This is a genomic window from Chitinophaga hostae (genome assembly GCF_018224885.1).
GTDB classification, from domain to species: domain Bacteria; phylum Bacteroidota; class Bacteroidia; order Chitinophagales; family Chitinophagaceae; genus Chitinophaga; species Chitinophaga hostae.
This window is the reverse complement of the sequence record NZ_JAGTXB010000003.1, coordinates 518452-633794: the sequence shown is the minus strand read 5'-3', so window position 1 is coordinate 633794 and position 115343 is coordinate 518452. Positions and strand designations below refer to the sequence as shown.

Below are 115343 nucleotides of genomic sequence, written 5' to 3'. Positions count from 1 at the left end.
AAACACTCATTTGTACTACACCCGGAAATTTTGAATATGGTTTAGGCGCCATGCCCCAACTACGGCAGGGTTATGCCATTATTAAAATAAAGAAGATCGGCATCTGTGGCACCGATCTGCACGCCTTTGAGGGTACGCAGCCCTATTTCAGTTACCCGAGGATCCTGGGGCATGAGCTGGCAGGAGAAGTGGTGGCGCTCGACGATGTGCCCGGATTTCAGCGGGGGGATATGGTGACGGTCATCCCGTATGAAAATTGTGGCGCCTGTATTGCCTGTCGTTCGGCGAAGCCTAACTGCTGCGAGCAAATTGCAGTATTGGGGGTGCATAAAGACGGTGGCATGGCAGAATACCTGTTGGTGCCAGGGCGCTTGCTGGTGCATGGGGAAGGGTTAACAACGGAACAGCTGGCGTTGTCAGAGCCGTTTTCGATCGGAGCACATGGCATCCGGAGGGCTGCTGTGCAACCGGGAGAATTTGTGCTGGTAATGGGTGCTGGTCCTATAGGGCTGGCAGCGATGGAGTTTGCGCGTATTGCCGGGGGACAGGTGATTGCCACGGATCTTCATGAAAAACGGTTACAGTTTGCCAAAACGGTATTACATATCCCGCATGTATTAATGGCCGGCGCAGATATGCAGGCAACGGTGAAGGAGATTACCGGGGGCGACATGCCCACCGTGGTCATAGATGCTACAGGTAGTCAGAAAGCCATTAATCATGGTATTTACTACCTGGCGCATGGCGGCCGCTATGTTCTCATTGGGTTGCAGAAGGAGCTGTTGCAGTTTTCGCATCCTGAATTCCATAAAAGAGAAACTACATTGATGAGCAGCCGCAATGCCACCCGGGAAGATTTTGAACAGGTGATCCGTTCTATAAAAGCAGGACAGGTGCGACCGGAGGCTTATATCACGCACCGCATAAAATTCGGAGAAGTAAAAACGGTGTTTCCTTCCCTGCTGGATCCCGGCAGTGGAGTGATGAAGGCGATGGTAGACATGTAACACCATACTGTTATCAAAAATCAATACAGGATGATGAAATCCCGGTTATTATTGTTGTTGTTATTATTATTGTTTATCTCTTCCAATACAATTGCGCAGGGCACCCTACAACACCTGTTATGTGAAAATACCAGCCGGGGTGCGGGCATAGATGCGCGGCAACCTGTGTTTAGCTGGCAGTTGACGGGGCATACTGGTAATATCCGGCAAAGCGCTTATCGTATCCTGGTGGCTGATAATCGGGCAACGCTTGCAAAAAATAAAGGCAATATCTGGGATTCAAAAAAGGTGATGTCTGATGAATCGGTGCAGCAGGTGTATGCCGGTAAGCCGCTGGCATCTGCCACTACTTATTACTGGAAAGTGATGATATGGGATCAGCAGGGCAAAGCCTGGGGCTGGTCTTCCCCGGAGCAGTGGCAAACGGGGTTGTATAGGCCGGAAGACTGGCAATCTGCGCAATGGATTGGATATGAAAAAATGCCGGATGGGGAACGCATTGTACCGGCGATTACAGATGACAGTGATGAAAAATACCGTCACCGGACAGATGTGCTGCCGTTGTTAAGAAAAGAATTTACCCTGCATAAACCGGTTACCAAAGCCACCGTTTTTATTTGCGGTCTTGGTCAGTTTGATCTGCATCTGAACGGAAAAAAAGTGGGCGCTCATTTCCTGGATCCGGGTTGGACAAAATATGATGAGCATGCGTTGTATGTTACGTTTGATGTGACCAAAATCTTGCAAAGCGGGTCTAATGCTTTAGGTGTGATGCTTGGCAACGGTTTTTTTTATGTACCTGGTGAAAGGTATCGTAAGTTGACCGGCGCTTATGGTTATCCACAGCTGATTTGCCGGCTGTACCTGCAATATAGGGATGGTACGGCGGAGAATATTGTCAGCGATACTACCTGGAAGGCTGCTCCTGGCCCGGTTACTTTTTCGAGTATTTATGGGGGAGAAGATTATAATGCTACCCTTGCACCCGATGGCTGGGATACAGCGGGGTTTCCTGATCAGCCATGGCGACAGGCCGTGGTAGTGAATGGGCCACGTCGGCTCGATGCTCAAAGTGCGGATCCTTTGCTTACCTGGGATCATTTTGTGCCGGTAAAAGTTACGCAGCCTAAGCCGGGTGTGTGGCTATACGATATGGGACAAAATGCATCGGCTATTCCTTATCTCGCAGTGACGGGACCTGCCCATGCGGTAGTGAAAATTACACCGGCAGAGTTGCTGACTGGCGGGGGATTGGCGGATCAGTCGGCCGTAGGAAGCCCGGTGTATTTCAATTATACGCTGAAGGGCGACAGTATAGAAAGGTGGCAGCCCCGGTTTATGTATTATGGGTTCCGTTATTTACAGGTAGAGGGCGCGGTACCTGAAGGCACAGCCAACCCCGGGAAGTTGCCGGTGATCCGTGATCTGCAAAGTATACATACCCGCAATGGCGCTGCTACCATTGGTGCATTCGATTGTTCGAATGCATTATTCAACAAAACATTTACGCTGATAGACTGGGCTATCCGGAGCAATATGGCCAGTGTGTTTACGGATTGTCCGCACCGGGAGAAACTGGGGTGGTTGGAAGAAGCACACCTGGTGGGTAGTTCTATCCGGTATAATTATGACATTGCGCGGCTTTGCCGTAAAGTGGTTAAGGATATGATGTATGCGCAAACCGCTGAGGGATTGATTCCTGATATAGCCCCGGAGTATGTGCATTTTGATGCCGGCTTCCGTGATTCGCCGGAGTGGGGGAGTAATGGGGTGATATTACCTTACTATATGTATCAGTGGTATGGTGATAAAGGAGTATTGGCGGAGAGTTACCCGATGATGACCCGTTACGTGGATTACCTGGAGAAAAAAGCGGATCATCATATTCTTCGTCATGGTTTGGGCGATTGGTACGATATCGGTCCTAAGTTCCCGGGGGAGTCGCAGCTTACACCGAAGGGTATAACGGCTACGGCTATGTACTATTATGATCTTAGTATCCTTACCAGGGTGGCGGGTATACTTGGTAAAACCGCAGACGAGCAAAAATACCGGGTGCAGGCCGATGCAGTGAAAACGGCTTACAACAAGGCTTTCTTTCATGAGGATACCCGGCAATATGCCGGTGGAAGCCAGACAGCGAATGCTATGTCGGTATATATGGGGCTGGTAGACAGTATTTATAAAGCAGATGTGGTAGAAAATATAGTGGCTGATATCCGGCAACATGATAATGGTATTACTGCCGGCGACATTGGTTACCGGTATTTATTGCGGGTGTTGGATGATGAGGGACGCTCTGATGTGATCTATGATATGAACAGCCGCTCCGATGTACCGGGTTACGGGTTGCAGTTGGCGCAGGGCGCTACTGCGCTGACGGAATCCTGGCAGGGGTATCATAATGCGTCCAACAATCATTTTATGCTGGGACATTTGATGGAGTGGTTTTATACGGGTTTGGCGGGGATACGTCCGGCCGCAGGCAGTGTGGCTTTTCGCGATATAGTGATTCGTCCGGAGCCGGTGGGGGATGTTACGTTTGTGAATGCCCGTTATCAATCGCCCTATGGTGAAATTATGAGTAGCTGGAAAAAGGAAGACAATGATTTTTTCCTAAAGATTACGATACCGCCCAATAGCCGGGCTACTGTTTATTTACCGGCATCTTCCACTTCTGATGTGACGATGGATGGAAAGGCTTTAACCGATGGTTATAAGGATGGCCGCTTCGTGGTCAGCACCGGTTCCGGGAGTTATTCTTTCCGGGTTACCGATACGCCGCCTGTCAGCTCCTCTTCTGGCAGTTATGCTACGCTTATTACAAGATAGAAGGTAATGATGATGAAAAGAGCCACCCGGTCAACACTGTATTGGGGGCTGTTTCTATGCTTGCAATGACCGGCATTTTAAAAGCCGGTTGACGGTTGTTTGCTGTTGATATTGTTAGGCGTCCATAGTATGTTTTATTTCTCCTGGAGCAGGGGGATAGGAGGATGATATGGCTACTCCCGGGTTTCCTATGGCAGATGATTTATGCCGAGAGGATTTCTCCCTATGATCTATATACGAAATTTTTCTTTTAAAAACTCCGTCATTTTGCTTTGAATAAAATGAATAAGCCTGAACAAAAAAAAATCACACTGAACGAAACTGAACAATTATTTTATCTAGTAGGTGTCGTATATTTGACTGGGTTAACAAACAATGGATGAACGGCCCCCCTTTTTAGGGGGGCTTTTTTTTTGAGTAATATATGCTCGGGGAGTAGCGTAAAATATTGTCAGCTTTACTGACGAGTAGTTGACATCAACTCTCCGGATGCGTCGACAGCGCATCGTGTGATGACAACTATTATGCATGGCTGCCCTTTTCAGGGCGGCCATTTCTATTGATGGCTTGTGTGGATTGGTTACAGGAAAAGGTCTTTCTGTAACTTACCGCCGGGTACCACGGCGTATTTATCGAAGTTGGTGATACCGGCAGCCTGCAATACGGCTTCGTCAATGAATGTATTCCCTGAATAAGCGGCGGGTTGTTGCAAAATATATTCCACAGCATCTGCGAGGATATCGGGGGTACGGCTTCTGTTGATCAGCGCTTCGCCGCCCAGGAGGTTTTTTACTGCTGCCGTGGCGATGGTAGTAGCGGGCCATAGGGCATTGGATGCAATGTTATATTGGGCAAGTTCTGCGGCCCAGCCTAATGCCAGCATGCTCATATTATACTTGCTGATGGTATAGGCCACATGCGGACCAAACCATCGTGGATCCAGGTTAATAGGAGGAGATAAAGTAAGGATATGCGGATTGGTTCCTTTTTTCAGGTATGGAATACAATGTTGGGTGACCAGGAAGGTGCCTCTTACATTGATATCGTACATCAGGTCGAACCGTTTGGCGGGTGTTTGTTCTGTATTGGTGAGCTGGATGGCGGAGGCGTTATTAATAACTACGTCGATGCCGCCGAACTTCTCTACGGCTAGTTGCACTGCCTGTGCGATCTGGGTTTCTTCGCGGATATCTACCTGTACAGCGAGGGCTTTGCCACCCGCTTCTTCCACTTCTTTGGCAGCAGAGTAGATGGTACCTCCCAGTCGCGGGTCTTCTTCCACGCTTTTGGCGGCGATCACTATGTTAGCGCCTTTGCTGGCCAGGCGTAACGCGATGGCTTTGCCTATGCCACGGCTTGCGCCGGTAATAAAAATGGTACGTTGCTGAAAAGACATAACCCTTGCTTTTAACAATGAGAAAAGAAGAGGAATTTAAGGATTCTTTCTCTGACTGCAAAAAGCAAGGGTCATTTTGAGGGGCAAAAAGAAAAAATAGCGGGCCTAAGACTAGGCCCGCGAGTCACCAACCTAAAAAATCAAAAGGGGTGATTAAGACAACTTCATTGGGCATTGCGAATAGCTATGAATGAGCTGTTAAAATAGGATTCGAACAGGTGAATGAATGCTTCGCTGCTGTTCATGCAGATGGCGCGGGCAATTTCGTCTGGCTCCATACTGGTAGCCACCGTCATATGAAAAGCATGTATCATTTTACGCTGCAAATGAAAATCTTTCATCGTAATATGGTGCAGGTTTTCGAATGCGCGGCTCAGCTCTTCAGCATTGATATCGAGCATATAGGCGATTTTCGCCAGGTTAAATTCTTCTTCCGGATTATCCATGATATAGGCAACCGCTTCCTTCAGTGTATACCTCATTTCCGCTGTACAGTGAATTTTCGGAAGGTGGGCTACCCTGTCCTGGTTAGCGAAGTTGATAAACAGGTCCAGGCAGCATCTGTACAGGAGTTTATCTGCCAGTAGTCCGATATACCTGCAGTTACAGATATCGTTAATCAGGTTATAACATACCAGGTTAATTTTATATGGTTCGTCGTGCAGCGGTCCGCTGCCTTCCATGAGCTTCTTGTTCGCCAGTTGCTCCAGTTCAGGGTATCTTAGCGCCATTTTGGCCAATACACCCGGAACTATGTTGATATGAAAACTGAACATGGCATCTCCTCTTTTCATAGGAGCTTCATGAAATATGGTATTTAGTTTAAACAGGTTTACTTCTTTGCCATTCAGCTGATAAGGCCCTCTGCCGGCAATGTTTGCCTTGGTGCCGCCGCCACCGGCCATAAAGTGGAGGGCGATAATTTCTTTACAGGTTACAGGTAATAAGGTGATATCTTCCATGGCGAATATTTCGTGCATCCACAAGGAGAATTCCTCGAGTCTTACGCACTGGCAAACCATATCAAAATCATAATCGTGCTGATAGAAATACTTTGCTGCAGGTATCAGCAAGCCATGGTACTCTTCAGGGATATTTTCGAATGGCGTGTAATTGGTGTCCTCGGTTTCTATTTTCAGGATCTTTTCGGGGAGCTTGGATTTCTTTGGCGCTGCCATAAAACAATGAATTTTTTTGTTTTAAATGTATTTTGTTACCGGTTGCCTGCTGATGGATCTGATAGTTCTTCTTGTTTTTTTACTCTTTTTCTACTCTTTTTCTACTCTTTTTTAAAGTTTTAATAGGATAGCAACGCTTTTATTTCAATCAGGCTGTCTACGTTGTTGCTAGGGTAAATGTCTTTTAATGGTTATCTTAAGGTACATTACTAATACACGGGGGAAATGCGGATCGTACCATGCCCTTTATGTTTTTTTTCTCATATTGATTTAATTGCGATTGGTATGTGTTTTTCGGGTTTTAGAAAAATAGGTCACCAATAGGAATATTAGTGACGTTTGCATGAGTGCACAAGGGGTGTAAACCATCCACCCACTTGTACCGCGTAATCGTTTAGTTATTTGTAGGCCAGGTTGGCTGGCCGGATTTCATTTTTTGGAGGGTTTCGGCGAAGGTCTTTTCACCTGGTGTTCCCTTTTTTAGTTCTACGGCCTTCTCTTCCCATTTAATTGCTTCATGTGATTTATTTATCCGATGTAGCAAATTTGCGTATGTGTCATATGCTTCCGGAGATTGATCTGATTTTTCGACAGTGTATTTCATTACACTAGCTGCGAACTCAAGTATTTTTGGATTGCTAATGTGCTCGTACAGTACCCAAGTCAAGTTGTTAACTATATATTCAGAAGGGTGCCCCAATGCTTTTTCAAAATATAACATGTAATACTTTCCATAATTTTCCCAATCATTAGACTCAAATCCATAATATATCATACGCTTGCCCAGTACAAGTTCTTCTCCAAGGTCTCCGTATTTATCCGTTAGTTTTTTTTGAATGTAGTCCCAATCAGGATTGGAGTTTCTGTTTCTGAATGGTATTATTTCTTCTGAGTTGATTATTTTTTTTACTTTACTCAATGCTTCGTTTTCTCCTAATTCGGCATCTACCTTTTTTGATTGTTTCCAAAATAGCTCGAAACCCTTGTCTTTGCTAGTTCTAGTTATGTTTTTTATGAGTCGCAGATTGTCTAAAGAATATGGATGTGTCAGGTTGCTAATATAGTCGTTGCCGATCCTAGTCGCGTTTTCCTGATCTTTTTTGCGAATGGCCATCAGTAAAACTCTCCTTAAAAATGCTGAATCACGTATGCCTTTTTTATATTGAGTTAGAAGTTCTTCATATCTGTCATCATTGTCATTTAAATTAATATTAGCGGCAATATGAAAAGCTGTATCTAAAGAAAATCCAGTACTTGAAGGGACGAGGTTTTTGTTATAGTTCCTTATTTCACTAGCAGGAATTTTTATAATTTCTCGATCATACGTAAGTAGGCCATTCTCTTCTCCCTCTACATCAAATGGCTGAGTATAAATAGAGGCACTTAAACCATATTGTTCCAATTTTTTTAGTTCCTCTGTCATCTTTTTATATTGCGCGTTCAATAATTCAGGTTTTACTTGTATATAGCCCCAACCCTGCATGTCATCCCATTCGTGACCAGGCACGGATACTCCTACTCCGCCAAATTCACCTACCGCTCTAGCCTTGTTGTGCAGGGCTGGAGGGTTTCTCGGATCTGGATATGAATGCACATCAGCGATATCACTTTCAATCCATGGGCTATCAGATGGAGCTCGTAATTGATCATTGACATAAAGTAATTCGCCTGAATGTCCGTTCACAATTCGGCTTGGGTCGTAATTTTTTACCCATTTTGTTAATCTTCGTTGATCATATGATCCCCATCTTTCATTAAAAAGTACCCATGTTACTATACTAGGATGGCTGTATAGCTGATCGATAGTTTCTTTTATTTCTTTTTCAAATATATCTCTGGACCCAGATGGGAGTTCATGAGGTGGATTAACAAAATCCTGCCAAACTAAGACGCCAATTTTATCAGCATGATAGTACCATCTTTCAGGCTCAATTTTGATATGTTTTCTAATGGTATTGAATCCGAGAGATTTTATCGTCTTGATATCAAATGCTAGTGCCTCATCGGTTGGAGCGGTATACAATCCCTCCGGCCAAAAACCTTGGTCTAGAACACCTAAATTGTAAGTATATTTGTTATTAAGAAAAATGCGATCCGCTCCTTTATCATCTTTTTGAATATCAATTTTTCGCATCCCGAAGTAACTTGTTACTTCATCAACGATTTTTTTTCCCTGAGAAACTTTTATTGAAAGATCATAAAGGAATGGATCACTTGGCGACCATAGTCTTGGATTGGGTATGTTTAATAATACTTCTGTTGATACAATGGCGCCTTCTTTTTGGGCAGCGGGGATGTCTTTTTTGTTTGAGGTTACAATTTGACCATTAACTGAAGCCACAACTTCTATCGTAGTGTTTTTTGTTGCCGCAACTGTATTTATACCTAGATTCAGTTCTTCTTTATCTATATTGGGCGTTGCTTTTAAATGAAGTATGTGAACAGAAGATACTTTCTCTAACCAAACGGTCTGCCAAATACCACTTGAAGGAGTATAATAGATATTTGATGGATTAAGCACCTGTTTTCCATGTGGATTAGGTCCCTGATCTGTGGGGTCATATACTTTAACTAATATTTCGTTGTTTCCTTCCGCTAAGAAATCCGTTATGTCGAACGAAAAGCTTTGGTACCCCCCGGAATGTTGACCAACTTGTTTGTTATTAATAAAAACGGTTGCCTGCCAATCAACGGCTCCAAAGTTAACGATAATCCGCTCATTGCTTGAGAAATTGGGGCGTTGAATTTTTTTTCTATACCATAAACATTGATCCGGTCTTAATATTTTTTGTACACCAGATAGAGATGATTCAATTGGATAAGGAACGAGTATGCTTCCGTTAAAAGTGCTAGGGTTTCTTATGGATGAATCTGTTATAGCGTAATCCCACAATCCATTCAGATTTTCCCAGTTTCTGCGTTGCAGCAGTGGACGAGGATATTCTATCATCACGTTAGATGGATTAACATATTTTGCCCACCGAGATTGAATATGTATTGGCTTCATATGATAATTTTCTAGTACCGTACTCTTATCTGATAGTTTTGGATTTTGCTGCCCCAAGCATTTTCCTGCTATAAGAAAGGATAGCAGGATGCCAGTTATATCTATTTTCATTAGCTGTGGTTTATCTTATTCGTGGTTTGGTGACGTTGTTTTATATGATTTTTAATAGTATAATTTAATATCCCTTGTTTTGTATAATATTTGCATCAGCTAAGATGTCAGAAGGAGGGATAGGATATAGCTGCCAGTTAGGACTCCATGTTCCTCCCTTTTGGGGCGTAACAGTACTCATTACATTGTTTACGATTTCAGTTCTTTTTAAGTCAAGCCAACGATGGCCCCATTCGGTGAACAGTTCAACCTTTCGCTCATGCGAAATAGCATTCAATATGGAATTCATATTATTAAGTTGGACATTTGCCAACCATGCCCTTTTTCGAATTGCATTTAAATCATTCAATGAGCCTTGGATATTATTTTGGTGAGCCCTCGCCTCTGAGCGAATTAAAAACTGTTCACTTAAACGTAGTACAGTGTTATACTCAGTTACCGGAGCGTTGAGACTATCGGATTTGTATTTGCTGGCGAAATAATGTATTTTTCCATTCAAATCTATTGAGTCTGTCCATCTAGCTTTTCTTTGATCCGAATTTTCAAAACTATTAACAAGTTCTGTACTCAAATATACGGGCTTTGAGAAGGTGAATCCAGTTGAATGGAGAATATATGTTTTGGCATCTTCTGTATTTGAGCCGTAGTTAACTGGTTGTAATTGCCAGATCGATTCAGAGCTGTTTTTTTGAAAGGTATTTGTTAGTGAATCAAGATGAAACAACGCAGTATTGTTAAGAATTTCAGTAGACTGTTTTTCCGCATTATTCCAATCCCCGATGAATAGATAAGATCTCGCTAATAAGGCTATTGCCGCCCATTTATTAGGTCTCACTCTTTCTGTAGTACTGTTTAGTAGTGTTGCATCGACGTAGTTTTGAGTAAGCAGTTCTTTAGCATCTTTCAGGTCGGAGATGATTTGTTGCCATACATCGGATTTATCGGCCCGTGGAAGGGAGCTATTTATTTTGTAATCGGTAGAAGTTACTAATGGGACATTGCCATAGAGATTTACTAAATAGAACAGAAAAAATGCTCTCATGAATTTGGCCTCTCCCAACAACTGTGTTTTTACACCTGGGCTTAAAGATTGTGAACTTGGCACTTTTTCTATAATGGAATTTACGATAAATAGTTTTGGATAGATATTGTTCCAAATACTTGGCTGCTGAGTGGCAATTAGACTATTTGAATAGTAGTTCTTTAAGTCAGGGTTACTATACCCACTATATAATGACAATTCATCTCCGGATAATCCAGTTAGAAAAGCAATAGACGCCAGATCCCCACTTGCAAGAGAATTGCTGCTTATCTTTGTATAGATTCCTGTCAGTAATGCAGCAGCGGTACCGTCATTGGAAAAAACATTATCACCAGTGATGTTTGTGGTAGGTCCTTTGACATCAACGAATTTTTTACAACTAGTTGGAAGTTGAGTTATAAGAAACAGTACCGCTGGAAATATTACTCTGAATAGTTGTGTTGTCTGAGATTTATTATTGAATATGGGATGCATTTTTTTCGTTTTTGCGATGTTTAAGTTGTTATCACAAAGTTATTTGTGCGCCGAAGGTGACTACTTTCAATGGAGGTAAACCAAGTCCGGGACTCTCAGGATCAAAGCCATTGAATTTGGTAATTGTGAAAAGATTTTGAGCACTCATGAACACTCTCAAGCTTTGGAGATGGGCCTTTCTTTCCCATGCTTGGGGGATTTGCCAGGAGATGGAGATGTTTTTTAATTTCAGGTATGAAGCATCCGTCCATATTGCGTCGCTATTCTGGATATATCCTAAGGACCGGCTGTCATTGGAGCTAAAGGCTTGAACCTTCGCTTTGTCGCCGGGTTTCTGCCACCGGTCTAGTACTGCAGTAGATTGATTACTTTTGCCAAAATAAAAAGTTCCTGGATATAAATAACCTAGCATTCCATATGTTAAGTTGTCTTGTGCATTCTGTTTGCAAAAGATGAATAGTAGATCAACCGAGAAGCCTTTATAAGTAAAGCTATTTTGTAGACCACCGTAGAATTTTGGGTCAGGGCTTACTATAGATATCTTATCATCTGGGTCGGATGGTTCCTGTGTGATGTTGCCTTTTGCGTCTTTAAATTCATATGTTCCTGTTTGGGCATTAATTCCATTGTAGTGAAAGAGTTTTTGCATTGTGATGGATTTTCCAACCATTATGGAGCCATAACTATCAGCACCACTAAATGAAAGCAATTGATTCTTGGGGATAGTAAGATTGACGTTGCTTGTCCAGCTGAAATCCCTTGTTTTTATATTTACTGTGTTTAGGGTAAGCTCCCATCCTGTATTTTGGACAACAGCAGGAAAGTTTCTCGTAATGCTTTGAAACCCTGTGATAATTGGTAATGTAAATGGTAGTAACTGATTAGAAGAGCGATTGCGATTATAATTTGCTGTAAAGAGAATCTTATCTTTGATGAACCCAAGCTCTAAACCGACTTGGAATTTTTTTGTTTCTTCCCATTGCAAATATGGATTGGTTAGCCTGGTTGCTGATAAACCAATTGCATCTTGATAAAGTCTACCAATTATGGTGGTTGGTCTGTATAAGTCGAGATATAGATAGTCTTCGATTTGGTCATTTCCAGTTGTGCCGTAACTTCCCCGCAGTTTTCCGAAGCTTAAGAAGGGAATGGTGTTCTGAATGAAAGATTCTTGTGAGAATATCCAAGCAACTCCTAGAGAGCCGAAGTTATGAAATTGATTTTTTGAACCAAAGCGAGAGCTCCCGTCTCTTCTTGCATTAAGATTAATAATGTATTTATCATCCCAATTATAGGTTAGTCTGCTGTATAAGGCATTATATTTGTACACGGAGTTTATATTACTACCTCTTAAATTTGGGGCAGACGCAAAGTCTTCCATGACTAAATCGTTATTAAAACCTGTTGCAATAGTTAGCGACTGATCATTATTTCGTTGGGAAATTGTGGTGCCCAGTAGGTAGGTCAGTTTTGATTTGCCTATATTCTTCTTATATTCTATTTGCGGTTCTGCGAGCCATGAGATTATTCTATTGGAGAGGAAACTACTCGCTCGGTAGGTATACATCCTGTCTTCCGGACTCGAACTGGACAATGGCTGCATTGTAGTTTCGTTACCAGTTAGGTTGTTGTATCCCAGGCTGCTTTTGACTTCTAATCCTGGTAGTATTTCGTAGCTAACAACCAAATTGCTGGTTAAATTGTTGATTTTGTTAACGTTTTTGTTGTTTAGAACAGCTAATGGATTTAGATAAAATGTTGTCGAACCCGATGATGTGGGTTTCCAGTTTATGCTTCCTTCTGGAGTATATGGTTCAGGTGCAACTGGAGCCAGGGTGATCGCGCTCGTTGTCAAATCTGTAAGCGGGAGCTTATTGTTGTCAAACATGTAGGATGCGGATAGCCGGACTTTGAATTTTTTATTTGATGAAGTGTTGTTTATGTTGAAATGGAGTGAACCTTTAGTATCTGAGTAACTCCCGGGAAACACTGTTGTCTGTTTGTTATATCCTGCGCCAATCAGATATTGAGTTAGCGGGCTTCCTCCCGAAACAGTGACTTGGGCATTGGTGTACTGTGATGTATGACCTATTAGCTCTTTTTGCCAATTGATATTACGGGTGGTATCCCAAGCGCCGTTTAAGTCATAGTCATAATCAGAAGGTGTTGCAATCCCATCATTGCTTAGTGCTTCGTGTCTCATTTCGAGATATTGCCTTGTATTTAGAAGATCGAGCATATGCCCTACTTTTCCCCAGCCACTTTGTATTGTAAACTCAGTTTTGGTCTCACCAGACTTTCCTTTCTTCGTTGTAATAAGTACGGCACCGTTTGCTGCACGGGAACCATAAATTGCAGTCGCGTCAGCATCTTTTAAGATTTCTATACTTTCAATATCCGATGAATTTAAGTAATTTAGTGGATTGCCGGATACATTTGAGCTACCGCCGGACGTACCAGTAATGCCATTGATTACTGGCAATAATTGTGATATATATGGAACACCATCTATGACAAAAAAGGGGTCATTGCCACTAAGTAGGCTGTTTAGTCCCTGGATGCGAATGGTGACACCAGTACCAGGTAGTCCTGAGGCTTGTTGGATAACTACTCCCGGCACGCGACCTTGTAAACTGAGTAGAACATTGCTCACGGGTTGTTTTTCTATTTCGGTCGCTTTGATACTGGTTATGTTTCCAGTATTTAGGCGTTTAGTTGTGCTGCCATATGCGATTACTATTTTTTCATCCAAATTATTTGCCTGCGGTTTTAACCGAACAATGATATTTTTGCTCAAAGCAACAATTTCTTTTGTTTCGAAGCCAATGGAACTTATGATAATAACGCTGCCGTTTTCGATTTGAGATAAATGGAAACTTCCATCCAAATTACTTATAGTGCCCTGTTTAGAGTCTTTTATTTTCAATGTCGCACCGGGTATAGAATTGTTAGACATATCTACTATTTTACCCGATAGTTCGAATGTGTTGGTGAGTGTATCGGTTGAGATAGGTTTTAGAAAACTTTGTTTGAGCCAGTCCTGCCTCTTAAAAATTACAATGCTGTTTTTTTGTAGCAAAAAATCGAGATTTTTTGAGTCATTGAGTAAAAAGAGCATGACTTCCGAAATGTCTGTTTGTAAAAAGTTTACAGTTACAGTTTTCTTATTGTTAAGTTTCGTTTCTTGATAATTGTTCGTGATGATTAACCCAGTCTGTTGATTGATCTTTTTGAATACCTCTTCAAGTGGAATGTTTGTTGCAGCGATTGTTACCTTGTGATTTTGACGTTTGATATTGCTGAATGCTGATGGATGGAATATTAGGCTAACCAATATTGGTAATGCTGTATAAAGCAGGAATCTATATGGGCAAAGCTGAATATTTATCCGTATCATATTTTTTTAATTAGAGATTAATAAATTGTTTGGGCACTCGGTTAAGGTCCCTGTATTAGGTACACTGCTGTCTAATTAAAAGTACTATTCAAATGTGTCCCTTTTTTTACAAGAAATTTGTATGCTGAATAGTACTATTTGGGTTTATATGTGTATATTGATTAGATTGTTGTTAATCGGTTTTTAACACTATACAGCGTGAGTTAGTTCTTGGTTCCCTCGCCTTGATCGACAGTTTGCTAGGATGGAAAACAGGGACGCCGAAACGCGTTGCGGTATTGGATATTATGCTGGCTTTATAGAGAAGATTGACTGTCAACTAACTTCAGTTGTCTGTAGTATATTTAGGGCCTTTGACATTTCTTAGTAGTGATGCGTCTAACTTTTCGAAATATGAGATTTTTCTGTTGCTTATTGTCTGCTTTGTTTACTTTTTCTCTTGTTTTCTGTCAAGATGCTTATTATTTGACCAAGAGTAAGCCGACTATTGATTCCACCGCCTATAACCGATGGAAATTTGTGAGCGATATCAATATAACCAATGACGGAAATTTTGTTTCTTACCTGGTTAATAATCTTCCTTTAGGTAGTTGTACTTCGGTATTGAAAGCCGTCAATGGGGATTGGGAGACTGGAGTAATAGATATTCGAAATATTCAATTTACAGCAGATAGCCGAACCGCAGTTTTTATAGCAGCCAATGATACGTTGGAAATGCTTAGATTGGGTACTTCTCATGTCGATCGTATTCCAATGGTGGAGTCGTTCTATTTGCCTTCCGGAAAAAATGGGGAGTGGATAGTTTATAAAGATACAAAAGATGGAAGGATTACATTGTTTAACCTTTGGACAGGTGAAAGTAGTGTTTATTCAGCAGTGAATAGTTTTGCATTTAGTAAGCATGGTGAGTCGCTAATGCTTGATGTCAAAGAGAAAATTGAAGGGAAGCTGAGACATACACTGAGAAAAATAGATTTAGCCAACAGATCAACAACTGATATCTGGGTGGGGGAGGGTATACCGAAAGTTACCTTAACTGAAAGTGCAGAGAAACTTGCGTTTATTGTTTCAAATCATGACAGAAAATCAATCTGGATTTACGATTGCTTATCAAATAGGTCACATGAAATAGTTAATGATTCTGCTTTGTTGACTGAAAGGCATCAAAGCATCAACGATATTCAGTCATTTAGTAGTAATGGTAAGCACCTGTTTTTTACAGTCAGAGAAGTGAAGGTTGATATGATGGAAAGAGTGAAAGCTTCAAGCGTTAGTGTTTGGAGCTATCTTGATGCCAAACTGCCACCTCAAGAAAATAAGGAAGCAGGAAATGAACATGTTTATTCTTCGGTAGTTAATATTCAAAGCCGTAATGTTAGACAGATTATCAATAGCAATGAAGTGATATTAGGTACGAATGCTGACAGGGATGTGTTTCTCGTTGCCCACTTTGGTGGAGCCGATCGTGGGGAGCTTAACTGGAATGATTCAGCGCAAAGAACTTATTTGATTAGGCTGTTGGAATCAAATAGGGATATTAAGATGGCGATAGATGGAAAGAATACAGTGTGGCTATCCCCTGGTGGAAGATTTCTTATCTATTACGATATTGAGACTGGAAAATACTTTAGTTATGATATAGAACAAGGAATTAGCCACTCTCTTACAACAGATCTTCATGTTTCATTTATATCTACCTACTGGGAGGATCAAGCTCCTAGGCCAAGGGGGGTTGCTGCATGGTTGGCGAATGATAAGGCTGTTTTAATTTATGACAAATTTGATATTTGGCTTGTTGATCCATCTGGTCGAAAACTACCGAGGAATATTACAAATGGATATGGGAATAGACATAATATAATATTTTATCTAGGTCTGTCAGAATATGCCGAATCGATACAGCTTGGAGATGGAGAGTCAGTAGTATTGAACGCCCTTAGTTTAGAGAGCAAGCAGAATGGCTTCTTTAAGATGGATATCTACAGTAATGGAGACCCTGAGAAGTTGACAATGGGAAACTATTTATATCAGCTAGTTGATAATCCTTATGTGCCATACTCCTGTATTTCCTATCCGCTTAGAGCAAGATCGGGTAATGGTTACGTGGTAAGGCGGATGAGCGTTACGGAGTCTCCTAACTATTTTTTTACGCAGGATTTTAAGAATTTTTCACCACTTAGTAGTATAACTCCGGAGAAAGAGTATAATTGGATTACTGCAAATCTATATACTTGGAAAAACGAGAACGGTGAGTCCTTCCAGGGGCTACTTTACAAGCCGGAGAATTTTGATTCGCGGAAAAAGTATCCTGTTATTGTACACTATTACGAAAAAAAATCTTTCGGGCTGAATGTATATCTTTCGCCGGAGGATATTTCGGATGGTTGCAATATTAATATACCAACTTTTGTTAGTAATGGCTATTTGGTCTTTGCACCGGACATTAATTTTACTATTGGAAACCCCATGCAGGGCACATTTAATTCTGTGGTTTCAGCTGCAAAATTTTTATCTGCTTTGCCATTCGTCAATAAGAACAGAATGGGTATTGGTGGGTGCAGTTTTGGGGGCCTTCAAACTAATTATTTGGTAACTCACACGGGCTTATTTGCGGCAGCATATTCTGCGAGTTCAATGTCTGATCTTGTCAGTGCTTACGGAGGACTTTTTGCCGGCGCAGTTAGCTTGCAATCCTATTTTGAGATGGGAGGACAAGGTCGTATGGGAGGCACTATATGGCAGAATCCAGAGTCATATATACAAAATTCTCCCGTATTTAATGTGGACAAGGTAAGCACACCGTTACTACTTATGCACACTACTAACGATCCGATTTGTCCTTTTTCTCAAGCAATTGAATTTTTTACTGCATTGAGGCGCTTGGGGAAAAAATCGTGGTTGTTGGAGTATGCAGATGGAAGTCATGGGGTGTTTGGTAACTCTGCTAAGGATTTTGGTATTCGATTGACGCAATTTTTTGATCACTATTTGAAAGATGCTCCTGCCCCGATTTGGATGACGAGAGGAGGAGCTGCCGCATTGAGAAGTGTCGCGGATGGTTTAAGATTGGATAAAGATATTATTACACCAGGGAAGGGGCTATTGGAGCAGTAGTTGGTAGTTGTACGGTTGTTCTTTTGGTTTATTGCTGTGAAGATTTTCGACCAAGGAAGTATGAAAATCTAAGGATGAAGAATCGTTGCAAGATATTTGTTTGCATATTTTCTATGTAATTGACGCCAATATTTCTATTAATTCTAATGCTCTTATTTAATAGATCAAATACTTGTAATTTAATGAGTCCTTGTTTATGAGAAAAGAGGCTCTTTGAAACTGAGGCATTTATTATTAGACTTTTTGGATTATATCCGAGCATGTTTCCGTCCACCCAGTTGTAAGAAGCTGTAGCCGTGAAAGAGATGCCATGATGGAGATTTAAACTGTTTTCCAAACGGAAAGTATATTTAAGTATTGAATTGTCTTCTAAATCTTCGCTTGAATAACGTACATTACTATAATTAATATTTCCAGAAAAGTAGCAGTCAAGAGTTTTCTCATAAGTGTAGCTGTATCCAAAAGATTGGTTAATAATTAGATTCTTATAGGATCCTTTGGTTCCGTTTGAAGAATTCAATTCTTTGCTATAAGTTGCATTTGTGTTCAATCTTACTATTCCAAACGAGCTTTTTAACGGAATGCTGTTTTCAATATCGATGCCAAAGTTGTAGGCTCCGCTAATGTTTAGTGGTTTGCTAATCTGCCGTCCAAGAGAATCCAACCAAGTCCCGGTGACGATTTGATCGGTAGTAAATGAGCCGTTGGCTGACACCGATAAGAATCTCAAGTTTGTAGCATTCAAGGATTTATAGGAGAAATTGAAGGTTTCGGAACTGGAAGGTTTTAAGTCCGGGTTACCTATGCTCATGAACAATGGGTTGCTATTGTCTATTATTGGTTGTAATTCACTTATTTCAGGAAGCCTTATGTTCCTCATGTATAGGAAGCTAATATCTTTGCCGTTGCTGAAAGTATAGTTAAAGATCAAATTGGGCAAGATGCCTGATGCATCGATTCTAGTATTGTTATTAGATTTGTAATCTAGATTGTTATTTTTTGATGTGAAAGCGGCTAAAGAAAACGAAATTTCTATTTTCCCTTTCTGTTTGGTCCATCCCATTTTTGCTAGTCGTTGAAACCCATAGTACTTAAGATTATTACTTAGGCTGTCATTCAGAATATCGTACAATTTTGTTTCATTGTTATAGCTATGGCTAAATTTCGTGTTACGTTGATCGTTATGGTCTTCGGCAAAAGTAAATTGAAGAAAATCTGTTTTTGATATTGGTTCTAGGTAAGTGATAGTCATAAATAGTTGTCTGCTTTTTCCGGATTTGAGGTTATTTAGGTTGATTGTATCAATTGTGAATTCTCCATTGGTTTGCGGAAAATGATTGTAGGATATATTGAATTCCGTTTCGTAAACTGCAGATTTTCCATATCCTATCGCTGCACTTAATGTTCTGCCAAATTTTTTGAACTTTTTGTCATAAATTATATTGAAGGAAAGACTATTTCGTTCATATTTTTTTTTGTTTTCAATCATCCCTTGATTTAGTATTTGGGATTGATCGGTTTGAGATTTATAGCTGTTATTTAGTTGTGTGTGGCTTGAGTAGTATCCTAGTTGGCTGAGAAATGTTATTTTCTGTAGAGAATCAATTTTGTACTCCAATTGGCTATGAATTCTATTCCCCATTGAATTTATTGTGATTTCATTTTTTTGATTATAGAAATACGTAGAATCATTTAGAAAGGTTTGACGTACTGCATTTAGATTGTCATTTTTTAGACTGTTGTCCATAATGTAATTTGTATTAAATCCTATTTTGTTGTTTTTATTGTTGCTATAGTTGAATCCTGTATTCCATCTGCGAATAATACCAGTGTTTTGCGCAGTATTTCCATCTAGCAGGCCATTTGTATTATCTCCGGTTCCTAAAAATATAATTTGTTCTTTTGGAGTAAATTTATTCAAATTGACCTTCGCTCCAAATCTATCTTCTGAGCCATACGCTGCTGTTATTTGCCCGGTTAGTATATTTTTCTTGTTCTCTTTCAGTACCAGATTTATAGATTTTTCATTTTGTTCTTGTTTGATTCCAGTATTTTGGGACTCTTTCTTCTGATTAATTAATTGGACTTTTTCAATCATGTCGGCCAACAGGTTTTGGCTGATAATTTTTACCTCTTCTCCATCAAATACTGGTCTCCCATTGATCATAATCGATTTAACTACTGTCCCATTTACCCGAATGGTACCATCACTCTCTATTTCAATGCCGGGTATTTTCTTGAGAAGATCTTCAATTAAGTCATTTTCTTTAGGCTTAAAATAAGAAGCAGTGAATTCTAATGAATCTTTTTTGATCACTAGCGGAGATTTCTGCCTTACTATATTTATCTCAGTCAAGGTTAACGATTTTTTCTGCATTTCTATTTTTATAGTCTGGGTAAATTTCTCGTTTACAGAAATTACCATAGGATAAAGAAGTGGTTGGTATCCCAAATATGTTATGTATAAAATGTAGTTCGTTCTTATTAAACTGTCGAGTGTGAAGTAGCCGTTCGCATCTGTGAATGTCGTTGTTATTTTGGTAGAGTCATGAGCGTACATGCAGACAACTGTCGCTGAACTGAGATTTATATGAGTTTCGCTGTCGTAGACATGCCCCCTTATTTGGGTACGAGTAGACATTTGAGACCAGGTGTGGTGGGTCAGTAGTGTCAAAATGGCTATTGCAATAAATCTCTTCATAAAATGGGGTTGCCGGTGCTCGTAAATTCAGTCATTTGATTGCAACTATATAGCAGTTAGGCTATTTATCTGCCGCTCCTGAGATACTATATGTTGTTTTTTGGGAAAATAGCTCTTGCTGTGTGCAGGTTGCAGTGAATGAATTTAATTTTGGAATATTGATATGGAGACTCTTCTGATTTGGTAGATAGTTTACCTATGAAGTCTCTACTATCTTTTGCCTACTTTGTTATTGATTTGACCCTCAAAATTAAAAAAGCCATGTCAACATTAATTCCATATAACATAATTGGGTATTTTTTTTAGTTGTTGAGTTGAACTTATATCACATAGCTAAGCTTCGACGCTTCTGGCAGTTAAATTTGACCCCCATTTTTAGCCTATTTGTAAATATTGTACGATGTTAGGCCTCATAATGGATGCGATATTTTTCACTTGTGTGTTTTTTTTTCGTATCATAAGTAAATAACCAGCATAATGGATGAAGCAAAACATCCCATATCAAATATTGGAAATGATAATTCTGGAAGTGTATCAGAAGATTATACTTCAGGAGGAGCTATCAAAGAGGTAGCTATAATTATAGGAGCAGGAGAAGCTGGATTGGCTTTAGCCTATGAACTTTTGAAGCGAACAAATATTAAACCAGTAATTCTTGAGAAATCGGATTGTATTGGAGGGGCTTCAAGAACAATAAATTACAAAGGAAATATTATAGATATTGGTGGGCATTCTTTTCTTTCTGGGACAGAGAGAGTTGCGAAGTGGTTGACTGATATTATGCCGATTCAGCGCCAAGATGAATCTATATTGGTTTCGTCCGATGGTGTAATGGAAGGAGAGCCTGACGGTAATAAAATAGAATCCTGTGCTGATGATAGAATGATGCTCAGTCGGAAGCATTTGTCGCATATTTATTTCTTGCGGAGTCTTCTTAGTTATCCCACCCGATTTTCGTTAAAGTGGATCTGGAATTTCGGAGTAGTGAGGTTTTTGTCGGTACTTCTTTCTTATTTCAAAGCACTATTATTTCCTATTAAGTCAGAAAAAAGTGCGGAGGATTTTATTATCAATAGAGTGGGAACTAAGGCGTATACCCTTTTTTTTAAGGACTATATTGAGAAGATCTGGGATGTGAGATGTAGTGAGATTCCAGTTGAATGGTTAGCTAATGAAAACTGGGATCTGTTGTTTGCGGAAACCGGGAAATATACCGTAGGAAACCTTTTCAAAAATAGGATTCAGACGGCCGACGCAGCTGATTTACTACCGGGTAAAATGGAGGATTTTCTTTATCCCAAATTCGGATCAGGGCAGTTGTGGGAAGAGGTAGGACGGCAGATAATCAAGCTAGGTGGAGAGATATTATTACATCATGAAGTAAAGTCCGTTTCGGCGGTCGAGACTGGGATAGCGGTATCTGTTTCAACTATTGATAATATGAGTGGTGAAACGAGTTGTTGGAGCGCCAAGTATTTTTTTTCAACTATATCGTTGAAGAATCTCTTGCGGTTGATGGGGCAATATGTGCCGCAGGATGTTAGTCAGGTTGCTGATCGATTAAAGTATAGGAGTCTAGTTAGTGTTTATGTTTTATTAAAGCGAATGTCAATCAGGAATGATAAAACTGGAGAATGGAAGCTTTCGGATCTAAAAGATACCTGGTTACATATCCACGAAAAAGACGTTAAAGTTGCGAAGATACGAATATGTAATAACTGGAGTCCATTTATCGTAAAAGATCGAGATACTGTGTGGATTGGCATGGAATTTTTCTGCAACAAGGGAGACGATTTTTGGAAGACGAATGATGTGGCGATTTCGCAGCAGGCAATTTTTGAGTTGGAGAAGATCGGATTAGGCACAACTGCTAATGTACTTGACTCAACTGTAATTAGATCTGAAAATGCTTATCCATTTTGTTCAGTTGAATATAATGATTTTATGAAAATAAAGGATTTTACTGATAATTTTAGAAATCTCTTTCTCATAGGAAAAAAAGGGAAGCATACGCTGGCAGCTTCGAGCAATTCCATTTTGGATTCAATAGTAGCTGTTGATAATGTATCTAATGGTATAGAAACCAAAGATAATATATGGAGAGTGAATGGGGAATATGATTTTTCCAATGCGCAGGAAAAGACACAAAAGTTAGCTGACTTGAATGGAAAAAGATCACAGCATGATGGATTTTGGTATTTTGTTTGGCTTAATCCAGAAAATAGGATATTAGCAATAATTTCTCTTTTTGCAATTGGACTTCAGTTTGTTGTCTTTAAATTTTTATATCCTTTTGCGGGGTTTATAAATGGGGATTCTTATGTGTATCTAGAGACCGCATATCATAATTTCAGTATAAACACCTATCCTATCGGATATTCCAAAATTTTGCGGTTGATAAGCGTTTTCACTAGGTCAGATTATTTTATGGTGGCTTTTCAATATCTCGCATTGCAAGCCAGTGTTTTATCGCTTGTATTTACAATATTCTATTTTTACAGACCTGGTAGGTTGACCAGAATATTGCTTTGGGGATTTATGTTGTTTAATCCTGTTTTTTTGTACTTAGCTAATTACATTTCAAGCGATGCCGTTTTTCTTTCACTGAGTTTGACTTGGTTTACACTGCTGTTATGGATTATGAACAGACCTTCTAATAATTTAATTATAGTAAATGCATGGGTTCTTTTTATTGCTTTTACTGTCAGATACAATGCATTATTTTACCCAGTCATAAGTATAGTTGCTTTATTGTTAACCAGGAAAAAGATATTGGCGAACATTGTGGGATTTTCGATAAGCCTATTGTTAATTGGTATGTTTATACAGTTTACAAGTGTAAAGTATAAGGAGATTAGTGGATATCGACAATTTACTCCCTTCAGCGGCTGGCAGATGGCGAATAACGCGTTATATGCTTACAGATATGTTTCTAAGGAGCATCTTAAGAAAACCCCCTATCGTTTCCTTCAAATTGATAAACTGGTTAGAAATTATTTTGATTCAACTCGGGATATAAGAAAGTATCCGCAAGAAGGAATGTTGGCCAGTACTGTTTATATGTGGGCCCCAAATTCTCCGTTAACTATCTATATGGATAAGAAATTTAAAGGGGATTCAACAGCTTCTCCATTGAAGAAATGGGCTACTGTAGCCCCGATGATGGGAGATTATGGTTCATTTCTTATTCGTGCATATCCAAATGAATATTTTAGATATTATTTAGTTCCCAATGCTTTGAAATACTACGCCCCTCCCGTTGAATTTTTAGATCATTATAGTACTGGAGTCGATAGTGTTAATGAGATCGCGCAAGTATGGTTTGGATACAAAACGAAAAAGATTAGTACATACTTTAAGGATTTTAAGGTGAACATTCTTAATTTTTTTCCAATATTAACTGGAATGATGAATGTGGTGTTGTTGTTATTGATGGCTAGTTTTATTTTCTTGCGTGGATATAAACACTATCCACAGCTAAAAAGAGGATTGATACTTGTGGTGGTCTTATGGGCGGTGAATTTTGGGTTTAGTGTGTTTGCTTCACCTATTGCTCTCAGATTTCAATTGTTTCCCATACTTGTCTCATTATCCTTTACTTTTTTATTAATGGAATATTTGGTTCGAGCAGCCAAAGGCATTGAAGTCAGAGAAAGCGAATCCGATGCGGATGAGCCTGTGGGATATTCCGAAAAAAACGCTGTATAAGGGTATTGTTAGGCTTAATCATTTTATAAAATACGATTTGAAATGAAAAGAAGAGAACGATTACTGGTTATAGGCATAATTGTTTCCGGATTGGTGTTATTTGCCGGATTATGTAAACTTATCGGTGTACCACCATTTACTAAAAGTAGAATAGCAGTTTCAACTAATTCAATAAAAACGGGACATGAAGGGGAGCCTATACCATCAATTGATATCTTGCTTTCCGACAGCATTTCATATTTGAATGTCAGAGATATAAAGAGCTCAGAACCAGTAGTACTGTTTTATTTTGGGCCGGACTGTCCATATTGCAGAGCGGAAATGGACGAGATAATTAAAGGGATGAATCGTTTGAAAAATGTTCAGTTTCTTTTGATTACTCCATATGCTTATTCAGATATGAAGCGATTCTACAAGATCTTTCAATTAGAAAAATATTCGAACATCAGGGTTGGAATTGACTATAAGTATGCATTTGGATCATATTTTAAAACGGAAAGTATTCCTTACATCGTAGTTTATAATAGACAGAAGTTACTTATCACCGCTTTTCCTGGAATTGTTAAATCTGATGACATTTTCAAATATGGATATATGTAAGATGTTGCGCAATAACGGGTGATTGATATCTTGCAAGTTCAATCAACCCAAAATGGGGAAGCCGAAAGCCATTATAAATGAGTAGGCGATTTTTATAAAAATAAAGTTTAGCTTTTTGATTTAAAAAGCATCTATCATTATGAAACAAGCAAAATTCGCATTGACAGCTGTTGCAGTTCTCGCAGTTATTGGTGGTGCATTAGCATTTAAAGCTAATTCAGCTTCTAATAAGTTTTATTCTACTGATGCTCAGGGACAATGTAAAGTTTCCACAGTTCTTCCATATGTTGTGGATACAAATGCTGGAACTTACATTACTAATTTGTCTACTGCATCTACAACTGCTGCTTGCCCTCAGATCACCCTGAGATTCCAGGCATAATTGTAGTCTGATACGAAGTAAGGATTTTAAAAATAGTTTTCAATGTTAAGTGGAGACTACTTTTAAGTATCTTTTAACTATTGAATTGAAGAAGCTATCTCCTCTGTTTCCTGAAACTTGGAGATAGCTTTTTTGTGGTTGGCCGGAGAAATCTAGTGCTAAAACGGGACAATGATGATTGAAGTTTAGTCTTGTTGTGAACGAAACCTGGAAGACATGAATCGTGTTTGTTATTTGATTTTTGTTTGTTGTTTTTTTTCAGTCAGTTATGGGCAACAGAGTCTAGATGACTCCATCAGCATGCATGTGACGGAGCAGAATAAGCCGTTAATTGACACAAGTATATATGATAATTGGGCTTCTGCTACATTAGCAAAGATTAGTTCCTGCGGTAGATACTGTTGTTACACTATTGAAGTTGGAAATTCTAAGATTCATACATTGATCTTACAAGCTATTTCTGAAAGATGGAAGATTCAATCAACTCTCAAAGGATGGTACTCCTTTACAGATAATGGGACACAAGTGGTGTGGGTAAATTCAAATGATAGTCTATGTATATGCGCGCTTGGGCGCGATGAAATGTTTTATGTTCCAAATGTTTTATCATTCAGCTTAAGTGACAACTATATTACTTATCAATTGACGACAGACCCGGATAGGTATATTGTACGAAATCTCGCAACTAGAAAGATTGATGATAACCTTTCAATGAGCAGATGGTTCATGAGTATTGGGAATAGCAAGATGCTGATATTGAAGCAAACAGAAAGTGGTGAGCAAACCTTATGGCTGTTTTCTGGAAGAGGTAATAGAAGCATCTTGTGGAGAGGAAAAGGGGTCCGAATGCCGATTCAGGATAATGAACATCATCAAATTGTTTTTACAACAGATTCTACTGGGAGCGATTTATGGTATTTTAAGTACGGAATGAGTAAGGTGGACCATTTTAGGATTTCACTTGAGAATGGAGCACGTTTGTCAGGGAGCGGATACTTTAGTAAAGATGGAAAACAGGTATTTGTTGACGTCCTTGAATGCGATAGTGTTGGGTATCAACCCGGTCAACCAATAGTCAATATTTGGAACTATACAGACAATGAACTACTGTCACAGCAACAAAAAAGACCGATAGTCAATAACTATATTACAATTCTCAATATACCTATGCGACGATTATGGCGACTGACGGAGAAAAGAGACTGGGTGTACCTGCCACGGAGTAATGATACGGTAGTATTAATTAGACATCAGGAAATTGTTGTGCCGGGAGATGAGGTAGGATGGAATGTTAAGGGAAAGTATTCGTGGTTTTTAACTTCTGTCAATGATGGGAGCCGAGTTCGGTTGACAAATCTTGATAAGGAAAATGAGGTAATGCCCGAGATATCGCCTACAGGTAAATTTGTATTGTATTTGAGTAAATCAGACAGACAGTATTATGTTTATCAGACTAACACACATGAAGTACGGTGTATTAGCCGAGGTCCTGATGAGGATTGGATGAAGGATATTAATAAAGGAAGTTATGGTAGATCCATTGTGGGGTGGGAGACAGATGATAGGGCTGTACTTGTTTGTGGTCAACGTGATATTTGGCGAATAGATCCGCTAGCTAAGGTTGCTCCAGTGAATTTGACAAATGGTTATGGGCAAAAGCATAATATTGTTTTTTTTCCGGGATTGGAACAATATTCTCACCGACCCATTCGAAGAGATGAACTCCTCATTTTATCAGCATTCAACTTAGAAACGAAGTATAATGGATTTTACAAAGTGTTATCGGATGGGAAGGCGGATCCCGATTCACTAACAATGGGCCCATATATTTATAATGTAACTGATAATCCCACTATTCCTCAAGGTGCCAATTATTCTCCCATAAAGGCAAGAGACGCAGAAGTATATATTGTTAGAAGAATGAGTGCCGGAGACTCCCCTAATTTTTTTTCAACCACCGATTTCAAATCGTTTAGTGAGATAAGTTATGTGCATCCTGAAAGAGGCTTTAATTGGTATACCTCGGAGCTCCATTCTTGGATGTCCTTTGATAAGAGAAAAATACAGGGAATTCTATATAAACCAGAGAACTTTGACTCGACAAAAAGGTATCCTGTTATTTTTTATTATTATGAAAAGAAGTCTGATGCCTTAAATGCTTACATCGTACCTAGGGCGTTAGATGGCGGATGTGCCATTAATATTCCTTATTATGCTAGCAACGGATATCTTGTATTTTGCCCAGATATATACTATGAAGTTGGGAATCCGATGCAGGGTGCATACGATGCCGTAATTTCAGCAGCTGAGTATGTTGCAAACTTTCCTTATGTAGACCGTAGGAAGATTGGAGCACAAGGTTGCAGTTGGGGGGCTATACAAACCAACTTTTTGGTTACTCATAGCAATATATTTGCAGCTGCGTGTTCAGCTTCTGGTATTGGAAACTGGATTAGCAGTTACGGGAGTATTAATGGATCTGGAGGAAGCATGCAAGGGATGTATGAGAGAGGGCAGATGCGGATGGGGCGTACGCCATGGGAAATACAAACTGCATACATTCGGAGTTCCGCAATATTTTCCGCCGATAAATTGACTACGCCATTGTTGTTAATGCATACAGCATCGGATGATATTTGTAGTTTTTATAATATCATTGAGTTTTTCACTTCGCTTCGAAGATTAGGAAAACATTCTTGGATGTTAGTTTACGGCGGAAATCACAGTCTTTGGGGCAGAGATGAAGATGATTTTAGCGTCCGAATGAAAGAGTTTTTTGACTATTATTTGAAAGGCAAAAAGCTGCCGGGCTGGATGGTTGAAACGAAGACAAGATATTAGGGGAGATGGTGTTGCAATCGAAGTGGATTATGAAATTGCATGTCTGGGGGATACTTAGGTATTGGCAGCGGTAGTGAACTCCCTCAACCTAAGTTTGTGATGATTAAGATTGAGGGGTTCAGATATAATGATGCTCATTCAAAGGTAGGGTCTTACTGTTATAATTGGACAAGCAATATTTACGCTTTGAGTTGATGCGAGTGTGGTACTCGTACCTCCAATGGTGTCTGCGATATAATGTAGCATTGTTGCGGAGACGCACTGGTTGTTAATTGAATTTATGTAAAAGAGATTACCGACTCTGTTTGCTTTGAATGCTAAGGAGGCTGAGCTAATAGCGGCGGTTGCGATAATTGTGAGTATGATTTTAGCTTTTTTCATGATTAAAATGAGTTTAGAGGTAAGGAAAATTTGGTTTGATATTGAGTGGTCTATATGCGTGAAGTGATACTGTTATTCTTTTGTAAATTCTACAGAGATAGAAGGGCCATGATGTTCCCAGGTGCCGGGGTTAAAGCCGGATTCTTATTTGAATTTGATCTAATGCTATTTATTTTTAGCTGCTAGTAGAACCTGTGGCTCCTTTGCGTCTGGAAAATATATACGGGGAAATGAGTCGCGACTGGGCGTGGTTTTATCATATGTAGTGAATTGGGTGATAGTTTGAATAGTAGGACACGGAAGCTTCCCAACAGGCCAGCTAAGTAGAAAAGAGATTATCACTCCGACTAATATTACCCCCAACGCAATTCTTGCTTTCTTCATAAAAAAAATTTTACTCCCCAACAATAATATAAGTCTCACACCTCCCAGCCTCCTTCGCCATCAACACCTCTTTCCCCGGCATCCGCATATCCTTCGTCACACTATAATACGGCGTAAACGCCACGGTACACTCCCCGCCCACATACGCCGGTTTATAATACACCGTCGGCATAAAATACGCAAGCGCGCCGCCGGAAAAACCAGCCAGCGCTACTATTACCAATATAGTCCTCGCTCGTTTCATGATCCGAATTTACTACGCAATCCTGCAATTAAAACGCATTCAATGGGAGGGAGGATACTTTACCCCTGCCTCCCTGATCTTCTCCAATCCATATTTCATAATCACTTCTATCACCGGCACGGCCCGCAAGCCGGCGGGTGTAAGTTTATACTCCACCTTTGGTGGTGCTACGGGGTACACGATCCGCTCTACCATCCCCAGCTCTTCCAGTTCGCGTAGCTGCGAGGTGAGCATTTTATGGGTGATATGCGGGATGTCGGCTTTAAGCTCTCCGTAGCGCATTACGCGGAGGTGCAGGCGCCAGAGGATAGGCATCTTCCAGGTGCCGCCAATGTGTTTAAGGGCAAATTCAATGGGGGTATAGTATAATTTGCTATCGTGAAAAAATTCCGGCATAACTCGCGTTGGTTAAGATACTTTCAAAAAGGTAAGTATCACACTAAAAAGTAAACTACTTCTAAGCGTGAAGCTACTCCTGCAAATTTGCGTAAAAATAAGCAGGATGAAACGAACATTATATTTATTGGCTTTAGGGGTATTTGGGATTGCGACAACCGAATTCGGGGTAATAGGTATTTTGCCGCAGATAGCGACACATTTTGAAGTCACGATCCAAAAGGCGGGGTGGCTGCTAAGTGCGTTTGCGCTGGTGATAGCGGTATTCGGACCGGTGGTGACGTTACTGTTTGCGAACGTAAACAAGAAGAAGGCGATGTTGTTTGTGCTGGCGATTTTCACGCTCTCCAATATTATTTCTTATGAAGCGGGTAGTTTTAATGTGCTGCTGATAGCAAGGATGTTGCCGGCATTTTTGCATCCGGTATTTTGGTCTATTGCACTGTCGGCGGCGGCGGCGGGCGTAAAAAAGGAGGATGCGCCGGGGGCTGTGGGTATTGTGTTTGGTGGCTTTACGGTGGCGAGCGTGCTGGGGGTGCCGTTGTCGACATTGATGGCGGATCTGTTTTCCTGGAAGGCGGCTTTTGCGTTATGCGTGGTGGTGAATGTTATTTCGATGATAGGGATGGCATGGTGGCTGCCGGGGATGCCGGTAAAGGAGAGAATAAAATTAGGTGCGCAGGTAGATATTTTAAAGAAGAAGGCACTTTGGATGCAGTTGTTGCTGGCATGTTTGATGGTGTCGGCGATGTATGCGAGCTATGGTTACCTGGCGGCTTATTTAAGCAGTGTTACACGGATGGGTGGTAGTGAAATCAGTGCGATGCTGTTGATCTTTGGTGTTACCGGTGTGGGAGGTAATTGGTTGGCGGGGAAGCTGCTGAGCAGAAGTATAAAGCATACTACGATCGCATTTATTGCAACCCTGGCGGTAACACATATCATCCTGTACGCAGTGGGAGCATACAAGGAATGGATGGTCGGTGTAATCATCATCTGGGGATTTATCCACACCGGTGGTTTCCTGATCAGCAATGTTAATGTGACGGCGGCGGCGCCGGAGTCGCCGGAGTTTGTGAACAGCATTTTTACTTCTTGTGGTAACCTGGCGGTAACGATTGGTGCTATGGCAGGAGGGATGACTATTGCCAGGTACCAGGTGCATGATATCGCATGGACGAGCATCGTACTACTGGCGTTGGCGGCCGTGGTGTGGGTTATCTCACAAAAAAAGATAACACTAACTTAAAACCCCGGCAATCTCAAATCCACTATTTTGCCTCGCGTTGTTCAAACTACTGCCATGCAATCCAGTGAAGATATCGAGTTGCTGAATCTTATCCGTGCCGGTGATCAGAAGGCTTTTGAGAGGTGCTTTAACCGTCACTGGCCGGTGTTATATGCCTTTGCGCTGAAGATCCTGGGTAATGCCGATGATGCGAAAGATGTGGTGCAGCTGGTATATATTTCTCTTTGGTCGCGGAGGGAACGAATGCATATAAAAGGGCCGCTGGAGAATTACCTGCTCCAGGCGGTGCGCTTTCAGTCACTGAAAAAGTTGCAGGAAATCATGAACCGCCCGGAGGAGCTGGACCGGGTGCAGGAATATATTTTGCCGGTATTAAATAATATCTGGGAGAAGATGGAGGAAGCGGATGTATTCCGGGAGATAGATGAACAGTTAACCACTCTGCCGGCAAAAACCAGGGAGATATTTTTGCTGAGCCGCCGTCACCAGTTATCTGTTACAGAGATAGCCCTCAAATTAAATCTCTCTGAAAAAACAGTCAGAAACCAGCTGCATATAGCGCTGAAGGCGCTCCGCCATCATATTGCTATGGCGATGTTGCTGATAGATATGATCAGTTAATAATTCCTTAACGTACATCTTCGGGACAAACCCCTTCTTTCCGAGAACATATCTATAGAAGCATGTTCCGGATGAATATATCACAGTTTAAAAGAATGGTCGATAACTACCTGTCGGGGAATGCCTCCCGCAGGGAAGCGGCTTTTTTGCAGCAGTGGCTGGATAAGGCAATGGCAGAAAAAGAGGTGCCGGCCGATTCAGATATACAGCGGCAACAGGTACTCGACAACCTGCGGTTGGCGATATACGAACCCCGTAAAACCAGTATCTGGAAATACAGTATGGCGGCGGCAGCCAGCGTATCGCTGCTGGTGGCAGCTTTGGTGTATCGCTTCGAGCTGCAGGACTGGCTTAATCCTGTGCCTGTTCAAATGGTGACTGCGTTAAAATACCAGGTAAAAAAGGTGGTGCTGCCGGATAGCTCGGTGGTGGTATTAAATGGTGGTACTACCATGATGTATCCAAAGTATTTCAGGGGTCGCAAACGCAGCATTAAAGTTAACGGAGAAGCATTTTTTGATGTTATGCCGGCAACAGCGCCATTTATTATTACTGGCCCTAACCTGAAAGTGCAGGTGTTGGGGACTTCATTTGTGGTCACCGACAGCATCGGCATACAATCGCCAAAGGTGAGCGTGAAAACCGGCAGGGTGGCGGTTACTGCAGAAACGGTAACCCGGCAGCTGGGTGAGGCAGAAGAGCTGGTATTCAACAAAACACAACAGGAAATAAAAATATACACCCAACAAACAGTTAATACCGGCTGGATCAGCAATAAACTAATGTTTAATGAGTCGGTATTGTCGGCGGTATTTAGTGAGATAGAAACACTGTATAGGGTAAAGATTATCTGCGTAAACAAGGCTGCGGCAGGTTTGAAGTTCACCGGCGCCTTTGAGGAGGCAGATACCCTGGACGATATCTTAAAAGTAATATCCCTTTCTTATAGACTATCTATTCATAAAAATAAGGACGGAACCATTTTAATCAAATAGCATAACAATAGTAGCTGAAAGCAAAACGCTGGAAGCAAAAGCCAGGCTAACAGCTAATGGCTAACGGCTAACTGCTGTCTTAAATCACAAAACGAATGAAGGAAAAAATTTTACTCGGATGTATGTGGATCCTGCTGTTTGTTGCGCTGCCGGCGATGGCGCAGGTAAATGCGCTGCAGCAGAAGATCAGCATCAGTTTCAGGAATGAAAGCATCGCGAAATGTTTCAGCCAGCTGCAGGTGAAAGGAGGCGTCACCTTTTTTTATAATCCTGCTGATATCAAAGTGCTGGAGAAAAAATACAACGCCGACCTGAATAATAAAACCGTTGCGGAAGTGTTGGGCTGGCTCCTGCAGAATACCGGCCTGGAATATGAGGCGGTCGACGGTAAGAAGGTGGTGATCCGGAAGATAATTATTAAACAATCACCTGCCGCTCCCCGCAAAAGAACGATCAGCGGGATAGTAACCGACGCAACTAAGAATAACCCTGTTGCCCACGCTGAAATCATGGCGCAAAGCACTGGCAGCGTAGTCACAGCAGACGAATCCGGCCGGTTTTCCATAGAGGTAAAAGATACCAGTGATGTGCTGGTGGTATATTACGTAGGTTATGCCACCAAAATGATAAAGGCCGGCAACCTGCCGGTGTTATCCGTACTGTTAAAAGCCGACAGTAAAACCCTCGCCGGCGTAACAGTCGACGCCCGCCGTCGTACCAATACTGAAGTGTCGTTGCTGAATGATCGTAAAAATTCTGCTATGATCTCCGACGGGATCTCGGCACAAAACATCGAAAAAACAGCCAGCATTACTACTACCCAGGCGCTGCAACGGGTATCAGGGGTAACGGTAACAGACGATAAGTATGTGGCCATCCGCGGCCTGGGCGACCGCAGCGTTATCGGACAACTCAATGGTATCCGTCTCGCTTCCTCCGATCCCGACAGAAGCGCCATTCCGCTCGACCTGGTGCCCGCCGGCCTGCTGGATAATATCACCATCTATAAAACCACTACCTCCGATAAGCCTGCAGATGCTGCAGCAGGTATTGTGGAGCTGAAAACAAAATCGGTCCCCGAACACCAAACGCTCAGCATCACTATTCAATCCGGTATGAACACACAAACAGGCAACCGGGTAAATAGCTTCTACAACAGTGATATGGGCTTCCTGGGTCAAAAGGTAAAGGGCAGGGGATTGTCAAACGATTTTCAACAGCTCTCGAAACAATACCCCGGCGGCTTAGGTGATATTCAGCGTAAAATCGCGAACAGCCGCAACGACCCGGCTTTGCTTGCAGAAGCCAACCGCATCAACGGCATCATGCACAGCTTTGACCCGGTACTCACTACTAAATATAAAAAGGCGCCGCTAAACCAGATCTATTCCATTACTTACGGCAACAGCTATACGGTATTTAAGAAACACCAGGTAGGATTAATAGCCGGCGCCAACTATTACAACCGCACCAACGATATCTATGATGGATCACTGACCCAGTATAGTGTATACCAGGGCGTGTTAACGGGTAACAGCGCATTATACAGTCCCCGCGTGATTCCTAACTACATCACCCCCAATAATATCAACCTGGGGAAATACCTGAACTATAAGGAAAACACCGGCACACAAACACTCAACTATGGATTTTTGGGTGGACTTACCTATCGCTTCAGCCCGCAACACGAAATAAGTATGCAGTACCTGGGCAGTCGTGGTGCGGAAACCAGGGCCAGCAACCTGCATGGCGCATATGAATACACCGGCTTGCCCGGTAAAGTGTATAACCTGATCTATTCTTTACGTCAAAGCTATCGCACCCTTAATACCTTTAATCTCCAGGGAGAACACAAGTTTGGAAAAAACGAATACGCACCCAAGCTGAGCTATAATATGGCCACTTCTTCCTCTGCACAGGATGATCCCGATTACCGCTTTGTAAACCTGGCTGACTACCGTGTAAACGGTGGCAGTACCCGCCCTGGCGCAGTGGAAACACCTGGTACGCTACCTCCGGTTGTAGCTACACCGAGCCTGTACTCACTGGTATCCGGGTACGTAAACGGATATGGTCCCTATGGTATCATTCAGGCCGATCCCAACGGACGCCGCTTCCGTCATCTGAAAGAAAATAATTACAACTACAAAGCTGATATCACCCTGCCTTTTAAAGCACTCGATAAAAAACAGGAATTTAAAACAGGTGTGAACTACCTGCATCGCAGAAGAAGCTTTTCTGAGAACGTACTCTATCTCCCTGGCTCCAATTATTCCACCAACGGTGCACTGCCTCTGTATGAGGTAAATGGTCAGCTGGATCAGCTGGTAGGATACGACCGGATCGGTATCCGCCCGCCTTCTTCCTATAACGAAGAAGGAGCACCCCGCAATGGCGGCTTCCTGTATAACATCCAGAAATCGCCCAATAACTACAAAGGGTATTATGAAACCCGCGCCTTCTACGGCATGCTGGACCTGCACCTCACCGAACAGCTGCGCTTTACCGGTGGCGTACGTTTTGAAATGACCGATATACAGGCGGCAGTAGATACTTCCAATGTGTTCCTGGATCCGTCTATTACGGCGAAAGATGCCGGCGGTAACAAAATAAACCTGGTATATACCGAGCCCAATTCTATCTACAAAACAGATTATGAACCTTTCTACTCTGCTAACCTGACCTATACACTGCATAAGAACATGAATTTCCGGCTGGGCTATAACACTTCACTGGCCCGGCCCGAGTTGAGGGAACTTACCAACGTATTCGATTTCGACCCCTTCCAGTTTGCACTGGTGGTAGGCAATCCCAAACTGAAAAATCAACAAACCACTAACTATGACTTCCGCTGGGAATGGTTCCCCAATCCGGGAGAAGTAATTTCTGCCTCCGTGTTTTATAAAGAAATCAATAACCAGCTGACAAAAGTTTTTAAACAGAATTCATCAGGACTGGAAGCCCGTTTCCCGGAATTCCCGGCCATCGAATTTCAGAACGATCCTAATAAAGGCCGTGTATATGGAATAGAACTGGAAGTGGTAAAGAACCTGGGAATTTTGACGGCAGCAATGAAAAATTTTTCCCTGGGATCTAACCTGTTGCTGGCACAAAGTGAAATTAAGAAAACTAAAGAGAGACTGGAATCTTCGCGCGCCATCGATCGCCGCGCGCCGTCTAACAGCCCGCTGTTTGAACAGGCCCCTTATTCGGTGAATGTATTTATGAACTATAACAACCCGAAAACAGGCACCGATATCACCACTACTTTCAACATGGTAGGTGAGCGGCTGATCCAGGTAAACCTGGATGGCACACCGGATCTGTATTCCAGGCCCAACCCGGTACTGGATATCGTATTCTCCCAGCAGCTGCTGAAACGCCTGCAACTAAAGGGATTCGCCAAAAATATGCTCGACAGGCCGGTGGAAGAAGTATATGCCAACCCGGGCACCGGTGGAAATTTTTATGGAAAGAAATATGTACGCAGGAGTTTTTACCGCGGAACGGAATTTATGCTGGGATTGACTTTCAACCTGTAAAAATCTGAATGATTAAAATGAAAACTACTTATATACTCATAGCTGCAGCCATGCTGAGTGCCTGCAGCAAGAAGCTCGACTACAGCTACGATAACCGCGTGATACAATACCCGGTGACGCCTTCCGCCATCCGCCTGATCAATTTATACGGCGCTACAGATCTGTCGATAGGGAGTAAGCGGCTGACCAGCTATGCGGAACCGGACAGAGAGGGCGTTTATGGCCCTGACGAAACAAGAGGAACCATTTATTTCCCGGAAACAGGCCGACTTGGACTCACCTTTACCATTCCCCGCGATATGGTAAAAAACGGCGGCTGGGTAGACAGCATTATGTTTACCAGTCTTTCCAAAAGATTCCCGTTACCGTTGCCCAGGCCTTTACGCGCCAAAGACGATGACACTCATCCGAACGATTATTACTTTGCCCATTTCCGGCCCAATCCGGCCGGTTTCATGGACTCGCTGTTCGTTATTCCAAGAGGGATATCACCAGCGGCAGATCCGGCCGGATTTAAGATCCGTTTGCTGAATCTCAGCTCCACCATCACAGCAGGTATTCCTGCCGGTATTTTCCGCAACGGCCCCATGTCGCTCACGCTGGCGGATGGTACTACAGTGCCAGGTCTCAGCAACGTTGCCCCGGGTAAATATTCTGACTATGTGGAAATGCCTTATGGCACCTATCAGTTTAAGGTATTGGATAACGAAGGAAAAGAAGTGCCGGCCACCGGCAGTATGTATAACCTTCTCAACCCCATCACCGGCACCCTGATGGATATAAACGGTACCCCCGGCGTTGGTGGCAGCAAAGATACCTGGCTCACTTATGCACCGTTAAAAACATTTCAGCCGGGAGGCATCTATACCATCGTGGTAACAACTACCTACGATGCCAATATTCCCACGGGTAATCCTAACGGTGAAACATACAAATCAGAAAATAATACCTTTCGCATTATCGCAGATATCCCGGAGCCGGTGAATATCACCTACGCCCGCTTACAGGGCGTGAATGCCGCCGCCGGGAAAAAAATTTCCTGGCAGGTCGACGGACAGGCGCTGGGCGGCGTATTGGCTTTTGCCAAACAAACCACTTACAACCGTTATATAACTGGCATGCATACTGTAAAAGCACTGGGGGAAAACGGACAGGTACTGGCCGAAAGTAACCTGACCATGCAACCCGCCGACAACCTGACTGCGTGGTTATATACCCGGAAAGACGGCAGTACCGCCATTAGTTTTTCTGCCAATAACCTCAGCGGGAAATTTTTTGATGGTACGGCTACGGATAACGGCAGCTATGCTGTAATGAAGGATACGTATCCTTTCTGGTTACGCTTCATGAACTTCTGCCCGGACCTGGAAGAAGTTTCTTTCACACAGGACAACGGGCAACCGTTCAAAGCACTCTCCACACTGGCATTCCAGCATATCTACCTGGGAAAGCCGGCCACGGACCTTCCCTATGTGATGCAGATAGTCAATTTTTCACAACCAATAATGGCCTATGCTTCTGCACCCGGTGTAGTACCCGGCAACTGGCTCCGCAACATTACGCCGTTGAGAAGCCACGATTTTATTGCTCATCCCGAATTATATAAAACGCCGGAAATACCACAGAGCGAACCGGGCGTCTACACTGTTGCGTTAGTGGGCAGCACTGCGCCAAATGCCACGGAAAAAGCCCGGATGATTATTGTGAAACATAACAATTGAGTAGTCTTATGAACAATAAATACTTTTTACTACCACTGTTGCTGGCTGCTTTGTTTTTCAGCAGCTGCCGCAAAACGGAATATGTGGAACTGAACAGTCCTGCTTACCTGCGGGTATTCAACTGCCTCGATTTTACCACCAGTCTCGATAACAAAGATGCGCCGCAACCATTTCTCGCTTTCCTGGTAGACCCCGTGATGGATGATTACGGCGTGCCTGTAAGCGCTGCTATTACCGGCGATTTCCTCGATCAGCGCAGCGAGTGGGCAAGGCCCTATCCCGATGCTGCCAGCAATGTATTGTGGCAAAAAGAATATCCCGGTACGAAACGGGTGTTGGCTGCTCCCATTGTAAATGGTTATGACCTTTCCAGCTGGGCGCAGGTGCCCTCCGGCAAACACCGTATCATTTTCCGCACCCGCCCGCTGAACAATAGACCATACTTTGAGCTGGATAAAATAGAAAGGGGCGTTACACTGATAGATACCACCATAGATTTGAGCGCAGGAGAGGTATATACCATGCACGCGCTGATAGCAGAATATACCAGCCAGCGCCCATTTATGTACCTGCGTAAGGAAACATTTCCCCAACAGCCTTTTGCGGATGCTACGGTATATGTAAACTTCTATAACCTCAGTGCGGAAAATTTTTATGAGAAGGCGCCCAATGCAGTGCCCAATGCAGACCTGTCCAACTCCAAACTGCGCGACACCATGAACGTTTACTATTCATTGAATAAACTGGAGAACAATACATTGAAACCTTTACCGGGTTACAAAGGCGTACCCATGGGGCAGGTTATTCATTCCCTGGAACCTAAGGTGGCTCCCTATTACAGCTTCCCGCTGTTTGCGGATACCAGCAGCAATAAAATCTTTACCGGCAATATGAGCCAGCTGTTCGGGTTCTATGCCGCCGGCTTTACTCCTGAAAACCTGCCCTATCCTGGCTTTATACCGGTAGGCGTTTATTCGGCAGTGATCATGGGTGACTATGGCTCATCAGGCAGAAATTTCTACCTGCCTTTCAAAGTAAAATGTGATCTGCGTACAGGCCTGGTAGTGAGTATCCACTCCGGTACCGATAATCCACGGTCGTTTGCCACCGTTAACACGGTAGAGTACATCAACCGGAAGTTTTATATCACTACCATCCAGCGCAAGTTTGCGCCGCCTGTTTATTAACATGTTTATTATTTCGATATGCTGAATATTTCTATCATAAAACAATTCATGGCAGTATCCCTGCTGCTGGCGCTTGTAACAGGTTGCCGGAAAGATAATCTCATCCCGCCCATTGACCGTACTACCACGCCACGTATGATGGGCGCATTTATTGAGAATAACTATGACCTCAGCATCTTAACGGCTGCGCTGAAAAAAACAGGTTTGCTGGACACGCTGAACCAGGCCGGCCCTTTTACTTTTTTTGCGCCGGATAACGCCGCATTCAATAGAATGGGTATTGCAGGTGTGGAAGATGTCGCTAAAATGGATGCGGATAGTCTGCGGTTTATGCTCCGTTATCATATTATCCGTAACCGCTACTTTACTACCACCTTCCCGCAGCAAATGGATAATAAATACATCAACCTTTCCGCGGAAGAGTTATATGTGTCTACACTGAAAAGTACCACTTTATCGCCGGACCAGGATATGTTTGTAAATGGTGCACTGATCCTGAAAGAGAGCAGGCGAAATATTGCGCTGGCCAATGGTGTACTGCATATCCTTGCCAAACCCCTGAAGTTCACGAAAGGGACGGTACAGGACGATATTGCCGCAGATACCAGCTTAACCCTGTTTGCTGCAGCTATGAAACAATTCAATTTGTGGGACGGCCTCAAAACAAATAAACCACTAACGGTTTTTGCTCCGGCCAACAGCGCTTTCCTCAAATACGGGCTTACCCGGGAAAAGATTGCCACTATGAAACCGGAAAGTTACAAAGATATCACCTTCGCCATTTACGCTATTGAAATGAGACCGATGCATATCTTTTCTACCGATGGTTACCTGTTGTCAGGTACTTCTATCCTGGGCGAAAGTTCCATCAAAGCGGGCGGTTATGGCATCGCCCCGGGGTATTCGTATAATGCTTACAACAATACGGAAAACGCTTATATAACAATTACAAAAAAGAAAGCAGGCGACTGGTATCCGAATGAAGAAGGCCCCTCTCAGCTAAACTACCTGGATGATCTTGCAAATGCAGATTATAAATGCAGCAATGGCATTGTACACGTGGTGAATGACCTTTTCCTGAACCCGGATTTAATGAAGCAGTAAAAATGAATCAAATGACATCAAAAATACCCTTGCTCTTATTATTCCTCTTGGCTTTTGCTGCCTGTCGCAAACAGGATATTGAACCGGAACCGGTAGGGGAGCCCGTACCGCACGAGTCAGGACCCGACAAAACATGGCAACAACAACTGACCGCATCTTCGTATACCCGTTTCCGTGAAGCATGGCAACGCTCCGGTATGGACCAGAAAGTAAAACAGGATGGCGCCGGCTTCCATACCCTGATCGTGCCTACCGACAAAGCCTTTGATGAAGCCGGATGGACACCGGAGAAAATAAAAACAGCAGAGTCGGAGGTACTGGATGAGCTGTTATCTTACTACATTATGCCTGCACGCCTGCTGCCGGAAAATATTGCCGCCGTTAAAGGCAGCGCACCGGCGGTAACATTATCATCCCGTTCGCTTGACCGGGAAAACTGGTACCAGGATTATGTGGATTTCCAGTTCCTGGCAAAATCCGGTGATAACCTGCTGGTAAATGGCATCGCCCTCGGTAAATGGGGACAGCAACTCGAAGGTACCAACGGCGTAATTTATTCCATTGATCACCTGATCAGCAAACCACAGCAAACGATGTGGGAATACCTGCAAAGCCAGCCCCGGTTCAGCTTATACGTAGATGCCCTGTTGATCTGCGATAGCCTGTACCAGAGCGCTTATATCCCCCAGCCACTGTCATTGCTGAAATCAGCATCTTCGTTCGCACAGTTTACCCTGTTTGCCCCGAACAACGATGCATTTATCAAAAACGGTTTTCACAATGCAGAGGATATCCTGCAATACTGCCTCCGCTCCTGGCCACTGCCACCTCCTGACTATGATGAAAATATGTACTACCAGCAGCCGGTTATTTCCATCGACTCTATACTGATGGCATGCGGACCCGAAGTAGCTAACGCCTCCCAGCTAACTGGAACCGAAGCCCGTGTAGGCCCTGTTTTCTTTAGCAACGATTTAGTTTGGAATGCTACGGCTCTCAGTGGCCTCGAGCTATATGCCGGTCAGCCTTACAACAGTCCGCCGGTAGGCATCAGCTTATCATTTATTGATAACAATGGTCAGCCCGGCATCAGGAGAATAAACACCAACTATCCTTATATCGGTTTAAAGAGCGCGAACATAAGAGTGATCAATGGGGTCGTTCATGAAATAGGAGATCTCTTTAAAAGATAATTTTTAAAAGCAGCCAAATGAAAAAATTCACTTATACAGGTTTATTGATACTGTTGCTGTCGGCCTGTACAAAGGATAAAGATAATATTGCAGGAGCAGACGAAATCAACCGCCTGACCTATATCATCGATGACAATAAATTTAATTTTTCTTCCTTCAGTACAGCACTTGGCAGAACCGGCTATCGTAACATGCTGGCGCAGGAAGGACCCTATACCGTGATGGTGCCCGATAACAACGCGTTTGTAAAAGCGGGGTATGTTGCCAATCAACAGGTGCTTACAGAAAGTGCGGTTGTACTCAATAGCCTGGTGTCCTATCATATCGTGAACGGCACCTGGGAACTGAATAAACTTCCTTACCAGTTTAACCAGGAAATAGCTGCCGTTACCGGCGCCAAAATGTTTGTGACGCACTGGATTAAAGGTGCAGACACCGTATTAACGATCAATGGTAGCCCCATCCTGGCGTATAATCTGCCCGCCAGCAACGGTATGATCCAGGTGCTCAACACAGTGCTGCAACCCCTGGTACACCAAACCCTTTCGGATGCGATTGCATCAGATACCAGTCTTACTTTTTTAAACGTAGCACTGCAGCAGGCCGGTATGAAATCGCTGGTAGCCGGTGCTGCTACCTATACCTTTTTTGCACCCTCCAATGCAGCATTCCGCAAAGCAGGCTTTCCTTCTGTAGATAGCATCAATAGAACAGATGCCGCGCTGCTGCAGGAGCTGTTGCGCTACCACCTGTTTACCGGCCGGAAGTTTATCTACGATTACATCCTTACCACCGGCGCTACTGATCAAACCGAACAGGCCATGCTGAATGGGAATAACGTAGGCATCACCCTGAAAAAAACAGGCGTGAAATACACCGGCATCACCGTGAAAGGAGTTGGTAACCAGGTAGCCGCCAATGTAACAAAGGAAAATCTCATGGCCGGCAACGGCGTGCTGCATATCATAGACCAGGTACTAAAAGAAAATCAGTAATTGTGATGAATAAAATTTTATACATAGCCTATTTTTTTGTGCTCCTGCTCTGTATCCGTTTCCCGGCACAGGCGCAGGAAACAAATGGTACTCTCAGCGGAAAGATCACCGGCGATAAAAACGAACCGCTCATTGGCGTAACGGTGGTAGCCGTACACGAACCTTCCGGTACCAGGTATGGCGTAGCTACCGGTACAGATGGCCGATATTATTTGCCAGGTCTCCGCATTGGCGGCCCTTACTCCGTTGCTGTAACCATGATGGGGATGCAGCCGCAAAAGCGGGAGCAACTGAACGTCCGCCTCGGTGAACCCATGCAGCTGAACTTTAACCTCGCCGTTGCCGGGAAGGAATTGTCGGCCGTGACGGTAAAAGGCACCAGGAAAGGCGCATCGGCCAATACTTTTGGCGCAGGACAAAATATCAGTCGTACCCAGCTGGCCAATATGCCTACTGTTTCACGCAGTTTGCAGGACATGACGAAAATGGTGCCGCAAAGCTCCCGCGACAACTCTTTTGCCGGTACCAACTTCCGCTATAATAACGTAACCATCGATGGCGCCATTAACAACGACGCTATCGGTTTTAGTCCTTCTGCAGGCGGTATTACCGGCACTTCCGGTATGCCCGGTTCCAGTACCCGTACTAACGCCGTATCGCTCGATGCCATCGAAGATATGCAGGTATACCTTGCCCCCTTCGATGTGAAGATCGGTAATTTTACCGGCGGCAGCATCAACGCTGTTACCCGCAGTGGTACCAATACTGTAACCGGTTCTGTGTACGGGTTTGGACGCAACGCTGCCCTCACCGGGAAAGGCCCGGCCGGTAAAATGAACAGCGATTTTTATGATTACCAGGCAGGTGTAAGGGTCGGTTTCCCGCTCATCAAAAACAAACTGTTCTTTTTTACAAATGAAGAAATTACTTCCCGGCAAGACCCCGCACAGCTATTGGCAGGACAGCCGGAAACCGCACATATCCTCAGTATAAAAGATGCCGACCAGATCCGGCAGGCAACGCTGGATCGCTACGGTAACAGCTTTGATCCCGGTACCGCCGGCAACTACAGCGCATATTCCCGCTCGCAGAAGTTCTTTAACCGTATCGACTGGAATATCAATGATAAACATCAGCTGTCCGTCCGCAATAACACCATCACATCCAAAGCCATGAACATGGATCGCGATCAGCAGGACTTTCGTTTCAGCAGCATGGCATACCAGCAGGTAAATAACCAAAGCTCCACGGTGATGGAACTGAAGTCGCGCTTTAACAACAGCTGGTCTAACAGCTTTATCGCCGGCTACAGCATGGTGCATGATAAACGCAATCCCGATTCAGATCCTGCATTGCCGCAGGTACAAATCGCAGGTCGTACACCCGGTACCACCATTTACCTGGGCACCGACCGCGAAGCCAGCATCTTTGATATGAAACAACGCACCATTGAAATTTCGGATAACCTCACCTGGCGCAAAGGAAAACATACCATCTTACTGGGAACCCACAACGAATTGTACCGTATCAACTATGGTTTCGTAAACAGCTGGAATGGCCGCGTAGATTACCTGGGTATCGACGATTATCTTAACAACAACCCCTACCGCGTAAGAGGGAGTTATAACTATACCAACAATAGCCGCGACTATATCCTGCAAAATCCGGAAGCAAAGTTTAGTGTAAACATGCACAGCTTATACCTCCAGGATGAAATACAGGTAACGGATAAACTAAAACTCATCCCGGGCCTGCGGGCCGACTATACCTGGCTGCCGGAAAAGCCTGCGCTGAGCGATAAAACACAGAACGCCTGGACCGATGGTTTCTTTGGTAACACTTATACCTATACGCCGCTTAACCGGATCAATAACGGTTGTCTTGGGAAGGTGCAGGTGTCGCCACGACTGGGCTTTCGCTTCGATTGGAAAGGCGATCAACGCCTGATCCTGCGCGGAGGTACCGGCCTGTTTACCGGTCGCATTCCTTTCGCCTGGATAGCTTACGCTTATTATAATAACGGCGTCAATTACGGCTCCTTTGATCAGAAAGCAGATACTAAGGCATTTGCTCCCGGCAGCGATCCTTTACGTCCCAACCCCAACGGTATCGCACAATTTATTGAGCAGAACGGCGCCCTGATGAATAACCGTAATGCGGGTAAAACACAGGTAGATGTGATCGACAACAACTTTGTAATGCCGCAGGTATGGCGCAGCAGCCTGGGAATGGATTATGTGAGCCCTGCCGGGTTTAAGTATACCGTGGAAGCCATGTTCACCAAAACGATCAAAGATGTATTATTCCAGCAGGTAAATATTAAAGACGATCCGAAATATTATGGCTATGATAAAGACCGGCAGCAACCTATTTACAGCGGTACGGTAGATCCGCATTTTTCCAACGCCTACCTGCTGAGTAATACCAGCGAAGGGTATCGTTACAGTATTACCGGTAGCGTAAACCGCAGCTTTGCATCCGGTATTCAGGGTTCCGTGGCTTATACCTATGGTGGTTCCAAAGATATCTCCAATGGTATCCGTAATTCTATGGAAAGTAACTGGCAACTGAACCAGGCGCTGAATCCCAATAAACCAGGGTTGGCATGGTCTAATTTTGATGTGCGTCACCGTATAGTCGCTAACGTTACTTATAACAAAGAATGGAACAACAGCTGGGTAAGTACGCTTACATTGTTTGCCACTGCGCAGTCGGGCAGTCCTTTTACCTATGGTATTGTAAACAACAGTATACAGGGCTTACCGCAACAGGTAAGTTTATTGTACATTCCTACAACAGCAGAAGCAGTAAATTATTTCCGGCAGAAAGAGGGCTCCGCTGAAGAACAGGCAGCCGCTTTCAATGCGTACATCGATGGTGATAAATACCTCCGTTCCCGCCGCGGGCAGTTCACCGAGCGGAATGCTGGCCGTACCCCCTGGAATATACAGGCAGATCTTCACTTTGCACAGGAGTATCATTTTGGAGGCAAACAGTTTATCACCTTCTCGGTGGATATTGTAAACCTCACCAACCTGGTAAACAGCAACTGGGGTAAAGTTTACTTCTCCCCCAATACCTTTAACTCTACCGCCAGTACCGGTTTAACGCCGGTATTTCCGGCGGTACAGAACCCGGGCGCTTATCCTGTTTATACATTTCAAAATCCGGGCAAGCCGTATTCGGTCGATTTCTTTAACTCCAGGGCACAGGTGCAGCTGGGGATGAGGTATTCTTTTTAAATCTTGTTAATACATCCGTAATGAAAAAATATTTACCCCTGCTGGCAGCTTTCTTTATACTGGCAGCCGCCTGCAGGAAAGACAAACACAACGACGCTGATGCGGCTGTGAATGTAAAAACATTCTGGCCCAACAGCGGTAATGCAGGAACGATAGTAACGCTCCAGGGGCAAGGGTTGGGAAAAAATGTGACAGTGACCTTTAACGGCACGGAAGGAAGAGTAGTGGATGCACGTGACTCTGTATTAATTGTACTGGCGCCGGAGCAGGGGAGTACCGGACCTCTTACCGTAAAGGCAGGAGCGCGTAAAGTAGACCTGGGTACCTACACTTACCAGGCATTAAGTTTACACGGTGTGAGTCCGGCTAACGGCCCCGCAGGTACGAATATCCGGATCAGTGGCGCGGGTTTCAGCAGCCTGGATGGACCTGCTGTGGTTACTGTAAATGGGAAAGCGGCAGTGATCACCGGTGCCTCCGATACCCTGCTGGTAGCAGCAGTACCGGAAGCTGCGGGCACCGGCAAAATTACGGTGAAGGTGAATGAAAAGGAGGTAACCGGACCCGACTTTACATTCCAGGTGATCAGCGTTATAAAGCCTTTAAAAGGAGGCGCAGGCACACAGGTGGCTATCAGCGGGGAGGGTTTCAATACAGTGGCTGCAGGTAACAGCGTTACCTTTAACGGAAAGCCGGCAACTGTGCTTAGCGCTGCTGCTAACAAGTTACTGGTAACAGCGCCGGAAGGCGTGGCCACCGGACCGGTAGCAGTAAGCATCAACGGGCAAAAAACAATTGGTAACGTATTTACCGTAATCCCCAAACCGGTCATCAGTACCCTGGCGCCACTGAGTGCGCCGGCAGGCGCCGAGGTAAATATTGCCGGCGATTATTTCAGCACACTCACCGATGAAGTAAGCGTTACCTTCAACGGTAAACCAGCTACCGTAAGCATTACGGCCGATAAACAAATGACGGTAAAAGTACCGGCAGGAGCAGGAACCGGGAAAATGCTGGTGACCGTAAATGGTCAGCAAACCGACGGGCCATTGTTTAAAGAACAATCACTGGGGGTAAGCCGGTTATTGCCCGATAACGGTTTAGCAGGTACGGCCATCATCATCAAAGGGATGGGCTTTAGTGCCAATGCGGGCGATAACATCGTCACCTTTAACGGTATTGCCGTTCCGGTTACGGCGGCTACAGATACTACGCTGCAGGTAACAGCACCCATAGGCGTAACTACGGGCGCCTTGAAAGTAAAAGTAGGTACCCTCGATGCCACCGGACCCGTGTTTAAAAGAGCCGGTGTAATGACGATAGCCGGCGGTCCTGATGCCGGCGATTTTAGCAATCCGTCTGGAGTGGCGGTAGATACGAAAGGCAACATGTTTGTTACAGATATGAATGTGGTAAAGAAAGTAACACCAGGTGGTACAGTGACCCTGTTTGCCGGTAAGGCAGATGGCTCCGCCGGTAATGCAAATGGCGCCGGTACAGATGCTGCGTTCAGCTATGTAACAGGGCTTACCATCGATGCGCAGGACAACCTGTACGTGGTGGACCTGTTTAACAAAATGATCCGTAAGGTTACACCGGCGGGCGTGGTAACTACCTACGCCAGACTGGCCTTTGCACCATATGGCATAGGTATAGATAAGCAGGGAAACATATTCGTGGGCGCGCAATATGGTGGTGTGATGAAGGTAGATGCGGCAGGTAATGCTTCCTCCATCGGAAACGGCTATGATACGCCCGGTAATAATATTGCGATAGATAATGCAGGCAGCGTGTTTTATACCATAGAAGGGGATTATCCGTCTGTGATAAAAACGGTGGATCGCGCGAGGTTGGTGTATGCCGGCGGGCAGTGGGGATATAACGACGGATCATTGCGCAGCGCCGGCTTTGCCGGTATGACGGGTATTGTGTACGATGCGGCTATAAACGGGTTTTATGTGGCAGACAACCATGCTATCCGTATCATCAAAGACGACCAGGTAATAAGAATAACCGGCTGGAAAGGCGGTGCTGCACCGGTGGCGGCCTATACAGATGGCACCTTGCAACAAGCTGCGTTTTCTATGATCAATGGTATATTCCTCGACGCAGAAGGGAACCTGTATGTGGTGGAGCGCGGAAATAAATCGGTCAGGAAGATTTTCTTTAAGTAAAGTTGGTAATTGGGTAAAAAAAATCCCGGCTACATCTGCAGCCGGGATTCTTTTTTATGGAAAACAAAGCGTGGTTAGTAACCTTCGTTTTGTTTCATGTTTGGATTACGTTCCACTTCTGCGAAAGGCAGCGGGAAAATAGTATAGTTGCCATTCCATTTTTGCAGCACCACATTGCCATGAGCGGGGATGTCGCGTTTTGTTCGCTGGAAGTCCGTTACGCCATGTCCTTCGAAAGCCAGTTCAATACGGCGTTCTGTGAGGATGTTGGTAATCAGTTCCGCTTGCGTAGCCGGTGCCAAAACGCTGGCTTTTGCCCTGGCCCTGATATCATTCAACAGTTTAACGGCAGCTGCATCAGGCGCACCGGTATTCAATCTTGCCAGTGCTTCTGCTTTGATCAGCATTACTTCTGCCAAACGGATTACAGGAACCCAGGCATCGAAAGTGCTGGTACCAAAGAACTTTTTGGTATAGAAAGCAATGGTATCGCCGTTGTCTTTGTTGATGTTGTAGCTGAACAGCGGTTTACCTCTCAGATCGGTCTGGTAATCAAAGTTCGGCAGGGTGCGGTATAACTTACTGATAGAAACGTCGGCACGGCCATTAGAACCATAGTGTTGACCCAGCGCATTGTTGGTGTTTGGGTTATCGCCGGAGTTCATGGCTACCGAGAAAATCCGCTCTTTGGAGGTCTGGTAGTTACCAGCAGAAAAAGCGGCAGCAGGAGTGGCATCCAGTTCATATTTGTTGCTGGATAGTAATACGCTGTCAGCGAAGTCCCTGGCCTTGGCCCAGTTGCCCTGGTAAAGGTAGATGCGGGACAACAGTGCATGTGCAGCGCCTTTGGTAGCCCTGGCATGGTCTGCAAAGGCATCACCGGTTTTAACCGGAAGTACCGCTGCTGCTTCGGTAAGGTCCTTGATCATCTGATCATAGATTTCCTGTACGGTATTACGTTTTACTTTGTTTTTTGGATCTGTAGCTTCCGCGCCGTCTCTGGGTGCAGTAAGGATTAACGGCACACCTGATTCTGCCGCAGTAGGCTGGTCGGCATATGTTTGTGCGAAGGTATTCACCAGGTAAAAATAGGACAGTGCGCGTATAAACTTCGCTTCTGCATAATAACCTGCCGCTACTGTTGGCCCTACCACCGCTTCATTTTCTTTCAGGTTGATGGAAAAGAAATTGGTTTCGTTGATAGTTCTGTAACCACCGGACCAGCAGTTGAATGCAAAGTTGTTGATGGACTGCATATCAAAAGTACCGATATTGGTAAAATAGCCGGCGATGTTGGCATCCAGCCCACGCTGGTCGGCATACAGCAGTACACGGCCACCCAGGAATTCCGGATTTTGTAATGCATCATACATACCAACGGCAGCTTTACCGATCCTCTCCGGGTTGCTGAACGCATCCTTGGGATCCAGCTTGGCATATGGTTGCTGTTCATTTACTTTAGAGCAGGAAAACATCACCGCAGACGCCAGCGCTACCGCACCAATAGCCAGGCGGCTATTCAGTCTTGTTGTGAAGTTTGATTTATTTTTAAAGTTCATAATTCTCTTTTTTAAAATAACTGACAATTAGAATCCAACATTTAAACCAAGCATAAATACTCTTGGGATAGGTACGCCCCTGTTATCCACACCGTAGTTGATATTACTTTCACGGTTGGTGTTAATTTCCGGATCTGCGCCTTTATATTTTGTAATCATGAAGGCATTCTGTACCAGGCCGTATACGCGTAGGCTGTTTAAACCCAGGTATTGTTTGATACGGGGGAAGGTATAGCCAACGCTGATTTCACGCGCTCTGAGGAAATCGCCTTTTTCCAGCCACCTGGTAGATGCCTGTGTGATAGTAGCATCGGCCAGGAACAGTTTAGGTACATCGGTATTTTTATTTTCCGGTGTCCACCTGTTTTTAATTTCTTCCAGGTTATTAGCAAAGAAAGAAGTCATTAATGCTGCCCTGGTAGCGTTGTATACATAGTTGCCACCGCTGTATTGCAGGAAGATGCTGAGGTCAATACCTTTATAAGTAAAGGTGTTGTTTAATCCACCAAAAAAGGTAGGGTAACCCGATTTATCCTGGTATTGTGCATCGCTGGATGTAATCGGCGCCTTTTTGTTTTTACCATCAGGGGTAGTCCATTTGTCTACAACACCAGGTGTTGGGTTATACATTACCAGCTCGTGGTTCTTGTTGTAGTACATCGGGAAACCTGTTTCAGGATTCACGCCACCCCATTCAATCAGGCGGAATACACCTAATGTTCTGCCTATGCTGGCGCGGTTGTTATCCTTTATCAGGTCAGATCCGTCGGCGGTAGCGGTTACCCTGTTTTTAATAAAGGTAACGTTCAGGCTGGAAGTCCAGCTGAAGTCTTTGGTTTCGATGTTGCGGGTGTTTACCGTTAATTCCACACCTCTGTTCCACATGGCGCCGATGTTGGTAGTCAGTATGGAACCGGGGATACCGGTAGGATCCCATGGAATACCTGCAGTAGCCAGTACCGGTGCATCCAGGATCAGGTTATTGATATTACTGTTGAAATAATCGGCGGTAACAGTGATCCTGTTTTTTAACAAGGCCACGTCGATACCGATATCCAGTTTTTTGGAAGTTTCCCATTTCAGGTTAGGGTCACCGATCTGGAATTGGGAAAAACCGTTGATATCTGCGTAGCTACCACCACCATACAGGGTTCTGTAGGCATAGGCTTTGATGTTGGAGTTACCTACTACGCCGTAGCTGGCACGGATTTTCATATCGTTGATAACAGAGATATGGTCTTTAAAGAAATTTTCTTCAGAGATTCTCCATCCAACGGAAGCGCCGGGGAAATAACCGCGACGGTTGTTCGGACCAAAATCTGAGTAAGCATCTGCTCTCAGTGTTGCATCGAAATAGTATTTGGAACCGTAGTTGTAGCCAATTTTACCAAAGTAAGAATCAAATGCATTGGCAATATTGTTACCGCCGGTATAACTGTTTTCTACGCCGGCATATAAACCATCATAGATTTCTTTGAAGTAAGAATCTGCCAGGTTACCTTGCCCGGTGTACAGTTTTTTCTCCTGTGCAAACTGGGATTCAATACCCATCATGGCATTGATGAAATGAACGTTGTTAAAGCTTTTCGTATAGGTGGCATAGTTAGACCAGTTCCATTGGTTTTTCCTGAGCAGGTTTTCCTGCACAAGACCATTCAAACCAATACCGTTACCAGCCTGTTTAGGGCCGCTGTATTGATCTTCGTAGTTCTGGATGAAGTCCACACTAAAACGGGAAGTTACTTTTAAACCCGGAATAGGTTCTACTTCTACATAGGCAGAAGATAAAACGCGGGTGGAAGTGTTATCATTTCTGCCCAATAGCACACTGGAAAGTGGGTTGAAGAAACGGTTGAACCGGTTGCTGGTAGTGATGGTATTGTTACCATCACCCAGGTCACCATTGTTGGGCTTAATATACAGCTCGCCATTCTTATCATAGGCCGGCACGTTTGGCATGGCGGAGTAGGAAGAAGAAGTAGCACCTGCCAGGTAACGATCAGATAATACGCCGTTGTTCATTGTTTTGGATGCGTAGAGGGAGAGACCTGATTTCAACCATTTTTTAGGCGTTACATCCAGGTTCATACGCATACCGCCTCTGCGTAAACGGTTAGTGAGTACCACCCCTTTCTGATCAGCATATTCACCGGAAGCATAAAATTTTGCTTTGTCGGTTCCGCCGGAAAGTGACAACTGATGACTTTGGATGATACCTGTCTGGAAGGTTTCTTTCAGCCAATCTGTTCTGTCTGGTTTACCATCTCCGTTTACATCAATGTCTTTAGCAATGATAACAGGTGTTTGTCCTGCTGGTGTAGAGTTGGCTGATTTTTCATTCTGGATGATATTGAAATCATCACCGTTCAGCAGTTTGGGCAAACGGGCGGCTTTGCTCCAACCAACATAGCCGTTGTAGTTAACGCTGATGGCGCCGGTTTTACCTCTTTTGGTAGTAATAACGATTACACCCGCAGAAGCCCTGGATCCGTATAACGCAGTGGCAGCCGCATCTTTCAGTACATCCACACTTTCAATATCGTTCGGGTTGATATCTGCCAGTGGGTTGTAACGGGTACCATTACCGCTGTTGAATACGTTGAGGTTAACGTTGGTGTTCATCGGAATACCATCCAGGATAATCAGAGGTTGGTTACTGTTACTGATAGAGTTTACACCCCTGATACGGATGTTTACACCATCGCCCAGTACGCCGGAGTTAGTGCTGATATTCACCCCTGCGGCCCTGCCGGTTAATGCCTGGTCAAAGCTGGTAGCCGGGCGGTTGTTAATAACTGCGCCGGATACTGCGGTTACGGAAGAGGTAACATCTTTTCTCTTTAACTCACCATAACCGGTAACCAATACTTCATTCAATACTTTATTACTGGTTACCATTGCAACATTGATAAACTGACGGGTACCAATTTTTTCTTCCCTGGTTTCATAACCTACAAAAGAAAAGACCAGTGAAGTAGCGTTATCAGCCTGGATGGAAAATGTTCCGTCAGCACCGGATACAGCTCCTACTTTAGAACCTTTAATACTTACGGATACACCAGGAATCGCTGTGCCGTCCTGGGTGTCAGTAACTTTACCCTTAATCGTTCGGGTTTGGGCAAAAGCATGCACCATACCGATGGCTAGCAATAGCCATAGCAGTAAACCTTTTTTCATACGGTTTAAATTGTGTTTAGATATAAAGAAAAAATAATGATACAACGTATACGCCTACACGCTTTTAACTATAGCTATGTATAAATGATCTGATCCAGGCAGGCATACACGTGGGTCTCTGTCATATTTTTAATTTGGTTTTGGCATGAAAGTATCAGCTGATCATTTTTATGATCAGTGTACAAATGGCTTATGGCATGAAAAAACTTTACCCGCAAAAGCGGATAGCATGGATTCCAGTGGTTCCGTTGAAAGCTGGCTACAATACAAGCATAGTATTTCCGTGCCGGAAATAAACCGGGTATTTTTGTTGTTCCTTTTTGCGGAAAATTTGATTATAAAACGCGCATGGTAGCGGGTCTATAACAATAGTCCTTCTGGTTTACATGTTATTGGATTCTGTGGATTAAGTAAATTCTCAAAGCAAAAAAAAACGTGAAAACTAAATGTTTTCAAAAGCAAAAACTACATTTTCAAAAGCAAAAACTACAGTAAAATTTCTCTGTTGCAGGACTCATGTTTATTACCGGTTGTAATCAGTTAACAAATCATGAAATTTTAGTCAACGCCATAAAAATAGGGCGTTTTTTGCAGAAAAACAATATTAAACTTTCTCTTTTATTTAACAACATAGTTACTCACCTCTAACAAATTCCCATCAGGGTCGCGAAAATAAACAGAACGTATTTTGCCTGTGGTGCCCGTCCGTTCTACGATCCCGCCTTCAGGTATTGTTATATGTTTATCTAGCAGTTCGGTTAACACTTCTTCCACTGGTGTATCTGCAATAAAGCAAAGATCAGCCGATCCCATCGTAGGTGCGTTGGCTTTAGGATCTATTTCATGCCCCTTTTCATGCAGATTTATTTTCTGATGTCCGAATCGCAGCGCTTTACGCTGGTCGCCAAAGGCGATTACTTCCATACCCAGCACCGTTTCATAAAACTGGCAGGTGGCTGCAATATTTTTTACAGTGAGCACCAGGTGATCGAGGCGGTTAATTATCATGTGAAAGATTTTATCGTTATCTTTAAGATTGTCAGTACACAGTGAACAAACTGAAATTAAAATGAATGTAATGAAACATTCCCTGTTGCTAATGGCGTTCTTCGCCGGCATAACGACGGCCACACAATGCCAGTCAAAAAAATCACCCAATATTATTTTTTTCCTGGTAGATGATATGGGCTGGCAGGATACCTCTGTGCCCTTCTGGGACAGTATTACACCTGCCAACCGGAAATTCCGCACACCCAATATGGAGCGCCTCTGTAAAGCCGGTACCAAATTTACCAACGCTTATGCCAACTCCGTTTGCACACCCTCCAGGGTCAGCTTTCTTACCGGCATGAATGTAACCCGGCATCGGGTGAGCAACTGGACCTCCATGAAAAATAAAGCGGTAGATGGAAATGATAGCCTGCTCACTATCCCCGACTGGAACGTAAACGGTATTTCGCCCATCCCCGGACAGGAGAAAAGCGTATATGCTACCCCGTTACCTCAGCTGTTAAAGGAAAATGGCTATTATACTATTCAATGTGGAAAAGCGCATTTCGGCGCCTATCAAACTATCGGCGCCGATCCGCTTGCACTGGGCTTTGTAAAGAATGTAGCAGGCAGCGCTGCCGGTCATCCGGCATCCTACCTGGGAGAGGAAGATTTTGGCCGTGTACCCGGTAAGTTTATCCTGCAGGCAGAAATGCCGGGACTTGAAAAATACCGCGGTCATCATAATTTCCTGACAGACGATCTTACCAAAGAAGCCATGCTGGCTATGGATACGGCCCAGTTAAAGCAGCAGCCTTTCTTCCTGTATATGGCGCATTACGCGGTACATCTGCCTTATAAGGCAGACGACCGCTTCGTACAACGCTACCTCGATATGGGACTGCCTGCACCGGAAGCGGCCTATGCCGCCCTGGTAGAAGGTATGGATAAGAGTCTCGGGGAACTGATGGATTACCTCGATCAGCATCATCTCACCGATAATACTATTATTGTGTTTATGTCTGATAACGGGGGCTTTTCCCATGCACCCAGGCAAGGCGCTGATAATTCCCAGAATTTCCCGTTGCGCGGCGGTAAAGGGTCGCTGTATGAAGGTGGTGTAAGGGAACCGATGATTGTGCGCTGGAATGGGGTGACAAAGCCCGGTTCGGTTAATCCGCAGTACATGATCATCGAAGACTTTTATCCTACCATCCTGGAATGGGCCGGTATAAAAAAATACAAGACCGTGCAAAAGCTGGATGGACGAAGCATTATACCTTACCTTAAACAACCGGAGCTGCGGGATAACCAGCGGGCGCTGATCTGGAATTTCCCTAACGACTGGACCGGCGGAAAACTAGGTACTGATAATTCCTGGCTTACCAGCATCCGTCAGGGCAAATGGAAACTGATCTATTTTGAAAAGCAACGACGCCTGGAACTTTATGACCTGGAAGCTGATATTCATGAAGCCAATGATGTATCGGGCCGCTATCCCGATAAAACAAAGGAGCTGGCCAGACTGCTCACACAGCAACTAAAACAAAAAGGCGGACAGCTGCCGGTGTACAAGGCTACGGGGAAGGCGGTACCGTACCCCGGCTTTTAGCCATTAGCTGTTAGTTAAATGCAGCGGAATTTTTTCTTGCCCAGGATTAACGGTGATTATGATGATTTACAGGATTTTATTTTTATAGATTTTATTTTTGATTTAAAAAGATTAGCGAAGACAAAAGCGGATACTCGCTTCTGTCTTCGCTAATCTTTTTAAATCATTAAAGGAAAAATCCTGTAAATCATCATAATCACCGTTAATCCTGGGCAAGAAAAAATATTTGAAGAAGGGAGCGGCACAGTGGATGCTGTGGCATTTCAGGACGGTCATATAGATTACAGCGAGTTGGAGGATTTTTTCAGGGTCAATAAAATGATGGCTGATCGTTCAGGGCTTCAATGCCGGGCCGATGCAGAGAGCTTTGACCGCGATTTGCCGATTAAATTTCTGCCGGTCAAAGTTGAAAGCTCCGGCTTAAGCTGGAAACCGCCAGGAGTGCAGGCTACGACAAAGCCGGCATTTAATGAGCCCGCAATGTCCTGCCTGCAGGACATCTATACAATCGTTATACGGAAGATATGGCTACGTTCTGAGGGGAACGGCTGTAATGCAAGGGTGTACCGGGTTGCCGGGTACGCCCTTTTTGTTACAGGGACTGAAATCGATTGATGGCCGGAGAACACCGGGCAGCCATGCTTTTTGGAAGATTTTGCCCCTATTAGGGGAGCAGCAGGGCTTTCATGGCAGGTATTTTTGCTTTATATTGGCGCCCTGATATAGCCTTTACTCTCATGATGAAACATTATTTCCGGCCGTTGTTCGTGTTTGCCGGCACACTGTTTTCACTGTCGGTGGTTGCGCAGCAACGCTTCCGGGTTAGCATGGCGCCCAATACCTTTGCGGATGCCACAACGAGCGTGCAACAGGCCATAGCAGCCTGTAAAGATCAACCCGGCGCTATCCTTGAATTTCAACCAGGCCGTTACGACTTTTATCCCGACAGTGCCGTAAAGAAGGAATATTTTATTTCCAATACCTCCAACGAAAAGGAAGCTCCCAGCAAGATAAAGACGATAGGGTTGTTTTTTGATCATTTCAAAGGGCTTACCATTGAAGGGAACGGAGCAGAATTTGTATTTCATGGTAAGATGATTACCTGGTTGTTTGACTATTGTGAAGATATTACCCTGCGCAATATCAGCGTTGATTTTGAACGTCCGTCTATGTCGGAAATGACCTTGAAGTCCGTGAGCCCTGGTGCTGTAGTGGCGGCGGTGCATCCGGATTCGCGTTTTGCCATTATCAATCAGCGTTTGGAGTGGTATGGGGAAAAATGGGGCCAGAAAATATTTCACGCCGTGCTGACGGATACGGCGCGGGGCTTGTATACCTACTCTTCGTGGGAGCCTTTTCGAAAAAGTAAAGCCTCACTGATAGCGCCTGGACTGGTGCAGTTCAGTGGCGACTTTTCCGGTTTTCAAGGTGCACCGGGCAACGTGCTTACGGTAAGAGATGGTATCCGCGACCAGGTAGGGGCTTTTATACAGCATTGTAAAAACGTACATCTCGAAAATATTAACATGCGGTATATGCATGGACTGGGTATTGTATCTCAATTTTCTGAGAACCTCCATTACCAGCATATCAATGTAATGCCGGCGGAAAATGGTGGCCGCGTAATGGCTTCTTTTGCAGACGGGATGCACTTCTCCAGCTGCAAAGGAGCTATTGAAATTACCGATGCTCATTTCAAAGGGTTGCATGATGATCCTATCAACGTACATGGAACGCATCTGCAGATCACGGAGAAAATTTCACCCAGGATATTAAAGCTTCGCTTTATGCATCATCAAACCTATGGCTTTGCCGCGTTCTTTGCAGGTGATAGCGTAGGTTTTATACATAGTGCAGCATTGCAGGGCTATGGAAACAGCGTGGTTACAGCGGCCAGGATGATCTCCGAAAGGGAAATGGAAGTAACACTCAGCAATGATATGCCGGCGTCTGTACGTATTGGCGACTGCCTGGAAAACCTTACCTGGGTGCCATCTTTGACAGTACGGAACAGTCGTTTTGAAGCGGTCAACACAAGAGGATTGCTGGTAACTACCCGTAAAAAAGTAGTAATAGAAAATAATACATTTTACAGAACCGGTATGCACGCCATCCTCATTGCAGATGATGCCGGCAGCTGGTATGAGTCCGGTCCGGTACAGGATGTATACATTGCCGGCAACACCTTTGAAGGCTGTGGCTATAATCTTACTCCCGGTAATTTTGTGATTGCCATTGCACCGGAAAACCATGAGCTGGTGAAAGGCTATATGGTACACCGGAATATCAGGATAGAAAATAATGATTTCCGGATCTACGATTACCCGGTACTCACGGCCCGCAGTACGGGAAACCTTGTGTTCGGCAATAACCGTATCAACTGGATGACCGGTTATCTCCCGCCGCAGCAGGCGGTGAGCCCGGCTTTTGTATTGACGGCATGTGAAAGCGTAAAAATTAACCGCAATGATTTTAAAGTGCCTTTTAAACCGGTGGTGTTGCTGAGAAAAATGTCATCAAAGGAGATAAGAACAGATCTTTCTACGAAAATGGAATAACATTTAGATAGCCAATATTTGGTTACATGGCCTTTTTCACTACCCGGAAACCCTGGTTGCTGAAAGAGGCCCGTTTATTTACGCGCCCTATATCGGCAGAATTAAAGAATGAGCAGGAGGCCTTGCTGCACCACCAGGATCCACCCCGCGCATGCGCCAGTGTTGGACTTTCATTCGCCAATACTTTGCCCGAACAAAATTCAAACACATTGCCGTAGATGTCGTACACTCCCCAGGCGTTGGGTTGAAAACTGCCTACCGGCGCAGTATACATATATCCGTCTGAACTGTCGGCCTGCAAATGATCTGCACCATGCCAGATATTGGCATAGCGGTCGATTTGCGTATTTTTTGCACCGAAGAAATAGTCCGTAGTGGCGCCGGCGCGGGAAGCGATTTCCCATTCATCGAGGGTGGGTAGCCGAACACCCGCCCATTCACAATAGGCGAGTGCATCGTTATAGCTGATACACGTAACCGGGTGATCCATTTTCCGCTCAATACCGCCCCTGTCAACACCATTGGGGAAGCGCCAGTAAGCGCTGCTGTCGTTATCCCATTCAAATTCGCGCAGCCCCGGTTCAAACACCAGCGCATCATGTTTTTTTTCTGCATCGGTTACATAACCGGTGGCGGCTACAAACGCTGCAAACTGCCGGTTGGTGGTTTCGCAGGCGGCGATGTAAAAAGAGTCGACGGTTACCTTTCGCAACGGGTTGAGCGTATGTTGCTTTTTACCCACAGGGTATTGTCCTTTGGGCACCAGCACATAACCGCACTTGTCTTGTGCAAAACAGGTATGCGTACATACCAGCAGGAATAATATGCTAACCTTTTTTAGGAAGCCCATTATAAAAAGTGGTAGCCCGTTGAATGATCAGTTCTTCATTGGCCGTATTAAAATTCAGGAAGGCGCGGTAACTGGTTTCTGCGTCGGAAAATAATTTTTTATAGGAAGCAGAAGTCAGGAAAGGCGTGTATTCATTATTTTTCATCAGGATCATTAACAGGGTCAGGATATCTTTGTCTTTGTGATCCCGGTTGTAAGTATTGATCAGCAAAGGAATCATCTCTTTGCCATTTATTTCAACAATCGCTTTTTTATAGTTTACCCCTACGCGGTTGCTTCTGCCGATAGATTCAGTCATCAGCGCTACCATGGTATCACGATGGGCTTTAAAATAATTCATCTGTCGCTCGCTCCAGCTGTATTCACCAAACGGATCGGGCAATTGTGCAAAGATCTTTTTCTCTGACTCCGGCACCGGTGGCATGGCATCACAGTTCTGGCTATACGATTCTGCATGGATCATATGATAGGTGAACTTTTCCCTGAGCGACAAAGAGAGATAGTCTTTCTGAGGTAGGGTGGAGCTTTCATCATCATCCTTTATTTTTTTGATCAGCAGGGATACTTTTTCCAATCCATAGGGCGGTCGGGTTATTTTTTCACGGTATTCCTGGTAAGCGACAGTGGCCTTGCTGGGCTCCTGCCATTTTTCATCTTCCTGGGCCCAACAAACATTACAGGTGGCTACCAACATAAGAGCAGCTGCTATTCTTTTCATGAAAATTGAAATTTCCGGGAAGATAAAGCAGGTGAAAGGAATTGCCAAACATTTCCGGTATGGCCCATATAATGCCCGGGTTCGGCATCTTTACTTTTAACTTTTCCTTCAGAACCCCGCTTTAAATGCGTTGTTATGATAGTTGGGAACTCCATTTAACCCATGCTGCACTGTTTATTCATTAACATAAATTTTGCAATCATGAAACGAGTTATCCTGTCGATCGCTTTTTCGATCGCCGCAATTGTTACCTACGCCCAGTCCGGCAGTCCTGCTATTGCCATGAACCGTAAAGAGATACGCAAAGAACGCCGGGAGCAAAAAATTACGCTGCGCGCCCTGGAAGGGAAAGATATCAGCGATGTATCAAAACAACAGTTTGCTATTGATTTTGGAAACCTGGACAATGTTACCTGGTCCAGGGATTTGTATTACGACCGGGCCGATTTTACGGACGATAACGGCCGCCATGTATCAGCCTTTTATGACGGGGAAGGTGCATTAGTAGGCACTACACGGCCCGCTACTTTTGATGAACTGCCTGCAGCGGGAAAAAAGGATATCATGAAACATTATACAGGTTATGAAAATGCACCTGTTATTTTTTTTGATGATAATGAAGCTAATGAAACAGATATGATTCTCTATGGCACACAGTTCGAAGATGCTGATAATTATTTTATTGAACTGAAAGACAAGAAAGGCAATCCTGTTGTGCTGAGAGTAGATATGGCCGGAGAGGTTTCCTATTTTTCGGAGATGCACCAATAGCGGCGGTTTAATAAAAAGCTAGTCCCGCAGCAATCGCTTTTTTGTGTTCCAGCAGGTGATGCCGCCTGAAGATGCTTTTGGTAACGAAATGTCCCAGTGCCAGTCCTACCCATACATCGCTGCTCCAGTGGCGGTTTTCATACAGGCGGGTAACGCCGGTAAGGCCGGCGATGCTATAGGCCACCCAGGGTACCCATGGGTGGTCTTTACCGTATAGCTCAGCCATGGCCGTGGCCACTGTCATTACCGTAAGACTGTGCCCGGAAGGGAAGGAAGTATGATGTTTATCCTTGCTGAAAGGAGGGTCAAAGTTAAAAGGAGAATCATAGTAAGTAGGACGGCCTCTTCTGATAATGCTTTTGATGGTAGCATAGATGGCGGTGGAAATGATGAGTGACTTGGCAGCCATCAGGCCACCATGTTCCAGGTTACGGTCATGCGCAATCACGCCGGCCACATACATCCCGGCCACGAGGTAGGGTGAATAGCTGTTGCCGAAAGGCTCTATCTGGTTGGTGACACTGGTCACGAAATTGGTTTGGTTGTGTATAAAGAATTGCTTTACCCCGTAATCGCCGGCCAGCAATACTCCCGTAACACCGCCAATAACACCGAGACGGATATAATCCCTTTTTTGCCAATGCGCGGGCCGGGCAACGGTGTATTTCAGGTCCTGCCAGATGCTTTTAAGATAAACACCGTTGATCCGGTAACGGATTAAACTGTCGGTCGGTTGTATGGAGCTGCTGGTACTATCCGCTGTAATTTGGGCACTGCTGTCGGTTTGTGCGAATGCGCCGGCGGAAACAAAGGTTAGTAAGAGAAAGAAAAGCCAGGATCTCATTAAGGTTAAAACATTTTGCAGACACTACGAATGTAGCATTTGTAGAGAAAATAAAAAGGAATGTCTAAATTTAACTACTACAAACTATTTTTATGAAACTCACAATGCTTTCTTCCCTTTTGATGCTGGCTGCGGGTATGGTATCTGCGCAGCGGGTGCAGCCGGATGTTATTCCTACCGCCAACGGGCAGCTGACAGTACAACCCATTGAGCATGCCAGCCTGGTATTGCAGTCGGGAAAAACCATCATTTACGCCGATCCTACGGGTGGTGCTGAAAAATATAAAGGATTGCCTGGCCCCGATATTATCCTGGTCACCGATATTCACGGCGACCATTTTGACGCCGCTACCATTAACAGTATCAAAACTGCAAAAACCATCATTATTGTGCCTCCTGCTGTGGCAGACAAAATACCTGCTGCCGGTAAGGAAGGTGTTACCGTGATGAAAAACGGCGACAAACAAACCATTTCCGGCATAGGCGTATGGGCTATCCCAATGTATAACCTGCCGGAAAGTCCAACCGCCATGCATACAAAGGGCAGGGGAAACGGGTACGTGTTAACCATAGGCAAGAAAGAGATCTATATTTCCGGCGACACCCAGGGTATTCCCGAAATGCGCGCCCTCAAAAATATTGACGTCGCCTTTGTATGTATGAATCTGCCATACACCATGGATGTAAAAGAAGCAGCAGATGCTGTGCTGGCATTTGCGCCAAAAATAGTATATCCATATCACTACCGCGGCAAGGATGGTTTTAGCGATGTACAACAATTTAAAAGCCTGGTGGATGCCGGTAATAAAGGAATAGAGGTGCGGTTGCGCGATTGGTATAAGAAATGAACCAGCTTCTAGCTGTTAGCTTTTAGCTTTTAGCAAAAATGCAGCGGGTTTTGTCTTGCCCAGGATTAAACTGATTATGATGATTTTCAGGATTTTTTCTTTGATGATTTAAAAAGATTAGCGAAGACAGAAGTGAGTATCCGCTTTTTTCTTCGCTAATCTTTTTAAATCGAAAATAAAATCTAAAAATAAATCCTGAAAATCATCATAATCAGTTTAATCCTGGGCAAGACAAAACCCGCTGCATTTTGGCTCAGCTTAATTCATTAAATTTAAGTTTTACACCAGCATTAACTCAGCAGCGTTATGACAGCAAACAAAATCATTTGCCCGGCCTGTAATCTGCATCTTGTGGATCAGCAACTGGCCCCTTCAGACAGGTATAATGCATCCGGTGAATGCCTGGATCTCTTCAGTCAGCTTGCTGACCGCACTTTTGCCCTGGAGGATCCTGACTTCCACTACCAGCTGGCAGTAGATGCATATAGCGCCCAACATGCCGGTGGTGTAGCCCGGGGCATTACTACCGCTTATGCGCTGATCGGGTTATACCTGGCGCTGGAACAACAGTTTTCCGGCCGTAAAGTGCAACATGTACACAGCATTATTGCCAAACAACAATGGACGCCGCTGACCCCGCCCGCACAGCCGGCAGCTATTACGGTACAGGAAGTGCTGCGCACCCATACCAATGAAGAGCTCTACACCGGCATCAGGAAATGGGCAACATCAGTATGGAACAGCTGGGCCCTGCAACATGAATGGGTAAAAGAAAAAGCGGCCCCCTATATTTAAAAAACCGGAATGAGATATTTGCATAGTTTTGCGCTTCATGATGCAACTATCCTTTTCTCCGCAACTGATGATAACAGCGATAGTGGTGATCGCTATTGCTGTGGTATGTGTAAAAACCGGTAAATTAACAGTACCAGCGGCCATATTGGCGGTTTTTATTGCTATGCTGGTAGCGCTTGGCGCCGGTTTGGGCGGACTAATACTCCTTGGCGGATTCTTTATCCTCGGCGTTACTGCTACTTCTCACAAAAAACAACTAAAAACGATTGAAGGAGCGCTTCCTCCCCAGCGGCGAACTGCAGGCCAGGTATTTGCCAATGGAGGAGTAGCCGCTATTATGGGACTGCTGGCATTCCTTTATCCGGCCCAGGAAAATCTGTACCGGCTGATGCTGGCCGCCAGCCTGGCTTCGGCCACCGCAGATACCCTGTCGTCTGAACTGGGCATGGTATATGGCCGCCGCTTTTATAACATCCTTACTTTTAAAAAAGAACCCAAAGGCCTGGATGGCGTGATCAGCCTGGAAGGTACATTGCTGGGCGCCGCAGGCGCTTTGCTGCTGGCAGTAGTATATGGTTTTTTCTTTGGTTGGGGAAAACAGGTATGCTTTGTACTGCTCGCCGGAATAACAGGCAACCTGGTGGATTCAGTACTGGGTGCTACACTGGAACGGAGGCGGTTTATCGGAAATGATGCGGTAAATTTTCTGAATACTTTACTGGCAGCGTTGGTGGGAGCAGGGATATTCCGGTTATACATCTATTGCACGTAGAATGCCAGTGTATTGAATTTTTTCATTGCATCCGCAAAGGAAGGAATTTTACTGTGAGGAGCATAGGACATTCCCTGAACAAATCGTGTATACTCAAGGTTATACTCCTTTATTTCTTTCCGTAGAATATTTTGAACCTGGGAAAATTTCTCAGAAAGTGTAAGCCCCCGCACTTTTGGAGACCTTTTTTCGTCATGTAATATCGTAGTTGTTGCGAGATTTTTAAAGTCGCCATGATTAATTGCTATCTCAGTCAATATTGCAAGATCATGAATATGTCTTACAATGGTGGGGGCGTCGTCTGCGTTGCTGCGATCTCTGTGTGGGATTCTCCAAAGGAGAGCGCTCAATTTATCCGACGCATTTTCTACCGGATTAGTGCATGGTATGCTTTCTACCTCTGCCGGCCTTTTTAAAACTTCATTGATCAGGGAGGACACTGGCAAATGAATAGTTGGTAGCGCCAGTGTTGTAATGGTTAGCTCCAGCAGGAGATGTGGTCTCAATACCTCAGATTTAGAAAATAAAGAGGGGTACGAGAGCCTCATGATCATAAAATAATTATCATTTCCGGCACTTATTTCTAACTTAAAATAAGGGAAAGCTTCCTGTAATGCTGCTTCGAGCGTTTTTTTTAAACCCGAAAGTATAACCCGTTGCTGGTTTTTACTTTTGTTAAACAGCATGTTGGTCGTTACCCTAAAATCTGTATCTTCTGAAAATCTTTGTAGCAGCTTATGTGCTTTGGAGAGAGCAGTTCCACCCGTAAAAACTATTTCGAAGTCTTCATAGGTAAGTCCGGCCACGATCTTGATAATCTGAGTTACATACCAGTCCTTTTCTACGAAAGAACTGCTGATATTCATTTCTGTTGCAATTTCCTCGATCAGTGATTTATCGGCGGGCATATTCATAACTAATAGAGCTTCCTTTATAAGTGATTTTTCGACTTATTCTGGATTCAACGCCAATTAGTCTTCCGGTGGGAATTTGTGTGGACTTGCCGGTTTGGTAATCTGTTTCTGCACGTGTTGGACTGGTAGGAACGCCTAAAATCCTCATTGCTTCCTTAGCCAGTACGGGTAAGGATTCCTGTGGAATAACCTCTCCCGTTACGAAAGATGTTTTTACTTTAGAATACAGGCCATACCCGATCCTGATCAGGTTCTTTTTTGCGGTTAATTGACGCAACGCTCTGCCTACCTGGTCATATCCGCCTAAATCGCCGAAGTCACTACGCATAACAACAGCCGATTTTTTCCGGTTAATCCGGGTTAAAATCCTGGCTTCTATTGTTCTTGCTTTTTTCATTGATTATAAGCGAATTGTGATTGCAAAAATACGACATTTATTTATGCAAAAATACGACATTTTTTCATTTTTACCAGACTGTTTTGTCCTTCCACGAAGTCACCGTAGTACTATGGTTTTAATCCTGTATTAAACTACACAATCACCCCATAACCGGTACCACGGGAGGTGGAAATCTGTAATTGAAATAAAACGGGAGAACTGCCTATGATGAACCGGTTGATTAATTTTGTTATGTTTGGGCAGCTAATATGATTTCTTATTTTGATAAACTCCTGTCATAGTGATCAAATGCTGCTCGGTCGTATGACGGCCGGCGATGCAGATGCCTTCAGCCAGCTTTTTAACAGGTACTGGGATAAAGTATATTCCACTGCCCTGGTGTTTACCAAATCATCAGAACTGGCTGAAGATACGGCACAGGAAGTATTTATGCGGCTCTGGCAAAACCGTGGCAAAGCAGGAGAAATAGACAACCTGGATGCTTTTTTATTTATTGCTACCCGCAACCTTATTTATAACAGGCTAAACCGGATGAAGCTGGAAGAAGCTTACAGCCATTACCTGCAATACCAGGTAACCACCCTGCATACAGGACCGGAAACATTTGCAGAAGAGCGGGAGCTGCAGGCTATCATCGAAGCCGGCATACAACAGCTGCCGCCCCAACAACAGAAAGCCTTCCGGCTCAGCAGGGAAAAAGGCCTCAGCCACGAAGAAATTGGCCGGCAGCTGGGTATCAGCAAGGCCTCTGTAAAAGATTATATTGTAAAGGCAATTGCCTTCCTGCGCAGGTATCTGCAGGAGCACGCAGCTATCCTCGGCAGCCTGTATCTTATCTTCTCCCAAAAAAAATAAAATAAATTTTAAACCCGGCACTTCCTGTTTGTCCATTTGCCTGTCTTTAGGTAGAAGGGATAAACTGTAATGCTATTATGACCGCAGACGAATTAAAGGAACTTTTGAACAAATACCTGGCGGATGAACTGTCGGAAGCTGACTTCCAGCGGTTATGGAATGCGCTGCAGGAGCCGGAACATAAAGAAACCCTGCTAGGCGTAATGGGAGAGGTATGGGAAAATCCCGCTTACCGGCGTTTGTCGGATACTGTTGCCAGACAGCGGGTATGGGAACAGTTAAACCCAGTGGCTCCTGTTACCCCGGAAACGCCGGTACGCCAAATCAGCCGTAGCTGGTGGGCAGCCGCTGCGGCGGTACTGTTGCTGGGCGGCGCTGCCTGGATGTTGCTTCATCGCGGCCCCGAAAAGCCTTTGCTGGCACATAACACAGTCCCCGTCATGAAAAATGATGTGGCTCCCGGAAATAACAAGGCGATACTTACCCTGGGTGATGGTTCCGAGGTGCCGCTCGACAGCGGCGCCAACAAAACAATAGGGCAGGGCATTCATCAATACAACGGGCAGCTGCAATATAATACACCGGCTGCGGCAACGGCGGTGACTTATAATACGCTTACCACGCCCCGTGGCGGGCAATTCCAGATCCGCCTGCCTGATGGCACCCGGGTATGGCTGAATGCAGCCTCGTCTATCCGGTACCCCACCGCTTTTACCGGCCAGGAAAGAAAAGTGGCGGTTACCGGTGAGGCGTACTTTGAAGTGGCTGCCAACGCGGCCATGCCTTTTCGGGTAACCATACAGCAACGCGCGGAAGTGGAAGTGCTGGGCACACATTTTAATATCAATGCCTATCCTGAAGAAGCCAGTATCAATACCACCCTCCTGGAAGGAAAAGTAAAGGTCATTGCCGGTCAGCAATCCAATGCCATACTGCTCCCCGGTCAGCAGGCAATGCTGCCTGCAAACGGCACTGTACAGATCCGGAAAAATATAGATACAGCACAGATTGTAGCCTGGAAAGATGGCTGGTTCCAGTTTCACTTGTCCACACTACCGGATGTAATGCGGCAAATTTCCCGCTGGTATGATGTAGAAGTAAGTTACCAGGGGAATATTTCTGATAAAGCATTTGAAGGACGAATACAACGCGACCTGACATTGACGCAGGTACTCAAAATACTGGCAAAAAACCAGGTGCATTTCGAGGTGAACGGTAGAAAAATAGTAGTACTCGCCGATACCGGCACAAATTAATTCCATCCATTTCACCTTGCTTGTTATACCCGCACATGATGATTTACCCGTTATGGGCATTGTTCAATTTAAACACGTTATAGTAAGCTTATTCAGAGAAAGTAAACCAGAATCAAAGCGCCTGCTATAAAGCCGGAACCCGATGGCCGTCGGGCCCGGCAAAGGGCAAAATCGTTAATTCCCCGATGGCAGGCAGGATTCATGATACGGTATGCTGTTGTGGCCGGTATTACCGGTATTCATAATTACAATAATTACTAAACTTTCTGCTCAGTTTGTTGTTGATTAACGGGAAAGATACTGTTGGTTGTTGACGGTTGTCATGTTAGTGGTTGTAGTATCCTCCTTTTCCGATGCTTAAAAATTGATTTTTCGTAGCATAGTCACTACGGGAAGCGGCGTGCCCATTAGCATGCCCAACACCTTTTTACCCAAAAAACATGAACGATGTTTGGTCCCTTGATAAAAATCTGCGCGGTAGTGTTGGTTTAACTATGTACGGATATCCATTTAAACATATACTATGAAAAATTATGCTGGAATAATTTTACTTTTTTTATCAGTACAACTTTTATCGGCACAGGAACAATTGTCGCTCGATAAGCAGGCCGCCATCTATTATGCCAAATACGACTATGCAAAAGCTGCTTCACTCTATGAACGGGTAGCAGCCAAACGTGGAGAAAAAACACCTACGCAGGTCCTCGAACGATTAGCCGATGCTTACCGGCAAATAAACAAATATGAAGCATCGGCCAACTGGTACGCTAAACTGATCACCCGTTCTGATGCTTCCCCGGATGCCCGTTTATATTACGGCGACATGCTCAAAAGCCAGGGGAAATATGCCGAAGCCAAAGTTGCCTATACACAGTATGCACAAACAGTTCCATCATCCGAAAAAGTAAAAAACCGTATTGCCGGCTGTGATGCCGCCGCTGAATGGATACAAACGCCCACCACCGTTTTTATCCGTAATGTAGAGCGGTTAAACACTTCCCAGTCTGACTGGGGCGCTACGCATTATCCCGGTGGTGTAGTATTTACTTCCGATTCATTATACCGTCATCAGCTCGATAATGGCAGCCGGTATAACCGGAATAAATATGGCCGCACTAACCGCGATTACTATGGCCTCTATGTAGGAGACACCGCTAACTACGGCAACGTATATATCAAGGATTTTTCACCGTCGTTTAACTGGTCGCGTTACCATGTAGGGCCTGCCGCATTTGATAAAGATTACCATACGGCCTATGTTACCATGACTTATCCGGACCGTAATATTCCCGGCGTAAAAGAAAACCGGGTAAAGTATGGTTATCGCCGGCTGGAGCTATTCTCTGCCGAAAAAGATAAAAATGGTAAATGGGGTAAGCCGGTTGCCTTCCCTTATAACAAACCCGATCAATACTCAGTAGGGCATGCGGCGCTCAGCAATGATGGCAACATCCTCTACTTTGCGGCCGATATGCCCGGCGGACAAGGAGGCACCGACATCTGGTACAGTGAAAAACAAGGCGATGACAAATGGGGTGCGCCCGTGAACTGTGGCCCCGCTATCAACACGGCAGAAGACGATGAATTCCCCACCATTGCGCCGGATGGCAGTTTATACTTCTCCAGTAAAGGCTGGATGGGCATGGGTGGTTTTGATATTTTTCATAGCACTGGCAGCAAAGCGCAATGGAGCACAGCGGAAAACCTCCGCTATCCCACCAATTCCCCCGCCGATGATTTTTACTTTGTTGCCGCTTTTGCCGGCGACACTTACTTTTCCTCTAACCGCACCGGTGGCAAAGGAAGCGATGATATTTACAGCATTACCACACCAACATCTTATACCCTCACCAAAACGCCGGTAGCACTGGTGATTCCATTTATAGGAACCATTTGTCCTACGCTGAACGATGCCTGCATCTATATTTATAACAGGCAACGCGGTATTGGCTGGTGCTTTATCGGGCAACCGGGAAGAGAGATCAACCTCACCCTCGAAAAGGAAACAGACTATGTGATCCGCACCACCTACCCCGGACAACGCCGGGATTCCATCGAGTTTAATACAAGAGGGATGACGGATGGGCAGGAACTGAAGAAAGTGATAGGCCCTTGCAGCCATTAGCCATTAGCTTTTAGCTTTTAGTAAATGCAGCGGATTTTTTTTTTGCCCAGGATTAAACTGATTTTGATGATTTAAAGGATTTTTTCTTGTGATTTAAAAAGATAAAATAGATTTTGGAAGATATATGCGAATTTATTTACGTAAATCTTCCAAAATCTTTTAAAATCTTCTTAATCAAAAAGTAAAATCCTTTAAATCATCAAAATCAGTTTAATCCTGGGCAAAAAAAAAATCCGCTGCATTTACTAAAAGCTAAAAGCTAATGGCTAAAAGCTAACGGCAACATCCTATCTTTACCCTACATGATCCAACTACTCACCGATAGCATCCTTCAGCATGTAGCCCTCACGGAGGAAGAAATAGCCCGGATACCGGCGTATTTTGAAACCGTGAAAACCCATCGGGGGCAGTTCCTGTTGCGGGAAGGGGAAATATGCAGGTACGAATTTTTTGTGCTCAAAGGCTGTTGCCGCCAATATGAAACTGATGATGCGGGAAAGGAAAATGTATTCCAGTTCAGTGTAGAAGGATGGTGGATGACAGACCTCGACAGCATGCTCCACGAAAGACCATCCGTTTTTAATATTGATGTACTGGAAGCCGGGGAAATATTACAGATCACAAAAGCGCAGCTGCACCTTTTATTCCAGGATATTCCGGCGGTGGAGCGGTACTACCATATTATCACGCAGCGCTCCGGCGCCGCGTTGCAGCGCAGGATCTTATTTTTGCAAAAGCCGGCCATTGAAAGATACCGGGAGTTTGTAACCCGTTATCCTTTTCTAGAAACCAGGCTGCCCCAGCACCAGGTGGCGGCCTACCTGGGCATTACCAAAGAATCGCTGAGCCGCTTGCGGCATAAAATAGCCAGGTCGTAATTCATCTCCCTAATTTATTACCAAATGTCATTTTTTGGGCGCCGCCGATAACCCAATTTTGTTTTCAAATATTGAGATATGACAACACATCCGGTTTTTGAAACATTTGCATTGGCACAACGGCAGATAAAGAACAGGGTAGCAGTGGCCCCTATGAGCCGTGCCAGCGCCACGTTGGCGGGTATTCCCACCAACGCCATGAATACCTATTACGAAAAATTTGCACAGGGAGGTTTTGGTATTATTATCACAGAAGGATTATATACAGATAAGATAGCCAGCCAGGCTTATCCGCATCAGCCAGGTATTGTAACGCCTGAGCAGATTGCCGGGTGGCGAGCGGTGGTGAATAAAGTAACAGCACATGGGACGGTGGTAATAGCGCAGCTGATGCATGCGGGCGCCTTGTCCCAGCATTTAACCCAAACGCAGGCGCCTTCCGTGATAACGCCACTGGGCACAAAATTGCGCTCGTATGGAGGAGGAGACGGGCCTTTCCCTGTTCCGGCGGCGATGACGGTAACGGATATACGTAATGTAGTAAAGGGATACGCCGATGCTGCCAAAAATGCGGTGGCCGCAGGTTTTCACGGCATCGAGCTGCATGCGGCCAACGGCTATCTGCCGGATCAGTTCCTGACGGCATATACCAATCTCCGGGACGACGATTATGGCGGCAGTATTCCAAATCGTTTCCGCATCATTGCGGAAAGCCTGGCGGCGATCCGGCAGGCAGTGCCGGCTGGCTTTATTGTGGGATTGCGGCTTTCGGAAGGCAAGGTGAATGATTTTCATTACCGCTGGCCCGATGGTGCAGTTACCGCTGCCGCCATCCTGGAAGAGGTAGCAAAGGCGGCGCCCGACTATGTACATATTTCCGGCGAGGGAAGCACCTGGGAAAAACTGGGCGTTTATGATAATAATGAGTCGCTAACTGGGATGGCTAAACGAATAACCGGTCTGCCGGTCATTGCAAATGGCGGGATGGACGATTTACGTGTAGCCGATAAGGCGTTACGGGAAGGACATACAGATTTTATTTCGCTGGGGAAGGCGGCACTGGCAAACCCCGACTGGCCGGCACGCATTGCCGCAGGATTGCAGCCGGTTGCCTTTGAACGTGCCATGGCAGCGCCATTTCCACCGGTATTGGTATAGGCCAATCAAAGGAGATGGAAGATTTTTCGAAGATCCGGGGGCCCATCCTCCGGATTTTTATAAAAAAAAACGAGGGGTAATGATTACTCCCCGTTGTGCAACATTTCCATTTCCAGCAGCTTGCTGCCTCCGGCAAAATCCGCTGCTGCATCCGGGCATAGAACGGAACCTAGGGAGTTCATCATTCGCTGGGCAACAAGATCAATGTCTTCCGTGGTGGTTGCTAAGAAAGGGGCCTGCGTTTTTAGCCGCTGTATTAAACTGTTCTTTTGCTGAACAGAAATATCCACGATCTTATTAATTCTTTCTACAGCCGCTTTGTACAATTCGTCATAATAAAAAAGCATATTCATAATATGTCCACGTTTTATATGATTCAAATGTAGGCTTATGCATATAATCCTGGCTATATGAAAATATTATGACCTATAATTAATAATTATAAATGGTTTTGGCCATTTTGATGAAACGCTTGTTCAGGTCGCTGGTTTCACCCTTGCGTTGGATAAAGTAAAAACTGCGCTCTATCCGCAGCCCTTCGAAGTTAAGAATGGTGAGTTCGCCGTGTTGCAACTCTTTGGCAATAGAGCGGGTAGACAAAAATCCCACACAACCGGACTCCAGCAGGAAGTTCTTCAACGCCTCGGTACCGCCGAGGCGCACCTTGATTTTCAGGTCATTCAGCCGGATCTTGCTTTTCTGCAACCCGGTTTTGATCGCTTCCAATGTACCGCTGCCCCGCTCACGGATCGCTACAGGCATTTGCAGGATATCTTTTACCGGGTAGTTCTTTTTCTTTGCCAAAGGATTATTACGGCTGCATACCGCCACAATCTGGTCTTTCAGAAAAGGCTGATAGGTGATATTGCTCAGTTGCCCTTTCTCCTCCGTGACGCCGATATTGATTTCCTTGTCCAGCAGCGCCTGTAATACAATTTCACTGTTGCGGTTCAACAGGGAAATATCCACCAGCGGGTATTCCCGGTGAAACGCCGACATTACTTTCGGGAGAATATATAACGCTGCAGTAGTGCTGGCGCCCAGGTTCAGCATACCGGTGGCCTGCTGCTGGTCGTGGATCACAGAAATGTCAAATTCCGTTTCCTGCTGTATATGTTTCACGGTCAACAGGCGATTATATAACAATTGTCCTGCTTCGGTCAACTCTATCTGCAGTCCTTTTCTTTCAAATAATTTGGTCCTATACTGCTCCTCCAGTCCTTTGATATGCGTACTTACCGCGGGCTGCGAGATAAACAACGCCTCGCTGGCCCTTGAAAAGCTTTTGTGGTGAGCCACTTCCATAAAAACCAGGTGACGGTTAGATAGCATATGATGGTATTGATTACTGAATATATTCAATTTCCCGCTTCCGGATAAAACGAATACTATCTTCGTACCCCGTGATGTTATTATTCATGATCTCCACTTTCTCTATCCAGTTATTTTGGGCGTCATATTGGAAAGCATAGCGGAAAATGGTACGGCGGATGTCTCCCGATCCATTCAACTCCTCATTTACCTGCGTTACCAGGTGACGGTGGATGTTATATTCGCTGGTAGTAACAGACCGGGGTGTATTTGCTATCAGTTCGTTCTCCCCGGCAAAGGTGGCTTCCATGATCACCTGGCGATGCTCATCATATTTCCGTTTGGTGATTTCAAACAAACCGCCGAAGGAATAATAATACTCCAGTTCCACCGGGCTGCCATCTTCATCTGTACCTGCTCTTTTTTCCCACTGCTCATTATAGGGATCTTCTTCCATATCGATCCCGGCGCCGCCCCCGGTTGGATGTTTTACGTTGCCGGCTTCATCGTACATGGTTTTGTGAAGCTCTTTGTTGTAATATTCCCACGTTTCCCTGATTTGACCGTTGGGATAATAGTAATGACTATAGGTGATAGTGCCGTCGCTCCAGCTGAGGGTTTCCTGCTGCAGTACACCGTTGTCGTCAAACAGGTACACCAGGTTTTTCGCAGGTTCGCCGTATTCATCAAACGACTCCCATTTTGTCAGGTGTCCGCGTTCATCATAATGAGATATTTCAAACCCATAATTGGTATCATCCTGGTCGGTGGTCAGGTATTTCATTTGCCGGATACGGCCGGTTAATTCATCGTTAAGGATAGTTTTGAGCATGACAACAATAGATATTTCTATTAAGTTAATTAAAGCTGTGATAACAGCATGAAAATTTTCCCATATTCGAAAACATCTGCCGGCAGAGTGGACGATCTTTGTACCCGTAATCCGGAAGCCAGGTAATGATGTATTGTATGCGCATACGAACAACCGCCGGTAGCAAGGAGATACCTTAATCTGTAAAAAAATGTATTTCACATATCAGTTGTATCAAAAATATTCCCGATTGGAGCTGTTTAATCATAGCTGTAAACGGTAGTTATTTCATCATAAAAAAGGCCGCACAGTTCGCTCCTGTACGGCCACCCTCCTTATGAGAGGGGCTTAAAACGTGGTAAACATTAAAAGCAATGCAAAATAAGGCAATTTTGTTAATGGCAGCCCTATGCCTGCTATTGAATGCCGGTTTGGCTCAGTCACCTGGAAACACCGGGTTTGAGGGGACCGTCAGAGATGAGAAAGGAGCGCCGGTAGCGGCGACTGTGCTCATCCGTGAAACCGGTAAAGGCACCACTTCTTCTGCCGCCGGTACTTTCAGTTTTAATACACTTCCGCCCGGACACTATACCATCGAAATCCGCGGCCTGGGATATAAACCGCTGCTGCAGCAAATAAAGCTTCCGCTGGAAGGCAACAGACCATTGTCGTTTCGCCTGAAACCTGCCAACAGCCAGTTGTCGTCGGTTACTGTTTGGGGACGTTCTGCTACAGAAACGGTAAACAGGCAGTCCTATAATGTAGTAGCCATCGACGCCAAAAAGCTCTACAACACTACGCTGGATGTAGGCCAGGTGCTGAACCGTGTATCCGGTGTACGCGTGCGGGAAACCGGGGGGGTAGGATCCGATGTTAGTTTTTCGGTGAATGGTTTCACAGGTAAACAGGTGAAATTTTTTGTGGATGGTATGCCCATGGATAATTTCGGCTCTTCCTTCCAGCTGAATAATATCCCGGTTAACTTTGCAGAACGTATTGAAATCTACAAGGGAGTAGTGCCCGTGTGGCTCGGTGGCGATGCGCTGGGCGGCGCGGTGAATATCGTTACCAACACCACACCGCGTACTTATCTTGATATGGCCTATTCTTATGGCTCTTTTAATACGCATAAGTCTTCCCTCAATGCCGGCTATACTTCAAAGACCGGCTTTATGCTGCAGCTGAATGCATTTCAGAATTATTCAGATAACAACTATTGGGTAAACGCAGATGTGGCCGACCTGGAATCAGGCGTGTATACGCCTATGCGTGTACGCCGTTTTCATGATCAGTATAGTAATCAAACGCTCGTGGCCAATATAGGCGTGGCGGGAAAAAAATGGGCGGATCAATTGCTGGTAGGGATCACGCTGGGCAATAATAAAGCTGACATACAAACCGGTAACCGGATGTATGAAGTGTTTGGCGGCCGCACCCGGAAAGGAAATATTATCCAGCCAACACTGAAATATGTTAAAACAAATCTCTTTACAAAAGGTCTGGACCTGCGCGTAAACGGCCGATACAATTTAGGCGAAGAACGTTCGGTGGACACGCTTTTCAGAATGTACAACTGGCTGGGACAGTTCATCTACAAGGATAAAAATAACCCTGCCGCACCGGGAGGTGAATTAAGCCGGATAGATTATAAGTATAAGAACAATAACGGGATTGCCAACGTAAACCTCAGCTATAAACTCAACGAACACCATTCGATCGTACTGAATGATGTGATCACGACTTTTAACCGTAAAGGAAAGAATAAGTTTGACCCGGATAACGAAGCGGATAGGCAACCAAAGAAAACCACCAAGAATATTGCAGGATTGGGTTATCGGTTTGATTGGGATACCCGCTGGAGCACCAGCCTGTTTGCCAAACACTATTACCAGGCCAGTGAAACCAATACCAAAGCCAATGGTGAGTTTTATCATCAAACAGGTACCGTTTCCAGGCTGGGCTATGGCGTGGCTACTACTTATTTCCTGTTGCCGGCATTACAGGCAAAAGTTTCCTATGAAAAAACTTACCGGCTCCCCGAAAATGATGAACTGTTTGGCGACGTAGTAAACCTGACGGGTAACCCCGACCTTAAACCGGAGAGCAGCGATAATATTAATGTGGGATTGAATTACAGCTTTGCTGTTCACCAGGACGATCATTTTATGGCTGATGTGAATTTTATTTTCAGAAATGCGAAAGACTATATCCGTAACCAGCTGCAACCGGTGAGCTTTGAAGGCAGGGCGGCAATGATGCCGGTAAATACACGCAATGTAACCAACAGGGGAATAGATGGAGAAATCAGGTATTCCTATCGTCATATTTTTACCGCAGGTGTAAATGCCACTTATCAAAACTTGCGTAACAACACCCGGATAGAGCCTGGAAGTACTGTGCAGAGCCAGGTATATAAAGATAGGATTCCTAATATTCCTTATTTTTTTGGTAATGGTAACGCCGCCTTGAGTATCCCGGATATTACCGGCAAAGGCTCACTGCTGACCATTGGTTACAATCTTTTATATGTACATGAATTTTATCTGCGCTGGCCAAGCCAGGGCGATAAAGATACCAAGAACAATATCCCCCAACAGCTGGCGCATGATATCAACCTCGTGTATTCACTGGCTAATGGCCGGTACAATATTGCGGCAGAAGGACAAAATATCACGGACAAACCTTTATTCGACAACTTCAGTTTACAGAAGCCGGGCCGCTCTTTTAGCATAAAACTCAGGTACTTCTTCCAGGAAAATCACAATTGAAATCATAACACTTTTTAAAATCCAAATAAATATATGATGTACGGAAAATTACAACGCAGTCGGTTATTAATAGGACTTTGCATGTTGGGCATAACAGGTTTCGGTATAGGGTGCAGTAAAGATGATAAGCCGGCAGTCGATAACGGCGGCAACAATGGCGGTACCTCCAAATCAAAATTCGTATTTGTGGTATATACAGATGGGTCAGGCGGCGAAGCAGGACGTTACATAGTACCTGTGGAAGATGTAACGAAAGGATCATTAACCACCACTGGTGTGGGCGTGGAAACAGAAGCTTATTCATTTATCAGGCAGCACAATAAATTATTCGGTATTGTGTATGCTGCACAAGGTCCTACTTCTCCCTATAAGCTGGATGGCAATGGTAAACTGGTATCGGCAGGTCAGCCGGTTAATACGGAGTTCACCGGCATTTACGGTATTGTAAATGAAGATGCATATGTAGGCGGTTCGGTTAACCGCTCCAAGGAAAGCCCCGTGGCTACCTTATACCGCTTTGATGCGGTTAATGGCAAGGTGGCCGGTCGCAACACCGTGGATCTGTCTAAAATAACCGGTACGGATGAAATGGCAGTATGGACGGGCCTGTTCCAGGTGAATAACAAAGTGTACATCCCTTATTACACTACACCGGGTGTGGATGGAGCAAATACCAAGTATGTAGACAGTACCTGGATCGCTGTTTTCTCATACCCGGAGTTGGCCTTCCAGAAAGTAATCCGCGACGGCCGCACCGGTTTTATCGGTAACTGGTTTGGTATGCAGGGCGTACAACAAACAACAGACGGCGATGTATACGCATGGTCAACAGCCGGCGGATCGGGTAGCCTCAGATCCACTAAACATTCTGCCATAGTGCGTATTAAGAAGAATACCGAGGAGTTTGATCAAAGCTATTTCTTTGATGTGGAAGCGGTGGCTGGTGCAAAAATAGCCCGCGGAGAATATATTGCGGATGGCAAATTTTTAATGACCCTGTATGCTACCGGTGAAACCGGCGGCGTAAGCGGTGGTAAAGTGAAACTCGCTATCGTGGATGTTTACAATAAAACTGTTACTCCTGTAAGCGGTGTACCGGTACATGCGCAAATGAGCTATAACATGAAAGTGTTTGTAGACAGCGATAAAAAAACAGCCTACTACGTGTTGAAGAATGATGAAGGGAAATTATATCTCTATGTGATAGATGTGGCTACTGCAGTGGGTAAACAAGGGATTTATTTCCAGGGAATCAGTGATGTAACTTCCATTACAAAACTGAATTACTAATTTTTTTCCGGAGATGAAATAAAACAGGAAGACTGCTTTGCTCAGGACAGTCTTCCTGTTTTTCTTATTTTTCTGTCGTTATATCTATGAATTTATCCAGCTGTGCAACAATTCCCCAGCCATAAAAATCGTTAGCTACGCCAATCAGCAATTCGTTATCCCCTTTTTTGAGTGGCAGGTTAAAGGAGCTGTTCTCCAGCGCACAGCGTCCTTCAGGGGCTTTCATAATAGGAGAGCCGTAAGTGTTCTTATCTATATACACATACTTCCCGTTTAACAATACCCATACGTCATCACTAAACCCGAGATTCATTTTCCGTACCTGGTCTGTGGCAGCATTGATATTTGTTTTCAACCATGCAAGTCTTCGTGTACGCGTGGCCGTGCTTCCGTATTTACGGGTAATATTAACGAGGCCCCGTCTTTCTGCCCGAATGGTTTCCCAGGGAGTATCTTTACCTGGTAAGAGTGCCGTGCTGAAATCAATTTTTTCCGGCATATTGATCAGCGGACTTATCTGCCATTTACGAAGATATTTGGGATCGTTGTTGGTGATGTCCACACCTTCCTGTGCTGATAGTCCATCTGTTTGATCCGGTTTTACGACAAGATTTGAAATGATCACCTGGCCGTCGAATGAAATGGCGCCATGCCAGCTGTTGCTTTCCAGCCGGGGTACTTCCAGTACCGGGTGCAGGGTATCATTTACGTATACACGTAGTTGATAACCAGATATCACCAGCTTTACGTGATTCCATTTTTCTTTTTCAAACCAGGCGGCATTCTGATATTCGGGCAGCATATCCCATAGGTTTATACCGGCTATAAAGGGTGCATATTGTACGGCAGCTTCCTGTCCGGCGGCAGCGGTACGGAAATAGAAACACTCATTTTCTTCCCGGCTGCCGCGGCGGAAGTGCATCGAGGTAAAATAGGGATCCAGCGGTTCCATGTCGTATTCAATGGTACCATCTTTGAAGTCCAGGTTTTTTAAAACGACGGAATCCTTCGAACCTGCGATCTTCATTGCGGGCACTGATTTATAGGTGAAGAATTCAACCGTGTTGGGCGTAAAGTCCCAGTTGGCTGCCTGCAGCGGTACTGTAATCGCGGCTTTCTTTTTTTGTGCCAGGGCACATAGCGGGAGCACACATAATAATAAACCGATGGCTGTTTTTGTCATGACCTGATTTTTATTTTAAGTGGATAGGTCAGCAAAGATGAATTATCACTAATTTAACAGCAATTCAAGGCGGTAGCAAGTCGGTGCAAACCCGTGCAAGTAGTCAACAGATTAATAAAAAATGAATAATAGTTTCGAAATAAATTATATACGAAGGTGCCTGGCACTGGTGGAAACCCGGTTAAACTGGGGCGACAGCAGTCAATGGGCGAGTTATGATTTTGAAAAACTGAGCATTGCCATTGAAGAAGCCACCGGTGTAACCCTTAGCGTTACCACCCTGAAAAGGCTTTGGGGCAAACTGAAATATACCAATATCCCCACCACTACCACCTTGAATACATTGGCAAAATTTGCCGGGTATGCGGATTGGCGGGAGTTTAAAAGACAGGTTTCGCTGGATAATGAGCGCGGCAGCATGGACGAGCGTGCTGATTCGATCATGACTCCTGTTGCCGCTGAACAAAATGCGGATACGTTTGCTGCGCCTGCTGCAGTAACCAGTTCCCTGCCCGCTGTTGCACCGGTTCCGGCGGCAATCGTAACTACCCGCCGCAAATGGCCTTATTGGCTGCTGGCATTGCTGCCAACCGGGATATTGCTCTACCTGTTGCTGATATCAAACGACCGGCCCGGCTCCCCCGTTAACCCGGCCCACTTTTCTTTCAGCAGTAATAAGATCATGAGCACCGGCGTACCCAATTCGGTAATCTTTAGTTATAATGCTTCGGCCGCCGGCAAGGACTCTGTGTTTATTGCACAGTCGTGGGATATAAGACGCAAAATACCAGTACCCCCGCAGGAGCATACCTATTCCGCTATTTATTATGAACCCGGTTATTACAGGGCAAAGCTGATGCTTGGTAAACAGATCGTAAAGGAGCACGACCTGATGATTGCCTCCGATGGCTGGCTGGCTTTGTTAGAAAATGAAAATGGGGTACCGCTGTATTTTAAGAAGAATGAAGTAGCAAAAAACGGGGAACTCACAGTAGATGAATCGCTGCTATCCCGCTATCATATTTCCTTGCAACCCGCGCCGCCGGCACTGCGTTTTTTTAATGTGCAGGACTTCGGTGGCATAAAAAACGATCATTTCATTTTTGAAACCACGGTAAAAAGTAATTACCACGAAGGCACCGCCGCCTGCCAGCGATTGGAAATACTAATCCTCTGCAAAAATGACCTGATCACTATTCCCTTATGCGCCAAAGGTTGTGTAGGAGATCTGGGACTGTATGCCGCCGGCGCCGGGGCACGCAGCCGCGATGCGGATCTTTCCGGATTTGGTTGTAACCTGGATGAATGGGTGACGCTGAGAGTGGAAGCAAAAGACCGGCACATACGTTTCCTCGTCAACGGAAAAGAAGCGTATGCACTGAACTTCCCCAATGCGCCTACGGATATCGTAGGTCTCCAATATCGCTTCCAGGGCGCCGGTTCGGTGAAGGACACGCGGTTTATAAAAGACGGGAAAGTAATTGCACTATAGCAGCTGTTTATTTTACCGCCTTATCGATCCAATATGGTTATGCCGTCGGGGGGCTTAATGCACGCGCTTACACCTGGCCCCTGTCAAAAATAATGAGCGGATACAGCGGGAATTTCTATCTTTGCCTTCGTGAAAAAAAGAGCGGCCTACATATTGCTTCTTATTTTTATACTTCATCACACTGCTTTCGATCAGCTGCTCAAAATACCAGCGCTGGTGCTTCACTACCAGGAGCATCACCAGAGAAACAGTCAGCTGAGTGTGATGGACTTCCTGTGCATGCACTACTGGGGCCAGGACGATGACGACGGGGACCACGACAGGGACATGCAGCTACCCTATAAAACGGTAGACCTGCATGCATTGCAGCTCTCGTTTATCCCCCTCGCCAAAGCCATTGCCGTAAAACAGCAAACCTTCCGTGAAATCAGGATCGATTACCCGGCGCTAAAGGACAACTATTTGCCTGAACCCGCGCTTACTTCACTTTTCCGCCCTCCCAAAGCATAATCAGCTTACCCGTTTTGGTGGCCGCCTGTTGCTGACAGGTGGCGCCGGCATTTTATTTTTTTGTTGAATTAACGAACAAGGACATGCTAAATAAGATCATTGGCTTTTCTGTAAAGAATAAGCTGATTATAGGGTTATTTGTGCTGGCATTGATTGGCTGGGGCGCCTTTGAGGTAACCCGCCTGCCTATTGATGCCGTACCGGATATTACAGACAACCAGGTACAGGTAATCACCGTATCCCCGTCGCTGGGAGCGCCGGATGTGGAACGGCTTATTACCTTTCCCGTAGAACAGGCGTGCAGCAATATTCCCGGCCTGAAACAGATCAGGAGCTTTTCCCGCTTTGGATTATCGCTGGTAACAATTGTGTTTTCCGATGAAACTGATGTGTATTGGGCGCGGCAGCAGATCAGCGAACGGCTGCAACAGGTACAACAGGAAATTCCCGCAGGCGTAGGGGCGCCGGCTATGGCGCCGGTAACCACCGGGCTCGGTGAAATTTACCAGTACGTGGTTCGCCCGCTGCCAGGCTATGAAGGCAAGTATGGTCCAATGGAATTACGTACGCTGCAGGACTGGGTAGTACGCCGGCAACTGCTGGGCACACCGGGAGTGGCAGATGTGAGCAGCTTTGGCGGACAACTTAAACAATACGAAATCGCCGTCAAACCTGGTCAGCTGAAAGCTAATAATATAGCTATCGCTGATGTATTTGACGCGCTCGAAAAAAATAATCAGAATACCGGCGGTGCATATATCGAGAAGGGGCCAACTGTATTATATATCCGGAGTGAGGGACTTACCAAAAGTATCGCCGACATCGAAAAAATAGTCGTAAAAAACCTGGATAACGGGATGCCTGTGCTGATCCGCGATGTAGCCACCGTGCAGCTGGGAGCGGCCACCCGGTATGGCGCCATGTGCTTCAACGATAAAGGAGAAGTAGCCGGCGCCGTGGTGATGATGTTGAAAGGAGAAAATTCCTCTGCGGTTATCAAACGCGTAAAAGAAAAGGTAGCCGATATTCAAAAATCCTTACCCGAAGGCGTAGTGATAGAACCTTTCCTGGATCGTACCAAAATGGTGAACAACGCGATAAAAACAGTGGAAACAAACCTCATAGAAGGAGCGTTGATCGTTGTATTTGTACTGGTGTTTTTCCTGGGTAACCTGCGTGCAGGACTGATCGTTTCCTCCGTAATTCCCCTGTCGATGCTGTTTGCCGTGATTCTGATGAATAAATTTGGCGTAGGAGGTAACCTGATGAGTTTAGGCGCCATCGACTTCGGGTTGATTGTAGATGGTACCGTGATCGTGGTAGAGGCCATTTTACATCGCTTCAGTCACTCCAGGCATTTCAGGAATACCCGCATGGTAGACCAAACCATCATGGATGCAGAAGTAAACGCTTCTACCGGTACCATGATCAAATCGGCAGTATTCAGCCAGATCATTATCCTCATTGTATACATCCCGATCCTGTCGCTGCAGGGTATTGAAGGGAAAATGTTCAAGCCCATGGCATTTACCGTGGCCTTTGCCATCCTGGGTGCCTTCCTGTTATCAGTTACTTATGTGCCGATGATGAGCGCATTATTCCTCAGCAAAAAGATCAGTCATAAACCTTCCCTGGCCGACCGGATAATGATTTGGCTGGAAAGAAAATACCAGCCGGCACTAACCCGGATGATGCAATTTCCCAAGGCTATGATTGCCGGCACGCTGGTGTTGTTTGCCATAGCGATGGTGATGCTGGGAAGAATGGGAGGGGAGTTCATCCCCGAACTGGAAGAAGGCGATTTTGCTGTAGAAACACGCCTGCTCACCGGTAGTAATCTCAATACTACCATTCAGGCCACACAACAATGCGCGGCTATTCTTCTGAAAAAATTCCCGGAGGTGGAAAAGGTGGTGACTAAAATAGGCAGCGCTGAAATTCCCACGGATCCGATGCCGCTGGAAGCCAGCGATATGATGGTGATCCTGAAAGATAAAAAAGACTGGACTTCTGCGCGCAGCTTTGATGAGCTGTCGGAGAAAATGAGCAGCGAACTGGCCGTAGTGCCAGGTGTAAGTGTAGGCTTCCAGTTCCCGGTACAGATGCGTTTTAACGAACTGATGACCGGCGCCCGCCAGGATGTAGTATGTAAAATATTCGGGGAAGACCTGGACTCCCTCGCGCATTATGCCAACCGCCTGGGTTAGGTGATCAAAACGGTGGATGGCGCCATAAACCTGTACGTGGAAACCGTTACCGGTATGCCACAGGTGGTGATTAACTATAATCGGGATGCCATGGCGCAATACGGACTGAATGTAAGCGACATTAACCGCGTGGTCAACACTGCTTTTGCTGGTCAGAGCACCGGCCTGGTGTATGAAGGCGAGAAGCGTTTTGATATGGTGGTGCGGCTGGCGAATGATGAACGCCGCAACCTGTCGGATGTACGCGGCTTGTTGATTCCTACCCGCCAGGGTATACAAATCCCGCTGGAACAGGTAGCCAGTGTGGAAGAAATAGAAGGACCCAACCAGGTCCAGCGGGAAGACACCCGCCGCAGGATCATTGTTGGCTTTAATGTGGCCGGCAGGGATGTACAAACCATTGTTACCGAACTGCAGCAAAAAGTAGCGGCACAGCTGAAGCTGCCACCCGCTTATCACGTGGTATACGGCGGCGCTTTTGAAAACCTGACAGCAGCCAAACAGCGGTTGTCGATCGTAGTACCGATTGCCTTATTCATGATTTTTATGTTGCTATATTTCGCTTTCAATTCCGTAAAACAGGGGCTGCTTATTTATACCGCTATCCCGCTGTCGGCCATTGGCGGCATCCTGGCACTGTGGGTGCGCGATATGCCTTTCAGCATTTCAGCCGGTGTTGGATTCATTGCGCTGTTTGGTGTAGCCGTGTTGAACGGTATTCTCCTCGTATCCGAATTTAACCGGTTGAAAAAAGAAGGCTGGCAGGATGTGCGACGGGTAGTGTTGCATGGCACCAAAACAAAGCTGCGTGCCGTACTGATGACGGCGCTGGTTCCTTCGCTGGGCTTCATTCCGATGGCTGTCAGCAACGGCGCCGGCGCGGAAGTGCAAAAGCCGCTGGCTACCGTAGTAATCGGTGGCCTGATTATTTCTACCATGCTCACATTATTTGTATTACCGGTATTTTATATCCTTTTTGAAAAAGGATTTAAATTTTTTAAACCCGTTAAAGTAGCTGCTGCGGCAGTTTTGCTGCTGGCGTTACCCGCTGCATTGCAGGCGCAACAAAAAGTAACTGCCGATGAAGCGGTAGCACTGGCGTTAAAAAATAACCTGCACATACAGGCCGCCAAACTGGGAGAGCAATATTACCAGTCGCTCCGGAAAAGTAACCTGGACTTTGATAAAACCAATGTAGGAGTGGAGTACGGAAAAATAAACAGTGTGGCCAACGACAACCGCTTCACCATTTCCCAGGGCATACAATTTCCAACGGTATATAAACACCAGCGGAGTATCAATAATACCAACATTACGTTGAGTAAACTTAGTACGCAACAACAGGAAAATGAACTGAAAGCGCAGGTGAAAGCAGCTTTTTATGCAGTACTGGTATTGCAGCAAAAAGAACAGTTGCTGCTGGAGGCAGACAGCATTTACCAGGCTTTCCTGGACAAAACGGCGCTGCGTTTTAAAACCGGCGATGTGGACGCACTGGAAAAAGCTACTGCAGAAAATCAGCGTTGGCAGATATCTAATCAGCTGGGCTTATTAAAAACGGATTATGCGGTAAGACTAAACGATCTGAAAATATTGTTGAATGTTGCTGACCCTGTAACGCCGGTGGGTTCGGATCCGGTTTATCATTTATCTGAAATACCGGATACGGGCTATATCGCACGTACGCCGGCGATGGCATTGCGGCAGCAGCTGCTGGAACGCAGCATCCAGGAGCATAAACTGGAGAAAAGCCGCCTGCTGCCATCCCTGAACCTGGGTTATAATAACATGAGCATTATTGGCTATCAGCGGGTAGGTAATGATGAAAAATATTTTGGCGGGGGCGATCGCTTTTCATCCGTGAGCGCGGGTATTGGCATACCTATTTTCAGCATCGGACAACGTTCCCGGATCCGTGCGGCCAACATTTTTATACAACAACAGGAACGCGAGCTGGCAGCCACCCGGCAACAACTGGAACTGGAGCTGGGCAATGCAGCAAAGATATATACCCATCATTTGCAGCTGCTGGGTAATTATCAGTCGGTGCTCCTCAGCAATGCCACGCTGGTCATTGCAGGCGCCAACAAAAGGATGGCCGCGGGCGAAATAGGTTACCTCGAATGGGTGATGCTGATAAACCAGGCACTGGAAATGCGAAGCAATTATTTCAATGTAGTGGAAGAGTTAAACAATGCAGCCTTTACCATGGAAAAATTAAGCGGCCTTAACTAACAACTAACATTCAACAGCATGAAAAAAATAACCTGGATCATATACAGCGCAGGCCTCTTTCTATTATCCTGCAAAGAGAACAAGCCAACACAGAAAGCCGAGGAACCCGCTGCTGCAACAGCCCCGGTGGGTAACGAGGTACAGCTTACGCCGGCACAGCTGAAGACTGCCGGTATCGAAATAAAAGCAACAGAAAACAGGGACATGCATACAGTGCTCCGTGTTAACGGGGTGGTAGATGTGCCCCCGCAGAACATTGTATCTGTAAGCATGCCACTGGGCGGTTATTTAAAAAGCATGCCGCTGCTGCCTGGTATGCAGGTGGCCAAAGGGCAGGTGATGGCGGTATTGGAAGATCCGCAGTATATACAACTGCAACAGGATTATTTAATGGCCAAAAGTAAACTGCGTTACCTGGAAGCCGATTTTAACCGGCAAAAAGAACTGAACGAATCCAAAGCAAACAGCGATAAGGTTTTCCAGCAGGCCAGGAGCGAGTTTGAAGGGCAAAAAATTCTGCTCAGCGCATTGAAACAAAAACTGCAGCTGATCAATATCAATACGGAGAAATTATCGGAAGAAACCATTACGCGGAGCATTGCCATCCACGCACCTATCAGCGGATATGTTACCAAAGTAAATGTGAACACCGGCAAATATGTGAACCCAACAGATGTGTTGTTTGAACTCATCAACCCGGCAGATTTACACCTGAGCCTTACGGTGTTTGAAAAGGACCTGGCAGACCTTGCCGCAGGTCAGCTGGTAAAATGCTACACTACCGCCAAACCTGGTGAACAGTACCTGGCGGAAATACACCTGATAACAAGAAATGTGGACGAAAACCGCTCTGGTGAAGTACATTGTCACTTTAAAAAATATGATAAGCAACTGTTGCCGGGGATGTTTATGAATGCAGAAATTGAATTGCAGCATGCCAATGTAACGGCAGTGCCGGATGATGCCGTAGTGAAATGGGAAAACAAACATTATATTTTTGTATCAGCAGGAAATAATAAATTTATAATGACGCCGGTGGAAACAGGTACCAGCAATGGAGGCTATACGGAAATAAGAACCGATATAACCGGCAAACAAGTGGTTACCAGGAATGCATATACGTTGCTGATGAAAATGAAGAACGGAGGAGAAGAAGGTTAATAAAATAATAAACCTGGTATGCCGGTTGGTATACCAGGTGATTGCGCATACATTCGTTTTTTAATCAGCATTATGACCAATATGGCAGTGTTACCGGAAGCCAAAGTAGAAAGCAAAAGCAAGATTACCACCATTTCGATCATCGCCAGCGGGGGATTGGCGGCATTGAAATTTGTGGCCGGTATATTTACGGGCAGCTTAGGATTGATCGCAGAAGGTATGCACTCCTTGCTGGATCTGCTGTCCACCCTCGTTACCTTTGTGGCGGTGCGGGTAGCTGCCGAGCCCCCGGATGCCAACCATCCCTATGGCCACGAAAGGGCGGAAGCGCTGGGCGCACTCGCGGGTATGACCCTGCTCGGCGCTACGGCTATCATGATCGGTTATCATGCGGTAGTAAAAATTGTATGGGAACCCGGTGCTCCCGAAGTTACTATCTGGTCTTTCTCTATTATCATTATCAGCGTCATCGTAGACCTGCTAAGGGTCAGATCGCTGAAGAAAGCCGCCCGGCATTATCAAAGCCAGGCACTGGCTTCAGATGCAGAGCATTTCAGCAACGATATGCTGGGATCTTTATCGGTATTGATCGGCCTCCTGTTTATTTACCTGGCTAAGTACCTGCCGCTGCCCATCTGGCTGGTAGAACGCGCCGATGCCATTGCCGCCCTCGGGGTAGTGGCCATCGCCTTTAAATCAGTATGGAGCATCGGGTCAGAGGCCATCCGCTCACTGATGGATGACGTGCCGGAAGACCTGATGCCACGACTTCGCGAGCTGGTAGAGCAGATACCAGGCGTAGTACCCGGCGCTGTTAATATCAAAACACGATTTGTAGGTAACAAACCATATGTGGAAGCAACAGTAGGCACGCTGAGAAGCCTGACCTTCGAAAAAGCCCACGAGCTCACCGAAGTAATTGAACAAGCCATCAGGGAGGAACTGGATGGCACTGCCGCAGTAATTGTACACGCGGAACCGGTACACACTACTGATGAACCTTATGGTATCACCGTAAGGTCTGTAGCAGCGCGCCTGGATCTCCGTATCCACAACCTGAACCTCTACCGGGTAAACGACGAAATGAGGATAGAACTCGACCTGGAAGTGTCCGATGGCTTAACATTGGGAGAGGCACATGCCAGGTCCGAACTGCTGGAAAAAGCACTGGTCAGTGAATTTCCGCTGCCTGTAAAAGTAGCCGTGCATATAGAACCCCGTAATGAAACACCCAGGGAGGCTGCGCGCCAGGCAGATGCCTTTGAAAAAGTACAACGCGCACTGGCGAAGCTGACCGCATTTCCAAATGTAAAAACAGACGAAGTATTGATGACCCCGGAAGGACTGGTGGTTACACTGATCATGTATTTGCCGGGCAAAACCTCGCTGGCGCATACACATACGGTAATGTACGACCTGGAACGGGCATTAAAACATGAAATAACAGATGTGATCAGGGTGCATATTGATCCGGAACCTTTGATATAGCGGCCGCGTTACGCCTTGTTACGCACCGCCAGGATGTCGAGGTAATGCGGGTTATACATAATACCCAGTATGTTACCAAAAGGGTCTACAACAGAGGCGGTAACAAAACCATGACCACGCTCGGTGATCTCTTCGAACAGGGTGGCGCCCATATCGGTCAGCTTTTTCAGGGTATCACTCACATTGTCCACATGCCAGTAAATTACCGCGCCGCCAGGACCATTATTGGTGGCGGCCTTTGGGGCATATTTACTGTCGATCAGCCCCAACTCGTGCTGGTATTCGCCAATACGGAATTCCACATATCCCGGTACCTCAAAATAAGGTGCGATGCCCAGCAGTTCGCTATACCATTTTTTTGCAGCTTCGTGGTCGGCCGCAAAAAAACTCATGGTTGCCATGCCTTGTAATGTTTGTGAATTAGCCATGATATTGTGTTTTAAGATGATTGTTTTATTGTCTGATGTAAAGGTAACAGGGAGCCCGAGACAACCCTATGTCAGCAGCAAAAAACTTTTTTTAAAAATAATTGGGAAGACAGGCTGGTACCGTTGTCAGGAGGCGGGTAAACGTTGGGGTTGTATGCGTTTGGAACTTAACCAGATTCCCGCCAGTACCAGCATGCCACCTGCTATCTGCCAGCAGGTAAACGTATCTTTCAGGAATATCATGGCAATCACTGCGCCGATCACCGGGTTTAAGTTCAGGAAGTTACCTACCTGTGCGGCCGGCAAACTCTCCAATGCGCGATTATACAGGAAGTAGGCCAGCGCCGACGCAAAAGCGCCCAGGTAAGCAATCCCAGCCCAGGCCTGACTGGAAACAACCGGCATGCCATGCCGGTATATATCAACAGCAGCGATGGGCAGTAAAAATGCCGTGCCGATAAAAGTGCTGACAGCAGTGGCCAGCAAGGTATCTCTCTCCTTTAAACTCCGGGATAACAGCGTGTAACCACTCCAGCAACAAACGGCCAGCAACATCAGCATGCTCCCTGCCAGCTGGTGCCCCCCGCTTTTGGCGCTTCCCACAAAGCCCACCAGGATCACCCCGGTTACACAAAGCAGAATGCCTGCAATACTTTTTGTATTCAACGGCTCTTTCAAAAAAATAGCTGCCGGTATAGCAATGGCCACCGGTATCAAACCTTCTATCAGCGCGCCGGTGGAGGCGGAGATATAAGTCATGGCGAAATTAAAGAAACCATAATACACTGTAATGCCCAATAGCCCCATCAACGTAAGTTGACCGTAAGGCAGCCGTTGTTTTACGGTGCTGCGCCGGTAAAGATAAAAGGGTAACAGGATGGCGGAAGCAATAATATGACGCAGTGTGGCAAATATATACGGCGATACTTCATGAACCACCGTTTTGGTAACACTAAAGGAACTCCCCCAGATAAGCATCACGAAAATAATGCTGATGAATCCTTTGCTACGAGCTGTCAGAATAATTCTTTGCATAAATATCTCAGGGTCTTGCCCTCAGTAAATTTATTCAAATATTCCAGTATTTGCGGAAAATCCGGTTACCGGTAGCCGTGTGTTTCACTGCATAATTATTTTTTTACCAGCTTCCATAAAATAATACCGTGAGAAGGAATGCTGGCGCTTACCTTGTTTTCAAACAAGCCCAGGTCTTTCTTTTGCCACAGATCCCGTACGTGAAAGGCGCTGCTGCCGGCAACTGTTGAAAAAGAAAACTCCGTTGCCTGTTCCTGGTCAGTGGGATTCAGTAAGCCTACCGCGATGCTGCCATCTTCCAGTGGTTTACTCCACACTTCTACTTTATTGGGCAGCACTGTTTTTAAGCCGGCGGCTTTGCCCAAAGCATCCTGGTTAACAGCAATGACCTCTTCATTGGTGATCAGCTGCAGGGTGAAATCATCCAGCAGTTCCATATTGGCGCCAATCAGTAAAGGAGCATCCAGCATACACCACATACTGAAATGAGTTCTTTGTTCATCGGGGGTGAGGTGGTTACGTTTTGCTTCGCCCTCGCTTTGTGCGCCTACCACGCCGATCTGGAGAATATCAGGATCGTTCCAGTTGCCAGGTTTTACATAAGCTGCTTTATCGGCGAGCTTCTTTATGGCGCTGTATACGGCTTTCCAGTTGTCGGTAATATCGCCTTCGGTACGCCATAGCTGCCCGCCGGATTCGTTGCCCCATTCCCATACATTGCCCATACCATACTGGCAGAGCGCATGGATAACGTCCCGTTTCTGTGCCCGCAGTGCGTCAGACATGAGGCGGTAAGGTTTGATCAGCTCGGCCTTTGATTCATCTTTCGCCAGTGAACCATAACTGCACCAGTCATATTTCAGATAGTCGAAACCGTTATCCGCAAAAAACTTTGCATCGGTCAGTTCATGACCATAGCTGCCGGCAACACCCCCACAGGTGAGTGGGCCGGGAGAGCTGTAGATACCGGCTTTAAAGCCCATTTTATGCATCAGCGCAGGGAATTTTTTTATCTCCTTAAAATACTGGTTAGGTATCAGCGTTCCGTTGGCATCACGGGTAGCGCCTACACGACCGGGCAGGTTATCCGGTCCTTCATAATAACTGTAAGCCGTGCCCGTTTTCTGTTTCAGTTTTATCCAGGTAGTATCATTGTTGGGTGGCTGATTAGTCCACGGATCATCGATTTCTATCACGCTCCAGCCATATTGCTGTAATCCTTTTTCACGGATGATTTCAGCGGAACGGATTACTTTGTCCAGTGTTACGCTGCGCCCAAAGCTATACCAGCTGCTCCATCCCATAGGTGGCGTTAAGGCCAGCTTATCGCCGATCACCAGCGTAAACGCTTTGGCGGATTTACCGTGCTTGTTCACCGCTACCAGTTCTACTTTATAGCTTCCTGCTTTTTTGATGCTGCCGCTGATCACACCGCTGCCGGCATCTACGGTAACGCCTTTAGGCAGCCGCTTTACCTGGAAGGACATCGGCCTTTCCCCACTGGCCGGGATGGTATATATAAATTCCTTACCTGGCCTCGCGCCGTACAGCCTTGGTCCGTTGATATGCGGAAGGGTTTGTTGTGCCGCTGCCATAAACGGCAGCATAAATACGAGGATGGGGGTAAGAAGAATACGCATGTTCACTGTTTTGCTGATATAGAATACGGAACAAGATAAAATATTATTTCTTTCCAAACGATCTTTACACCGTCCGGTTCATGCTCCTGTGCAGAATAGTGCCGGTCAGTCGTTCCCGGGGAGGGTGTTCGATTTTGAACACATTCCCTTCATAAACGGACAATTTTCAAGATAGGATGGGGCGCAAACCTAGCAGGAGCAATGGGTTTATTATTGGCATATTTTTCTGTCATCCTGGTCAATTACTTACCGTTATGATCAGAAACTATATCAAAATCGCGTGGAGAAATTTGCTCCGCAACAGGGTATACGCTGCTATCAACATTATAGGCCTGGCACTGGGCATCAGCGCCTGCCTGGTGATTTTCCTCAGCGTCCGTTTTGAGTTAGGCTATGATAAATTTCATCCGGGGAAAGAAAATATTTACCGGGTGGTATCTGAACTGGGAACAGCGGAACGGGGCTTCCGTAAAATGGCTACCGTACCTGATCCTGCGCCCTGGGCATTGGCAGGAAAGTTTAGCGGAGTTGAAACAACAACCGGTTTACATCCTTTTTATGCCAAAGTATCCATAACCGGAAACAATGGTGTGGTAAGAAAATTTGATGCAGCCAAACGGAGGGAAGTCAAACCGGAGATGGTGATTACGGACCCTGCATATTTCCGGGTATTTCAATATACCTGGCTGGCGGGGGATGCGGGTACTGCCCTGCAGGAGCCGTTAACAGTAGTGTTGACCGCCGCGAAAGCAGCGAAGTATTTTGGCCCGCAGCCGGCAGATAATTATATCGGGAAAATTGTTAACTACAACGATTCGGTGCCGATGCGGGTAACCGGCATCGTAGCAGAATTACCTGCCAACAGTGATTTGGTTTTCTCTGAATTTATTTCCTTTGCCAGCGCAAAAAATACCCCTGTAAAAAATGAGTTTGGCTTTGATCAGTGGGGCATGTTTGGTGGTACGGAAGCCTTTGTAAAGCTGCAGGCCGGCGCAGACACGGTGCAGCTGAACAAGCAGTTGCTGGCCTTTGCCGGCGAACATATTCAAACTGGTCCGGGCGGGAGCAAAACCCTTCGTTTACAGCCATTGTCAGATATTCATTTTAACGGCGATTACACCGATGATTATACCCGGCAGGTGCATCTGCCTACTTTATACGGATTGATGGCCATTGCGGTGTTTATATTGCTGATTGCTGCTATCAATTTCATTAACCTGTCTACCGCACAGGCGGTAGTACGATCAAAGGAAGTGGGTATCCGGAAAGTGCTTGGCAGTAATAAACGCAGCCTGGTGATGTATTTCCTGACAGAAACGCTGTTGCTGACCGTTATCGCAGTGATACTTTCCCTCTTTGCGGTAAAGCCCCTGTTAAACTTGTTTGCTGCATTTATGCCCAACGGCATTTCCCTGCATCTGTTCAGTTGGCCTACTTTATTATTCCTGCTGGCTATGACGGTATTTACCACGCTGCTGGCGGGGTTATACCCGGCTAAAGTGTTGTCGTCCTTCCAGCCGGTGCTCAGCCTCAAAGGCGCTACAGCGCAGAAAGGAAACCAGCGTGGCTACCTGCGTATAGGCCTGGTGGTATTTCAGTTTACCATCTCCCTGGTATTTATTATCGGGTCGTTGGTGATGAACAACCAGATCCGGTACATGCTGCATAAAGACCTTGGATTTAAAAAGGATGCGATTGTTACAATCGGCACCAGCGGCAACTATCCGCAAACGCTGCCGGGTGTATTGGCAGAAAAAATTAAGACACTGCCACAGGTGGAAATGGTGAGCTTAAGTGAGGGCACGCCTGCTGCCAAAGGTCACTGGGGTACCTTCCTCAAGTATCACGGGAAAACTGAAACAGAAGTAGATTGCCAGCTGGAATTTGGAGACGTGAATTTTATACCACTATACCAGCTAAAATTGCTGGCAGGAAGAAACCTGTATCCATCCGATACTATCCGGGAAGTAATCATCAACGAAAGCTGCTCCAAAGCACTTGGATTTAAAACGCCGGAAGAGGCGATCGGTAAATTTGTGGAATCGGGGATCAGTGATGGGCCATCAAAAAAGAATGTGCCTATTGTAGGCGTGCTGGCCGATTTTCATGTACTCTCCCTGCACGATCCTATCAAACCCGTGTTCCTGACAAGTTCCAGGGAAATTAACCGCTCCCTGAATGTGAAGTTGTCGATGGCCGGTAACAACAGTGATGCGTTGAAGAAAACGCTGGCGGGCATGGCACAGGCCTTTACCGCCGCATATCCCAATGAGAAATTTGAATACCGTTTTTATGATGATACCATCGCCAAATGGTATGAGCGCGAAAAACAGATGGAACAACTGATGAATACAGGGATGACCATCGCCATCGTTATTTCCTGTCTTGGCTTGTTCGGACTGGCCTCCTTTACAGCCCGTCAGCGCACGAAGGAAATCGGTATCCGCAAAGTATTGGGGGCCAGCGTGGGTAATATTGCGGCGCTGCTCAGCAGGGACTTTATCCGTTACGTGTTTATCGCCGCTGTAGTGGCGTCTCCCATTGCCTGGTACTGTATGCATAAATGGCTGCAGGGCTTTGCTTACAGTGCGCCCATATCCTGGTGGATATTTGTGCTCGCCGCATTGATAGCCATGTTCATCGCGTTGTTTACGGTAAGTTTTCAATCTGTCAGGGCAGCGTTGGCCAACCCGGTCGACAGCCTCAAAGGAGAATAACTGTGCCCGCTGATGAGGCTGCGCGGCTTCATCAGCGGCTGCTTTAATTTTCCCAGTCGATCCGGTACCGGTATACCCAGTCCACTCCTTTGATACCAAACAGTTTCAGGAAAAAGCCCATCATCATATTGCGTATTTTGGCCTGTAGCGGACTAACTGCTTTCTTGCCTACACCACGTCGTCTTCCTTCCGCCACAATTTTTTCCACGCGGGGTTTGCGGTCCTTTTCAAATTGCAGGAACACTTTTTCATAATCACCGCCGGCATCCCGCAGCAGCTTAGCCAGGTACATGGCGTCTTCCAGCGCCATGGAAGCGCCCTGGCCGGAATTGGGACTTACGGCATGAGCGGCATCGCCGATCAGTAATACGCGGCCTTTGTGCCAGGTAGGGAGCGATTGTATATCACTGATGTTTTGACGCACCGGCCGTTCTGTGTTGGCAATAAGCTCCGCCACCGGCCGGTGGAAGTCGCCGTAAATAGACATCATCTCTTTTTTTATTTCCTCCAGCGAAGGATTTTTTAATGCCTGCTCGCTAAGTGGCTGCGCTGCATAGAGGTTAGACCACCACATAGCGTATCCCTTGTCGGCCCCGCAATAACCAAAGAACCCTTTTGCCCCGAAGGTGAAATTGAGACTGTTGATATCATCGGCGGTGAAGGCCGGAATATCATCGAGTTTTACAAAACCTCCTACACCCACCACGCCAACAAAAGCCGGCTGCGCACCCTGTGGTAAAACATGGTCGCGTGTTACAGACCGTATACCGTCTGCCCCAACCAGGATATCGGCACTGTCGCTACTGCCATCTTCAAAACAGGCTTTTACGCCTGCTGCATATTGATCAATACGTAGCAGCCGTTTATTGTATTTTATTTCAATACCGGATTCATTGATTTTATTAGTCAGCACTTCATACAAGGTAGCACGCGACATGCTTACACCCGGGTAACCATATTTTTTAATATCTCCATAAGGCAAACGTGCCAGCATCTTTCCATCCTCGCTCCTGAAACAATGCGCGGTGCTTTCGCTGCCACGCGCTATGATTTTTTCGGCAAGCCCCAGGGCGGCCAGCACATTCATGCCGTTAGGCGCCAGATTCAGTCCGCTGCCGGCTTCCCCTTTGTAAGGATATGCTTCGTAAATGGTGCAGCCAATGTTGGCCTTTTTCAGGAACAGCGCCAGCGCAAGACCGCCAATGCCGCCGCCAATAATAAGTACATGAAAAGGAGTAGTCTGGTGATGCATAATAAGGAGTTTATAATGCAAAACTATTACCGGCCGGCTCCGGCGACAAGCAACGATAGGTAGGGCGAAAAAAATAACCGGTGAATAACGTGTTTTGAGCGGTGAAAAAGGAAGACGATAAATAAAAACGCCACCGCGAAAACGGTGGCGTTTCTATACCCGGCGATAAAAATTTATGCCTGTTGACGTTGCCTTTTTACCAGTAAATAACAAAGATACAGGAACACAATCCAGCCAGGGATCAGTGTTACCGGCAGTTTCATCCCGGTTATCCACATCAGTGTTAAAATACCGACCAGGAACACCAGGCAGATATAGTTCGACAGCGGATAAATAAAGGAAGGAAACTTTGTCTTCACCTGTTGCTCTTTTTTATTCTTCCTGAATTTCAGATGCACCACGCTGATCATCAGCCAGTTGATCATGAGCGATGATACCACCAGCGACATCAGCACCTCCAGCGCTTTTTCCGGTATCAGCTTATTTACTATAATACAAACGGCTGCAAACAACCCGGATACAATGATCGCCTTTACAGGAACATGATTCTTATTCAGCTTTGACAGGAAGGCCGGCGCATTTCCCTGCTCAGCCAAACCGAATAACATACGGCTGTTGCTGTATACGCAACTGTTGTATACCGACAATGCCGCAGTTAAAACTATCAGGTTTAATACGTTTGCGATCAGGCTGGTGAAATAAATAGTTTTACCAAAGACATTAAACCGGAAGCTCTTTAAACTTTCAAATACTGTTACAAAAGGACTGCTGTCGGTGGTAATGCTTTTCCATGGCGACAAGGCAAACAGGATCACCAGGGCCCCCACATAAAATATCAGGATACGGTAAATCACCTGGTTGGTGGCTTTAGGAATAGTTTTTTCAGGCCGGTCTGCCTCTGCAGCGGTAATCCCGATCAGCTCAAGTCCGCCGAACGAAAACATGATCAGCGAAATGGCGGCAAACAAACCCTGGAAACCACCTTTACCATCTGTATTCAATAAGCCCTTTGGGAAAAATCCGCCGTCGTTCCACAGGTTCTGTATGCTGGCCTGTGACCCGCCGGAGCCGCTGATCAGTAAATAAGTACCAAAACCGATCATGGCAATGATGGCCACCACTTTTATGATGGAAAACCAAAACTCCGCCTCGCCGTATACTTTTACAGAACTCAGGTTTAAAGCGTTGATCGCAATAAAAAAGAAAAGACTGGAAGACCACAACGGTATTTCCGGCCACCAGAAATGAACATATATGCCGATCGCTGTTAACTCGGACATGCTCACCAGGATATACAATACCCAGTAATTCCATCCGGCGGCAAAACCCGCAAAGCTGCCCCAGTATCGGTACGCAAAATGACTGAAACTGCCGGAAACAGGCTCTTCTACCACCATTTCGCCCAGCTGGCGCATAATAAAAAATGCGATAAGCCCTGCCAACGCATAGCCTAAAATAACGGAAGGTCCCGCCAGCACCGCTGCCGGACCAATACCCAGGAATAAACCCGTTCCTATAGCCCCACCCAGCGCTATCAGCTGGATATGCCTGTTTTGCAGCCCCCTTTCAAGCTTTTCTGCTCCGGGCTTTTCGTTTGTCGATTTCAATGTATTCGCCGTAGTTAGGGCTGCAATATGGGATAATTTCAAATAAGATGGTGCTTTGGGAAGAATTATCCGCTGCCGGCGACGCTGAGAAGGCATCCCGAACGAATTATACCCACACCGTGGGTAATGTCGTAATCGGCCATGTAAAATGTCAGTAGTCCCCCCTGTCGATATAATGCCGGCGGACTAATTTTATGTCATCAAACAAAAAATCAATGTCAGATGAAAATAACTATCTACATGGCCACATCGGCCAACAGCCTTACTTCAAACGAACGGAATGATCCCTTTTGGTTGTCGCAGGAATATGGACAGGGATTTATGCAGATCGCCCAACAAACCAAAGCAGTGATTATGGGAAAGAAAACCTATAATATACTGGCGCCGGACTACCTGCCGCTGAAAGACGAAGGTACGCTGGCGGTGCTCACACATGATACCAACGCTGCACCCGCCAATGAGGCCGTTGTGTTCACCGACAAAACACCACCCGAAATAGTAGCCATGCTGGAAGGAAGAGGCCACCGGGAAGCCGTTATCATCGGCGGTACCGCCACCACCACCGCATTTATGCAAGCCGGGTTGGTAGATGATATCATCCTGGTGATAGAGCCCATACTTTTTGGAGGAGGACTACCCCTGTTTAACCCGGCTGATTTTGAGTATCCGTTGCATCTACGTGAAGTGACGAAACTGAACGACAATACCATCAGGGTGCATTACAGCATTGCGAAGTAAGGAGTTAGTGGTAATGGCTGCCACTGCCACATCTTACAGTCATCTCGTCTTCCTCACTTTAAACAAGCCCGCGTCGGTAGTATGCCCCTTGGAAAGAGCCGAGAGGTCCAGCTGTTCCACAGGGTCTACCGGGCTCGCCGGCTCTACTAGGTCTGCTTTACCGGTTCGTCCCGTATTTTTAAATTCAAAACCCCGGCTGTTGGCAGGTGTCATCCCGTTTACCCAGTTACCTGCGTCGTGTTGTACCTGGATCAGCAGCGAGTTTTCGAATACTGCTTTGGTATCGGCGTCTTTGGGAATAGTCCACAGATATCCGCAGTTGGCCACTATATTGTCGCGGAAGGTGAGTTGTCCGTTTAACAACCAAACCCACATGGCGGCTTCATATGCGCCATAGATGATGCTATGCGTAACAGAAAAATGCTCCACGCCCTTGAAAAATAGTAAGGCATTTTTGCAGTTAAAGAAAATACAGTGGTCAATGACCGTAGAAGGACCATGGGCCCAAACAGCGCCCTGGATGGGGGCTGCGTAGCGATCGCCAACAAAAAGGCATTGAGAAACCTCCAGTCCCTGTAACAGGGAATCTTCTTTAGTAATAGGATAATAGTAGGTAACAGCAGGGTTGGCATTACCGGTAAACTTAAGCCCACGGAAACTTACCAGCGGTATGGCCACCCGGATGCCCACTGCATGGGGAAACTGTACAGTAGAGTTGTTGGCCGATATGGACTGTATCACGGGCATTTTCGCCGGCGCCCAGTTGCTATCGTCCGGAAGAATGGCCGCTTCCATACTGTACCGCATACCCTGTTTGCCGGCGGGCGACAGGATGGTCAGCTGATCGGTCAGCGTATAAAGACCGGCGCCCAGTTTAATGGTCACGGGTTGCGTACCCGGGAACGAGTTGGCGGTGGCAACGGCCTTTTCCAGCGATGCCAGCGGATGATCCGCACTGCCGTTTTGTGTGTCATCGCCCTTGAGCGGATCAACAAAAATGGTTTGGGCAGTGAGCTGCCGGCATAAAAGGAACAGCAGCACAGCTGCAAAAAGAAATGTTTTTTTCATGATAGCGATGTTGTTATGTCAGGAAACAAATGTATCCCCGGCAGCAATGACCGCCTGTTCAAAAGCATAGCAATCCTGTGCAAACTGCAACATCTTGATTTTTAGTAAAAAAAAGTAACCGGTTTAGCCCCGTGCCTGCGATTATTGTGCTATTTTGCCAACAGGAAAATAGGGTGCCCCATTATGCCAGGTAAGGGATAGGACCTGAATATGGCATTTAAATAACGATCATGATGATTACGCTGTTACTGTTATACCTGGCTTTTTTTATCGGGCTGTGGTATTTTTTAAAGTATACGCTAAAAGGGCTTTTGAAAGATAAATACAAACCGTCCTATCTGATCACCGCCTTTTTAGTCCTGTTACCTTTTGCTATTATTGCCTTAGGATTCCTGGCGATGTTATTACTACCCATGGAAACACCGGATTGATTTACCCAAACTATATCAGTTATGAGCTACGATGTACAACTGTACCGGACAGAAACAATGATCAGGGAACAGCAAACAAAAGATGAAAATTTCTTTGACCACGAAACCAACCTGGAGCCATTTACAGACCTTCAGAAAGAAGAATTACATGACAGGTTGTTAGCCTATAACTATACGGTTGTAAAGCAGGAACAGGGGAGTACCTGGTATCAGCACGACAACGGTCTGGCTATTTCAGCCATGCTAACAGGCAGAGGACTGTATTTTCAAACGGCCTCCGGTGGGGATGGCATCTTTGAAATAGGAATGACTGCTTCCGAATTTACTGATACCGGCGAATTTGCCAAATATGATCCGCAGAGCGGAGGTTGGGAAGAGATCGAGTAAACGCAAAGTGCTGCGTTACATGTTGTAGCGAATTTTCAAAAGTGCCGGTTACCTTCCGTATTAAGCGGATTGATCAACGACTTGTTACTGTAGGTAGCCGGATCAAAATCTGCCACATTCATAGATAGAAAGGAAATATCCGGGAACAACGGAGCTAATTGCTGTATGATGGTGCTGGACAGCGCCGCCTTTTGTGCCGTGGTGCGCCCACCCATAATACTGCCGAAAATGTGCATAAAACTGTCTTTCCCTTCGCCAAGCCGGTATTGTTCGTAGCTGTTAATCCTGACTTTGATATCATTATCTGCAAATAACCCCGTTGATGCGGCAGCATCATAAACGATATTCATGATAACATCAGCCGGTTGTTGCGCTAAAATATTTTTTGAACATTCTATTACAAAGTGAGGCATATAACGAAATTTTATCGGGTGTGTAACCTTTGTTTTGAAGAACAATGATAACAAAAAGAAATTTCCCTTGTAAAAATTATACAGCATTTCTTCTGCATAAACATTAGTTTGATTCGCATAACTTTTCAAAAAAACAACGTGATAATTTTGTGCTGTTAATGAACATCATTCATATGAAAACAGTACAGGCGCCCATTCATTCCTGGTTTAATGCAACCAGCACCGCAGCGGAAATAGCTGCTGACTGCGACCTGACGGGAAAAGTGGCAATAGTGACCGGTGGCAATTCCGGTATCGGTTATGAGATCGTTAAAACACTGGCCGGTATCGGCGCACAGGTGATCGTAGGGGCCAGGGATATGGACAAGGCGGAAAACCGGCTTACGGGGCTTAAAAATGTGTCCTTTATGCCGCTTGACCTGGCCGATCCGGCCGCTGTAGATGCTTTTGCGGCGGGCTTCCTGGCGGAACACCATAGTTTGCATTTACTTTTTAACAACGCAGGACTGTGGCGTCCGCCCCGGTTGCTGAAAGACAAACGGGGATACGAACTTCAATTGGGCGTAAATCACCTGGGGCATTTTCAGCTCACCGGCCGGTTATGGCCCGCGCTCAAAAATGCCGGCGGAGCAAGGGTGGTAGCATTGTCGTCTATTGGTCACCGTTATATGGGTGTTCGCCTGGATGATCCCAACTTTGAAAAGCATCCGTTTGATACGATGAAAGCCTATGGACAATCAAAAACCGCCAACTCGCTTTTTGCAGTAGAACTGGACCGGTTGGGGCAGGAGCATGGTGTACGGGCATTTGCAGTACACCCCGGCGCCATACGAACAGAGATAACCCGTTATATGACCACCAGGGAATTGCAGACCTGGGTGCAGCGGGTACAACAGCAGCCCGGCCGGCAAAACGATGGCTTTAAAACCCTGCAACAGGGCGCCGCCACCGCAACGTGGTGCGCGCTCAGCCATCAGCTTAACGATATGGGAGGCGTTTATTGTGAGGATAATAATATCGCCGGAATTGTTCCCGACAATGCTATGGCCGGTTATGGCGTTCGTTCGTATGCAATTGATCCGGACATAGCTACCGCTTTATGGCAGTTTAGTGAAACCGTCACCCACGTCAGCTATCCATGATATAATCGTAGAAAAAATCCTGTAAATCATTAAATCAGTTTAATCCTGGTAAAGACAATCGCCGAAGGCGATCCCCTGATCAAATTTATCGGCTAAATCTTATAACTTAGGGAGATGAAATCCCATGAAAGCATCAGCGGTTTTTTCAGGAGACGGGGCAAAGCATACGACGCCTTTGACAGTTTCTATATTTACCGGATGCAAGATGTATCGTCGCTCAGCAACAGATCTCCGTTTGAGCGCCGCGACTACTACAAAATTTCACTGCTGCTGGAGGGGGAATCCATACTCACCTATGCCGACCGGACCATTCCGGTCAACAATACCGCCATTGTTTTCAGTAATCCTATGATCCCTTATGCCTGGCAACGCATTTCTGAAAAACAAACCGGCTACTTTTGTTTGTTTACCGAACAATTTGTGAGCCACCGGTTGAAACAGGAAAGTCCCGCAGCATCTTCACTTTTTAAAGTACAGGGTGATCACGTGTTATTTCCAGGTAAAGCAGCCACTGAAAGAATGACTGGTATTTTTGAGATGATGATGAAGGAGGCGGAAGGTGATTACAAATACAAACAGGATGTGTTGACAAATTATGTGGTATTGCTGATGCATGAAGCACTCAAACTTGTGCCCCCGGAAAATACCTATGTCCGTACTACCTCGGCCGACAGGGTCACGGAACTGTTCCTGGAATTGCTTGCACGGCAGTTTCCCATCACGGCAGTACATGACCGGATCAGGATCAGATCCGCGGCTGCCTTTGCCGCGCAGCTTTCGGTACATGTGAACTATCTGAACAAATCGGTGAAAACCATTACCGGTAAAACCACCACCACATTGATTGCTGAACACCTGGCTAAAGAAGCACAGTCGCTGCTCCTGCATACCAATTGGAATGCCGCGGAAATCGGCTACTGTATTGGTTTTGGACACGCGGCTAATTTTAATATTTTCTTCCGGAAAATGACGGGGGAAACGCCAGGGCATTTCCGGGAAAGGAATAATCGTTAGGAATGCTGCAGCGCCGTTGTGTCCATTCCACAGGCATTCCGGCAAATCGCAAAGCAGTCTTGTGCAAAATTTGTTGATAAAGGGTGATAAAAAATTGATATATTCATCATCAACCAAAATCAACTGCTGCTATGAGAAATCCTGTTCTTACCGGATGCCTTACCCTATTATGCCTGTTCGCCAGCATATTAACCCATGCACAGGTTACCACAGCTACACTGAGTGGTACCGTCAGAAGCAGGGATGGCAAACCACTCGCCGGCGCCACCGTAAAAATCGAATTTCGGGAGGCGGGCATCAACAAATTTATCATCACACAAAATAACGGCTCTTTCCAGGTACCCAATCTTAGAGTTGGGGGTCCTTACAAAGTGGTGGCATCTTTTGTGGGTTATTCAGATAAATCGGAGGAAAACATTTTCCTCGAACTGGGACAGAACACCGCCATGGACCTGCGGTTGGAAGTCAGCACAGGCAACCTGTCGGGGATCACGGTTACCGGTCGCTCGAAAATTTTCGATAACCAGCGCACAGGAGCTTCGTCTAATATCAGCTCCCGCCAGCTGCGGCAATTACCGACCATTTCCCGTTCTGCAGACGATTTTACGAGGTTAACTCCTTCGGCATCGTCCACCATCAACGGAACATCGTTCGCAGGGCGTAATGGGCAGTATAACAACTATTCGCTCGATGGCGCCGTATTCAATAACCCGTTTGGTCTGGATGCGCCTACACCCGGCGGACAAACAGGCGCTCAGCCCATCTCCCTGGATGCCATCGACCAGATACAGGTGAACCTGGCGCCCTATGATGTTACCCAGGCAGGGTTTACCGGTGCAGGTGTTAATACGGTGACTAAATCAGGTACCAATACTTTTGGCGGTACCGTTTACGGTTTTTATCGTAACCAGGGTATGACGGGCAAAAAGGTGGATGGCAACAAAATTGTTGTGCCCGACCTCACACAACTCCAGGCAGGTTTTGCGGTAGGCGGCGCTATCGTCAAAAATAAACTGTTCTATTTCGCCAATTTTGAAACGGAGCAAAGGGAAGATGCGGCCAGCAGTTATGTTGCCCGCACTGCCAGCAACGGCAGCAACAATAATACTTCCCGCGTACTGGAATCAGACCTCACGGCAGTAAGCGATATCCTGCGCAGCAAATTCGGTTATGAAACCGGTCCCTGGCAAGGTTTTAATCTCAAACAGAAAAATTATAAGTGGCTGGCAAAACTGGACTGGGTAATCAATGAAAATCATAGCCTGTCGTTTACCTACAATGGTTTACAGGCTACTAAAGAAAAACCTGCTCATCCCAATGCTATACGTGATCGTGGTCCCGATTACCAAACCTTGCAGTTCAGGAACTCAGGTTATGAGATCGAAAATAAGCTGCAGTCTTTCGGCGCGGAGCTGAAGTCCAGCTTCGGCAACCACTACGCCAATAAACTGAGAGCGGTATACACCACTTTCAAAGATAAAAGGACTCCTTTCTCGGAACCCTTTCCTGTACTGAATATCACCAAGTACGGCACCATGTACATCGTAGCAGGACATGAACCATTTTCCATCAACAACCGGCTGAACCAGGACGCGTTCCAGGTAACAGATAATTTCAACATCATTCTTCCAAAACATACTATTACCGTAGGAGGATCTTATGAGTCTTTCAAGTTCGGTAACTCGTTTAATCTCACGGGCTATGGCGCCACCTTATTCAGTGATGCAGATATCCAGGTTTTCAAAGACAGCGTGCCGGTGAGTGGTAAATATGTTTTCGGGGCCTACCCGCTAGATGTGGATGTAACAGGAGCAAGGGCTGCAGGAGCTGCCAACAAATGGAACTGGTATTATATCACCGTGGCACAGGTATCCACCTACCTGCAGGATGAATGGAAAGCCACCGATAATTTACGGGTAACTTTCGGACTCAGGATGGATATTCCGCTTTATATGAATTCCTCCTTTCAGTCGCCCGATGGCAAAAGAACGTCTCCTACCATCCCTAACAACGACGATCTGACGCTCTTCGACGAACACGGGGAGCCGGTTAAAAACGGGCAGGGAAAACAGCTGGATAATACCCGGCTGCCTTCGTCCAAACCATTGCTTTCCCCGAGGATTGGCTTTAACTGGGATGTCAAGTCCGACAAAAGCTTACAACTGAGAGGTGGTTCCGGTCTCTTTACCGGTCGTTTCCCATTTGTATGGATCGGTAACCAGATCGGCAATCCCACATCTGGCTTTTATTGCGCCACCGACCGCGATTTTAAATGGCCGCAGATCTGGCGTACCAATATCGGCGCCGATATCAGGGCCGGGCTGGGAACTATTTTCAGCGTGGACGTAGCCTATTCAAAAGATGTGAATGCTATGATGGTAAGGAACTATAAGCTGGGCACGCCCACCGGGTCGCTTAACAGCGGTATCGGGGATACCCGGAGCGTTTATAAAGATGCCGACAAAGGTACCGTCAACGCCTATGTTTTTACCAATACAAAAACAGGTGACCAGTTTAACACCAGCTTCACTGTGCAGAAAACTTTTTCCAATAACCTGTTTTTATACGGCGCCTATAACTACCTGGTATCGCGCGATGCCAGCTCTATTTCAGCAGAAATCAGCGGTGACGCGTTTGACCGCAATCCTATTCTCAACAACGCCAACGAAGCGAGGAATACGCCCTCCCTTTACGGAAATACCCACCGCTTTGTAGTGGCCGCCAGCAAGAAGTTCAGCTACGGAAAAGGTAAATATGGAACTACCGTTTCCCTGTTTGGTAACTGGAGCAGCGGTAACCGCTTCGCTTATATATATGGAGGAGATATTAACAACGATGGCACCGGCAGTAACGACCTGCTCTATGTACCCAAAAACAGCGAGATCGATAAAATGCAGTTTGCACCGCTTACCGATGTAAATGGTGTGGTACAGGATGCCGCCGCCCAAAAGGCAGCCTATAAAGCATTCATTGAACAGGACCATTACCTGAGAAGCCGCAGAGGCATGTATACAGAAAAATATGCCGGCGTAAGCCCCTGGTTCAGCCAGGTGGATATGCGCGTATTACAGGATTTTTATTTTAAGAGCGGGGAAAAAATCCGCACAGTCCAGATCAGCCTGGATGTAGTTAACCTTGGTAACCTGATCAGCAGCAAATGGGGAGTACGGAAGTATGCCAGCAATTCCGGGTATTTCCAGCCCATTTCTGTAAAGGGAGTAACCAACGGCGTTCCTACCTACCAGTTTGATCCTTCCCTGAAAGAAACGTTTATCGCCAGCCCGGATTTGTTAAGCCGCTGGCAAACGCAACTGGGACTGAGATTTATTTTTTAATGATACCATGATCGTATAAAAAAGCCCGCAGGAATCAATACCTGCGGGCTTTTTTGATGAGTTATTTTAAAAAGCAGGTAGCAAGCGCACCTGGTGATGCCTGGAAATCAATGCCGGGGAAGCCATCATTACCGGCCGCCTGGTTATTCAGCTTCGTTTTTTAGCTCCACATAGAATACAGAACCTTTTCCCACTTCACTTTCAAACCATATCCTTCCTTTGTGAGCGGTTACAATCTGCTTGGATATGGCCAGCCCCAGCCCGAATGACTCTTCCCCGATAGTGCCTTTTCTCCTGGTGTCAGCTGCGAGATTAAATAGCTTCAACTTTATATCTTCCGGTATCCCGATGCCTTCGTCTTTCACCGAAACCGTAATCACATCCTGGTTTTCCTGTTGCATACTTACTTCAATCACTGATTTTGTTCTGCTGAATTTGATAGCATTGGTAATAAGGTTACTAAAAACCCTCCATATTTTTTCCCTGTTGGCCTGGAGCTTTACAGGGATGGTTTGCAGCCGGATTTCCTGTCCCTTTTCTCTGGCCTTGGGTTGCAACAGGTTTACGCAATACTCCAGCACTACATCCAGCTGTACTTCTTCCTGCTGCATTTCAGTGGTAACATTCATATGCAGCAGTTCACTGATAAGCGACAATGCCCGCTCACCGGATTCTTTCATCATTGAAAGTGCTTCCTGTGTTTCGTCGGAGATGTTTTTTTGTCCATAGGGCAGTATTTCTGCGAGACCCATCATAGCGCCTACCGGGTTACGAAGGTCATGCGCAATAATTTTCATCATCCTGGAGTTATCGAGCTGGCTTTGTTCCAGCGCCTCTAAACTCGCTTTCATCTGCTGGTGCTGGATTACCATTTGTTCATTTAACCGTTGCATGGCTTCCAGGTGTTTCCCGGATCTCTTCCAGGTTTGCCACACGAGGAAAGCAATGACGATGGCCATAAATAAAAGCAACACCGATACTTTCAGGTAAATGGTTTTTATTTCCGATTTCTTTTTCAGGAGGCTCAGCTCATATTCCCGTGTCAGGTGGTCAAACTCTTTTTGCAGGTTGATAAAATTCAGTGGATTGTTGATGGCAGCCAGCGAATCTTTTAACCGCAGGTAACGGTTAAGCGTAGTAAAGGCCTGCCCGGGTTCACCCGTGGTTGCAAAATATTTTGATTGGAGCTTTAACCAAAGCAATTCGGAATCGGAGGAGGGAAACGAGTCCAGGGAATGGCGGAGTGTTTGCTGCCAGTTCCTGGCATCCGGAAATTTTTGCTGACTAAGATAGAGTTCCACCAGCTTTGCCATGGTTAATTGGGCATCCTTGATTTCACGACCGGTGATCATATTTATCCGGACACTTTCCCGGTAGAGTTTTTCGGCTTCGGAAGTGTTGCCCTGTTTTTCCAGTACACTGCCCTTGTTCCCGTATATGACGGCTTTAGCCTCTTCAATAAATTCCTGTTGATTTTTTTGATCCTGGAAGGCTGCATTATTCAGTTTTATGTATTGCAGGGCGCTGTCGTAATAAAAGAGTGCGCTATCAGGTTTATTGAAGCGGGCATAACATAGGCCGATATTATCCAGGTCGGCCTGTTGCAACCGGAAGCGGTAAAAATCATTAGGGGCGCAACTGTTAAGGGCAATGAAGGTGGCCTGCAAATAAGGAATAGCTTCCTGGTATTTTTCTTGTTTATAGAGAACGATGGCTATTTTCTGGCTGTATTCATTATAAGAACAGGTATCACCTGATTTCTGAATAAAGATATGTCCCTCATAATAATAGGTAAACGCATCGCTGTAGTTCCCGCGATCCCGGAGAAAGTCGCCTATCTGTAACAATGTTTTGCCATATTCTTTCCCATATTCGGGATTATCCGTTAATCCCTTTAATACAAACAGGATACTGTCGGCATACAACCTGGATAATCTTGCATTGGATTCGGTTATCCAGTAGTAATTCATCTTGAAACCGTATTTCCGGGCAAGGTCCATAGGACCGGGATCTTTAAATCCTGCATACACCGAATCCAGGTACCGGAGGGCCAATGTTAATTCTCCCGGCTGGAAGTTTTCCGCCTTCTGGAAAACCGGGTTAAAGTATCCCGGATGATCGGGCTTTGCAACCGGAGGCTCCGAACAGGATGAAAATAGCATCCAGCCTAATATCCAGGCTAAAAAGACGGAGGTAAACCATCTACGTCTCGCAAGACATGGCGTGCTCTCTAGGTCATTATTCATATATCCGGTTGAATAGGCGCCGCTTTGGCAGGATACATTCCCTGTTGATTATTTTCACCGGTCCCTGTTAAAAAAAGCCTGATTAAGATAAAGTCTCTCGCTGCCAGCGCAGTACTGCTAAATTGATAAACAGACAATGATTTATTATATCCGTGTAACAAACCGGGTAGTATTCCTACCCTTGTGTGATGAATATCGTTAAAATCGGGCAGGAAAAAAAATATTCATTTTTAAAGCAACAGGACAGATCTCAAAATCAAAAAATGTTAATTTGTATAACTTTTTCAGGATTTATTATTTAACCTGTATAGCTATTTCAGGAGACATACCTGTGTTCAAAAGCGGACATCGTTTGTCCCGATAATGAACAAACCCATATGCTGTTTAAATATATGTTACTGTAAATCAACTAAATAATTATCCGGCATTGTCTTCGCGCCTGGTTCCCGCAAATCTTGTTTGCTATATCTCAACGAATTATCGATATTATGATCAGGAATTTCTTCAAAGTTGCCTATCGGAACCTCTTACGCAATAAAGGTTTTTCCGCCATCAATATTACAGGACTAGCCATTGGTATGGCTGCCGCTATACTTATTTTGTTGTGGATACAACATGAAATGAGTTACGATAAATTTCATGCGAATAAAGAAAGGATCTACGAAACGTGGAATCGGGTATCCATTCAGGGAGAGATATCCTGCTGGAATTCAGTGTCCGCATTACTGGCGCGCGCAATGGAAAAAGATCTGCCTGAAGTGGAGCGCGCAGTAAGAGTAGTGTCGAATAACTTGCTTTTATCGGTGGGTGATAAAAAAATAGTGAAATCAGGGAACCTGGTGGATACCGGTTTTTTGCAGATGTTCAGCTTCCCGATGGTGAAAGGAGATCCGGTCACAGCGCTGAATGATGTGCACGCCATCGTGCTGACAGAAAAAACCGCAAAAATTTTATTCGGTAATGAAGACGCCATCGGGAAAATAGTAAAACTTGAGAATAAAGATAATTTTACGGTAACTGGTGTAGTGAAGGATGTGCCGGACAATTCAAGGTTTCAATTTGATTACCTGCTGCCATGGTCCTATTTAAAATACCGGGATGGCGCCGATTTTGGCTGGAGCGATAACAGCACCCCTACTTATGTAATGCTGAAACCGAATGTAAGCTACGCTGCCGTAGCGGCTAAGATAAAGAACTTAAAACAACAGTACAATGGGGAAGCAAAAACGATGAAATGGGAGCTGTTTATTTACCCGCTTGACCGGTGGCGGCTGTATTCCAGCTTTACTGCAGGAGAGGAAGACAATGGAGGTCGCAGTACCTTTGTAAAATTATTTAGCATTATCGCCGTGTTTATATTGCTGATTGCCTGTATCAATTTTATGAACCTGAGTACCGCAAGAAGCGAAAAGCGCGCAAAAGAAGTGGGGATAAGAAAAGTGGTGGGTGCACAGAAAAGTTCGCTGATCAGGCAGTTTATCGGGGAATCCATTTTTCTCGCATCCCTGGCAGGAGTGGTGGCGATAGTTATTGTGCAGGTAAGTTTACCCGCCTATAACCAGCTCACCGAAAAGAAACTGTTTATCGATGTGGGTAACAGTTATACATGGATGGTATTTATAGGATTTATTCTTTTTACAGGCCTGCTGGCAGGCAGTTATCCTGCGTTCTTTCTTTCCTCGTTCCAGCCGGTGAAAGTATTAAAAGGCACCTTTAAGAAAGCCAATGCCCTGGTAACACCCAGGAAAGTATTAGTGATATTGCAGTTCACATTCGCCACCATTCTTATTATCTGTACCATCATAGTAAAACAGCAGATCGATTATGCCCGTAACCGGGAGGCGGGGTACAACAAAGATAACCTCGTTTATCACTTTATGACAGGTGATATCGCTAAGAATTATGCGCTGATAAAAAATGAGTTGCTGAGTACAGGTATGGCAAAATCCATTACTAAAACAAATTCTCCGCTTACGGATAGATGGAGTAATGGATGGGGGCAGGACTGGGAAGGTAAAGACCCGAATGATAAAACAACTTTCGACCGGTATTTAGCTGACGAAGGGTTGGGAGCCACCGCAGGTTTGCAATTTACACAGGGTCGTGATTTTGATTTGAAACAATTTCCAACCGATTCAACAGGACTGATCATCAATGAATCAGCATTAAAAGTAATGAAGTTCAAAGACCCGATCGGTAAAGTAGTAAGTGATCTTGGCATTAACTGGCATATTGTAGGGGTTATTAAGGATTTTATTCTTACCAGTCCTTATGAGCCTACAAGACCTATATTAATATGTGGTGCAAAAAGCAGCTTTATGACTTTCGAAGTGATGCAGATAAAGCTTAACGGCCATATTGCTACCGCAAAAAACCTGGATAAAGTGGCCGCAGTTTTCAAAAAGTACAATCCTGATTATCCTTTTGAAGCCAAATTTGTTGATGAAGAATACGCCAGGAAGTTTGATGATGAAAGACACCAGGGTACGCTCGCCGGTTTATTTGCAGGGCTTACCATCTTTATTTCCTGTCTTGGTTTATTTGGTCTGGCTACCTATATGGCAGAAAACAGGATTAAAGAAATCGGGGTTCGGAAAATAATGGGAGCGTCTGTAACAAGTATTACTGCGCTGCTTTCGAAAGACTTTGTGAAACTGGTACTCATTTCTTTTTTAATAGCGGCGCCCCTGGCCTGGTGGGGCATGCATACCTGGTTAGAGAAGTATGCATACCGGGTTCATATTCAATGGTGGGTGTTTGCCTTGGCTGGTTGTTTATCGGTGATGATCGCATTGCTGACGGTAAGTTATCAGTCGATAAAGGCCGCATTAGCCAATCCCGTGAAGAGTTTGAGGGCAGAGTAGTAAATACTGCAGCCGATAAATCATTATAACAAAAAGGCATCGATATAAAATCGATGCCTTTTTGTTATAATGTTATTTGTTTGCATAGGCCCGTTTTAGGAAAACCTTGATTCTTTCTGCTATCTCCACTCCATATTCTTCCAACGCAAAGTGTCCTGTTGGATAGAAATGTATTTCAGTCGAAGGAATATCTTTCTTAAAAGCGAGGGCGCCGGGCTTCAGGAATACAGGGTCATTTTCTCCCCATACAACCAGTGTTTGGGGTGCAAGTGTACGAAGGGTTTCTTGCCACCGGGGATATTCTGCTATATTAAAACGATAATCATATTTTAGCTGGTATTGTATCTCTTTATTACCAGGTCTGTCCATCAGCAACTGATCCAGCTGGTAACTTTCGGGGGCTACTTTGGAGGGATCACTTACGCCATGGAGGTATTCAAACATGGTATATTCCAGCTCAAATGCTTTGTAGACGAGGGCGCGGGATGCCGCTGTGTTTTCGTCGATATTTTTCCGGTACCCTTTCAGTATATCACTCAGGCCTTCTGCATAAATATTTCCGTTCTGCACCACCAGGTGTTCCAGGATGCCGGGATTACGCTGGATGATCCTCATACCCACGGGTGCGCCGTAGTCGAACAAATACATGCTGCATTTCTCAACACCTTTCAAGGAAAGAAATTTTTCGATGTAGCGGGAATAGTTGTCAAAGGTGTAATCGAAATCAGACATCTGTGGCATGTCGCTAAATCCGAAGCCGGGGTAATCCGGGGCCAATATATGGAAATCATCTTTCAGCAAGGGAATGAGTGTTCTGAAGTTGTGCGAAGAGGAGGGGAATCCATGTAATAAGAGGAGCGTAGGTTTGGTGCTGTCGCCCGCCTCGCGGTAAAAGATCGTAATACCATCAATTTTTATGGTTTTGTGATAAACGGGGGTTGAATGTTGCTGCGCATTTGCCGTGCTGGTTAAAGTGTTGATCATCAGTAAACAGATTAAAAAGATTTGGGAATGAAGATAATGCTTCATAAGGAGATGATTTTAGCGTAACGGTATTTTTTAGAAAGAAATAGTATTGAACGCTCCGGGAGCCGTAGTGAAGCGCGTTCCCGGAGCGTTGTGTTGTCAGGCAGTAACCAGTGGTTTGCCTGTGTTTTTTTTGCTGAGAAATGTTTTGATGGTGGTGGCAATTTCTTCTCCATGCGTTTCCAGTGCAAAATGGCCGGTATCGTATAAGTGGTATTCCAGGTGCTTCACATCTTTTTTATATGCTTCGGCGCCGGCTACCGGGAAAATATAGTCGTTCTTTCCGTATACGATCAGCATTTCGGGGTTATGCGTGCGGAAGTATTCCTGCCATAAGGGGTATAGGCTCACATTATGCTGGTAATCGTAGAACAGTTGCAGCTGTATCCTGTCGTTGCCCGGGCGTTGCAGGTGGCGCAGGTCATTTTCCCAGTTGTCCGGACTGATCAAACTGCTGTCAGCTACACCGTGCGTGTATTGCCATTGGAGGCCTTCCAGGCTGTGAAACCCTTCCAGGGTGCGTTCTGCTACTTTGTTGTTCCGGTTTGTCCAGTATGCTTTAATGGGATCCCAGAATTGTTCCAGTCCTTCATCGTACGCGCAGCCATTCTGAACAATCAGTGATGTGATCTTTTCCGGATGGGCGGTGGCTATGCGGAATCCTACAGGCGCGCCATAGTCCATCAGGTAAAGGCTATACTGATCCAGGCCCAGGTGATCCAACAGTCCTTGTACAATGCTGGCGAAACTATCAAAGGTATAATTGAAGTCGGCCATGTGGGGCTGACCGCTTCTGCCGAAGCCCGGGTAATCCGGAGCGATCAGGTAATAGTCACCTGCCAGCTGTTGCATCAGGTTGCGGTACATATGTGAGGAGCTGGGATAGCCATGCAATAATACCAGGGCTGGTTTTCCTTTCTGACCTGCTTCTCTGTAGAAGATGTCGATTCCATTTATGGATACGGTGTGGTGTTTTACAATACTCATTTTAATGATATTTAACAGTGATTGATTTATTTGTTACCGAACGTTCGGTAAAATTACGATGAAAAAATTTTTATCCGTTCACAAAAAGCGATTTTACATCGCCAAGTGCTTTATGAAAATAGCCGGGATCGCCTAAGCCTTTGGATAGCACAAGGCTTCCCTGTACCTGGATAAGTGACTGTTTGGCCTTGGTCCTGGCCTGTGCCAGGGTGAAACCCTGTTCCACGCCAAGCGCGGTAAACGCGTCGATCCACAATTGCATGGCTTTGCTGATTTCATTGCCTAATACTACCAGGCCAGAGTCGAGGGAAAGGGCATTAAGGATGCAGCTTTTTTCCCCGTTCTGGTACAATTGCCGGATATGTTGTATAGCCCGTTGCAGTTTAATAATGGGCGCCACGCCGGTTTCTGTCAGCACCTGGTAAATATGATCCTTTATCCATGTATTTACGAACCCCAGTACCATGATGGCGATCTCATTCTTCCCGCCCGGGAACCGGTGGTAAAGACTTGCTTTCTGCAAACCGGTCGCCTTGGCCAGATCGTTGAGGCTGGCGCCTTCAAAGCCTTTGGATTGCAATACCGACATTAATCCTTCAATCAGCCGGGTGTCGTCTATTTTTTGCGGTCTCATGGAACAAAGGTAGGCGAAAGTTTTATATTACCAAACGTTCGGTAAAATATTTTTTGCGGGAGGTATGAATTTTATCACATTATTGCGGAGGGAAAGGTATGTTCTCAGCGCGCGCTTTGCCGGGTACTTTTAAATCGCTTTGAGAGAAGATTATTCGGAACTGCACGTTACCGTTAAGGCGCTATAGGGATTTGAAGAAAGAAGCCGGCTTATCCAGATGTCTGATTTTTACCGGTTGTCCTAAATTGAATGAAATTTGTCATTTAAGACAAGATGGACAAAAAGTACCTTTGTCATACAGACTAAAATCAGATAGTATGATAAAAGTTGCAATAAACGGATTCGGAAGAATCGGCAGAATGACATTCAGGAAGCTGTTTGGTAATAATGAGGTGGAAATTGTCGCATTGAATGATCTGAGCACCCCTGAAATGCTCGCATATTTACTGAAATATGATTCCATACATGGCGTATTTCCCAACACGGTGCGCAGCACGGAGAAATCGCTGGTGGTAGATGGTAAGGAAGTAGCGGTATATGCAGAGAGAAATCCTGAAAACCTGCCCTGGAAAGAGCTGGATATAGATGTGGTACTGGAATGTACGGGGATCTTTGAATCGAAAGACAAGGCAGCATTGCATTTAAAAGCAGGCGCCAAAAAAGTGATCATATCTGCACCTTCAGATAAGGATGTGAAAACGATAGTATTTAATGTTAACCACCAGCTGCTGAATAAGGAAGATGTGTTGATCAGCGCAGCATCATGCACTACCAACTGCCTGGCGCCTATGGCCCAGGTACTGCATGAGCGGTTCGGTATTATTACCGGCCAGATGAATACCATTCACGCCTATACTAATTCGCAGCCGCTGATGGACACCCCTGATCCTAAAAACGGTTTCCGTAAATCGAGAGCAGCAGCCGACAGTATTATTCCTTACACCACAGGTGCGGCCAAAGCCATAGGGCTGGTAATCCCGGAGCTGAACGGGAAACTGGATGGCGCTTCCCAGCGGGTTCCTGTACATTCAGGATCAGTGGTGGAACTATATACCTTGTTGAATAAAACGACCACTGAGAAGGAAGTAAACGAAGTAATGAAAGCCGCAGCCAACGAGTCATACGGTTATAACGACGACCCCATCGTTTCGCAGGATATCGTCGGAATGAGTTATGGCTCCCTGTTCGACGCCACTCAAACCAGGATCACCGGGATGGGGGATAAACAGCTGCTGAAGACGGTTTCCTGGTACGATAATGAAATGTCATTCGTTTCCCAGTTAACAAGGCTATTGATCCTTTTCGGCAATATATAGATCAGGCAAAGCTTTTCCGGTAAGCAGCCGGAGTGGTATTAAGGTGGCGAATAAAAAGCCGCCTTAAACCATTAGCATCGCCGGTTCCGCATTCTGATGCAATTTCATCGAGACTCAAACGGGTTTCTTCCAGGCGGCGGCGGGCAGCTTCCACCCTTGCTTTTTCAACGAACTTGGCGGGCGTTACCCCCGCTTCCCTGTAAAACACCCGGGAAAAATTACGGGCGCTCATAGACGCCCTGGCTGCCAGCCGTTCAACGGAGAGGTCTTTATCCAGGTGCTCCTGGATCCACTGCAGACTGTCCTTTACCGGCCTGTAGTCCGTTTTTTGTGTCATAAGGATATTGCTGAACTGCGACTGGTTTCCGGGCCGTTTCAGGTACAATACCAGGATCCTGGATACATCAATGGCCACATCTCTTCCCAGGTCTTCTTCAACAAGCGCCAGTGTAAGATCAATGCCGGTAGATATTCCGGCAGAGGTATAAATATTCCCCTGTTTGATATAGATGGGGTCTTTCTCCACTTTGATTGCCGGGAATTTTTCGGCCAGTTTATCGTGCAGCTGCCAGTGCGTGGTGGCACGGCAACCATCCAGCAGGCCGGTTTCCGCCAGGATAAAAGCGCCTGCGCAAATGGAAGCGATACGGGGTGTTGATTTGCTTTTATTGATCTTTTGTATCCATTTCAATATATGGACCGGTGCTCCCTTCCTGTATTCTCCCCTGCCGGCAATGATGACGGTATCTATCGGGTAGCGGATCCCCGGAATGCCTCCTTCGCAGATAACAGGCATACCGGAAGAAGTAGGAACAGCCATGGTATCGTCCATAGATACCAGGTGTGTGGTATAGTATTTATCTTTTGCCTTTCTGTGTCTTGTCATATAGTCGGAGGTTTTGGAAAAAACTTCCAACGGCCCCGCTACATCTAACAAGGAGGTTTGCGGTGGTACGAGTATAACGATATGCCTTGTTTTATCCATATTGGCGGATAATGTGTGTTTGTGTAAAAATAGGACATTTTATTTGGACTAATGGACCAGCTACTATGGGAATGAATCTTTTGACTGGAGTAAATATGAGTTTTTAATGGCAAAAGGCTGCTCCTTATTCTACCATGCTACCATGCTTGTGTGAAAAAATGTCACTACCAATTATGGTCATATCGAGAGAATAATTGTAAAACTAATTAGGAAGTTCTGAAATCGGGATTCGAAAGATCACAAGATATCAGAGCAAAGATTTAGGATTGTAATGCGATGCATTGTACGGCTTCCCGTAATGAAGCTACGATTTCCGGTCATATATTAGCCCCATGAATAAAGCCTTCGTACTATCGGGAACCGAAGTTTTTTTAAGATCTAGATCCAAATATCTATAATTAGGTAACTTATCAAAATCCTTTTATGATAAAAATGGTAATGACTTTCCTGATACTTATTTTTATCAGCTGCAAGAGCTCTGAGCCGAAAGAAGAAAACAAGACGCTAACTGATAATGCAATGGTGGATAAACCGCGGCCAGACAATTTCGTTTGAAAGAGCCAGAGATCCCATATTGTCACAAATAAAGGATGTTATAGTGCCGGGTATTTAACGTTTCCATTCTTCCTGCCATCTCTTAAACTCGGAGGGGCGAACCATGTACCTGGCAAAATTCCCTTCATGTAACGATAGTAATTCTGTTTCAACTACTTCGATTAATCTGTTTCTATCAGACTCGGGTAGTTCTTTCGCCTGATCTTGTAAATAAGGCATTACTTTAAACCTTGGCAGAGCTTCAGATATTATTCTCCTGATGATAGATCGGATTTGTTCGCGGTATTTAAGTCGGAATGGATCGGGGTCACCAAGGGATTGCCTAAGTACAGAGTATTGTGCTGCCGAGCGTTCATAAGCCCAAAGGAATACGTCTTTCAGTAATTCAATGTTATTTAGCTCATAAACTCCAATCAGCCCTTTTGTGTATAGTTCGTTTGGCACATCAATGAAAGACAAAGGAGCCAGATTATGTTTATTCAAAGATATATTCGAGGCCAATCTGGACACTCTTTTATTCACATCATCAAAAGGCTGCAAATAAGGCAGATGCACCATGATGAAAAATGCCTGTTCGAAAGGATTCTCAATTTGAGATGCCTTATCCAACATCAGGTCAAACATTTCTTCGATGAGCTGAGGGACAGCCAGTGGGGTATAAACACTATTTTGGATACCCACGGGAATATGTCTTAACCTGCCTGACGCAGCAGCGTTGGGGAGGAGGTTGTTTGACAAAAGCGAATGAAGGTTTAGTAAAGTATACCTG

At 45.3% G+C, this 115343-nt stretch carries 78 protein-coding genes and 1 pseudogene (2 of these 79 only partly in view); 46 read left to right on the top strand and 33 right to left on the bottom strand.

Features of this window, described 5'->3' with window-relative positions; translation table 11 throughout:
* Together KE626_RS09645 and KE626_RS09640 are read left to right on the top strand one after the other, a co-directional pair.
* A protein-coding gene (locus KE626_RS09645; protein ID WP_211972659.1) for a zinc-binding alcohol dehydrogenase family protein crosses the window boundary here: on the top strand, window positions 1-1007 show its 3' portion. Its footprint begins 4 nt before the window's first position; 1007 of the gene's 1011 nt are visible here — the last part of the coding sequence; its start codon lies beyond the left edge, outside the window; it ends in the stop codon at window positions 1005-1007.
* Window positions 1008-1037: 30 nt separating this feature from the next.
* Entirely contained in the window at window positions 1038-3839 is a 2802-nt protein-coding gene (locus KE626_RS09640; RefSeq protein ID WP_211972658.1) for a family 78 glycoside hydrolase catalytic domain, read from the top strand.
* A 580-nt stretch (window positions 3840-4419) separates the two neighbouring features.
* On the opposite strand, the gene KE626_RS09635 is transcribed toward KE626_RS09640, so the two are convergent.
* The 5 genes from KE626_RS09635 to KE626_RS09615 form a co-directional block, all read right to left on the bottom strand.
* The gene (locus tag KE626_RS09635; RefSeq protein WP_211972657.1) at window positions 4420-5235 is read right to left on the bottom strand and encodes an SDR family oxidoreductase; all 816 of its coding nucleotides are present in this window, start codon (window positions 5233-5235) and stop codon (window positions 4420-4422) included.
* 164 nt (window positions 5236-5399) lie between these two features.
* Window positions 5400-6413, bottom strand: coding sequence for a helix-turn-helix domain-containing protein (locus KE626_RS09630; protein WP_211972656.1), 1014 nt, complete (start codon window positions 6411-6413; stop codon window positions 5400-5402).
* Between the two features lie 394 nt (window positions 6414-6807).
* Window positions 6808-9531, bottom strand: a complete 2724-nt coding sequence (locus KE626_RS09625; RefSeq protein ID WP_211972655.1) for a sugar-binding domain-containing protein — start codon at window positions 9529-9531, stop codon at window positions 6808-6810.
* Window positions 9532-9595: 64 nt separating this feature from the next.
* The gene (locus KE626_RS09620; RefSeq protein WP_211972654.1) at window positions 9596-11047 is read right to left on the bottom strand and encodes a RagB/SusD family nutrient uptake outer membrane protein; all 1452 of its coding nucleotides are present in this window, start codon (window positions 11045-11047) and stop codon (window positions 9596-9598) included.
* 31 nt (window positions 11048-11078) lie between these two features.
* Window positions 11079-14444 (bottom strand): SusC/RagA family TonB-linked outer membrane protein, encoded by a 3366-nt coding sequence (locus KE626_RS09615; protein WP_211972653.1) that lies wholly within the window; start codon window positions 14442-14444, stop codon window positions 11079-11081.
* Window positions 14445-14837: 393 nt separating this feature from the next.
* Here KE626_RS09615 and KE626_RS09610 point away from each other — a divergent pair, with 393 nt between their 5' ends.
* Complete coding sequence (locus KE626_RS09610; protein ID WP_211972652.1) at window positions 14838-17558, top strand: alpha/beta hydrolase family protein; 2721 nt, start codon at window positions 14838-14840, stop codon at window positions 17556-17558.
* A 28-nt stretch (window positions 17559-17586) separates the two neighbouring features.
* Here the strand turns inward: KE626_RS09610 and KE626_RS09605 are convergent, their stop codons facing one another.
* The gene (locus tag KE626_RS09605; protein WP_211972651.1) at window positions 17587-20259 is read right to left on the bottom strand and encodes an outer membrane beta-barrel protein; all 2673 of its coding nucleotides are present in this window, start codon (window positions 20257-20259) and stop codon (window positions 17587-17589) included.
* A 477-nt stretch (window positions 20260-20736) separates the two neighbouring features.
* Here KE626_RS09605 and KE626_RS09600 point away from each other — a divergent pair, with 477 nt between their 5' ends.
* From KE626_RS09600 to KE626_RS09585, 4 genes are all read left to right on the top strand, one after another.
* Window positions 20737-23967, top strand: a complete 3231-nt coding sequence (locus KE626_RS09600; RefSeq protein ID WP_211972650.1) for an FAD-dependent oxidoreductase — start codon at window positions 20737-20739, stop codon at window positions 23965-23967.
* 42 nt (window positions 23968-24009) lie between these two features.
* Entirely contained in the window at window positions 24010-24567 is a 558-nt protein-coding gene (locus KE626_RS09595) for a TlpA family protein disulfide reductase (protein WP_211972649.1), read from the top strand.
* 139 nt (window positions 24568-24706) lie between these two features.
* The gene (locus tag KE626_RS09590) at window positions 24707-24949 is read left to right on the top strand and encodes a hypothetical protein (protein ID WP_211972648.1); all 243 of its coding nucleotides are present in this window, start codon (window positions 24707-24709) and stop codon (window positions 24947-24949) included.
* Between the two features lie 216 nt (window positions 24950-25165).
* The gene (locus KE626_RS09585) at window positions 25166-27790 is read left to right on the top strand and encodes a S9 family peptidase (RefSeq protein WP_211972647.1); all 2625 of its coding nucleotides are present in this window, start codon (window positions 25166-25168) and stop codon (window positions 27788-27790) included.
* A 775-nt stretch (window positions 27791-28565) separates the two neighbouring features.
* Here the strand turns inward: KE626_RS09585 and KE626_RS09580 are convergent.
* Together KE626_RS09580 and KE626_RS09575 are read right to left on the bottom strand one after the other, a co-directional pair.
* The gene (locus KE626_RS09580) at window positions 28566-28799 is read right to left on the bottom strand and encodes a hypothetical protein (protein WP_211972646.1); all 234 of its coding nucleotides are present in this window, start codon (window positions 28797-28799) and stop codon (window positions 28566-28568) included.
* Window positions 28800-28838: 39 nt separating this feature from the next.
* The gene (locus KE626_RS09575) at window positions 28839-29195 is read right to left on the bottom strand and encodes a winged helix-turn-helix transcriptional regulator (RefSeq protein ID WP_211972645.1); all 357 of its coding nucleotides are present in this window, start codon (window positions 29193-29195) and stop codon (window positions 28839-28841) included.
* Between the two features lie 106 nt (window positions 29196-29301).
* On the opposite strand from KE626_RS09575, the gene KE626_RS09570 reads away from it, so the two are divergent.
* From KE626_RS09570 to KE626_RS09520, 11 genes are all read left to right on the top strand, one after another.
* Entirely contained in the window at window positions 29302-30444 is a 1143-nt protein-coding gene (locus KE626_RS09570) for an MFS transporter (RefSeq protein WP_211972644.1), read from the top strand.
* A 54-nt stretch (window positions 30445-30498) separates the two neighbouring features.
* Window positions 30499-31065, top strand: coding sequence for an RNA polymerase sigma factor (locus KE626_RS09565; protein WP_211972643.1), 567 nt, complete (start codon window positions 30499-30501; stop codon window positions 31063-31065).
* A 71-nt stretch (window positions 31066-31136) separates the two neighbouring features.
* Window positions 31137-32060 (top strand): FecR family protein, encoded by a 924-nt coding sequence (locus KE626_RS09560; protein WP_211972642.1) that lies wholly within the window; start codon window positions 31137-31139, stop codon window positions 32058-32060.
* Window positions 32061-32155: 95 nt separating this feature from the next.
* On the top strand, window positions 32156-35602 hold the full coding sequence (locus KE626_RS09555; protein ID WP_211972641.1) for a TonB-dependent receptor domain-containing protein: 3447 nt from the start codon (window positions 32156-32158) through the stop codon (window positions 35600-35602).
* A 17-nt stretch (window positions 35603-35619) separates the two neighbouring features.
* Window positions 35620-37323 carry a hypothetical protein gene (locus KE626_RS09550; protein WP_211972640.1) on the top strand — a complete coding sequence of 568 codons (1704 nt, stop codon included), beginning with the start codon at window positions 35620-35622 and terminating at the stop codon, window positions 37321-37323.
* An 8-nt stretch (window positions 37324-37331) separates the two neighbouring features.
* Window positions 37332-38510, top strand: coding sequence for a hypothetical protein (locus KE626_RS09545; RefSeq protein ID WP_211972639.1), 1179 nt, complete (start codon window positions 37332-37334; stop codon window positions 38508-38510).
* 18 nt (window positions 38511-38528) lie between these two features.
* Window positions 38529-39614, top strand: a complete 1086-nt coding sequence (locus KE626_RS09540) for a fasciclin domain-containing protein (protein WP_211972638.1) — start codon at window positions 38529-38531, stop codon at window positions 39612-39614.
* A gap of 11 nt (window positions 39615-39625) precedes the next feature.
* Window positions 39626-40807 carry a fasciclin domain-containing protein gene (locus tag KE626_RS09535; protein WP_211972637.1) on the top strand — a complete coding sequence of 394 codons (1182 nt, stop codon included), beginning with the start codon at window positions 39626-39628 and terminating at the stop codon, window positions 40805-40807.
* Window positions 40808-40824: 17 nt separating this feature from the next.
* A complete protein-coding gene (locus tag KE626_RS09530; RefSeq protein WP_211972636.1) occupies window positions 40825-41802 on the top strand; it encodes a fasciclin domain-containing protein in 978 nt (325 codons plus the stop codon).
* Between the two features lie 5 nt (window positions 41803-41807).
* On the top strand, window positions 41808-45044 hold the full coding sequence (locus KE626_RS09525) for a TonB-dependent receptor (RefSeq protein WP_211972635.1): 3237 nt from the start codon (window positions 41808-41810) through the stop codon (window positions 45042-45044).
* A gap of 20 nt (window positions 45045-45064) precedes the next feature.
* Window positions 45065-47218 carry an IPT/TIG domain-containing protein gene (locus tag KE626_RS09520; protein WP_211972634.1) on the top strand — a complete coding sequence of 718 codons (2154 nt, stop codon included), beginning with the start codon at window positions 45065-45067 and terminating at the stop codon, window positions 47216-47218.
* Window positions 47219-47292: 74 nt separating this feature from the next.
* Here the strand turns inward: KE626_RS09520 and KE626_RS09515 are convergent, their stop codons facing one another.
* From KE626_RS09515 to KE626_RS09505, 3 genes are all read right to left on the bottom strand, one after another.
* Window positions 47293-48777 carry a RagB/SusD family nutrient uptake outer membrane protein gene (locus tag KE626_RS09515; protein WP_211972633.1) on the bottom strand — a complete coding sequence of 495 codons (1485 nt, stop codon included), beginning with the start codon at window positions 48775-48777 and terminating at the stop codon, window positions 47293-47295.
* Window positions 48778-48804: 27 nt separating this feature from the next.
* On the bottom strand, window positions 48805-51954 hold the full coding sequence (locus KE626_RS09510) for a SusC/RagA family TonB-linked outer membrane protein (RefSeq protein ID WP_211972632.1): 3150 nt from the start codon (window positions 51952-51954) through the stop codon (window positions 48805-48807).
* A gap of 618 nt (window positions 51955-52572) precedes the next feature.
* A complete protein-coding gene (locus KE626_RS09505) occupies window positions 52573-52962 on the bottom strand; it encodes a VOC family protein (RefSeq protein ID WP_211972631.1) in 390 nt (129 codons plus the stop codon).
* 70 nt (window positions 52963-53032) lie between these two features.
* Between KE626_RS09505 and KE626_RS09500 the strand changes: the two genes are divergently transcribed.
* The 3 genes from KE626_RS09500 (at window position 53033) to KE626_RS09490 (ending at window position 57114) form a co-directional block, all read left to right on the top strand.
* A complete protein-coding gene (locus KE626_RS09500; protein WP_211972630.1) occupies window positions 53033-54556 on the top strand; it encodes a sulfatase in 1524 nt (507 codons plus the stop codon).
* Between the two features lie 246 nt (window positions 54557-54802).
* A complete protein-coding gene (locus KE626_RS35025; RefSeq protein ID WP_346344370.1) occupies window positions 54803-55171 on the top strand; it encodes a hypothetical protein in 369 nt (122 codons plus the stop codon).
* A gap of 122 nt (window positions 55172-55293) precedes the next feature.
* Entirely contained in the window at window positions 55294-57114 is a 1821-nt protein-coding gene (locus tag KE626_RS09490) for an alpha-1,3-galactosidase-related protein (RefSeq protein WP_211972628.1), read from the top strand.
* A 22-nt stretch (window positions 57115-57136) separates the two neighbouring features.
* Here KE626_RS09490 and KE626_RS09485 read toward each other — a convergent pair whose 3' ends face one another.
* Window positions 57137-57964, bottom strand: a complete 828-nt coding sequence (locus tag KE626_RS09485; protein ID WP_211972627.1) for a formylglycine-generating enzyme family protein — start codon at window positions 57962-57964, stop codon at window positions 57137-57139.
* Window positions 57942-58682, bottom strand: coding sequence for a hypothetical protein (locus KE626_RS09480; RefSeq protein WP_211972626.1), 741 nt, complete (start codon window positions 58680-58682; stop codon window positions 57942-57944). Before KE626_RS09480 ends, KE626_RS09485 begins: the two co-directional genes overlap by 23 nt.
* Before the next feature lie 201 nt (window positions 58683-58883).
* On the opposite strand from KE626_RS09480, the gene KE626_RS09475 reads away from it, so the two are divergent.
* Complete coding sequence (locus KE626_RS09475; protein ID WP_211972625.1) at window positions 58884-59453, top strand: hypothetical protein; 570 nt, start codon at window positions 58884-58886, stop codon at window positions 59451-59453.
* A 7-nt stretch (window positions 59454-59460) separates the two neighbouring features.
* On the opposite strand, the gene KE626_RS09470 is transcribed toward KE626_RS09475, so the two are convergent.
* Window positions 59461-60297 carry a phosphatase PAP2 family protein gene (locus tag KE626_RS09470; protein ID WP_211972624.1) on the bottom strand — a complete coding sequence of 279 codons (837 nt, stop codon included), beginning with the start codon at window positions 60295-60297 and terminating at the stop codon, window positions 59461-59463.
* Window positions 60298-60389: 92 nt separating this feature from the next.
* Between KE626_RS09470 and KE626_RS09465 the strand changes: the two genes are divergently transcribed.
* The 3 genes from KE626_RS09465 (at window position 60390) to KE626_RS09455 (ending at window position 62712) form a co-directional block, all read left to right on the top strand.
* Window positions 60390-61145 (top strand): MBL fold metallo-hydrolase, encoded by a 756-nt coding sequence (locus KE626_RS09465; RefSeq protein ID WP_211972623.1) that lies wholly within the window; start codon window positions 60390-60392, stop codon window positions 61143-61145.
* A 306-nt stretch (window positions 61146-61451) separates the two neighbouring features.
* A complete protein-coding gene (locus tag KE626_RS09460) occupies window positions 61452-61940 on the top strand; it encodes a DUF5946 family protein (protein ID WP_211972622.1) in 489 nt (162 codons plus the stop codon).
* Between the two features lie 37 nt (window positions 61941-61977).
* Entirely contained in the window at window positions 61978-62712 is a 735-nt protein-coding gene (locus KE626_RS09455) for a DUF92 domain-containing protein (RefSeq protein WP_211972621.1), read from the top strand.
* Here KE626_RS09455 and KE626_RS09450 read toward each other — a convergent pair.
* Both KE626_RS09450 and KE626_RS09445 read right to left on the bottom strand, forming a co-directional pair.
* Window positions 62700-63620 carry a nucleotidyl transferase AbiEii/AbiGii toxin family protein gene (locus KE626_RS09450; protein WP_211972620.1) on the bottom strand — a complete coding sequence of 307 codons (921 nt, stop codon included), beginning with the start codon at window positions 63618-63620 and terminating at the stop codon, window positions 62700-62702. The genes KE626_RS09455 and KE626_RS09450 overlap by 13 nt on opposite strands.
* Window positions 63607-64023 (bottom strand): DUF6088 family protein, encoded by a 417-nt coding sequence (locus tag KE626_RS09445; protein ID WP_283093138.1) that lies wholly within the window; start codon window positions 64021-64023, stop codon window positions 63607-63609. Before KE626_RS09445 ends, KE626_RS09450 begins: the two co-directional genes overlap by 14 nt.
* A gap of 291 nt (window positions 64024-64314) precedes the next feature.
* Between KE626_RS09445 and KE626_RS09440 the strand changes: the two genes are divergently transcribed.
* From KE626_RS09440 to KE626_RS09420, 5 genes are all read left to right on the top strand, one after another.
* On the top strand, window positions 64315-64881 hold the full coding sequence (locus KE626_RS09440; RefSeq protein WP_211972618.1) for an RNA polymerase sigma factor: 567 nt from the start codon (window positions 64315-64317) through the stop codon (window positions 64879-64881).
* Window positions 64882-64958: 77 nt separating this feature from the next.
* On the top strand, window positions 64959-66137 hold the full coding sequence (locus tag KE626_RS09435) for a FecR family protein (RefSeq protein WP_211972617.1): 1179 nt from the start codon (window positions 64959-64961) through the stop codon (window positions 66135-66137).
* A 523-nt stretch (window positions 66138-66660) separates the two neighbouring features.
* Window positions 66661-68262, top strand: a complete 1602-nt coding sequence (locus tag KE626_RS09430; RefSeq protein WP_211972616.1) for a tetratricopeptide repeat protein — start codon at window positions 66661-66663, stop codon at window positions 68260-68262.
* 302 nt (window positions 68263-68564) lie between these two features.
* On the top strand, window positions 68565-69140 hold the full coding sequence (locus tag KE626_RS09425; RefSeq protein WP_211972615.1) for a Crp/Fnr family transcriptional regulator: 576 nt from the start codon (window positions 68565-68567) through the stop codon (window positions 69138-69140).
* Between the two features lie 78 nt (window positions 69141-69218).
* Complete coding sequence (locus KE626_RS09420; RefSeq protein WP_211972614.1) at window positions 69219-70298, top strand: oxidoreductase; 1080 nt, start codon at window positions 69219-69221, stop codon at window positions 70296-70298.
* Between the two features lie 83 nt (window positions 70299-70381).
* Here the strand turns inward: KE626_RS09420 and KE626_RS09415 are convergent, their stop codons facing one another.
* The 3 genes from KE626_RS09415 to KE626_RS09405 form a co-directional block, all read right to left on the bottom strand.
* Window positions 70382-70651: a hypothetical protein gene (locus KE626_RS09415; RefSeq protein ID WP_211972613.1), complete on the bottom strand. Its 270-nt coding sequence runs from the start codon at window positions 70649-70651 to the stop codon at window positions 70382-70384.
* Window positions 70652-70730: 79 nt separating this feature from the next.
* Window positions 70731-71630, bottom strand: coding sequence for a LysR substrate-binding domain-containing protein (locus tag KE626_RS09410; protein WP_211972612.1), 900 nt, complete (start codon window positions 71628-71630; stop codon window positions 70731-70733).
* A gap of 13 nt (window positions 71631-71643) precedes the next feature.
* Window positions 71644-72441, bottom strand: a complete 798-nt coding sequence (locus KE626_RS09405; protein ID WP_211972611.1) for a hypothetical protein — start codon at window positions 72439-72441, stop codon at window positions 71644-71646.
* A gap of 353 nt (window positions 72442-72794) precedes the next feature.
* Between KE626_RS09405 and KE626_RS09400 the strand changes: the two genes are divergently transcribed.
* Entirely contained in the window at window positions 72795-75188 is a 2394-nt protein-coding gene (locus tag KE626_RS09400; RefSeq protein WP_211972610.1) for a TonB-dependent receptor, read from the top strand.
* An 81-nt stretch (window positions 75189-75269) separates the two neighbouring features.
* The gene (locus KE626_RS09395; protein ID WP_211972609.1) at window positions 75270-76478 is read left to right on the top strand and encodes a DUF4374 domain-containing protein; all 1209 of its coding nucleotides are present in this window, start codon (window positions 75270-75272) and stop codon (window positions 76476-76478) included.
* 64 nt (window positions 76479-76542) lie between these two features.
* Here KE626_RS09395 and KE626_RS09390 read toward each other — a convergent pair whose 3' ends face one another.
* Window positions 76543-77661, bottom strand: a complete 1119-nt coding sequence (locus tag KE626_RS09390) for a hypothetical protein (RefSeq protein ID WP_211972608.1) — start codon at window positions 77659-77661, stop codon at window positions 76543-76545.
* Window positions 77662-77782: 121 nt separating this feature from the next.
* Here KE626_RS09390 and KE626_RS09385 point away from each other — a divergent pair, with 121 nt between their 5' ends.
* The 5 genes and pseudogenes from KE626_RS09385 to KE626_RS09365 all read left to right on the top strand — a co-directional run bounded on the left by KE626_RS09385 (window position 77783) and on the right by KE626_RS09365 (window position 86754).
* Window positions 77783-79153, top strand: coding sequence for a hypothetical protein (locus tag KE626_RS09385; protein WP_211972607.1), 1371 nt, complete (start codon window positions 77783-77785; stop codon window positions 79151-79153).
* Between the two features lie 129 nt (window positions 79154-79282).
* Window positions 79283-79663, top strand: a complete 381-nt coding sequence (locus KE626_RS09380; RefSeq protein ID WP_211972606.1) for a hypothetical protein — start codon at window positions 79283-79285, stop codon at window positions 79661-79663.
* A gap of 83 nt (window positions 79664-79746) precedes the next feature.
* Window positions 79747-84105: pseudogene (locus KE626_RS09375) on the top strand (CusA/CzcA family heavy metal efflux RND transporter).
* Between the two features lie 18 nt (window positions 84106-84123).
* On the top strand, window positions 84124-85266 hold the full coding sequence (locus tag KE626_RS09370; protein ID WP_211972605.1) for an efflux RND transporter periplasmic adaptor subunit: 1143 nt from the start codon (window positions 84124-84126) through the stop codon (window positions 85264-85266).
* 72 nt (window positions 85267-85338) lie between these two features.
* Window positions 85339-86754 carry a cation diffusion facilitator family transporter gene (locus tag KE626_RS09365; protein ID WP_211972604.1) on the top strand — a complete coding sequence of 472 codons (1416 nt, stop codon included), beginning with the start codon at window positions 85339-85341 and terminating at the stop codon, window positions 86752-86754.
* Between the two features lie 8 nt (window positions 86755-86762).
* On the opposite strand, the gene KE626_RS09360 is transcribed toward KE626_RS09365, so the two are convergent.
* The 3 genes from KE626_RS09360 to KE626_RS09350 all read right to left on the bottom strand — a co-directional run bounded on the left by KE626_RS09360 (window position 86763) and on the right by KE626_RS09350 (window position 89857).
* Complete coding sequence (locus KE626_RS09360) at window positions 86763-87182, bottom strand: VOC family protein (protein ID WP_211972603.1); 420 nt, start codon at window positions 87180-87182, stop codon at window positions 86763-86765.
* 126 nt (window positions 87183-87308) lie between these two features.
* Window positions 87309-88217: a DMT family transporter gene (locus KE626_RS09355; protein ID WP_211972602.1), complete on the bottom strand. Its 909-nt coding sequence runs from the start codon at window positions 88215-88217 to the stop codon at window positions 87309-87311.
* A gap of 95 nt (window positions 88218-88312) precedes the next feature.
* Window positions 88313-89857, bottom strand: coding sequence for a putative Ig domain-containing protein (locus tag KE626_RS09350; protein ID WP_211972601.1), 1545 nt, complete (start codon window positions 89855-89857; stop codon window positions 88313-88315).
* 254 nt (window positions 89858-90111) lie between these two features.
* Here KE626_RS09350 and KE626_RS09345 point away from each other — a divergent pair, with 254 nt between their 5' ends.
* Complete coding sequence (locus KE626_RS09345) at window positions 90112-92574, top strand: ABC transporter permease (RefSeq protein WP_211972600.1); 2463 nt, start codon at window positions 90112-90114, stop codon at window positions 92572-92574.
* Window positions 92575-92617: 43 nt separating this feature from the next.
* On the opposite strand, the gene KE626_RS09340 is transcribed toward KE626_RS09345, so the two are convergent.
* Window positions 92618-93826 (bottom strand): FAD-dependent oxidoreductase, encoded by a 1209-nt coding sequence (locus tag KE626_RS09340; protein ID WP_211972599.1) that lies wholly within the window; start codon window positions 93824-93826, stop codon window positions 92618-92620.
* Between the two features lie 173 nt (window positions 93827-93999).
* On the bottom strand, window positions 94000-95433 hold the full coding sequence (locus tag KE626_RS09335; protein ID WP_211972598.1) for an amino acid permease: 1434 nt from the start codon (window positions 95431-95433) through the stop codon (window positions 94000-94002).
* A 222-nt stretch (window positions 95434-95655) separates the two neighbouring features.
* Between KE626_RS09335 and KE626_RS09330 the strand changes: the two genes are divergently transcribed.
* Window positions 95656-96171 (top strand): dihydrofolate reductase family protein, encoded by a 516-nt coding sequence (locus KE626_RS09330; protein WP_211972597.1) that lies wholly within the window; start codon window positions 95656-95658, stop codon window positions 96169-96171.
* 39 nt (window positions 96172-96210) lie between these two features.
* On the opposite strand, the gene KE626_RS09325 is transcribed toward KE626_RS09330, so the two are convergent.
* Window positions 96211-97239, bottom strand: a complete 1029-nt coding sequence (locus KE626_RS09325) for a hypothetical protein (protein ID WP_211972596.1) — start codon at window positions 97237-97239, stop codon at window positions 96211-96213.
* A gap of 230 nt (window positions 97240-97469) precedes the next feature.
* Here KE626_RS09325 and KE626_RS09320 point away from each other — a divergent pair, with 230 nt between their 5' ends.
* Window positions 97470-97670, top strand: a complete 201-nt coding sequence (locus KE626_RS09320) for a hypothetical protein (RefSeq protein ID WP_211972595.1) — start codon at window positions 97470-97472, stop codon at window positions 97668-97670.
* A 21-nt stretch (window positions 97671-97691) separates the two neighbouring features.
* Window positions 97692-98057 (top strand): hypothetical protein, encoded by a 366-nt coding sequence (locus KE626_RS09315; protein ID WP_211972594.1) that lies wholly within the window; start codon window positions 97692-97694, stop codon window positions 98055-98057.
* 35 nt (window positions 98058-98092) lie between these two features.
* On the opposite strand, the gene KE626_RS09310 is transcribed toward KE626_RS09315, so the two are convergent.
* On the bottom strand, window positions 98093-98470 hold the full coding sequence (locus tag KE626_RS09310) for a 5-carboxymethyl-2-hydroxymuconate Delta-isomerase (RefSeq protein ID WP_211972593.1): 378 nt from the start codon (window positions 98468-98470) through the stop codon (window positions 98093-98095).
* A gap of 173 nt (window positions 98471-98643) precedes the next feature.
* Here KE626_RS09310 and KE626_RS09305 point away from each other — a divergent pair, with 173 nt between their 5' ends.
* The 3 genes from KE626_RS09305 (at window position 98644) to KE626_RS09295 (ending at window position 103961) form a co-directional block, all read left to right on the top strand.
* On the top strand, window positions 98644-99612 hold the full coding sequence (locus tag KE626_RS09305; RefSeq protein ID WP_249207368.1) for an SDR family NAD(P)-dependent oxidoreductase: 969 nt from the start codon (window positions 98644-98646) through the stop codon (window positions 99610-99612).
* Window positions 99613-99726: 114 nt separating this feature from the next.
* Window positions 99727-100626 carry a helix-turn-helix domain-containing protein gene (locus tag KE626_RS09300; protein ID WP_211972591.1) on the top strand — a complete coding sequence of 300 codons (900 nt, stop codon included), beginning with the start codon at window positions 99727-99729 and terminating at the stop codon, window positions 100624-100626.
* Window positions 100627-100757: 131 nt separating this feature from the next.
* On the top strand, window positions 100758-103961 hold the full coding sequence (locus KE626_RS09295) for a TonB-dependent receptor (RefSeq protein WP_211972590.1): 3204 nt from the start codon (window positions 100758-100760) through the stop codon (window positions 103959-103961).
* 143 nt (window positions 103962-104104) lie between these two features.
* Here KE626_RS09295 and KE626_RS09290 read toward each other — a convergent pair whose 3' ends face one another.
* Window positions 104105-106207 carry a tetratricopeptide repeat-containing sensor histidine kinase gene (locus KE626_RS09290; protein ID WP_211972589.1) on the bottom strand — a complete coding sequence of 701 codons (2103 nt, stop codon included), beginning with the start codon at window positions 106205-106207 and terminating at the stop codon, window positions 104105-104107.
* Between the two features lie 488 nt (window positions 106208-106695).
* Between KE626_RS09290 and KE626_RS09285 the strand changes: the two genes are divergently transcribed.
* Window positions 106696-109071 carry an ABC transporter permease gene (locus KE626_RS09285; protein WP_211972588.1) on the top strand — a complete coding sequence of 792 codons (2376 nt, stop codon included), beginning with the start codon at window positions 106696-106698 and terminating at the stop codon, window positions 109069-109071.
* Window positions 109072-109143: 72 nt separating this feature from the next.
* Here KE626_RS09285 and KE626_RS09280 read toward each other — a convergent pair whose 3' ends face one another.
* From KE626_RS09280 to KE626_RS09270, 3 genes are all read right to left on the bottom strand, one after another.
* Window positions 109144-110055, bottom strand: a complete 912-nt coding sequence (locus tag KE626_RS09280; RefSeq protein WP_211972587.1) for an alpha/beta fold hydrolase — start codon at window positions 110053-110055, stop codon at window positions 109144-109146.
* Window positions 110056-110196: 141 nt separating this feature from the next.
* Window positions 110197-111084: an alpha/beta fold hydrolase gene (locus tag KE626_RS09275; RefSeq protein ID WP_211972586.1), complete on the bottom strand. Its 888-nt coding sequence runs from the start codon at window positions 111082-111084 to the stop codon at window positions 110197-110199.
* A 70-nt stretch (window positions 111085-111154) separates the two neighbouring features.
* Window positions 111155-111718: a TetR/AcrR family transcriptional regulator gene (locus tag KE626_RS09270; RefSeq protein ID WP_211972585.1), complete on the bottom strand. Its 564-nt coding sequence runs from the start codon at window positions 111716-111718 to the stop codon at window positions 111155-111157.
* Between the two features lie 317 nt (window positions 111719-112035).
* Between KE626_RS09270 and gap the strand changes: the two genes are divergently transcribed.
* Window positions 112036-113034 (top strand): type I glyceraldehyde-3-phosphate dehydrogenase, encoded by a 999-nt coding sequence (gene gap, locus KE626_RS09265; protein WP_211972584.1) that lies wholly within the window; start codon window positions 112036-112038, stop codon window positions 113032-113034.
* A gap of 1 nt (window position 113035) precedes the next feature.
* On the opposite strand, the gene KE626_RS09260 is transcribed toward gap, so the two are convergent.
* Window positions 113036-114019, bottom strand: coding sequence for a GlxA family transcriptional regulator (locus tag KE626_RS09260; RefSeq protein ID WP_211972583.1), 984 nt, complete (start codon window positions 114017-114019; stop codon window positions 113036-113038).
* A gap of 609 nt (window positions 114020-114628) precedes the next feature.
* Window positions 114629-115343: the 3' portion of a Fic family protein gene (locus KE626_RS09255; protein ID WP_211972582.1), read on the bottom strand. It continues 653 nt past the right edge of the window; the window shows 715 of its 1368 coding nt (coding positions 654-1368); its start codon lies off the right edge, out of view — the gene reads right to left on this strand; it ends in the stop codon at window positions 114629-114631.

Coding starts and splice junctions, on each gene's coding strand:
- KE626_RS09625 (WP_211972655.1), bottom strand. CDS start 9,531: ATGAAAATAGATATAACTGGCATCCTGCTATCCTTTCTTATAGCAGGA.
- KE626_RS09275 (WP_211972586.1), bottom strand. CDS start 111,084: ATGAGTATTGTAAAACACCACACCGTATCCATAAATGGAATCGACATC.
- KE626_RS09445 (WP_283093138.1), bottom strand. CDS start 64,023: ATGAAAAAAGCAAGAACAATAGAAGCCAGGATTTTAACCCGGATTAAC.
- KE626_RS09260 (WP_211972583.1), bottom strand. CDS start 114,019: ATGGATAAAACAAGGCATATCGTTATACTCGTACCACCGCAAACCTCC.
- KE626_RS09640 (WP_211972658.1), top strand. CDS start 1,038: ATGATGAAATCCCGGTTATTATTGTTGTTGTTATTATTATTGTTTATC.
- KE626_RS09390 (WP_211972608.1), bottom strand. CDS start 77,661: ATGACAAAAACAGCCATCGGTTTATTATTATGTGTGCTCCCGCTATGT.
- KE626_RS09600 (WP_211972650.1), top strand. CDS start 20,737: ATGGATGAAGCAAAACATCCCATATCAAATATTGGAAATGATAATTCT.
- KE626_RS09405 (WP_211972611.1), bottom strand. CDS start 72,441: ATGCTCAAAACTATCCTTAACGATGAATTAACCGGCCGTATCCGGCAA.
- KE626_RS09510 (WP_211972632.1), bottom strand. CDS start 51,954: ATGAAAAAAGGTTTACTGCTATGGCTATTGCTAGCCATCGGTATGGTG.
- KE626_RS09440 (WP_211972618.1), top strand. CDS start 64,315: ATGCTGCTCGGTCGTATGACGGCCGGCGATGCAGATGCCTTCAGCCAG.
- KE626_RS09545 (WP_211972639.1), top strand. CDS start 37,332: ATGAACAATAAATACTTTTTACTACCACTGTTGCTGGCTGCTTTGTTT.
- KE626_RS09420 (WP_211972614.1), top strand. CDS start 69,219: ATGACAACACATCCGGTTTTTGAAACATTTGCATTGGCACAACGGCAG.
- KE626_RS09370 (WP_211972605.1), top strand. CDS start 84,124: ATGAAAAAAATAACCTGGATCATATACAGCGCAGGCCTCTTTCTATTA.
- KE626_RS09530 (WP_211972636.1), top strand. CDS start 40,825: ATGAAAAAATTCACTTATACAGGTTTATTGATACTGTTGCTGTCGGCC.
- KE626_RS09500 (WP_211972630.1), top strand. CDS start 53,033: ATGAAACATTCCCTGTTGCTAATGGCGTTCTTCGCCGGCATAACGACG.
- KE626_RS09365 (WP_211972604.1), top strand. CDS start 85,339: ATGACCAATATGGCAGTGTTACCGGAAGCCAAAGTAGAAAGCAAAAGC.
- KE626_RS09575 (WP_211972645.1), bottom strand. CDS start 29,195: ATGCCGGAATTTTTTCACGATAGCAAATTATACTATACCCCCATTGAA.
- KE626_RS09515 (WP_211972633.1), bottom strand. CDS start 48,777: ATGAACTTTAAAAATAAATCAAACTTCACAACAAGACTGAATAGCCGC.
- KE626_RS09325 (WP_211972596.1), bottom strand. CDS start 97,239: ATGAAAAAAACATTTCTTTTTGCAGCTGTGCTGCTGTTCCTTTTATGC.
- KE626_RS09280 (WP_211972587.1), bottom strand. CDS start 110,055: ATGATCAACACTTTAACCAGCACGGCAAATGCGCAGCAACATTCAACC.
- KE626_RS09350 (WP_211972601.1), bottom strand. CDS start 89,857: ATGCGTATTCTTCTTACCCCCATCCTCGTATTTATGCTGCCGTTTATG.
- KE626_RS09505 (WP_211972631.1), bottom strand. CDS start 52,962: ATGATAATTAACCGCCTCGATCACCTGGTGCTCACTGTAAAAAATATT.
- KE626_RS09565 (WP_211972643.1), top strand. CDS start 30,499: ATGCAATCCAGTGAAGATATCGAGTTGCTGAATCTTATCCGTGCCGGT.
- KE626_RS09540 (WP_211972638.1), top strand. CDS start 38,529: ATGCTGAATATTTCTATCATAAAACAATTCATGGCAGTATCCCTGCTG.
- KE626_RS09340 (WP_211972599.1), bottom strand. CDS start 93,826: ATGCATCACCAGACTACTCCTTTTCATGTACTTATTATTGGCGGCGGC.
- KE626_RS09635 (WP_211972657.1), bottom strand. CDS start 5,235: ATGTCTTTTCAGCAACGTACCATTTTTATTACCGGCGCAAGCCGTGGC.
- KE626_RS09560 (WP_211972642.1), top strand. CDS start 31,137: ATGAATATATCACAGTTTAAAAGAATGGTCGATAACTACCTGTCGGGG.
- KE626_RS09570 (WP_211972644.1), top strand. CDS start 29,302: ATGAAACGAACATTATATTTATTGGCTTTAGGGGTATTTGGGATTGCG.
- KE626_RS09475 (WP_211972625.1), top strand. CDS start 58,884: ATGAAACGAGTTATCCTGTCGATCGCTTTTTCGATCGCCGCAATTGTT.
- KE626_RS09435 (WP_211972617.1), top strand. CDS start 64,959: ATGACCGCAGACGAATTAAAGGAACTTTTGAACAAATACCTGGCGGAT.
- KE626_RS09345 (WP_211972600.1), top strand. CDS start 90,112: ATGATCAGAAACTATATCAAAATCGCGTGGAGAAATTTGCTCCGCAAC.
- KE626_RS09485 (WP_211972627.1), bottom strand. CDS start 57,964: ATGGGCTTCCTAAAAAAGGTTAGCATATTATTCCTGCTGGTATGTACG.
- KE626_RS09425 (WP_211972615.1), top strand. CDS start 68,565: ATGATCCAACTACTCACCGATAGCATCCTTCAGCATGTAGCCCTCACG.
- KE626_RS09430 (WP_211972616.1), top strand. CDS start 66,661: ATGAAAAATTATGCTGGAATAATTTTACTTTTTTTATCAGTACAACTT.
- KE626_RS09410 (WP_211972612.1), bottom strand. CDS start 71,630: ATGCTATCTAACCGTCACCTGGTTTTTATGGAAGTGGCTCACCACAAA.
- KE626_RS09415 (WP_211972613.1), bottom strand. CDS start 70,651: ATGAATATGCTTTTTTATTATGACGAATTGTACAAAGCGGCTGTAGAA.
- KE626_RS09550 (WP_211972640.1), top strand. CDS start 35,620: ATGAAAACTACTTATATACTCATAGCTGCAGCCATGCTGAGTGCCTGC.
- KE626_RS09470 (WP_211972624.1), bottom strand. CDS start 60,297: ATGAGATCCTGGCTTTTCTTTCTCTTACTAACCTTTGTTTCCGCCGGC.
- KE626_RS09595 (WP_211972649.1), top strand. CDS start 24,010: ATGAAAAGAAGAGAACGATTACTGGTTATAGGCATAATTGTTTCCGGA.
- KE626_RS09460 (WP_211972622.1), top strand. CDS start 61,452: ATGACAGCAAACAAAATCATTTGCCCGGCCTGTAATCTGCATCTTGTG.
- KE626_RS09315 (WP_211972594.1), top strand. CDS start 97,692: ATGAGCTACGATGTACAACTGTACCGGACAGAAACAATGATCAGGGAA.
- KE626_RS09590 (WP_211972648.1), top strand. CDS start 24,707: ATGAAACAAGCAAAATTCGCATTGACAGCTGTTGCAGTTCTCGCAGTT.
- KE626_RS09295 (WP_211972590.1), top strand. CDS start 100,758: ATGAGAAATCCTGTTCTTACCGGATGCCTTACCCTATTATGCCTGTTC.
- KE626_RS09580 (WP_211972646.1), bottom strand. CDS start 28,799: ATGAAACGAGCGAGGACTATATTGGTAATAGTAGCGCTGGCTGGTTTT.
- KE626_RS09480 (WP_211972626.1), bottom strand. CDS start 58,682: ATGAAAAGAATAGCAGCTGCTCTTATGTTGGTAGCCACCTGTAATGTT.
- KE626_RS09310 (WP_211972593.1), bottom strand. CDS start 98,470: ATGCCTCACTTTGTAATAGAATGTTCAAAAAATATTTTAGCGCAACAA.
- KE626_RS09615 (WP_211972653.1), bottom strand. CDS start 14,444: ATGATACGGATAAATATTCAGCTTTGCCCATATAGATTCCTGCTTTAT.
- KE626_RS09385 (WP_211972607.1), top strand. CDS start 77,783: ATGAATAATAGTTTCGAAATAAATTATATACGAAGGTGCCTGGCACTG.
- KE626_RS09320 (WP_211972595.1), top strand. CDS start 97,470: ATGATGATTACGCTGTTACTGTTATACCTGGCTTTTTTTATCGGGCTG.
- KE626_RS09360 (WP_211972603.1), bottom strand. CDS start 87,182: ATGGCTAATTCACAAACATTACAAGGCATGGCAACCATGAGTTTTTTT.
- KE626_RS09620 (WP_211972654.1), bottom strand. CDS start 11,047: ATGCATCCCATATTCAATAATAAATCTCAGACAACACAACTATTCAGA.
- KE626_RS09490 (WP_211972628.1), top strand. CDS start 55,294: ATGATGAAACATTATTTCCGGCCGTTGTTCGTGTTTGCCGGCACACTG.
- KE626_RS09305 (WP_249207368.1), top strand. CDS start 98,644: ATGAAAACAGTACAGGCGCCCATTCATTCCTGGTTTAATGCAACCAGC.
- KE626_RS09525 (WP_211972635.1), top strand. CDS start 41,808: ATGAATAAAATTTTATACATAGCCTATTTTTTTGTGCTCCTGCTCTGT.
- KE626_RS09610 (WP_211972652.1), top strand. CDS start 14,838: ATGAGATTTTTCTGTTGCTTATTGTCTGCTTTGTTTACTTTTTCTCTT.
- KE626_RS09455 (WP_211972621.1), top strand. CDS start 61,978: ATGATGCAACTATCCTTTTCTCCGCAACTGATGATAACAGCGATAGTG.
- KE626_RS09285 (WP_211972588.1), top strand. CDS start 106,696: ATGATCAGGAATTTCTTCAAAGTTGCCTATCGGAACCTCTTACGCAAT.
- KE626_RS09520 (WP_211972634.1), top strand. CDS start 45,065: ATGAAAAAATATTTACCCCTGCTGGCAGCTTTCTTTATACTGGCAGCC.
- KE626_RS09585 (WP_211972647.1), top strand. CDS start 25,166: ATGAATCGTGTTTGTTATTTGATTTTTGTTTGTTGTTTTTTTTCAGTC.
- KE626_RS09355 (WP_211972602.1), bottom strand. CDS start 88,217: ATGCAAAGAATTATTCTGACAGCTCGTAGCAAAGGATTCATCAGCATT.
- KE626_RS09290 (WP_211972589.1), bottom strand. CDS start 106,207: ATGAATAATGACCTAGAGAGCACGCCATGTCTTGCGAGACGTAGATGG.
- KE626_RS09630 (WP_211972656.1), bottom strand. CDS start 6,413: ATGGCAGCGCCAAAGAAATCCAAGCTCCCCGAAAAGATCCTGAAAATA.
- KE626_RS09400 (WP_211972610.1), top strand. CDS start 72,795: ATGCAAAATAAGGCAATTTTGTTAATGGCAGCCCTATGCCTGCTATTG.
- KE626_RS09330 (WP_211972597.1), top strand. CDS start 95,656: ATGAAAATAACTATCTACATGGCCACATCGGCCAACAGCCTTACTTCA.
- KE626_RS09300 (WP_211972591.1), top strand. CDS start 99,727: ATGAAATCCCATGAAAGCATCAGCGGTTTTTTCAGGAGACGGGGCAAA.
- KE626_RS09535 (WP_211972637.1), top strand. CDS start 39,626: ATGACATCAAAAATACCCTTGCTCTTATTATTCCTCTTGGCTTTTGCT.
- gap (WP_211972584.1), top strand. CDS start 112,036: ATGATAAAAGTTGCAATAAACGGATTCGGAAGAATCGGCAGAATGACA.
- KE626_RS09465 (WP_211972623.1), top strand. CDS start 60,390: ATGAAACTCACAATGCTTTCTTCCCTTTTGATGCTGGCTGCGGGTATG.
- KE626_RS09555 (WP_211972641.1), top strand. CDS start 32,156: ATGAAGGAAAAAATTTTACTCGGATGTATGTGGATCCTGCTGTTTGTT.
- KE626_RS09450 (WP_211972620.1), bottom strand. CDS start 63,620: ATGCCCGCCGATAAATCACTGATCGAGGAAATTGCAACAGAAATGAAT.
- KE626_RS09270 (WP_211972585.1), bottom strand. CDS start 111,718: ATGAGACCGCAAAAAATAGACGACACCCGGCTGATTGAAGGATTAATG.
- KE626_RS09395 (WP_211972609.1), top strand. CDS start 75,270: ATGTTGGGCATAACAGGTTTCGGTATAGGGTGCAGTAAAGATGATAAG.
- KE626_RS09605 (WP_211972651.1), bottom strand. CDS start 20,259: ATGAAGAGATTTATTGCAATAGCCATTTTGACACTACTGACCCACCAC.